This window comes from Arthrobacter sp. NPDC057013 (assembly GCF_042674585.1).
Taxonomy (GTDB): Bacteria; Actinomycetota; Actinomycetes; order Actinomycetales; family Micrococcaceae; genus Arthrobacter.
Map to the genome: position 1 here is coordinate 55542 of NZ_JBHUSE010000008.1, position 112770 is coordinate 168311.

Below are 112770 nucleotides of genomic sequence, written 5' to 3' on the forward strand. Positions count from 1 at the left end.
TCATGGTCATGAGGAAGGCAATGGCCACGCCGGGGCCGGTGGCGAAATCCTGAAAGACGGTGCGGTAGGCCAGGACCACCAGCGAGGTGGTGGCGCTTACCGGTCCGCCTCCGGTGAGGAGGTAGATCGTGGGGAAGTCGTTGACGCAGAAGATCGTCATCAGGATCCAGGAGATGTACGTCGACCGGGCGATCAGCGGAAGGGTGATCTGGCTGAACTGCTGGAAGCGGGTGGCGCCGTCCATGCTCGCTGCTTCATACACGGTGGTGTCCACCGAGGCCAGCGCGGCGGAGATCATCATCATCATGAACGGGAAGCTGACCCAGACCTTGAAGACCATCACGGTAATGGCGGCGAGGTTGGGGTCCGCCAGGAACAGCGGCGTTCCCAGGCCAAGGTTACGGAACAGTGAGGGGATCAGGCTGTCCGGGGTGGCCACCAACCAGTTCCACGCGGTGGAGGACACCACGATGGGCACCACCCAGGGCAGGAGCAGCAGGACTTTGAAGGTCCCGCCCGCCGGGATTTTTGTCCTCAGCAGGAGTGCGAGTCCCAGCCCCACCAGCCACGAGCCGAAAACGCCCACGATGGTGAACCAGAGCGTGAACTGCGCCGCTTTCCAGAACGCCGGGGAGGACAGGACGGTGGCGAAGTTTTCACCGCCAACGAAATTGCCGGTCTGCAGCAGGTTGCCGTCGTGCGTGGCCTGCACCGCTGCGTAGATCAGCGGGTAGCCGTGAATCAACACGAGCAGAACCACCGACGGGATCAGTAGCCAGAAGAACGTTCTGGTGGTTTGCGCCGAGAGCTTGCTCTTGCGCTTTCCGGGGGCGGCACCGGAGCCGCCGGGGGAAATTCCCCGGCGGGCCCGGCTGAGGCCGGTTTGAGCAGTAGTGAGTGCCATGGACGGGACCGCTTACTTCTTAAGGACGGATTCGAGGCCGGACTGGAAAGTCTGCAGCGCGGTCTTGGCATCAGCCTTTCCGGTGATGATGGTCTGGCTGAACTGGTTCAGCGCCTGTCCGCCGTCAAGTGCGGCGAGATTGGCGTTCAGGGTGTTGCCCTGGGAAGCGAAGGTCTTGGCGATGGGCTGCCACTCCTTCACGATCTTGACGTTGTTCGGGTCGTTCGCGAACTCGGGGATTTCGGTGATCGATTTGAAGACCGGCAGGGCGGACATCAGCTTCTTCTGCCACAGCTGCTTGAGCTGGCCCAGGTAGTACACGAGGAACTCCTCGGACGCGTCCTGGGAGGGCGTGTTGGTGTACATCATGATGTTGTTCGGGAAGACGATGGTCGCTTTGTCCCCGTGCGGGCCGGTGATGGGGTCGGCCACCAGGAGGTCGCCGGAGGTGTCGCCCACGCGCTGTGGGACGTTCACCTGGAAGAGACCGAAGCCGGCTTTGCCGTCCTTCCACTGGGCGGACATGTTGTCGGTGGTGTAGCTGACGGCGGCAGGATCGACGATGCCGTTGGAAACAAGTTCGAGGACGAACTCCATGGCTTCGACGTTTCGGTCGTTGAGCAGGTCCAGCTCGCCGTCCTTGTTGAACACGCCGCCCCCGTTGTTGACCATCATCATGATCATGGAGTGGTTGGCATAGTTGTTGCCGGCGCCAGCACCGGTGGTGAAACCAAAAGCGCCGACCTTCTTCAGTGCCTTGCCGGCTTCCAGGAGAGACGGCCAGTCTGTCGGCAGGGCAACGTTCGCCTTTTCGAACAGGGACTTCCGGTACCAGAAGACGCGCATGTCCAGCTGCCACGGCACGGCCACATAGCCCTTGTCCGACTTGAACGGATCCAGCACCCCCGGCAGGAAGTCGTTGTACTGTCCGTTGGACTTGAGCTTTTCGATCACCTTGTCCGCGTAGGCGATCTGGCCCTGCTGCTCGAACTGGAACGCCTGGAAGCCGCCGCCGGTGGACACCGCGGGGCCGGTCTTGGACGCGATGGCTGACGAGAACGTCTGGTAGAAGTTGTTCCACTGGATGATCTGATAGCTCGCCTTGGCGCCGTTGGCTCCGGAGAAGCCTTCGGCGATTCCCTTGGCCGCGTCGTTGTAAGCGGGGGTGGCCCAAGGCATATCCCAGAACTTGACGGTGCCGCCGGCTCCGCCTCCACCGCCCTTGGTTGCTGAGCCGCCGCCGCACGCGGCGAGCAGGGGAACGGAGGCGGCAGCCGCAGCGAAGCCGAGGAATCCCCGGCGGGAGAAAGCGGAGGATGCGACGGAGGATTTAGCAGACACAGTGTTTCCTTTCAGGCCCGGGCTGCTGAGTGCCCGGGCCCTTCTCGACGATGAGTGGATATTGCAGGTGACGCTGGAGGTGCTGGTGAAGCTGTCTAACCGGTGAGCTGGCTGAGGAGTGCCATGACCGCCGTGAACTGGGCCAGGTCGCCGGCGGGGTTGCCGGACGTGACGTGGGAGTGGGCCCGGGCCCAGCTGGTCCGGTGAGCGGATTCGTAAAGTGTGGGAAGCGTCGTCGCTCCCGCCGCGGTGACGGCGCGGACTTCGGCCGGCCAGGCCGCTGCGGGGTCCGGAAGGACGACGTCGGCACTCCCGTTGGAGGTCAGGACGGAGACAGTGGCGGTGGCCGGCAACGCCGAGCTCATGATGCCCTGCAGTGCCGCCGGCGCGCCGTTGGGGAGGGTGGCGGCCACGGTGTAGCCGTTGGGGCTGCGCTGGATCATCCGCGGGTTCCGCAGCTCGATGCCGCACTGCACGATGACAGAGAGCTGTTCCGTCAGCAGCTGCAGGGGCTCGGTTCCCGGCGGTGCCACGGCTACCGAGTCCAGCAGGGCGGCGTTCGCGAGCGCACCACCAATGACGGTGTCAACCTTCCCGTTGGACCCGGCGATGGCCGCGTTCCCGGCCCAGCGCTGGTCCAGCACCACCGCCGAACCTGACTCAGCGGCGGCTTCGGCCAGCAGGTCCACGTCCTCGGGCACCGGCGAGGAGACGACCACGCCCTTGGCGCCGCCGCGGATTGCTTCGGCCGCGCGCTGCGTCCAGCCGGCGTGGCCGGCGACCGCGATGACATCCGGCGAACCGTCCTTGGCCGGGCCCTGGGCAGGAGCGGGGGCGAAGGACAGGGGGAGGGAAGCGGCGACGGCTGCAACGGCGCCTGCTGCCTCGGCCTGCGGGTCCGCGTACAGGGACAGCTGCGGGCTCATGCGCTGACCTCCTCGGCTGCGGTGGCGCCGGTGGCTCCGGTGCCGACGAGGGCGACGGCGCCCTCCGCGATGGACAGGGCGAACTCAAGATCGTGGATCAGGGTTTCGGCCGACGGCGGCTGGCCGGTTCCGTTGGCCAGTTCGGCCAGCTTGCGCCATTCCCCTTCGTAGCCGTTGTGGCCGTAGGGGCCCAGGAACAGGGTCTGCCCCGCCTTCCGGATCTGGGCGGTGGCCGACCCGGCGTGGACATAGGAGGGAGTGAAATCGATTTTCAGTGCAGCGTCGTCGCCGATGGCCTCGAACACCCAGGCAGGTTCCCAGGTGTCGTTCATGGCGGCGCGCAGCTCGATGGAGACGGAACCGGCGCGCATGGAGATGACGTAGCCGAAGGGCTGGGCGGTTTCCGCGTGCAGGACTTCCACGGCTGCAAAGTCGGGGGTGAAACGGCGGACCAGGGGCAGGTCGTGGATGGCCAGGCCCATCACGCCGCCTTGGAGGCGGGCCTTGATGACCTCGGGGTCGCTGAGGTCCTGGGACGGCATGGGAGTCCGGCCCACGATCTCGGTGGCGAAGTCCTCGAAGCGCGGGTTGGGCGGCAGGACGATGGAGGAACGGATGGTGTGGACCCGCTCCGGCAGGTCCCCCCAGGCCGCTTCGGCGGCAAGCCAGCCCGGATCGAAGGTGTGCATCGCGCCGACAATAATGGGGACGCCGGTCTCGGCCGAGACTGCGGAGATTCCGGCTGCCTCCTCGCCGGTCATCGCGAACGGCTTCTCGCACAGCACCGCCTTTTTGCCGGCCCGGCAGCTGGCGATGACCTGCGCGGCATGGAACTGGTGGGGGCTGCAGATGGCGACGATGTCGACGTCGGGGTCGGCCAGCAGTTCCTCCATGCTGGTGCTGAAGCGGGCGCCCACCCGGCCGGCGACGGATTCGGCCACGGCCGGATCCACGTCCATGATGTGGCGCACCTGAAGAATGTCGGTGAGTCTGGCAAGGGATGGCAGGTGGATCGCCTGGGTAACAGGCCCCGCGCCCAGGATGCCGACGCCCAGTGGCGCTCCTGGTTGGTGGTGGCTCGACAAGGTCATTACCTCTTCGTAATCGCCGGAAAAAGCTCTGCCCGCCGCGACCGGAATCGGTGATGCGGCTCACAGCTCAACCTAGAACCACTTTTGACGACCGTCAAGCAAAAGTCGGAAAGTGATCGGCATTCTTTGTGTCCTGTGACACTCAGAAGCATTCGTGCTATCACTGAACCCATGAGTCCACGAACGGGTAATGGCCAGACTGCGGAGCCGGTATCCACCGACGGCTCGGGCAGTCTGTCCCGCGCCGGTGACCTGTTTCAGCTGCTCCGCGACGGCAAAGCCCGGACCCGGGCGGAACTGGCGCTGACCACTGGACTTGCCCGCTCCACCGTGGCTTCCCGCATCGACGCACTCATTGCGTCGGGACTGGTGGGACCCGCTGGTGAGGCGTCATCGAGCGGCGGCAGGCCGCCGTCGCGCTTTGCCTTCAAGCCTGCCGCCCGGGCAGTGCTTGCAGTCGACGTCGGTGCCACCCACGTGAGCATCGCGGTCACTGACCTGGGCGGAAACATCCTCAGCGAGCGGCGTCTGGCCCAGGATGTGGCCGAAGGGCCCGAGGCGGTGCTTGGCCGGGTGGTTACCGAGGCGACGTCGCTGCTGGCGGAAACCGGACGGACGGTCGGCGACCTTGCCGGCGTCGGAATCGGCCTGCCGGGGCCCGTGGAGCACGCCACCGGCATGCCTGTGAAGCCGCCCATCATGCCGGGCTGGGACGGGTTTGACGTGGTCAGCTACGTTCAGCGCTCGTTTCCCGTACCGGTGCTCGTGGACAACGACGTGAACATCATGGCGCTGGGGGAACGCACAGCCCACTGGCCTGAGCACGACAACTTCCTGCTCATCAAGGTGGCCACGGGCATCGGCGCCGGCATCATCAGCAACGGTGAACTGCAGCGCGGCGCCAACGGGACCGCCGGCGACCTGGGCCACGTCCGCGTGCCCAGGGGCGACGACGTCCTGTGCCGGTGCGGCAACTACGGCTGCCTTGAGGCGCTGGCGTCCGGCCCTGCCGTGGCACGGGCACTGGCGGCACAGGGCCTGGAGGCGGCGGGAGGGGCGGACGTCCTGCGCCTGGTGGCCGAGGGAAACCTGCAGGCCATCCAGGCCCTGCGCCAGGCCGGCCGGGACGTGGGCGACGTGCTTGCCACCGTGGTGAACCTCCTTAATCCCTCCGTCATCGTGGTCGGGGGAAGCCTCGGCCAGGCCGGGGAGCACCTCATGGCAGGCGTGCGTGAGGTGGTTTACCGGAGATCCCTGCCGCTCGCCACAACCCACTTGCGCATCGGCCTGTCCATGGCCGGTGACAAGGCCGCCGTGCTGGGCGCGAGCCAGATGGTCACGCAGCACGTGCTGTCCCCGACGGTCATCGAAGCCACGCTGCAGGCCACGGGGTAGGGCCGCCCCGCCAACGTAAGACCAACTTTCACATCCAAGCGAAATCGGAGTCTTGAACATTGAGTACGCAGAAAAACGCGCCCCTGAGGGTTGGCGTCGTCGGCATCGGCTGGGCCGGCCAGCAGCACATCAAGGCCTACAAGAAGATCGACGGCGTGGAGCTGGTTGCGGTCGCCGCGATGGAAGCGGAGCTGCTTGCAAGCATCAAAGACGAGTACAGCGTCCCCCGCACATTTGCGCGCTGGGAGGACCTGATCGGGTTGGAAGGGCTCGACGCCGTCAGCGTGGCCGTGCCCACCTTCCTGCACGCCCCGATCGCCATCGCCGCGCTGGAGCGCGGGCTGCACGTCCTGAGTGAAAAGCCCCTGGCCCGGAACGGCGAAGAGGGCCTCCAGATGGTGGAGGCCGCGCGGAAGGCCGGCCGGGTCCTGGACGTGGCCTTCAACCACCGCCGCCGCGGCGATATCCAAAAGCTGAAAAGCATCATCGACGACGGCGAACTCGGCCGCCCGTACTACGCCAAGGCTTCGTGGCTGCGGCGGCAGGGGATCCCCATGCTGGGCAGCTGGTTCACCAACCCCGCGCTCGCCGGCGGCGGCCCGCTGGCAGACATCGGCGTCCACGTCCTGGACTATGCCCTGCACCTGCTGGGCGAACCCCGCGTCCTCTCCGTCTCGGCGTCGACGCATTCTGAGCTGGGCCCCCGCGGCCTGGGCGGCAACGCCCGCTACACGGCCATGAAGTCATCGCACAAGTTTGAGGTGGAGGACTTCGCCTCGGCGTTCATCCGGCTGGAGGGCGGAGGCACGCTCATCCTCGAAGCGGGCTGGGCCGCCTACCGGGACGAGGAGGACCTGATGGACTTCACCGTGTACGGCACCGACGGCGGAGCGGAACTCCGCGCCGTCGGGGCCTCCAACGTCCCCGTCGCCGACGTCCGGATCTTCAAGGAAAAGGACGGCGAGAACGCCGACTACGTGGTGGTGGCGGAGCCGGGCCGGGCGCATCAGGCCGTGGTCGAAGACTTTGTGGACGCCGTCCGCGGCGGCGAGACTGTGTGGGGCGCCCACGACGGCTCGCTGGCCCTGACCCGTGCCCTGGTGCTCGACGCCTGCTACAAATCCGCCCTCGAACAGCGCGAAGTGAGGCTCTGACATGACCGAAAAACTCAACATCCTGGTCTGGAACGAAGGGGTCCACGAGGCCCGCAACCAGCCGGAAACCATGGCCGAGATGTACCCCAGCGGCATGCACGGCGCGATCGCGGATGGGCTCAGGGGCTTCTACCCGGACGCCGGCATCACCACCGCCACCCTCGCCGACCCGGAGCACGGGCTCTCCGAGGAGACCCTCGCCGCCACCGACGTGCTCCTCTGGTGGGGCCACTGGGCGCATGACGAGGTCAGCGACGAAGTGGTGGAACGCGTCCAGCGCCACGTCCTCGGCGGGCTGGGCCTGGTGGTGCTGCACTCCGGGCACTTCGCGAAGATCTTCACCGGGCTGCTGGGCACCACCTGCTCACTGAAGTGGCGCAACGAGGGCGAGCGGGAACTCGTGTGGACCGTGAAGCCCTCGCACCCGATCGCCGCCGGTGTTGAAAGCCCGATCGTCATCCCCAAGCAGGAGATGTACGGCGAACTCTTCGACATCCCCGAGCCAGACGACCTCATCTTCATCAGCTCCTTCGAAGGCGGCGAGGTGTTCCGCTCGGGCGTGACGTTCACGCGCGGGAAGGGACGGATCTTCTACTTCAGCCCGGGCGACCAGGAGTACCCCGTGTACCACCAGCCGCAGATCCGCCAGGTGATCGCCAACGGCGTGGGCTGGGTAGCGCAGCCGGCCCGGTTCCGCGAGGCACCGGGCGTCAGCAACGCCCAGCGGGACTGGTTCCTGAACACCCCCTAAAGAACGTACCGGCGCGAACGTACACTTGTGGCCCTAACCACGAGCGGGCTTTGCCGCCGTGCGGGGCGCCGCGTGATAGCAATAAGAGTGATGAAACCCCTTTCCCGCTTCCAGCCCCCTGCCCCCTGCGCCGCATGAGGGGCGCCACCGGAACCGGGATTCCCCGCAGCTGGATACTCCTCGCGTGCATCGGCCTCATCGCCCTCAACATGCGCGGCCCCTTCGTGGCGGTGGCACCGGTACTGGGTCCGATGCAGCACGATACGGGGTTCTCGCCCGTTGAACTGGGCCTGCTGACCGGGATCCCCGTGCTGTGCTTCTCGCTCGCGGCGCCCCTTGCCTCGCTCGCCGGGCGCCGGTTCGGTGCGGAACTGGCCATCACCCTCACGCTCGCCGGTGTCCTCGCCGGTGTAGCGGTCCGTTCGGCCGGCGGCGGCGCCATGGTGATGGCGGGTACCGTGATCCTCGGCCTGGCCATCACCGTGGGCAACATCGCGGTGCCGCTGATCATCCGGCGGGACTTCTCGCCGCGGCGCCAGGGGACAGCGATGGGCATCTACACGGCCGCCCTGAACGTTGGATCGTTCGTTACGTCTGTGGTCACGGCGCCGCTGGCCGAGCTGGCCGGCTGGCGAGCGGCCATTGCGGCCTCGGCGGCCTTCGCCGTCGCCGCCGCCGGGTTCTGGATCTTCGCGTCCGGGCGCCGGGCCTTCGTCCCCGCCGCCGATGACGGCAGGGGCGGCCCGCCCCCGACCGGCCGTCCGGCGTCGCGCTGGATCACGGCGGGCCTGACAGTTGGGTTCGCAGGCCAGGCCATCTCCTATTACGGCGTCACGGCCTGGCTGCCAAGCCTGCTGTCCGATGTGCTCGGGATGACCCCTGCCGCCGCGGGGGCAGGCTCCTCGCTGTTCCAGATCATGGCCATCGCAGGCGGTTTGGGCGTGCCGCTTGCGGCCCGGTTCATGAGTACGACGACGGTCGCGGTCACCCTGGGTGCCATGTGGCTGACCGTTCCGCTGGGGCTGCTGTTCGTTCCCCAGCTGTGGTGGCTGTGGTCCTCGCTCGGGGGAGTGGCGCAGGGCGGGGGCATCACGCTCATCTTCATCGCCATCATCAAGCTCGCACGCGACCAGGCGTCGGCGGGCAGGATGTCGGCCGTGGTCCAGGGCGTTGGTTACGGCGTCGCGGCGCTGGCTCCCACCGTGGTGGGCTATGTCCACAGTGCCTCGGGCACCTGGTCCGCGCCGCTGCTGGTGATTCTCGGTTCCGTGCTGGCCTTCTTCATTTCAACAACGCTGTCCGTGCGGAAGGTGCCCCGCCAGCGTTAGGCGCGGCCCCGCCGTCGTTCGCTCCTTACCCCCAACAGCCTTAAGCCCCAACAGCGCGAACTGGCAGCTGATGCCCTCAAACCTGGGTTTTCGGGTCATTAGCTGCCAGTTCGCGCTGCAGGGAAGTTCCGCTGCCGGGCCGCCTCCCCGGCCTTCGGGGGTGCCTGTTGCGAAGGGCGTGGCGGCCCGGCGGACGGAAATCTGTGCCGGTTCAGAGGGCGATGCTCAGGCGGCGACGAGCTCGTCCTCGATCGCCTCGGCCGTGGCGTCGGTGCCCTCGCGGGCTTCGTGCAGGTACCGGGCGTACGCGGGAACCGTGAGGAAGCTGGGGAACTTGTCGCTCAGCGTGACCTCCTCGAAGATGTCGCGGGCATCGGCAAAGCGGTCGCCGTCGAAGCGCTCCAGGCGGGCGAACTCTTCGTCCAGCATCTCCTCCACCCATTCCCGGCTGATGATCTCGCCGTGGTCCGTGATGGCGCGGGAGTAGATCCACTGCCACAGCTGCGAGCGGGAGATTTCCGCGGTGGCGGCGTCCTCCATCAGGTTGTGGATGGCGACTGCGCCGTTGCCGCGCAGCCAGGATTCGATGTAGCGGATGCCCACTTCGATGTTGTTGCGGATGCCTTGCTCGGTGATGTTGCCCTGGGTGGCGGCGACATTGATGAGGGCGCGGTCGTCCGGGGTCACGTCCTCACGCAGACGGTCCAGCTGGTTGCGACGGCCGGCCAGGACGCCGTCGAACACCTCGCGGCACACGGGCACCAGGTCCGGGTGCGCCACCCAGGAGCCGTCGAAGCCGTCCGCTGCCTCGCGGGTCTTGTCCGCGCGGACCTTCTCGAAGGCGTTGGCGTTGGCGGCCTCGTCCTTGCGGTTGGGAACGGCGGCGGCCATGCCCCCAATAGCCATGGCGCCGCGCTTGTGGCACGCCCGCACCAGCTGTTCGGTGTAGGCCCGCATGAACGGGGCCGTCATGGTCACCTGGCCACGGTCCGGCAGGACGAAGCGCGGGCCGCGGGTGCGGAAGTTCTTGATGAGGGAGAAGATGTAGTCCCAGCGGCCGGCGTTCAGGCCCGCGGCGTGGTCGCGGAGTTCGTAGAGGATCTCCTCCATCTCGAAGGAGGCGGTGATGGTTTCGATCAGCACCGTGGCGCGGATGGTGCCCTGCGGGATGCCGAGCAGGTCCTGGGCCAGGATGAAGATGTCGTTCCAGAGCCGTGCTTCGAGGTGGTTTTCGATCTTGGGCAGGTAGAAGTACGGGCCCTTGCCCTGGGCCAGGAGGCGGCGGGCGTTGTGGAAGAAGTACAGGCCGAAGTCCACGATGCCGCCGGCGATGGGTTCGCCGTTGATCAGCATGTGCTTCTCGGGCAGGTGCCAGCCGCGGGGGCGGACCACGATGGTGGGCAGGTCTTCGGCGGCCTTGAGCTTGTACTCCTTGCCCTCGGGCGAGGTGAAGTCGATCCGGCGCTCCAGAGCGTCGGTGAGGTTCAGCTGGCCCTGGATGACGTTGCGCCACGACGGCGTGGAGGAGTCCTCCATGTCCGCCAGCCAGACCTTGGCGCCGGAGTTCAGGGCGTTGATGGTCATCTTGCGGTCCACCGGTCCGGTGATCTCCACGCGGCGGTCCTCCAGGCCCGGGGCCGGGGGAGCGACCCGCCAATGCGGATCGTTGCGGACGGACTCGGTCTCCCGCAGGAAACGCGGGTCCTGGCCGCGGGCGATGTCCTCCCGCCGGGCACGACGCGCCCGCAGAAGTTCCTCGCGCCGCCCCGCCGTGGCCTTGTGCAGCTTTGCAACGAAGGCCAGAGCGTCCGGAGTAAGCACTTCGCCCTGCCGGCAAATCGGCTGAGCGGTCAAGGTGATCCCGTTGATCGTGAAGTTGTCGGTGAAGCTGTTCATTTCTGTCTCCTTAGAAGAAGCAAAGTGACGGCGGTGGCGGCTGGTGGCGGGTGGCCGAAAAAGGCAATCCTCCGCGTGCTATTCCCCATGCCCGGCAAGGGCCTCGCAGAGCTCGGCCAAGCCGGGGCATGGGGCCCCTTTTACGCACGCTTCCGGATCGCCTTTCCCGGCCCGAGGCAGGGGCACCTGGGTGCCGGCCGCCGTCGTTCCTTCGGGTGAGCGATGTTGCCGGCTCACCTTGGGGCTGGATGGGCCCACGGCCGCCGGGTTCCCTCGCGAGCTTGCGAGCGGAGGGGCGGCCGTGGATTAGTGGAACTGGCCTTCTTCTGTGGATCCCACGAGAGCCAAGGTGGATGCGTTCGGGTTGAGCGCAGTGGAGATGTCGTCGAAGTAGCCGGTGCCGACTTCACGCTGGTGCTTGGTTGCGGTGTAGCCGCGGGATTCGGAGGCGAATTCCTTTTCCTGCAGTTCGACGTAGGCGCTCATGCCTTCGCGGGCGTAGCCGTGGGCGAGGTCGAACATCGAGTAGTTCAGGGCGTGGAATCCGGCCAGGGTGATGAACTGGAAGGTGAAGCCCATGGCGCCGAGTTCGCGCTGGAACTTGGCGATGGTGGCGTCGTCCAGGTGCTTGCGCCAGTTGAACGAGGGCGAGCAGTTGTAGGAGAGCATCTGGTCCGGGAACTCGGCCTTGACGGCTTCGGCGAACTTGCGGGCCAGTTCGAGGTCCGGGGTGCCGGTTTCCATCCAGATGAGGTCCGAGTAGGGGGCGTAGGCCTTGGCGCGGGCGATGCAGGGTTCGATGCCGTTGCGGACCTTGTAGAAGCCTTCAGGGGTGCGGGCCGGCTGTCCGCCTTCGCGGAGGATGAATTCCTGGTCGCGCTCGTCGACGTCGGAGGTGATCAGGGTGGCTGCCTCGGCGTCGGTGCGGGCGATGACGACCGTGGGAGTGCCTGCCACATCGGCTGCCAGGCGGGCCGCGTTCAGGGTGCGGACGTGCTGCTGGGTGGGGATCAGGACCTTGCCGCCGAGGTGGCCGCACTTCTTCTCCGAGGCGAGCTGGTCCTCCCAGTGCACACCGGAGGCGCCGGCCTGGATCATGGACTTCATCAGCTCGTAGGCGTTCAGCGGTCCGCCGAAGCCGGCCTCGGCGTCGGCGACGATCGGGACCAGCCAGTCCTCGACGGTCTGGATGCCTTCGGAGAACTCGATCTGGTCGGCGCGGAGCAGGGCGTTGTTGATGCGGCGGACCACGGTGGGGACCGAGTTGGCCGGGTACAGGGACTGGTCAGGGTAGGTGTGGCCGGAGTTGTTGGCGTCGGCGGCGACCTGCCAGCCGGAAAGGTAGATGGCGCGCAGGCCTGCTTTGACCTGCTGCACGGCCTGGTTTCCGGTCAGGGCGCCCAGGGCGTTGGTGTACTTGCCTTCCCTGTGCTCCTCGGTGAGCTGCTTCCACAGCTTCTCGGAGCCGCGCTTGGCCAGGGTGTGCTCTTCGGAGACCCGGCCGCGGAGGCGGACGACGTCCGTTGCCTGGTAGTCACGGGTCACACCTTCCCAGCGCGGGTTGGCAGCCCACTCGAGCTCCAGTGCGGCGGCCTGCTGGTCGGGCGTCTGCTGGGTGGGCTCAAATGCTGCAGTCATCTTTGTCTCCTTGTTAGCTCCCGGGCCATTCCGGGAAGTTTTTCCGGGCTGACCGTCCCTGCGCCTTTGCAGGTCCGGCCAGTTTCCGGAGGGGTTTTCCTTCGTGACACTTACTTTTCTGCACTTTCAAGGCGCTTTCTAGAGGAAAAAGCTGGAAAGAAATGCGTTTCTTCGCGTATTCTTCAGAAATGTCGCCTTCAAGCTGGAACAGGGAAGTTTCGCAGCCGCCGTCGTCCCCGCCGACGGCGGAACTGGACGTCATTGCGCTGGGCCGCCGCGTCCGCCACCTGCGCAAGCAGGCGGGCCTGACCCTCGATGACCTGAGTGCCGCCGTCGGGACCGCACCGAGCCAGCTGAGCCTCATCGAGAACGGCAAGCGGGAACCAAAACTGGGGCTGCTGCAGCACCTGGCCGGGGCGCTCGGCGTCGGCATTGACCAGCTGCTGGGAGCCGAGCCGCCCAGCCGCCGGGCAGGCCTGGAAATTGAGCTCGAACGTTACCAGCGCGGACCGCTCTACGAATCCCTGAACCTGCCCAAAATCCGCATCAGCTCGCGGTTGCCGATGGATGTTTTGGAGGCCCAGGTGGGGCTGTTGCAGGAGCTCGAACGGAAGATGAACGAGCAGGTGGCGACGCCGGAGGAAGCCCGCCGCGCGAACGGTGAACTGCGGGCCATGATGCGTGAACGCGGGAACTATTTTCCGGAGTACGAGGCCGAGGCGCAGAAGGTGCTCAAGCAGGTGGGGTACACCTCCGGGCCCTTGAGCCAGCACGTCATCGCGGACATCGCGGAGCACCTCGGATTCACCCTCCACCACGTGGGCGATTTGCCGCATTCCACCCGTTCCGTGACCGATTTGAAGAACCGCAAAATTTATCTGACGCAGAGCGAACGGCAGGACCATGACCCCCGCTCCGTGCTCCTGCAGGCCTTGGGCCACTACGTCCTGGGCCATGAAACGCCCCGCAACTACGGCGATTTCCTGGCCCAGCGGGTAGCGACCAACTATTTCGCAGCGGCGCTCCTGCTGCCCGAGCAGGCAACCGTGGAATTTTTGCAAAAAGCCAAGGCCGCGAAGGAGATCGCGGTAGAGGACATCCGGGACGCGTTCGCCGTGTCCTACGAGACCGCGGCCCACCGCTTCACCAACCTGGCCACCAAGCATCTGGGCATCACCACGCATTTCCAGAAGACCCACCAGAGCGGGATCATTTATAAGGCCTACGAGAACGACGGCGTGAACTTCCCGCAGGACCACACAGGCGCGATCGAGGGGCAGCCGTCCTGCAAGGCATGGACCTCCCGCGCCGTGTTCGATGTGCCGGACAAGTTCAGCGCCTACAGCCAGTACACGGACACGCCGTCGGGCACGTACTGGTGCACAGCCCGCACGGACCGGTCGGCCAGCGGGCAGTTCTCGCTGAGCATCGGGGTCCCGTACCAGCACGTGAAGTGGTTCCGCGGCCGGGAGACGACGGCCCGGGCAACGTCCAACTGCCCCGACCCCACCTGCTGCAAACGTCCGCCGGCCGCGCTGACGTCGGAGTGGGCTGGCAACGCCTGGCCTTCTGCCCGGGCGCACTCCCACCTGCTCGCGGCCATGCCCCCGGGTGCCTTCCCAGGCGTGGACGAGACCGAGGTGTACACGTTCCTGCAGGCCCACTCGGGAAGTTAGGGGGCGCTCTCTCAGTTCCTGCAGTGTTTCCCTAAATGCTCTCTCAGTTCCTGCAGTGTTTCCCTAAATGCTCTCTCACCCGATCAGTCCAGGAAAGGCAACCCAAGGCCGTTCTTCGTCCGCCACACCCTGGCCTCCTTGATTGCTGTCTTGGCGTCTCGCCGGTGCAGCTTTTGGAGAGCGGACGACCACTGTGATTGAAGGACGACCCAGCGTGTATGGGCCTCATGGTGCACTGCCTGCCTGAGATTGAGTGTGAGTCGGCGCACCGGACTCCACTTTTGTTGGGGCAGTGGTTGCCTGCTTAGAACGCCGAGCACGCAAGCGTGTTGAACGCCGGTTACCAGAAGCACCACGCCCAATGCGGGAATGTAGGGAGTCCCCAGCACGGCAGCAGTGCCAGCCGCAAACAAATAGGGAACTGCTATCGCTAGCCATTTATAAGCATTCGATGCCGCCGGGCGGCCTTGGTTGCAAGCCCGGAAATCCGAGGATCCCTCTGTCCCAACAGCCCGTACAGTTCGCTGAACGTCTGATCCCGGTTCCAGGAAGTGAAAGTAAGACGGCGGCTGGCTGGCTAGCACTGACCTTGCGGTCCCCGGCACGGCGGCCGCCGTCGTCGTTCCTGTTCAAGAACTGAACACCGCGCCAAGGTGGGCGGACTATATTGGCCCTTGTCGGCCCATCCAACTGATTGCGGGAGCGTGCACCCATGGCCAAGGAACTTGCCACCCAGCTCATCGAACAACTCCAGGCTGCCGGCGTGCAGCGGATCTACGGAATCGTCGGGGACAGCCTCAACCCGATCGTCGACGCCGTCCGCCAGACCGGCGGCTCAAAGCAGGGCGGCATCGACTGGATCCATGTCCGGCACGAAGAGGCCGCAGCCTTCGCTGCGGCGGCCGAGGCCCAGCTGACAGGAAAGCTGGCCGTGTGCGCCGGCTCCTGCGGCCCCGGCAACCTCCACCTGATCAACGGCCTGTACGACGCCAACCGCTCCGGGGCGCCCGTCTTGGCCATCGCCTCGCACATCCCCAGCAAGCAGATCGGCAGCGGCTTCTTTCAGGAAACACATCCGGACCGGATCTTCAACGAATGCTCCGTCTACTCAGAGCTCATCAGCACGGCCGAACAGGCGCCCCGGGTGATGCACAGCGCGATCCAGCACGCCGTCGCCCTGGGCGGAGTCGCCGTCGTCACCGTTCCCGGCGATATAGCCGGGCTGGAGGCCACCGGCGCCACCCCGCTTCCCGCAACGTTCCGGCCCGCAACGCTCATGCCCGCCCCGGAAAGCGTCCGCGAACTCGCCGAGGCCATCAACGCGGCAGACAAGGTGGCTATCTTCGGCGGAGCGGGCACCCAGGGCGCCCACGACGAGGTTGTGGCACTCGCCGAGCTGATCGGCGCGCCGATCGGCCACACGCTGCGGGGCAAGGACTTCCTGCAGTACGACAACCCGTACGACATCGGCATGACAGGCCTCCTGGGCTACGGCGCCGCGGCGGAAGGTATCGAGGACGCCGACCTGCTGATCCTGCTCGGCACCGACTTCCCATACGACCAGTTTCTTCCGGACACCCGTACCGCACAGGTGGACCGGGCTGCGGATAAGCTCGGCCGGCGGACCGACGTAGACATCGCCGTCCATGGCGACGTGCTGCCGACCCTCAAAGCGCTGATGCCGCTGGTAGCCCCCAAGAAAAACCGGCGCTTCCTGAACCAGATGCTGAAGAAGCACGACAGGCTCATGAACAAGGCCGTCGGCGCCTACACCCGGAATGTCGGGAAGAAGGTCCCCATCCATCCGGAATACGCGGCGTCCCTCCTGGACCAGGTAGCGGCCGAGGATGCTGTTTTCACCGCGGACACCGGCATGTGCAACGTGTGGACAGCCCGGTACATCAACCCGCTGGGCACCCGCCGGCTGATCGGCTCCTACCTCCACGGCTCCATGGCCAACGCCCTGCCGCATGCCATCGGGGCACAGGTGGCATACCCAGGACGACAGGTGATCTCAGTTTCCGGCGATGGCGGCCTGTCCATGCTTCTGGGCGAGCTCATCACCGTTGCCGCGCACCTGCTGCCGGTCAACGTGGTGGTCTTCAATAATTCGACGCTCGGCATGGTCAAACTCGAAATGCTGGTGGACGGGCTGCCGGACTTCGGTGTTGACGTGCCCGACGCCGATTACTCCGCAGTCGCCCGGGCGCTCGGTTTCCATGCAGTCCGGGTCACAGACCCGACCAGGATTGAGGACGCCTACCGCGAAGCCTTCGCTCACCCGGGACCGTCGCTCGTGGAGCTCATCACCGACCCGAAAGCGTTGTCCATCCCGCCGAAGATCAAGGGATCGCAGGTGCTTGGCTTCGCGACGGCAATGTCCAAGGTGGTCCTGAACCGCGGCGCCGGCGAGGCCGTCAGCATGGCACGCAGCAACCTCCGGAATATTCCGCGGCGGTAGCGTTCCCGCCGTCGTACGCGTTCGACGGCGGGCGGTACAGAAGGCGGCTACTGGCCCCGGAACTCGGTGGGAGAAACACCGCCGTCAGTTCGATCCACGATCGGCCGGGGTGCCTCGAGGATGCGCACGCGGACCGAGAGAGCGTTGCCGGAAACGTTGCGGAAGGTGAGAGAGCGTCGCTCCAAACCTGCGGAAGGTGAGAGAGGGTCCCCGCCGGGGCTTAGCGCGGGCCGCCCTGCCAGAGGGCGTCGAACGGGGCGCCGGAGGCCACGCGGTTGCGGATGCCAGCGGTCACGAAGTCCTTTGCGGTCCGCGCGGCCTCCAGCGGCGTAGCTCCCTTGGCCAGTTCGGCCGTCACCGCCGCGGCGAGCGAGCAGCCGGCGCCGGAGACGGCCACCTCCCCCACCTTCGGGGCCGTCAGGACCTCGAGGGTTTCGCCGTCGTAGAAGACGTCGACAGCGTCGGGACCGGACAGGCGAACGCCGCCCTTGGCCAGCACCACGGCCCCGCTCACCTCGTGGATGCGGACCGCCGCGGCCTTGAGGGATTCGACGTCGGTGATCTCCAGGCCGGACAGGGACTCCGCCTCGAAGTGGTTGGGCGTGACGAACGTGGCCAGCGGGAGGATCTGTGCCTTCAGCGCCTGGTCCGTGTCCAGCGCGTGGCCCGGCTCCTGGCCCTTGCAGATCAGCACGGGATCCAGCACCACATTGGCGAACTCCCCGGCGGACAGTGCGGAGGCAACGGTCGAAATGGTGGCCGGGCTGCCAAGCATGCCGATCTTTACGGTGTCCAGCACTGAAGGTGCGCCGGAAGCGGCACCGTAGGCCGCCGTCGTCGCCTCCAGCTGGTGCGCGATGACTTCCTGGTCCACGGGAACAAAGCGGTGGTTCCACTTATTGTTCGGATCGAAGGAGACGATGCACGTGAGGTTGGCGATGCCGAAAACGCCGAGCTGCTGGAACGTCTTCAGGTCGGCCTGGGCTCCGGCGCCTCCGGTCGCCTCCGAACCCGCGATGGTCAGGACGACGGCGGGAGCGGCGGTGGTGTTCGCCCCGGAAAGGTTCTCAGAAACAACAGAAGTCATCGTTCCATCCTGCCATGCCGCGCCTGCCCTGCCCTGTCCCGAAGGCCGGCCGCAGTTGGGGCACTGCCTAACCGTGCAGCGTGCGGTAGGCCTCCGCTGCAGCCGGATGCAGGGGCAGGTCGGCCGTGTTGATCAGGGTGTCCGGGCTCAGGAACTGGACGCCGAGGCTGGACCGCGGAACGAGCTCGTCGGCGTGGTCCACCAGCAGCCTGACGGTGTTCCGGACGATGCCGCCGTCGAGGTCGTTCCGGCAGAGCAGCAGGTTCGCCACGCCCACGGTCCAGACGGACCCGGCTCCCGGGTAGCCGCTTCCGGAAATCAGCACGCGGTCGTAGAAGGCGCCGAAGCGCTCGCGGAGGGGCCGGACCAGGTTGGACAGGTCGAGCAGCCGAAGCCCAGGCTCGTCGTTCGCCTCCGTAATGGCGGCTGTCGGCACACCGCCCGACCAAAACATCGCGTCCACGCCTTTCTTCCGGAGCGCGGCGAGCCCGTCGTTGAGGCCAAGATTGAGTTCCGTAACGGCCCCAGCCGAGGCTGCCAGCCCTGACACTTCCAAAATCCTGCCGGCCGTCAGCGATGTTCCAGAGCCCGCCTCACCAATCCCGATCCTCCTGCCCTTGAGGTCGGTGTGGTTCCCGATTCCGCTGTCCCGCCGCACCAGGCAGTGGACATAGTTTTCGTAGACCTTCCCGACGGCGGCCATCGCCCCGGCGGGCGGGCCTACCGCCTGCCGCGCACCAGCTTGCTGCACTGCGGCATCGAGGAGCGCGACGGCGAACGTTGCCTCGCCGGCGGCCAGTCGCCTCATGTTGTCAAGGCTGCCGCCGGTGGTCAGGGCTTCCGCGCGTTGCGCGATTCCGTGGCGCTGGAACGATTCGGCGAGAAGCGTGGCGAACTCGAGGTAGAAGCCGCCGGCTTCACCGCCGGCCACGGTCACCCTGGCCGGACCCGGTGACGCAGTGCATGCGGCCACGCCCGGCAGGCAAACGGCCCCGAGGAGCAGGCCCAGTCCGGACTTCAGGACCCCGCGCCGGCCCACCGGGTCTTGTATCCTCGGGCTCACGGCCGCCGTCTTTTCCGCACAGCGGCGCCAGCCCCAGGGCTTCCTCCAGGGCCGTGGTCCCCTTCTGCTGCCCGAACGGCTGCTGACGGAGCGCTTGTTGCCGAAGCGGCGGGAAACTCCAGGAGCGCAAGCAGACCGTGCGGATCACGTCCCCGAAGCGTCAGGCGTCCTCCGTTCGCACCCGCCAGCCGGTCCACAATGGTCATTCCCAGTCCCGTGCCCCGAATGCCGGCGTGGCGCGGGGAACGCCAAAACCGTGTGGCTGCAGCGGCGAGCTCTTCGGGCGGCAGCCCCGGGCCGTCGTCGGACACTTCAACCACCACAGAGCCGCCCAGCGGGCGGGCGCCCACCGTGATGGCGGCCCCGGGCGCGTACTTGATGGCATTGGTGATCAGTTCACCCACCATCTGGGCCAGCTCGGCGGCGCTGCAGTGAAGCTGCAGGGGCGGCTGCGGAGGAGCCTTCAAAACGAGCCTGGAGCCGACGTGTTTGGCTGCGGGGCGGGCGCGGTCTACTCCCTCCTGCAGCACGGGGTAGGGATCGATGGGCTGCACCGAGCCGCCCGCGCCCGGCCTGATGGATTGGTTGGCCGCACCTTCGGAGGCCCGGTGCTCGGCGGTAGCCAACTTCAGGACATCGTCCAGGATCTCCTCGACGCGCTCAAGTTCCTTCACGACCCCCTCAGCTTTGGCCCGTTCAGAGTCTGTCCGGAGTTCCAGCTGCAGCAGGTCGATCCGCAGCCGCAGGGCCCCGATGGGGTTGCGGAGCTGGTGGGAGGTGTCGGCAATGAGCCGGCGCTGGGACTCGGTGCTGCTGCTCACGGTCTCGGCCATTTTCGTGAAGGAGCGGCTCAGTTCCTTGAGCTCGGGCGGCCCGGCTTCGGGCAACCGCGCGGCCCGGCCGGTGGCTTCCAGTTCCGCGACCGCAGCGTTCAACCGCAGCACCGGCCGGATCACCCATCCTGTGGCACGGAGCGCCCCCAGGAGCAGGACCGCCGAAAGGCCTGCTGCACCCAGGCCCACCAGCAGCCAGCGTTCACGGAGTTTCTGCCGTGCGGCCCCGAGGTCCACTTCCAGAACGGCCTCACCCAGCACCTGGCTGGCGCTCCCGAACGAGCGCGAAATAAGTGCCCTGTCGGAGCCAAACGGCTGCAGCGGCTCGAGGGTCGTGTCATTGAGGTTCAGGCTGGCGCGGGAGATGGCGTCCCGCACATCGGGTCGGTCCGTGCTGAGTCCGCCGGACTGCACCGTGGCGGTTTCCTGCAGCCGGACCAGGATGCCCTCCCCGTAAAGGCCGGAGTAACGCTCCATCTCGCGGCGGAGCTGACTCGGGTCGCCACTTTGCGAGGCGTCGTACGCAACTTGGGCAAACCGGTTGAGTGCCGAGACACGGTTGATCTGGACTTCCTGGGTCAGCTCCCGCCCGGCCGAGCTGAGGATGGCGCTGGAGATCGCCACCACCATCACCAGGGCGAACAGGCTCAGGATGCCCAGGACCCGGCGCTTCACGCCGGTTCCGCTTCAACCCGGTATCCCACGCCCCGGACGTTGATGATGAAGCCGGGCATCTGCAGCTTGGACCTCAGCCCGGTGAGGTGCACGTCCAAGGACCGGGACGAAGCCAGGAAAGCATCACCCCACAGGGCGTCGAGGATCTGTTCGCGGGTCACCACGGAGCCGGCGTTCCGGGCCAGCAGGGCCAAGAGGTCGAATTCCGTTGCGGTCAGTGGGAGGACCCGGGATCCGATGGCAGCCACCCGCCGGTCAAGGTCGACGTCGAGTTCCCCCAGGACGATGCTGTGTGACTTCTCGGGACCGCTGCGGCCCACCCGCCGGGTGACCGCTTCAATCCGCGCGAGGAGTTCCACCAGCTTGACCGGCTTGACCAGGTAGTCGTCAGCGCCGGAGCGGAGGCCCAGGACCACGCTGCGCTCGTCGTCGCGTGCTGTGAGGATGAGGACGGGACAGGCGGTGACCTGGCGAAGTTTGCGCAGGAGTTCGAGGCCATCCATGTCCGGGAGCCCGAGGTCCAGGAGGATGAGATCGTGCTCCCGGTGGACCAGCAGTGCATCCGCGCCCCGGGACACCCGCTGAGCCTTGTGCCCTGCGGAAACGACAGCCGCCTCGAGGGCCGACGCCATCGCGTCGTCGTCCTCGACGATGAGCACGCGCATTGCCTGTTTCCTCTGCCTTCGTTGCTGTCGGGGGACCTCGGAGTCCGTTTGGACATTACTCCTTGTCCGCGGATTTCGCCTTGTCGCTGGCGATTGGGAACGACGGAATGCCTTCAATGCCGTCGGGTGAAGTGCAAAGGCGACCCGCCGCCGTCGGCAGTTTCCAATTCTTAAGGAAGTGTTAGGAAATGCCTCTCCACGTTGGATGTGCCAAGGATCACGCATAAGTTGGCAGGTGTCCCCTTGCAGGATCTGCCGGCAAGGCGCCGGGTCCGGGGCTGCCGGCGGGGAACCGCTCAACGCCGCCGGACAGGCACAGGGAAGCCCGGAACGGGGATTCCGGCAGGACACCCATTTCGCACCTCGGACGCCGACGATGGCACCGACCAGGAAGGTTCATTGATGAGCACCCAGCACGCCGCGCCCCACAGCGCGGTACCCAGCGAGGCCGCACAGACACGCAGGGCCGTAAGCAACATCCTCAAGGGCTCCGCCGGCAACCTCGTCGAGTGGTACGACCTCTACGTCTACACGGTCTTCGCGGCCTACTTCCAGGCGCACTTCTTCAACTCCAAGGACGAGCTGCAGGCCGGACTCGAGGCTATGGCCGTCTTCTCGACCTCGTTCCTCATGCGTCCCATCGGGAGCTGGTTCTTCGGGCGCTACGCGGACCGCAACGGGCGCAAGGCCGCCCTGACCCTCAGCGTAACCCTGATGTCCGCGGGCTCGTTCGCGATAGCCGTCCTCCCGACGCAGGATGTCATTGGCATCTGGGCCCTGGTCCTGCTGATCCTCATCCGTGTGCTGCAGGGCTTCTCCGTTGGCGGCGAATACGGCACGAGCGCCACGTACATGTCCGAAGCTGCCACCTCCAGGCGCCGCGGCTTCTTCTCCAGCTTCCAGTACGTGACCCTGGTCGGCGGCCAGATGCTGGCCCTGCTGGTGCTGGTGATCCTGCAGAACACCCTGGGCGACGGCCTGCTGAAGGAGTGGGGCTGGCGCATCCCGTTCGCCATCGGCGGCGTTGCTGCGCTGGTGGTGCTGTGGCTGCGGCGCTCCATGGAGGAGACAGTCTCCGCGGAACAGGTGCAGGCGGCCAAGGCTCCTGCCGCGTCCGGCGAGGCCCAGCCCGGCACGCTGCGGTTGCTCTTCACCCGGCACTGGAAGCCGCTGCTGATCTGCATCGGCGTGACCCTGGGTGGCACGGTGGCCTTCTACACGTACACCAACTTCATCCTGAAGTTCATGAACGATACGTCCGGCATCGCCAAGACGGACACGTCCGTGATCAACTTCTGGGCGCTGTTCATCTTCATGCTGCTCCAGCCGGTCTACGGCATCATCTCCGACAAGGTGGGCCGCAAGCCTCTGCTCCTCTGGTTCGGCATCACCGGCGTGCTGTTCACCTGGCCGCTGCTCTCCACGCTGGCCGGCACCAAGGATCCCTTCACCGCGTTCCTGCTGATGATGGGCGGCCTGCTGATCGTGGGCGGCTACACCTCCATCAACGCGCTCGTGAAGGCCGAGCTCTTCCCGGCCTCCATCCGCGCACTCGGCGTCGGCCTGGGCTACGCAATCGCCAACTCGCTCTTCGGCGGGACGGTTCCGCTCATCGGCGCCGCCCTGCAGAAGGCCGAACAGGTGGATCTCTTCTTCACGTACGTCACCATCGCCATCGGCGTGTCCCTGCTGGTCTACGTCTTTGCGCTGAAGAACAAGAAGACGACGCACCTGGACCGCGAGCAGGGCCACGCCTGGTCCGGCGCGGCTGGGTCCGGTGTCCAGACCAGTGCCCCGGCGGGCGCCGCGCGCAAGGATGACGACGACGACTTCGTCAAGGCCTGACTTTCAAGTAATTTACAGGCGGTAACGCACGACGGCGGGTGGCTGGCACCGCGGTGACCTTTGGGTCCCAGGGGGCGTGCCGCCGCCGCCGTTTCGACGGAACCGTGCCCATTCGACGTTTAGCAACGTCTAACCGGCAGGGAACCGTCGAAACGGGGCCGGCTGTGCACTATCCGATCCCTGTTCGAGAGCCCGAAGCAGCCGGTATTTGAACTCCTGTTCCCGAAACAGGTCCTTCCACTCGACCCGGACAAAAATCCACCCCTGCTCCATGAGCGCCTTTTCTCGTCTGCGCTCCTGAAACACGACCTCGCTGGTGGGCCGGTAATCGAAGTACTTTGTTTTGCCGTCGAACTCCAGAGCGACCCTTTGTGCAGGCCACGCAAAGTCCAGCCGGTGTTCGCCCAGGGGTGTCCGCACTACGTATTGCGGTTCTGGCGCGGGGATCCTGAGCCGATGAATGAGTTCCCGGGTCAGGCTCTCACCGGCAGATTCGGAGCGGGCGTCCACCAACTCCAGCGCCCGTCGCAATGCGATGACGCCGTTGCGCCCCGCCAACGCGGTGCAGTAGTCCCGCAGCAGGTGCAGGTCGGCCCCCAGACGGGCGGCGTGGTCCACCAGAATCAGGGATTGGCGCATGTTAAACATCAGGCAGCAGTCCACCACGGTCCGCTCTAGCGAGGTGCACGGCAGGTCATTAACAAAGGTCACCTCACGGCTGCTCAGACGCCGGGTATGGGCCACCACGCCGCGGCCGTGCGAGACTGCTGAGGGACAGCCAGCCTGGGTCAGATGGACGACATCGTCGACTCCCCACAGGTGGAGGCTCTGGAGACTGGCACCTGAGGTGTGGCTGTAAACGAAGCCTCCGGCCGACGTCGTGCGTGTGCCATGGGCATGGGCATAGATAAGCTGCCTGCGGCGGGCAGAGCGATTCAGGTCCGTCCACCATTGGCCGCGTGCATAGCAGCCACGGCGCACCCGGACCAGCGTTCCGTCCCTAACCAGTCTCGTGAGTGCCCGGGAGTTCAGCCCGCGCTGGAGGAGTTGCTCCGTACGCCAAAGGTTCTCCCGTGCGGGCAGCCCGGCTAAAGGTTGGCTCATGTTTCCACCTTGGCCGCTCTGGAAGCGGAGGCCCAGCGACTCCCACCCCTATGTGGAAACAGCCCGTTTCGACGGTTCCATGCCCGCTAGACGTCCGGCAACGTCTAGTGGACGGGGAACCGTCGAAATGGGCGGGCCAAGGGCGGGGGAGACCCTACGTGTAGTAGCGCCCCAGTGTCGCGGCCTTGAACTCGAAGAAGTCGCCGGAGTCGATCGCCAGCCGGGCGTCGTCCACCATCTTCACCACGAAGCGCTCGTTGTGGATGGAGATCAGCGTGGCGGAGAGCATTTCCTTGGCCTTGAACAGGTGGTGGATGTAAGCACGCGAGTAGTTCAGGCATGCGTAGCAGTCGCAGCCCTCCTGCAGGGGACCGAAGTCGCGCTTGTACTTGGCGCCGGACAGGTTGAAGCGGCCGTCGGGCGTGTAGAACGCGGAGTTGCGGGCCACCCGCGTGGGGGAGACGCAGTCGAAGGTGTCGGCGCCGTTCTCGATGGCGGTGAAAATGTCGTCCGGCTCCGAGATGCCCAGCAGGTGCCGCGGCTTGTTCTCGGGCAGTTCCTCGTTGCACCAGCGCACGATGGTGCCCAGGTTCTCCTTCTCGAGGGCCCCGCCGATCCCGTAGCCGTCGAACGCCATGGCACCGAGGTCCCGGCAGGCCTTGCGGCGCAGGTCCTCGTACTGGGCGCCCTGGATCACACCGAACAGCGCCTGGTACGGCTTGCCCGCCCGCTCGGACGTGAGCCGGAAGTGCTCCTCGAGGCAGCGGACGGCCCACAGCCGCGTGCGCTCCAGCGATTCCTCCTGGTAGCCGCGGGAGTTCTGCAGCGTGGTGAGCTCGTCGAAGGCGAACATGATGTCCGCGCCGATCTGGTGCTGGACCCGCATGGAGATCTCGGGCGAGAAGCGGTGGCGGTCCCCGTTGAGGTGGCTCTTGAACCACACGCCGTCGTCGTCCACGTGGGCCAGGCGTTCCTTGCCGGCGGCCACGGCGTCGTCCGGCAGGGCCTGGTCCGGGGAAGGCGCAGTCTTCATGTCGATGACCTTCTTGAACCCCGAGCCCAGGCTCATCACCTGAAAACCGCCGGAATCGGTGAAGGTGGGCCCGGGCCAGTTCATGAACGCGCCGAGGCCGCCGGCTTCGTCCAGGATCTCGGGACCGGGCTGCAGATACAGGTGGTAGGCGTTGGCCAGCAGGGCCTGCGCGCCGAGTTCGGCCATGGACTCGGGAAGCACTGACTTGACTGTGGCCTTGGTTCCGACGGCGATGAAGGCCGGCGTCTGGATCTCGCCGTGCGGGGTGGTGATAGTGCCGGTCCGGCCCAGGAACCCGCCTCCGTTGGCCTCCTCCTGCTGGGGGGCCGGGCTGCATGTTTCCGTGAGCCGCTTGCCTACCCGGAAGGAGAACCCGGACTGCCGGCCGGCCGGTGTAAGTTCGGAAGCCGGTGAAGGGGAGGACGGTTCAGGATTGGCTGGCACGGTTCAAGTGTGCCAGCTAACAGCCGCGAACCTTCACTGGAGGGGTTCTGATGTGGGGTAGTTCTCAGAGCGCCAGTCGTCCCACAGGGAGCGGATCGTTTCCATGCTATGCGCGCCGAGATCGTACAGCGAGAGGATCACCATCGAGCCGCCGTCGGGCCTTTTCTCGGGGATCACGGGCTGGTCGGCAACTATCAGCAGGCCGTCACCGTGCTCCGCGTAGCTGTTGACGGTGAGCCCCACCTGGTGGTTTGTCTTGTGCCAGACCCTGCCCGAGACCTCCTCGCCGGTGCCGAGCGTGAGTGAGTACTCCTCGCCGGCGGCGGGGATGTCCTTGAGCCCGAGTTTCTCGATGGCGGAGCCGCCCGAGCCGGGGACGGAGAAGTAGCAGGTGCGGCGCGTGCCGTGGGGATGGCGTTCCAGCGCGAACCGCAGCTGCTGCAGGAAGATCAGCCAGCCCTGGGTGATGTCCTCGTCCCATGCGGCCCATTCGGAGTTGTGGTCCACCCCGGCGCGGGTGACGCTGACCTCGGTTCCGGTGGGCACGGGCTTCAGCGTGAAGATGTCGCCGTTCTCGACAGTCAGTGTGGTGTGGTCCGGCCCTTCAACCACTGATTTGTTGAAGTAGATCTGATTGATTTCCGCCGCCAGCTCGTCGGCTTCCCAGCCATGCCACTGCGCGACTTTCGAGGGTTCACGCAGCATCGTCCAAACTTGTGGCGCGTCCGAATTGATCACAACGCTGAGATTGTTCGTCATGGCCTGAATCTACAACTTGGGGCGCAACCCGGGCTAGAGGAATCTCCGGCGGAAAGGGGGTGCGGCCGCCCCGACGTAAAAGCGCGGCGGCCTTAGCCCCGCACGGACTCCAGCTCGTTCGCAATCCGCCGCTCCAGTTCCGACCCGCTGATGGTCTGCGATCCGCCGTGGGCGCGCAGGAACAGCAGCGATTCGAGGCGCAGCCGCCGCCACTCTTTCTCAGCCTCATGGTTGGAGTTGTCGATGGCGCGGAAAATCTCTTTGTCGTACAGGTTCGGCTCGTTCAGTGAGCGCTGCCGCACGCGGGCCTGCATCCGCGCCTTGAACGGATCCGTCTCCTGGTTGTCCGGCGCCCGGAGCAGCTTCTCATACACGGCGGCACGGTCCTTGTGCCCCGTCTGCCGGCATACATAGCTGGACAGCGCGAGCGACGCCTCCACCGATGCCCAGCGCCCCGGGTTGCCGTCGAAGGGCAGCACGTTCAGCAGGTCGGCCACTGTCAGCGACGCCTCGGCGTCCTTGAGCATGATGAACAGCTCGTGCGCGAGGTCGCTCAGGTCCTTCAGGCAGCTGCCCGACTTGGTGTTGATGCCCTTGACCAGCTTGTCGGCCAGCAGCTGCACCCCGACGGAATCCGGATGGGCCTCCGCCACGGCTTCCACTACGGATTCCGGCGTTCCGGACGGCTCCGGGATCAGGGCCAGGTCTTCGGCGCTGGGGCCGACTACCACCGGGGTGGTGGACGGCAGCGGAGGTACGACGACGGCGGCGGGCGCCGTGCGGGAAGGCTCGCCGGCTGCTTCGTTCCCCACTACCGAAAGGGGAGTGCCGGCGTCGGACGCCTGGGCCTCTGAAGTTGGGGTATCCGCGGTTCCGGCGCCGTCTGCGGCGTGTTCGACGGCGGCAGCGGACTTGGGCGTCCCGTTGCCGGCGGCGTCCGGGGCGGGAACGTCGTCAGCCGCGGGTCCGGGGATCCGGACGGACGAGCCGGCAGCGATGCGCAGCGTGCCGCCGCCGGTGAGGGTCGCGAGGACGATGGCGGGGCTGCCGAAATCGTCGGTCTCGACTTCCACTGAGTGGATTTCCGCGGACCGCTCGCCGTCCGGCAGGAGAAGGTGGTCGCCCGCCCGCAGAGAGCCCGCCTGCTGTTCACGGAAGGTCTTGGCAGCTGCAGGGTGGTTCATCGGGAGTCCTTAAGTTCTCTTGCGGTCCGCCCAACAGTCTACAAAGGAGAGGGTGCGAAGTCGGGGAGGCGCGGGCTCCCGGGCGTCAGGCGCCGACGCCGGCGTAGGCCAAAGCCTGCCGGACCAGGGCGCCGCGGCCGCCGGTGAATTCGAGCTGCACGCCGTCGCTGAGCACTTCCTGGGGCGTCATCCAGGTCAGCTCCAGCGCGTCCTGGCGGGGTTCGCATTCGCCGGTCACGGGGATGATGTAGGCCAGTGACACGGCGTGCTGGCGGTCGTCGGTGAAGCCGGTGTGCGACGGCGCGGGGAAGTATTCCGCCACGGTGAACGGCACGGGGCTGATGGGGAGCTGCGGGAAGGCCAGCGGGCCGAGGTCCTTCTCCATGTGGCGAAGGAGCGCGGCGCGGATGGTCTCGCGGTAGAGCACCCGGCCGGAGACAAGGGACCTGACCATGGTGCCGTCCTCGTCCGCCTGCAGGAGCGTGCCCACCTCGTTCACGAACCCCAGCGGATCCAGCCGGACCGGCACGGCCTCCACGTAGACCATGGGGAGCCTGCCTCTGGCTTCGAAGAGATCTTCGTCCGAGAGCCAGCCGGGGTTGGGGTCAGGGGTGCGCACGTTCATGAATCATTTTTACCCCATCGCCACAGGTCCAGCCGCCGAAGCGTGAGATCTCGTCGCTTGGCGGTGGCCAAGCGACGAGATCTCACCCCTCGATTTGGCGGTGCCGGTGCCCGCGCCGGAGCACGCTACGAAGGGCGCCGGGCCGAGATCCAGAGGGGTGCCCGCTGGCCCGCGGCGCCCCCATTGTCCGGGTGCTCAACATGGAGGGTGCGTCCGAAGGCCTCCTCGGTCAGCGTCACGTCGTGTCCCGCGGCCGTGAGGCGGTCCCGCACTGCCTCAAGGTCCCCGGCATACTCGAACCCCAGGCCTGCGTGCGCCGCACCCGTGCCGGGCCGCGCCATGAGCACGCCGCCGTTCTTTGCGGTGAAGTCGGCGGTTTCGTCATCGTCCGGGACCGGCCGGAACCGTGCGCCGATGTCCCGCAGCGCCTGGGCCGCCGCTGTCACGTCCTCGCTGAACCAGACCTCCACCACGGCCAGCGCCGGATCCGCATCCGCGCAGTTGGCTCCGTGGGCGGCCTTGTCGGCGAAGAAGCTGAAGCCGTCCGCGCCCGTGATCCGGCAGGAATCGCCGTGGTCCGCCCGGACCAGCTCAGCGGAGGTGGTGTCCGATTCCGCGCCGGACTGGTTGGTGCGCCGGGCAAACTCCTCGAGGTCGCCGACCTCCACGCCAAAGTGCGTGACGCCGTCCTCGGCCGCGCCCGGCTCGGCCTGGTGCAGCGCCAGCCGGCCCGCACCTGCGTCGAACTCCCGCCAGGAGCCCTCGTCGGTGGACTTGATCATCCCCAGGTCGGTGAGGAGCCGCTCCCAGGATTCAACCCGGGACGTGAAGTGGATGGGGCGGACACGAAGCATGCTCTCTCCTCGAACTCGAAACACCAGGATCTTCGAAAACGTCGCCGACATGGCCATGATGCCACGTCTTGAATCGCCTGGCACCGGGGCGAATCACCGGGTGCCGGGTTGAATCCGGAAGCACCGAAGGCAGAATAGGCGCATGGCCGTTGAACTCGAGGAACTGCTGGTGCCCGATGCCGCCGCCTGGCGGACGTGGCTGGAATCCCACCACAGCGACAGCCCCGGCGTGTGGCTGGTCCTGCACAAAAAGGGCGGCAACGTCACCGAACTCGACTACGACGCCGCCCTGGACGAGGCGCTCTGCTTCGGCTGGATCGACGGGCAGGTCAAAAAGCGCGACGCCGACAGTTACCTCCAGCGCATGACCCGCCGGGGTGCCAAAAGCCCCTGGTCGGAACGGAACGTGGGCCATGTGGCCCGCCTCGAGGCGGAAGGAAAGATGACAGCCCCGGGCCGCGCCGCCGTCGACGCCGCCAAAGCCGACGGCCGCTGGGAAGCCGCCTATTCGGGGCAGGCGACGGCGGAGGTCCCGGCGGATCTGGCCGCCGCCATTGCCGCCGTGCCCAAGGCGCAAGCCATGTTCGATGTCCTCACGTCCGTGAACCGCTACGCCCTGATCTACCGCACCAACTCGGTCAAACAGGCGTCGACCCGGGAGCGGAAGATCGCCGGATTCGTCGAGATGCTGGCGCGCGGTGAGACGCCGTATCCGCAGAAGAAGCGCCCGCTGCCGCATTCCGATCAGCCTGCCGGTTGAGCCTGTCAAACCGCGCGCCGGGGCATCGAAAAGGCCGTCCACGCTAAAATTGATGCCAACTCCCAACACGAACGGCGGACATGCAGCGGTATTCCCTACGCACGCTGGGCCCCCGCGGGCGGTGGATCGCCGTGGCTGTGGTCCTGGCCCTGGTGCTGTTCGCGGCGACGGTCATCGGCCTGGCCGGCCGTTCAAACGACGGCGGAACACAGGGCGGCGCCGCACCCCAAAGCAGCGGACCCCAAAGCAGCGCACCCCAGGGCAGCGGCACGCAGAGTGAGGCCCCGAAATCGTTCAGCAGGCCCGAGGGCGCCTCGCAGTTCCGGCCTTCCTACCACCTCACCCCGGCCAAGGAGTGGATGAACGATCCGCAGCGGCCCTTCCTGCTGGACGGGGTTTGGCACTACTACTACCTCTACAACGCGGACCACCCCGAGGGGAACGGCACCGAATGGTTCCACGCCACCAGCACGGACCTGGTGCACTGGAAGGACGAGGGCGTTGCCATCGAGAAGTTCAAGAACGGCCTCGGGGACATTGAGACCGGCAGCGCCGTGGTGGACCAGGACAACACGGCCGGCTTCGGCAAGGGCGCGGTCGTCGCCGTCCTGACCCAGCAGGACAAGGGCGTGCAGCGGCAGTCGCTGTTCTACTCCACGGACAAGGGGTACACCTTCAAGGCCGCCGACGGGAATCCGGTCATGGACAACCCCGGCGCGCAGCACTGGCGCGACCCCAAGATCATCCGCGACGAGGTTCACGGACAGTGGGTCATGGCGTTGGCCGAGGGGGAAAAGATCGGCCTGTACACCTCGAAGGACCTCAAGAACTGGCGCTATGCGTCCGGCTTCGAGCGGAAGGGCCTGGGGATCCTCGAATGCCCCGACCTCTTTCAGCTGGACGTCGACGGCGACCCCGCCAAGCGCACCTGGGTTCTGGCGGCCAGCGCGAACGGCACCGCCGAGGGCCGGACCACCGGGGTGGCCTACTGGACCGGGACCTTTGACGGAACCAAGTTCACCCCCGCGGATGACAAACACCAGTGGCTCGACGCCGGCGCGGACTTCTATGCAGCCGTCACCTGGGACGATCCCCGGCGTCCGGAAAACGAACGGATGGCATCGCGCCACGCGATCGGCTGGATGAACAACTGGACCTATGCCCGGCAGCTGCCCACCACCGACTGGCAGGGCGGCGCCGACTCGATCGTCCGGGACATCCGGCTGAAAACCGTGCAGGGCCGGCCCACGCTCGTCTCCACCCCCACGCCGGCCCTGTCGGCGCTGGACGGCGAAGCCAAGACGGCAGACAGCAGGGCACTCACCCCGGACGGCGCCGGCGGGCTTCCCCAGCCCTCAGGCGGAGCGTACCGGCTGGATGTGACCCTGGAGCGTTCAGCGAACGACGACGGCACGGAGGCGCTGCTGAAGCTGGGCAGCGGCGGGGCGGACTTCGCCACGGTCGGCTACAACTTCGCGTCGGGGACGGCGTGGGTGAGCCGGGCTGCACTGGTCCCGGGCGCGGACGCCCTCGGACCGCTCTTTACGGACCGGCGGAGCGCCCAGAGCCCGCCCCGCACCGGCAGCGCGCCGGGCCGGGGCTCCGTGGAGCTGACCATCTTCGTGGACTATTCCTCGGCGGAGGTCTTTGTGAACGGCGGCGAGCAGACCCTGACCTCCGTGGTGCTGCCGAAGTCCGGGCGGCCGGCGGTCAGCGCCGGCACGGCCGGCGGGAAGCTGACGCTGAAATCGTTCAAGTACACCCCGCTGGCCACCGTGCTGACGGCACGCTGAACCTGCGGAACAGGCAAGACGCCGGCGCCGTGCCGGCAGTCCCCGGGGCACGCCGGCCGAACCTGGCAGGAACGGCAGCAGACCGACAGGGTCAGCAGACCGTCAGGCAGACTCGATCGCGAACGCCACGGCTTCGCCCACCACGCGCAGGCAGAGCTCGGTGCCGGGCTGGGCGATGGACGCGTTCCAGTGCCGGATGGTGATCACCTCGCCGCCGCCGGGATAGCGGTGGTCGGGCAAGGCACCGGCCAGCTGGGGCGGCACGGCGAGCTTGAGCCGCACGGTGGTCTCGGGGCCGAAGTAGTCGGTGTCCACTACCACGCCGCGGATGGGCCCGTCCTCGGCGATCCGGATCTGCTCGGGCCGCAGCATGAGCTGGACGCGGCCCTGCGCGGGCGGACGCCGGACGGGGATTCCGCCCAGCGAGCAGGTGGCCAGAGAGCCCTCCATCCACGCATCGAGGATCACGGCGTCGCCCAGGAACTCAGCGGTGGCACGGTCCGCCGGCCGGGTGTACACCACGAACGGGTTGCCGATCTGCGCCAGCTTGCCGCCGCGCATGACGGCCACCTGGTCCGCGAAGGACAGCGCCTCGGCCTGGTCGTGGGTCACGAGAATGGTGGTGACGCCGGCCTCGTTGAGGACTTTGGCCACCGCCCGCCGGGTGGCGACCCGCAGCCCGGCGTCCAGGGCGGAGAACGGCTCGTCCAGCAGCATGAGCTCGGGCTCGCGGGCCAGCGCCCGGGCCAGGGCGACGCGCTGCTGCTGCCCGCCGGAGAGCTGGTGTGGCCGGCGCTTGGCCATGGCCGTGTCCAGCGAGACCATCTCGAGGAGTTCGCTGACCCGGGCGTTAACCGCGCGCCGGCCGCCGTCGAGCTTTGACGCACTGAGCCCGAACGCGATGTTCTGCCCCACGGTCAGGTGCGGGAACAGGGCGCCGTCCTGGGCCACGTAGCCGACGTGGCGCTTGTGCGCCGGCATCCACACACCGTCGCCCGCCACCGGGGAGCCGTTCAGCGAGATGGTGCCGGTGCCCGGGTGTTCAAAACCGGCAATCAGCCGGAGCAGGGTGGTCTTGCCGGAACCCGAGGGGCCTACGATCGCGGTGGTGCCGCCCTTCGCCACGGCCAGGTTCACGCCCTTGAGGACGGCCTGCGAGCCGAAGTTCTTGGTGACGGCGTCGATCTGAAGGTGGCTGTTGGTGCTTGGCGCCACGGACGGTGAGATCCGCGGTTCCGGAAGCCTGGACGGGGATTGTTCGGTCACTGTCCCGCTACTTTCTTGGACTGCTGGAAGAGCAAATAGGTCATGGGCGCCGAGATCACGATCATGAGGAGCGCATACGGCGCCGCGCCGGCGTAGTCGATTTCGCTGCTCTTGCTCCAGAACTCGGTGGCCAGGGTCCGGGTTCCGTTGGGGGAGAGCAGCAGCGTGGCGGTCAGTTCGTTGGCAATGCCGAGGAACACCAGCGCCGCGCCCCCGGCCGCAGCGGGGGCGGTGAGCCGGAGCGTCACGCGGATGAAGGACAGCAGCGGGGGCGTGCCCAGGGCCTGGGCCGCCTCATCAAGTTCCTTGGGCGCCTGGGCCAGCCCGGCACGGATGTTCACCAGCGCGCGCGGCAGGAAGAGGAGGACGTAGGCGGCCACCAGGACGCCCGAGGTCTGGTAAATATTAGGGAGCAGCCGGATGCTGACGGTGACGAAGGCCAGTGCCACCACGATGCCCGGCATGGAGCTGGTGACGTAGTTGGAGAGCTCCAGAGCCTTGCTGAACCAGCCGGCGTGCCGGACGGCCAGGTACGCCATCGGGAAGGCGACAACGGTCGTGGCCGCGGCGCCTGCCAGCCCGTAGAGCAGGGTCTGCCACAGGGCCGGACCGAATTCGTCGGCGGCCCAGATTTCCGCGCCGCCGGCAAAGATCCAGCGCAGCACGAACAGCAGCGGCAGCCCGAAGGCCAGCAGGGTCAGCGCGAGCAGGGCCAGCTGGGCGGGGAGCTGGTAGAAGTGCAGGGGCAGCCGCAGGGCCCTGGCCTGGACACCGGATCCGACGCGGGCGTACCGGGCGGTGCCGCGGCTGCGCACCTCGACCAGGAGCAGCAGGAGGCAGAAGAACACCAGCACGCTGGCCAGCATGGTGCCCGCGGTGCCGTTGAAGGTGGACTGGTACTGCACCATGATGGCGGTGGTGAACGTGTCGAAGCGGATCATCGCGAACGCACCGTACTCGGCCAGCAGGTGCAGTGCCACCAGCAGCGCACCGCCGGTCATCGCGATCCGGAGCTGCGGCAGGACCACCCGGAAAAAGGCCCGCCAGGCCCCGAGGCCCAGGGACGCCGCAGACTGCTCGACGGCCGGATCCAGCCGGCTCAGCGTCGCGGCGGCGGGGATGTAGACCAGCGGGAAGTAGGAGAGCGTGGCGATCAGCACGCCCGAAAACAGGCCGTGCAGCGACGGCACCGCGGAAACCCACGCGTAGCTGTTGACGAACGCCGGGATGGCCAGCGGCGCCGCAAGCAGCACGGCCCACACCTTCTTGCCGCGGAGGGTGGTCCGTTCGACGAGCCACGCGCCGCCGACGCCCAGCACGAGGCACAGCGGCACCGTGAGCACAATCAGGAGCACGGTGTTGAGCAGCAGCTCGCCGACGCGCGGGCGGACGATCAGTTCAAGGGCGGTGTCCCAGCCGGTGGCCGCGGTCATCACCGCGACGTAGCCGAGCGGGACGAGGGAAAACAGGGCGATCAGCACCGCCATGACGCCTACTGCGGAAACGCCGAAAGGCGGGCGGGGGCGCTTGCCCCGGCCCGCCGTCGTCGTGCTTCCGGATGTCTCCGGCGCCGATACTTGCGGGGTCACAGAATTAGAGCAGTCCTGCCTTGGTCATCAGCTCGGTGACCTTCTGGGAGTTCAACTTGGCGGGGTCCACGGTGGGAGCGTCGAGTTCCTTGATGGGAACCAGCTTCTCGTTGGCGGGGACGCCGGAAGCGATGGCGTATTCGAAGGACGTGCCCTTCTGCAGGATCTCCTGGCCCTTCTTGCCGGTGATGAACTTCAGGAAGGCCTGGGCGTTGTCAGCGTTCTTCGAGGACTTCAGCACGCCGCCGCCGGAGACGGACAGGAACGCGCCGGGGTCCTGGTTCTTGAAGTAGTACGGCGTGACGTTCTTGGAGTTCTCGCCCGTTTTCGCCTGGTCGCCGTAGTAGTAGTAGTGGTAGATCAGCGCGGCGTCGATTTCGCCGGCGTTCACTGCCTTCATGGCGGTGCTGTTGCCCTTGTAGGCGGTGGAGTTTTCCTTCATGCCCTTCAGCCAGGCCTCGGCAGCGGCTTCGCCCTTGAGCTCTACGAGGGCGGAGACAATCGCCTGGAAGTCGGCGCCGGTGGGGGAGGCTGCCCACTTGCCCTTCCACTCAGGCTTGGCCAGGTCCAGCATGGACTTGGGCAGCTTGTCCTCGGAGATCTTGTTCTTGTCGTACACCAGGACGGTGGAGCGGGCGGCGATGCCGGTCCACTTGTTGGTGCTGGGGCGGAACTCCGCCGGAACCTGGGCCACGGTGTCCTTGTTGACGTCGGCGAACAGGCCGGCGTGCTCCACCTGCGCCATTGCGGGGGAGTTTTCGGTGAGGAAGACGTCCGCCGGGGAGGCCGCGCCTTCCTGGACGATCTGGTTGGACATCTCGGTGTCGTCACCCTGGCGGAGCGTCACCTTGATGCCGGTTTCCGCGGTGAATGCGTCCACCCATTCCTTGGTGAGGCTTTCGTGCTGGGCGTTGTAGACCGTGATCTCGCCCTTGGAGGCGTCAGCGGAGGACGAGGCGGCGGGGGAGGAGCTGGAGCCGCAGGCCGAGAGGCCAAGGGCTGCCGTGGCGGCGATCGCGATGCCGGCCAGCGCGTTGATGCGGATCTTCATCGGGGTGCTTCTTTCTGAAAAAGTCTGGTGGGCGAGGCCCTCTGTGAGCTGGGAAGTTAGGCAAAGCTCACTCGAAAAACTGTAGGTTAGCCAAACCTAAGCACCAAGCCGCAAAGTCATTAAGTGATGAGGATCACATCAATTACGCAACTGTTGCGTGTCCTAATTGTCGTGAACTTTTGGGGCGGATTCCAGCGATGCGGCGGCCTCCAGGGCCATCCAGGCCTGAAGCTGGGTGGAAAGTTCGACGGCGGCACCCGGCGGATACGTATCGCTCGCCGGCCGCTTCGGCTCGGAAGAGAAGACGGGGCGCCCGGCCTGCCCGTGCCGGACCAGCGGTTCGCCCGCCGCAATGAGCCGGCGGCCGGCCCAGAGGGCATCGGCCGTGCCGGTGACTAGCCCGGCGGCAGTGGTCCGGACGTCCTGCGGCAGTCGTTGGTCATTGGCGGCCAGCGCCAGGTAGCGGGTGAGGATGCCGGTGAACAGCCCGCCGTCGCCGGTGCCGTCGCAGCGGAGAACCATGGTGTTGGCGGGCTCTGTCCTGGTGGCGTGTGTCCTGATGTTGTTTGTCCTGGTGGGGGCGGCCGGCAGGGTGAGGTGGGCCGCCACTGCGCGCACCACGGTTGCGGTGCGCTCCAGGTTGGCGGTGCCGCCGAGCTCCAGCAGGGCGCCAAGGACCGGTCCCTGGTTGTAGGTGTAGATGGCGTCCTCCAGCACGGTCTCCCCGGTGCTGCGGACCCGGATCCCGTCCAGATAGAGCCCGCGGGCGTGGTCGAACAGCCGCGTCTCCAGCCAGTCGAGCAGGGCCTGCGCCTTGGCGGCGTTGCCCGTTCGCGCATAGTAGAGCGCCACGGGGGCGGTGGCCGGGGTGTTCTTGAAGTCCCGCTTGGTGCTCCAGAAAGTGCCGCCGCCCAGGTCGTCGGTGGACGCCGAGTCGAACTGCAGCGTCAGGCTCTTGCGGATTCGCTCCTGCCGGCGCGGGCTGGGCCGGCGGCTCTCTTCGGCCAGCCGCTCCAGCCGGAGCGTGGACAGTGCCAGCCACGCCATGTCGTCGTAGTAATTGTTGACGTACGTCAGGAAATTCCGCAGCCGGATGCCGGTGACCAGCCGCGAGGCGAGCTGGCCGGCGCTGGGGCGGGCATCGCCGTCGAACTTTGCCGGCGGCGTGCCCGCTTTGCCGAGCTCTCGAAGACCTGTGTCCACGAGGCAGTCCAGGTAGTGCGCCTGCCACCAGTAGTGCCACGGGCGGCTGAGGTTCCCGATCCGGCCGGAGGGGCGCGTGGTGGCCGCGATGTGCGTCCCGGGCAGGAAGAACAGCCGCTGGCCGAAGAGGTGCGTCACCGACCGTGCAGCCACATCGGCCCGCTCCGCCCACTCCGTTGCGGAGGCGGGAGCGGCATTCGGGGTGGCGTCTGCATCGGGCTGCGTCATGCGGCCAGCCTAACGAACCGTGCCCTGCAGCCGTGCGCCCTGCCTAGCGTGCACCCTGCAACCGCGCGGCCCCGGGTGCATCCGCCGTCCATTTCAGTTAACATGCACTAACTAACGTTCGCGGCCGGGATCCGGGCCGCATGGACCGGTGCCGCATCAAGGAGGATGTATGGAAATCGAGGGTTCCGTCGCACTCATCACGGGTGGTGCATCCGGCCTGGGCGCCGCCACGGCCCGGCGGCTGTTCGACGCCGGCGCTTCCGTGGTGCTCGCCGATCTCGCTTCCTCGGCCGGCGCCGCGTATGCCGACGAACTGAACGCGGCCGGCCCGCAGAACCTTGGGAGCCACCAGGCGGCAGCCCCCAAGGCGGTTTTCGTGCCAGCCGACGTGACGGGCGAGGACCAGGTGCAGGCCGCCGTCGACGCCGCCGCCGGGCTGGGACCGCTGCGGATCGTGGTGAACTGCGCGGGCATCGCCACGCCGGGCAAGGTCCTGGGCCGCGACGGCGTGCTGCCGCTGGAGACCTTCCAGCGCGTCATTCAGATCAACCTGGTGGGGACGTTCAACGTGGTCCGGCTGGCCGCCGCCGCAATGGCCGCCACCGAGCCCGTGGTCACGGAGCTCGGCGGGGAGGAACGCGGCGTCATCATCAACACCGCCTCAGTGGCCGCGTTCGACGGGCAGGTCGGCCAGCCTGCCTACGCTGCATCCAAGGGCGGCGTGGCCGCCATGACCCTGCCGCTGGCCCGTGAACTGGCCCGGTCGCTGATCCGCGTGGTCACCATAGCGCCTGGGATCTTCGAGACCCCGATGATGGCCGGGCTGCCGCAGGAGGCGCAGGAGTCACTGGGCCGGCAGGTGCCCCACCCGTCCCGTCTGGGCCGGCCGGCCGAGTATGCAAACCTCGCCGCGCACATCGTGGAGAACGCGATGCTCAACGGCGAAACCATCCGCCTCGACGGTGCCATCCGGATGGGTCCCAAGTGAGCCGCACGGGACTTGGCGCCAACGCCCCGGTGACACCAGCTGTCGACATCCTGCCCACCGCGGACTTCTTTGGCTATGAGTCCCTGCTCAGCGCCGCCGAGCAGCGGAAGCTGAACGAGCTGCGTGAGTTCCTGGCCGCGGAGATCGCGCCGTTCGCGGGGGACTGGTGGAACAGGGCCGAATTCCCCGCGCACATCCTGCCCAAGCTGGCCGCCCTGGAGCTGAGCACGCCGGCGCAGCGCGGCTACAGCCACCTGTTCGCCGGGCTGGTGATCGCGGAGATGACGCGGGTGGACACCTCGATCGCCACGTTTTTCATGGTCCACCACGACCTCTTCGTCGAATCGCTCTACCGCTTCGGCTCCGAGGACCAGCGCCGCCGGTACCTCGCCGACGCCTCCAACCTCAGGACCACCGGCGCCTTCGCCCTGACCGAACCGGAGCACGGCTCGGACGTGGCCGGCGGCATGCAGACGCGGGCGCGCCGGATATCGGGTGTTACCGGAGAGGCCGATGACGCCGGGGACTGCTGGGTGCTGAACGGCGCCAAGCGGTGGATCGGCAACGGGACGTTCTGCGACTACATGCTGGTGTGGGCGCGCGACGAGTCCGACGGCGCGGTGCGCGGCTTCATCGTGGATGCTTCGCTGCCCGGGGTGAGCCGGAGTCGGATCGAGAACAAGATCGCGCTGCGCACGGTGCAGAACGCCGACATCGTCTTCGAGGACGTCCGGGTTGCCGAGGCGGACCGCTTTGCCGGCATCGGCAGTTTCGAGGACACCAACGAGCTGCTCCGCGGTTCGCGCATCATGGTGGCCTGGCAGGCGGTGGGGCAGCAGCTGGCAGCGTTCGACGTCGCCCGGCAGTACGCCGTCGAACGCCAGCAGTTCGGACGTCCGCTGGCGAGGTTCCAGCTCATCCAGCAGCAGCTGGTGTCCATGCTGGGGAACGCCGTGGCGAGCATGGGCATGATGGTCCGGATCGCGCAGCTGCAGGCGCAGGCGGGGCTGCAGGATCAGGGCGCCGGGATGGCGCAGGTGGCGCTGGCCAAGTCCCACACGTCGGCGAGGATGCGCGAAACTGTGGCAATGGGCCGGTCCATCCTGGGCGGCAACGGCATCGTCACGGACTACCGGATGGCCAAGATCTTCGCCGACGCCGAGGCCATCTTCACCTACGAGGGCTCGTTCGAGATCAACACCCTGATCGTGGGCCGGGCGGTCACCGGCGTCTCGGCGATCGCCTGACCGGTCCTCCGGGCCCAGAGGGAAGCGGTCCGTTTTTCAGGAGGCTGGCTGCTTTTCGCCGGCCTCGATCCGGGCGTCCAGGCTGTTGTTCCGCACCGGCATGGGGCAGGTGCCGTACGGCGTGAAGGCGCTGGGGTAGTTGATGGCGCGGTTGAAGTCCAGCACCACGGAGCCGTCCGGCCGGGGGCGGGCCGTGGACACCTTGCGCCATTCGTCGGTCGATTCGCCGTTGGTCTCGTCGTGGAACGTGACGGTCAGCGCACCCAGCTTCTCCTCCTCGGCCTGGAGCCGGTACTCGTGGTCCTTGCCGGGCAGCCGGAACACCAGTTCGCCCACGCTGCGGTGCACCCCGTCCACCAGCGGGTTGGCGGTGGAGATGGGCACATCCACGGGCTCAGGGTAGGGCTCGAACCTTGCTTCCACCGCAAGGTCGGGCCTGAAGTCGAAGGTGGGCACGCCGTCGAACCCGGTGAACACCGGCGAGGAGGAATCCCTGGTGCGGATGGCGTACCTGTCGGCGCGCATCGCCAGCTCCACCACTACCTGCCGGCCGTCCGCGCCGCCGAACTGCACCCACATCAGCGACTCCTCGTCCGCGAGCCGGGCGGTAACCGTCCCGTCCACCGGCTCGCCGGTCTCCACGAGCGTCAGCCCGTCGGACGCAGCCGCCGTGAGTGCCGCCGTCGTACCGTCCGCAGACCAGCGTCCGGGGACGAGGTCGACGGCGGCCGGTTGGCTTTCCAGCCATTGGAACGAGGTGAGGGTGAGCCAGCCGTGTTCGGCCGCGAGGGCGGTGTTGCGGCCCTTGCGGAAGCGGCGCCAGCGCTCGAGCTGGCCGTCTGCTGTGGTGCTCATGTGTCCTCCAACGGTGCCGGGTGGTGCGGCCGGTGCGGGACCGGCCATGGGGTCAACTCCGGGCCGGGCTGCTTCATTCCTAAGGCTCTGTCTCCACGGTGAAAAGCGTCGCCGGAAACCAGCGCACTGCCGCCGGACGCACGGCCGGCGTAGCCTTGGTGCAGGGCCCCGTTCCGGCCGATCCGGGGGCCATGTTCCAGGCGCAGCGCCCTAAATACAGGGACCGGCCGCTCCGGTTCAAGGGCCTGAGAACATCTGAGACATATTCCCGGGCTGCGGCCGGCTGCGGGTAACATCCCATAGGAACAGTAACCCGGCTCACAGTATCCAGCGCAGTGTACGAGCCAAAGTCGAACACTCGAAAGATAGTTTTCCATGGCTGACACTGCAATGAATTCCGAAACAGATCTCGCCGCCGAACTCCGCGCGGACGTGCGCCGCGTCTCCACCCTGCTGGGCGAGTCGCTGGTCCGCCAGCACGGCCCCGAACTCCTTGACCTCGTGGAGCAGGTGCGCCTGCTCACCAAGGAATCCAAGGAGGCCGCCCGGGGCGGCGCGGACGCCACCGGCCCGTGGAGCGCGCACGACGTCGTTGCACAGGTCCGCGAGCTCCTCGCCTCCCTGCCGCTCGAGCAGGCGACCGACCTGGTCCGTGCGTTCGCGTTCTACTTCCACCTCGCCAACGCCGCCGAGCAGGTCCACCGGGTCCGCCGGCTGCGCACCCGGCAGGAAAAGGACGGCTGGCTGGCCAAGGCCGTCGAGGACATCTCCGGCCAGGCCGGCCCGGCGGTGCTGCAGGAAGTCGTCAACGAACTTGATGTGCGCCCGATCTTCACCGCGCACCCCACGGAAGCGTCGCGCCGTTCCGTGCTGGACAAGATCCGCAAGCTCTCGGACGTCCTGGCCCAGCCCACCGAGGAAGGCAGCACCGCCCGGCGCCGGCAGGACCGCCAGCTTTCCGAGATGATCGACCAGATGTGGCAGACGGACGAGCTGCGCCAGGTCCGGCCCACCCCTGTGGATGAGGCCCGCAACGCCATCTACTACCTCAACAGCATCCTGACGGATGCGCTGCCCGAGATGCTCACGGATTTCTCGGAACTCCTCGGCGAGCACGGCGTCGCGCTGCCGGCCCAGAATGCCCCGATCCGGTTTGGTTCCTGGATCGGCGGTGACCGCGACGGCAATCCCAACGTCACCGCGGCCGTGACCCACGAGATCCTGCAGCTGCAGAACCAGAACGCGGTGCGGATCAGCATCGCCATGATCGATGAGCTCATCTCGATCCTGTCCAACTCCACCGCCCTCGCCGGCGCGGACCAGGCACTGCTCGATTCGATCGACGCCGACCTCGCGAAGCTGCCCGGCCTGGACCCCCGCATCCTGGAACTCAACGCCCAGGAGCCCTACCGGCTGAAGCTGACCTGCATCAAGGCCAAGCTCATCAACACCGGCAAGCGCGTCGCCTCCGGATCCAAGCACCAGCCGGGCCGCGACTACACCTCCACCGAGGACCTCATCGGCGAGCTTGAGCTGCTGGAGCTGTCCCTGCGCAACCACTCGGCGTCCCTCGCCGCGGACGGCGCGCTGGCACGTGTCCGCCGGGCCATCGCCTCGTTCGGCCTCCACCTGGCCACCCTCGACATCCGCGAGCATGCAGACCACCACCATGACGCCGTCGGGCAGCTCATGGACCGCCTCGGCGGTCCCGGCATCCGCTACGCCGAACTGACCCGGGAAGAGCGGCTCGAGGTCCTGAGCGCCGAACTTGCATCCCGCCGTCCGCTGTCCGGCCACCCGATCAAGCTCGACGGCACCGCTGACGGCACGTACGACGTATTCCGGGAGATCCGCCGCGCCCTGCGCACCTACGGCCCGGACGTTATCGAGACGTACATCATCTCCATGACCCGCGGGGCCGACGACGTCCTGGCCGCCGCGGTCCTGGCCCGCGAGGCCGGCCTGGTTAGCCTCTTCGGTGACGCCCCTTACGCCAAGATCGGCTTCGCGCCGCTGCTGGAAACGGTGGAGGAGCTGCGTGCCTCGGCGGAGATCGTGGACCAGCTGCTGTCCGACCCCTCCTACCGCGAGCTGGTCCGGCTGCGCGGGGACGTCCAGGAAGTCATGCTCGGCTACTCGGACTCCAACAAGGAATCCGGCGTGATGACCAGCCAGTGGGAAATCCACAAGACCCAGCGCAAGCTGCGCGACATCGCCACCAAGCACGGCGTCCGCGTGCGCCTGTTCCACGGCCGCGGCGGTTCCGTGGGCCGCGGCGGCGGACCCACCTACGACGCCATCATGGCGCAGCCGAACGGTGTCCTCGAAGGTGAAATCAAATTCACCGAACAGGGCGAGGTCATTTCGGACAAGTACTCCCTGCCGGAACTTGCCCGCGAAAACCTGGAACTGTCCCTCGCGGCCGTGCTGCAGGGGTCTGCGCTGCACCGCACGCCGCGCACCTCGGACGACCAGCGCGAACGGTTCGGCCACGTCATGGAGACCATCTCCGACGCCGCGTTCGACCGCTACCGCAGCCTCATCGACCACCCGGACCTGCCGGCGTACTTCCTGGCCTCGACGCCGGTGGAGCAGCTCGGTTCGCTGAACATCGGCTCCCGCCCGTCCAAGCGCCCGGACTCCGGTGCCGGGTTGGGCGGTCTGCGCGCCATCCCGTGGGTGTTCGGCTGGACCCAGTCGCGGCAGATCGTGCCGGGCTGGTTCGGCGTCGGCTCCGGGCTGAAGGCGGCACGCGAAGCCGGGAACTCCGCCCAGCTCGTGGAAATGATGAACGGCTGGCACTTCTTCCGTTCGGTGCTGTCCAACGTGGAGATGACCCTCGCCAAGACGGACATGGAGATCGCGAGCTACTACGTGGACACCCTGGTCCCGGCGGAACTCCACCACCTCTTCCGTGCCATCCGTGACGAGTACGAGCTCACCGTCTCCGAGATCCAGAACCTCACCGGCGAGAACGTGCTGCTGGACGCCCAGCCCACGCTCAAGCGGTCCCTGGAAATCCGTGACCAGTACCTCGACCCGATCAGCTACCTCCAGGTGGAACTGCTCCGCCGCGTGCGTGCAGAAGGCGCCAGCATTACCGGCGGCGAGATCGACGAGCGCCTGCAGCGGGCCATGCTCATCACCGTCAACGGCGTCGCAGCGGGCCTCCGCAACACCGGGTAGCCCTCGGACGCTCTCTCACTTTTGACGGGTTTTTCCCCAACGCTCTCTCACTTTTGAGGGGTTTTTCCCCAACGCTCTCTCACTTTTGACGGGTTTTTCCCAAACGCTCTCTCACTTTTGAGAGGTTTTTCCCCAACGCTCTCGCACCGAAAAAGTTCGGTGCGAGAGCGTTTGCGTTTGCGTCGCAGGAAGTGAGAGAGCGTCGCGGGAAAGGGCGCAGGGCGTGAGAGAGCGTTGGTGGAATTGCTGCGGCAAATGATAGGGCGTCAGCTGCCGTAGTGCACCACGATGGTGCGGCGGGGCGTCGTGCTGGGGACACCGTCACCGTCGTCGGAGTAGGCAACGGTGCTCACCCGAACGCCGTAGAGGGCCGACAGTTGGGCGTCGGTCAGGAGCTCCGCGGCCGGGCCGGTGCGCACGCCGCCCGAGCCCAGCAGGACCACACGGTCCGCAAGGTGCAGGGCGTGGTCGGGATGGTGGGTGCTCAGGAGCAGGGCCATGCCGTCGGCCATCAGTTCGCGCAGCAGCGTCAGGACGCGGGCCTGGTTCTTGAGGTCGAGGCCGGTGGCGGGCTCGTCCAGCACCAGGATGGGTGAGCCGGCGGCAATGGCCCGGGCGATCAGGACCAGCTGCTGCTCGCCGCCGCTAAGCGTGGGGAAACGCCGGTCCCGCAGCCCGGCGGCGCCCACCCGCTCCATCGCCTCCAGTGCTGCCCCGTGGTCGGACGGCCCGGGTGTCCGGAACACGCCAACGTGCCGCGCCCGCCCCATCAGGACCATGTCCAGCGCCCGGTAGGCAAAGGCGCTCCCGCGCGCCTGCGGCACGTAGCCGGCGCTTTCGCTCCGCCGGACGGTTCCCTCCCGCGGGTCCAGCAACCCTGCGGCGCAGCGCACCAGCGTGGTCTTGCCGCTGCCGTTGGGGCCCAGGACGGCGGTGGCTGTCCCCGCCGGCACACGGAAACTGACGCCGCGGAACACCCAGTCCCGGGATGAATAGCCGAAGCCCACGCTGTCCAGTTCAAGCACTGTCCCAGACCTTCTCGCGGTTCCGGCGCAGGAGCAGGAAGAACACGGGCGCGCCGATCAGGGCCGTGAGGACGCCGAGCGGGATCTCCCCGGCCGTGGCCGTCCGGGCGATGGTGTCCACCAGGATGATGTAGGCGCCCCCGAGCAGGAAGGACACGGGCAGGAGGACGCGGTGGTCCGGGCCCACCCACATCCGGGCAAGGTGCGGGATCACCAGGCCCACCCAGCTGACGGCACCGCTGACCGCCACCGCCCCGGCCACGATCAGGGCAACTGCCACGAGCACCACCCAGCGGAGCGGGCGGGGGCGCACACCCAGCGCCGCCGCGTCCTCGTCGCCGAGGGACAGCACGTTGATCCGCCAGCGCAGGGCCACGAGGATGGCGGCCCCGCCGAGGACAGGGATCAGGGCCACGACGACTTTGGCGAAGGTGGCAGTGGACACGCTGCCCAGCAGCCAGAAGACGATGGCGGGCAGTGTTGTGTTGGGGTCCGCAATGTAGGTCACCAGTGCCACCAGGGCCGAAAAGAAGGACCCGGTGACCACACCGCCGAGCACGATCATGAGCATCGGCGTCCCCGTGCGGCCCGCGGTGATCAGGAACAGGGTCCCAAGGGCCAGCAGTCCGCAGGCAAAGGACCCGCCTACCAGCAGGAACGGACCCAGGCCGAGCAGCAGCGCCAGGGCACCGCCAAAGGACGCACCGGCTGACACCCCGATGATCTCCGGGCTGACAAGGGGATTGCGGAAAATGGCCTGCAGCGCGGCGCCGCCGATGGCCAGGCCACCGCCCACCAGCAAGGCGAGCAGAACCCGGGGCAGACGGACCAGCAGCACCACATTCTGCTCGGTGCCGCTGGCCTGAACCGGAACCGGCACGAGCTGCCCGGCCAGAATCTGGACCACGTGGTCCAGCGGCACGCTGTACCGTCCCACCGCCAGTGCCAGCACCGCGACGCCGGCAAGGAGGCAGGCAGATAAGGCGACGGGAACGACGACGGCGGCTTCCCGCCGTCGTTCTCCCTCCCGTCGCGTCTGCGCGGCTTGATTTGCAGTGCCGTGCGCGGCAGTAGAAGGACCCGCCCGCGGCAGTGCCGGCTGCGCCGGCCGCGGCCGCCTTCGCAAGCGCGGGGAACCGGCGCCATCAAGCATTGAACTGCCGGTAGTCGGCGGACTGCCCGTTCTCCGCTGTCCGGAGAATCTTGTCCAGTTCACTGTTGGTGAGCTCGTGGTTGTACAGGAACCTGAAGTATTCGGACGCCTTGCTCCGCACCGCGGATTTCTGCTGCGGGAAGGCGATGTCACCGAGCCAGTGCCACATCAGCGGCGACTCCTGCCCGGGCGGATCCCAGCGGTAGCCGCCCAGCGGGACCTTGTACACGCGCTTCGAGCGCACCGCGGCCACGTTCCGCCACACCGGGTCCGAGTAGATGTCCTGCGGCATGGCGGCGTCGAAGTTGCCCAGCAGGATGACCTCGGGGTCCCAGCGCAGTACCTGCTCGATGTCGACGCCCACCATGCCGGAACCGGTCAGGGGGTCCTTGCCGGTCGGCGGGTTGAAACCGCCCACCAGCTTGATGTAGAAGTCGTTGTAGCTGTTGGCCCCGGCAACCTTGAGCCCGCCCGTGAAACGGTTGAAGTACAGGATGCTTGGGCCCTTGGACGGCCGTCCGGCCGCCAGGGACCTGACCTCGGCAAGCTCCTGGTCGCTGCGGGTCTTGAGCTCGGTGGCACGGTCGGGCTTGCCGAGCATGGTGGCGAACATGCCGACCCAGGCGTCCACATCCTCCTGGGTTCCGGAGTTCTTCAGTCCCAGCACCTGAAGTCCCGCCTTCTCCAGGGGTTCGATGAGCTGCGCGTCCGACCATTGGACCACCACGTCCGGGTTGAGGGACCGGATGCTCTCAACGTTGGCGGTGAAGTCCTGGGTGGCGATGTCGTGGGGGAGGTCCAGGGCGGCGGGAAACATGGTGCCCATGATGCCGTCGCGCATGGCCACCCAGGAGGCGTTGTGCATGGCCGCGAGATGGTCGGCGCTGCGGTCGACGGCCACCAGCAGCGACGCCGACGGCATCGGGATGGTGACCACCCGCGCCACCGGCCGCGCGAAGGACAGGGTTTTGCCGCGCTGGTCCGTGAGGCTGATGCTGTTGGTGCTGCCCGTAGGGGACGACGGCGGTGCGCTGCCGGATGCACCGCACCCGGCCAGCAGGGCGGCAGAGCCGCCTGCAATAAACACCTGGAGGGCGGCGCGGCGGTTCAGGTCTGCAGCTGTCATCGTTGACTCCCTGCGAGTGGGTCCTCACAGCATCCGCTTCGGGGGCAGGGCTGTCAACGCCTTCGCTTTTGCTCCAGGGATTGCCGACGGCGTTCCGGGAATTGCCGGCGGCGGGCCGTCCTTTGCCGGCGCCATGTTCCCTTGTCCGGGGCATGGCCCGGTGCTACTTTCAGAAGACGCTCGCAGAAGGTGGCCACGGGATGGTTGTCGATGGTGCCCAGTTGTTCGTCCGTTATGCCTATCCGCCCAATTCACGGGGCAGCTGCGGGCCGCCGGACAGCGATGCCCTGCTGCACTACGGGCAGTCCGGCGTCACGGACCAGGGTCTCCGCGAACTGGCCAAGGGTTTTGCCGGCGCCTGGCCGTACCTCGAACTGATCGCGGGGTCGCACGGCATCGCCGATCCGCTGGATGCCCGCGTGGTGGAGGCCTATTGGGTGGGCAACAGCCTGCTGGATACCGTCGGCATCACGAACATCGGCAATTCCATGGAGCACCGCTTCCGGGCGCGCACCGGACGGCAGTTCCCGCACCTCGTGGAAGGCGTGCTGGCCGGCGGGGTTCCGCACCACAGCTTCCACGTCTTCGAAATCTACCCGTGGCTGGGCCTGCTTCGCGATGAGCGCCGGCACGCCACCGCGCTGAACGTGCTGGACAGGTGCCGGATCCGCTGGGGACAGGTGCTCGCAATAACGGGCGACGACGCCGTGGTGCGGTCCCGGCCGCTGGTTTGGGACGGCAGGGCCCTGGACATCGGCGAACCTGTGGTGGAATCGGCCAAGTTCGCGGTGGACGGGACCGGGTTCGTGGCCGGGCTGGAAGTGGGCGACGTCGTCTCGCTGCACTGGGACTGGGTGTGTGACCGGCTCTCCGCCCACCAGCTGCAGCAACTGAAGCACTTTACGGCCCGGCACCTGCGGATTGCCAATACCGGCGTGGAGCACCGCGGCGCGGCCATAGCACTCGAGCACTAGAGCCGAGCACCAACCCCGTTCCGGGCGGGGCCAGTGTCCAGGGTGACTATACAGGGTGACGGCAGCCTATGGCGACAGCAGCCTAGGGTGACTGCGGCGCCGCGCCGTCGGGATGCTCGGGGCTCTTGACCGCGGTGGCATCGCGGGCGGACGACTCGCCGGTTGGCCTGCCGGCAGGGGAATCGTCGGTTCCCGTGTGTTCGCGTCCCGCCTCGGAGCCCTCCTCCTTGATGACGTCCTCGCCCCGGCGGGTGGTGCTGACCCCGACGTCGGCAGGGGGCCGCCCGGCGTCCTCCGGAGTTTCGTCTGCTCCGGGTTGGGCGGGTTCCTTCAGCGGCGGTTCGCTGCCGAACGCCCGCGCCGTGCCGGGTGCTGTGCCCGAAGAGGTGCCCTGGTCGTTGGCGTCCTTGTCAGCGGGATCAGGCTGGTTCGTGGGTGACATGCTGCTCTCCTTCTGGTGGTTGTGGCGGCTGGGGTGGTCCGGGCGCGGTGTCCGCCGGGCGGCCCATCAGTTCCAGCCCGTCCATGGCCTGTTCCGCGCCCCGGGCGTCAACGCATTCCAGCGCGAAGCCCATGTGGATGAGGACCCAGGCACCCGGTTCCAGAGGTCCCTCATCCAGCAGCCCGATGTTGATTTTCCGCTGCACTCCAGCCACATCGACCAGGGCAAGCTGGCCGCCGTAACCCTCAAGGAGTTCAACAACCCTGCCGGGAATTCCGAGGCACATGTACGGACACCGCCTTACGTTGATGTGGACGACCGCTTCGGAGCGGAAGACTGGTGGCCCAGCAGGGACCCGACGGCCGCAACGGCTTCTGGCACCGCCCCGGCCACAGCTTGCGAGAGGCCGATGCCCTCTGACAGGTCTTCAGGGACACAGCCCACCACATACGTGGCAGGCAGGCGGCCGCCCATCGACCGGAGCCGGACCAGCACGGCTGCCGGATCCATGCCGTGCGGGTCAAACGACGCCCTGCGGTCCAGGTCCGCCGAGCTGACCTGCAGCACGCGGATGCTGCCCGGGGCCGAGGTCCCGTCGGCCGGCACCGTGTCCACGAGGACCAGGGTGTCGACGCCGGCCAGAAGATCGTAGGCCAGGTGCATGCCGCGGATGCCGTAGTCGACCACCCGGACGCCGGGGGCCAGCGGCTGCGGCAGGGCGGCCAGGTGCCTTGCCACCTCCGGGCCGAAGCCGTCGTCGTGCAGGAACATGTTCCCGACGCCGGCCACAAGGACACCGCCGGTGCGCTCGCCGGAGTCCTGGCCGCCGGAGTCGTGCGGCGCTGTCCCGGCCCTCCCGGGGGCGGTCACATCCGCCGCACTTTCATGTAGCGCCGGATATCCGGAACCGCACGGATGCCGATGTAGATGCCCCAGAGGGCCATCGCTGCCAGCACGGAAACAGTGGCCATTCCTATTGCCTTCATTGCGGGGGTTCCTTTCCGTCCAGCGGTTCCAGTTCGTCCGGCGCATAGTAGAAGGACCGGCCGTAACCCTCATGGAGATCAGTCGCCGGATCCTGTTCCAGCACGAGCCCGACGTGGGTGCTGCCGTCGACGTCGAAATGCACACTGGTGACCCGCCCGGTCTGCCCGCCGAAGAACAGGTCCTGCGCGTCGGCGCGCCGCTTCGGGTGTACCCGAACCCGGCTGCCGCGCGCCACCGCGACGCCGTTGATCACGACGGCGTCCACGTCCGGCCGGACGCTGGCTTCCGCTTCGGGATTCCACCAGGGAACGTCCTCACCGGCCGTGGTCCACGCGTCGGAAGGATCCGCGCCGAATGCGTGCGGGTTGCGCAGGGCGCCGTGCAGCTGCTGGAGGTCCTCCGGCGACATCGCCTCGCAGCGGTCGATGACGGCGGCAGCCCGCGGGTCCGTCGCCCGCGCCTCGGCCTTTTCCTCGTCGGTCAGCGTCAGCACCCGCAGCGTGAGGATCTCGTCGATCTCGGTGGAGTCGTACAGTGCCACCGAACTTTCCGGGGCCACGGCCGGGTGGTCGTACAGAATGATCGGTGAGATCAGCAGCACGTCGGTCTGGCCCTCGGGCCCGGCCAGCACGGGCCAGCAGCGGTGCTGGGAACACAGCCCGGCTGCTGGCCGTGCCCACGCCGGCGGGTCCAGCAGCGAGACGAAATCCCCGTCCTGCACGCCGAGCAGCAGGTGCGCGCCGATGAAGGAGGCCGCGATCGCGTCGGTCCGGTTCCCGGCAGATGGGCCGGCCGTGTTGGCTGCGGTGACGCTGAGCCGCAGCAGCCCGCCGGAATCTTCGGCGCCGTTGAGCCGCAGTTCACCGCGGAGAGCACGACGGCGGCGCACCAGTCGGCCGGCCGGCCTCCCGGCGTCGTCGTTGAGTTCCTCGACGTCGAGTCCCTCCGGAACGTCCACGGGGAGGACCAGTCCGGCCCGGAGCTGGGCCACGGAGAAGGGGCCGAACGTGTTTTCCTGCTCTACTGCCTCGTCCCAGCTCAGCCAGTTCGCACCGCCCACGGCGAGGTTGTCCACGGGAGTGAACCCTCCGCCGTCGTCCGCTTTTTCCGCCGTGCGGGTCTGCAGCTGCAGGAAGCGGAAATGGATTTCCAGTCCGGCCTGCGTCCCCGGGGCCAGCAGGCAGTCGGCGGACATGGACGGTTCCTCCCCGCTGCCGTCCGCCGCGGCGCCCGGCGGACCCAGGATCCCGAACTGCCAGCGGGACTGGTTCTTCTGCGAGGAGGCGCGGTAGGGGTAGAGCAGGTAGCCCTCGTAGAGGACGGTGTCGGCGACTGCGCGGGCAAGGGCCAGGCCGGTGTTCATGGCCGTTCCCCGGAGACATCGGCGGTGGCCTGGGCGAGCAGTTTCTCCATCGTGGCTTCCCAGGATGTGAGGCCGCGCGCGGACTTGTACCGGGCGAGGGCGGCCAGGACGTCGCGGTCCAGCCGGATCCATCCGGCATTGGGGAAATACTTGTCCATCAGGCTGCGCCAGACGGCCACGGGCAGCCGGTAGGACGCCTCGAGGTCCCACGGCACCTGTTCCACCGTGAACCCCGTCTGCCCCTTCGTGAAGACGGTGCCGGAGAACAGCAGCTCCAGAGGTATCTCGCCGTCGCGCAAGGCGTGCAGGTATTTGGCGGCGGCCACGTCGAAATCGAAGGTGCAGGGCAGCGGGAGGTCCACCTCGGTGTTACCGGTGAAGCCCTGCACCATGGTGCTGCACTGCATCCAGACGAACGACTTGAGCGTGGTGGGCCAGCGGCCGCGGTCGCCAAAGAGGTCCAGCAGGCCGGTCTCCTCCTCGGGCGCGTAGCCGCGCCGCTGCGGCTGTATCCGGACCTGGCAGCGCAGCGCCACGGCGTGCACCACGGCGCCGGTGCCCTCCGTGACCTGCAGCCTGGCCGTCAGCTGTGGCGCGGCGGCGTAGGGTTCGGGCCGGATCTCCAGCACGGCGAAGGAAAGCTCTGTCACCGCAAGCCTCCCGTGCCGCGTGATGCCCCGTGGCCGGAAGCCGAGCTGCCGGAAGCCGAGCTGCCGGAAACCGTGCTGCTGGAAACCGTGCTGCCGGACTCTGCCGGAGCCGGAACGCTGCGGCGGGCGATCCGGTCGAAGAAAGCGGTGAGCTCGGCGCGTGCCTCCTGGCCGCCGTCGAACCCGCGCCAGCGGCGGCGCAGCCGGCCCACCAACTCGTAGCACGCGTCCACCGGAACGAGGTGGCAGTCCGCGGCGGCCCTGCCCGGACCCGGGCCGCGGATCAGCAGCGCCTCGGTGTCCGGCGCTGCCAAGCCGAGGGCCGGGTTGCAGGCCAGCACTGCGTCCCACGCGGCGAGGGGCAGTTCCGATTCCGTGGCCCCGGCCGGGCCCGGATAGAACGCCACCGTGCGCCCGAGTTTGGAGCTGCGGAAAAAGAACGCCAGACCCACCGGGATTTCCAGTTCGTCCCACTGCCCCGGGCCGAGATCGAAGTCGGGGAAGGAGAGGTACCGATCAGGCACCGAGCGGTAGCGCATATGGGCGCTGGCGTCGGTGAAGAGGAGGTAGCAGGGCCGGCAGGTGCACAGCACCGCGTGGCTCTCCAGGTCCACCACGTGCTGGTGTGCTTCGGGGATCGGTTCGCCGCACATTTCGCAGCATTCCCCGGCGGCGGGAGCGGGCCGGTTCGCGGAAATCCGCCGCAGTAAGGCCACCGGCAAAGCGCCGCTGGCCTGGCCGGTCCCCGGGCCGGGCCCTGTACCTCCTCCGTTCTCCAGGTTCATGTCAGCGGTCCTGCCCCGCGGCTGCCTGCAGTTCGGTCGCCATGGCGGCTGTCGGCGTCGAGGCGGGCTCCGACAGCGCCGGCACGGACACTGCCGCCGATACCGGGGCCGGCTCCCCCGACACCGGAACGGGCTCCGGTTCTGGGACGGGCTCCGGTTCTGGCGCCGCAAACACCGGGGCTGGCGCCGTTGGGACGGGTTCGAGCGCGGCAGGCGTCACCAGCGGGAGTGCCTGCACCGGCGTCACGGCCGCCGGGGTAACCGGTGCCGGGGCAACCGGCGGCACGGACTGCACGGACGCCGTCGGGACCGCCACGGACATCACGCCGTTCCGGACCAGCAGCGGAAGCGGCTCCAAGTGCAGGTCCTTGTCCTCCAGGCACATGCCCGCCCGTCGCACGTCGAAGTGGCCGCGGCAGGTGGGGCAGGTGAGCAGGCCTCCGCCAACAGGCGCCGCGAGGGCGCGCTGCAGCACGGCGCCGGCCATCGAGCCTGTGCAGCGCGGGCAGTAATCCCGGTACGCGTAGATGTCCTGCCCGGTACGGCAGGCCAGCACCGCGTAGCCGCCAACGAGGAAACCTGCCACCTCGCCGGTTTCGAGCCCGGCGATCTCCGGAACGGGTTCCCACGTGCCGCCGGACATGTCGTGCCAGGATTCCACGGGCGTGCCGCCCGCCGGATTGTTCACCCGGACCAGCAGCGAGTCCACCGGAATCAGCGCCGGGGAGCCCGGCTGCTTTTCCGCCTCGATGACGTCGATCGCCGTCACTTCCGGTGCGGCGTTTTGGATGGCCTCCTCGACGGCGTACTTGAGCGTGACGGACGACGACGGGCAGCCCTGGCAGGTGCCCAGCAGCTTGAGCCGCACCACGCCTTCGGGACTGATGCCTTCCAGTTCCACGTCGCCGCCGTGGGAACCCAGGTAGGGCCGGACGCTGTCCAGCGCCGCCGCCACCCGTGCCTCCATCGAATGGGGGTGCAGCCCGTGGATCACCAAAAGCCCGGCCACCAGGCTGTCAGCGGTCAGCGCTTCCAGTGTGCCGTCGTCGAGCTTTCCCTGGGCCTGCAGGATTTCCATGATCCGCTGCAGGCCGGCGCCGTAGAGGTCTGTCACCTGCCGGACCAGATCCTCCGCCCGGCCGCGGGCCACCGCCCCGCCGGCGCCGAGGGCGTCGAGGAGTGTGCCGATCTGGTCGCCGTTCTGCAGCGGCGGCCGTTCCCCGCCGAGCATGGCCTACTCGCCGGTCAGGGTCTGGGTGGGGGAGTGCAGCATGTCCAGCGTCTGCCCGTTGCCCAGGTACATGTGGACACCGCAGGGCAGGCAGGGATCGAAGCTGCGGACGGTGCGCATGATGTCGATGCCCTTGAAGTGCTCCCGGTCGTTCTCCTCAAAGATCGGCTGGCCCTGGACCGCGTCCTCATAGGGACCGGCCACGCCGTTGGAATCGGTGGGGCTGGCGTTCCAGGGGGTGGGCGGGTAGGGGTGGTAGTTGGCGATCTTGCCGTCGCGGATCACCATGTGGTGGGACAGGACGCCGCGGACTGCTTCCGTGAAGCCGCAGCCGATGCCTTCATCGGGGACTTCGAACGTTTCCCAGGTCTTCGTGCGGCCGGCACGGATTTCCTCGAGGGCCATTTCCGCGAAGTGGAGTGCAGCAGCCGCGGCGTAGGCCTGGAAGTAGGTCCGGGCGCGGTTGCGTTCGAGCGTGTTGCTCCACTGCGGGATGTTCCACTCGAAGGTGACGGGTCCCTTCAGCGCGGTCTTGGGCAGGTTGATCTGCACGCTCGTGCCGGTGGCTTTGATGTAGCCGATGTCCACGAGCCCGGCGAGTGCCGTGGCCCAGAGCCGTGCCAGCGGGCCGCCGCCGGTGTCCAGGGCGAGGTTGTCCTGGCCGTCGAACCATCGCGGGGACATGACCCAGCTGTACTTGTCTGAAAGGTCGCGCTTCTGCGGCCGCGGGTTGGTGTGCTGGTTCCAGGGGTGCCTGCGGTCCACCGGGTTGCCCAGCGGATCGTGCGTGACGAACATTTCCTGGCCTTCCCAGTCCTCGTAGTACGAGGATCCGAGCATGATCCGCAGGCCCAGGTTGATCCGCACCAGGTCGGTGGTGACCAGCTTGCCGTCCACCACCACGCCGGGCGTGACGAACATCTTCCGGCCCCACCCGGTCATGTCCTTGTACTCGAAGTTGCAGTAGTCCGGGTCCTGCAGCGAGCCCCAGCAGCCCAGCAGCGTCCGCCGGAGCCCCACCTGCTCGTAGCCCGGCAGTGCTTCGTAGAAGAAATCGAACAGGTCGTCGTGCATGGGGACGACCTTCTTCATGAACTCGACGTAGCGCATGAGCCGGGTGAGGTAATCCGTCATCAGCTGGATGGTGGCCACTGTCCCAACGCCGCCCGGGTAGAGCGTGGACGGGTGCACGTGGCGGCCTTCCATGAGGCAGAACATTTCGCGGGTGGCGCGGCTGACCTGCAGCGCTTCGCGGTAGAACTCGCCGGTGAAGGGGTTCAGCGAGCGCATGATGTCGGCAATGGTCCGGTAGCCGTGGTCGCCCTCGTGGGGTGCTCTGGTGTTCTCCGCCTTGGCGAGGACGCCGGGGTTGGTTTCGGAGACCATCTTTTCGCAGTAGTCCACGCCAACGAGGTTTTCCTGGAAGATGTTGTGGTCGAACATGTACTCGGCGGCTTCGCCCAGGTTGACGATCCATTCGCCCAGGTTCGGGGGCTTGACCCCGTAAGCCATGTTTTGCGTGTAGCAGGAGCAGGTGGCGTGGTTGTCGCCGCAGATCCCGCAGATGCGGCTGGTGATGAAGTGGGCGTCCCTCGGGTCCTTGCCTTTCATGAAGAGGGAGTAGCCGCGGAAAATCGAGGAGGTGCTCTTGCATTCCACGACCTGGTTGTTCTCGAAGTCGATCTTGGTGTAGATGCCGAGGCTGCCGACGATCCTGGTGATGGGATCCCAGTTCATTTCCACCAGGTTGCTGTTGCCCGTTCCGCTTCCGGAACCCATGGGAATTGTGGACGTCATTGTCTTCGCCTGTCTGGAATTGGGTGGGTTACCAGGTGCGCCGGGCCCCGGTGAGGAGCTCAGGTCCGGGCCGGCGCCACTTAGGCTCCTGGTCCAGGGTGTGCGTCGTGATGCCCCGGAGGGTCCGGATGGCGGAGCCGTAGGGCCTGATGGTGCTGGTGGAAAACTTGCCGCCGGGAGGTTCGTCCATGAAGGGCATGAACTTGTCCGGGAAGCCGGGCATGGTGCAGCCGATGCAGATGCCGCCGACGTTGGGGCAGCCGCCGATGCCGTTCATCCAGCCGCGCTTGGGCACGTTGCACTTTACTACGGGGCCCCAACAGCCGAGCTTGACGATGCACTTGGGGGACCCGTACTCGGTGGCGAAGTCACCCTGCTCGTAGTAGCCGGCCCGGTCGCAGCCCTCGTGGACCGTCTTGCCGAACAGCCACGTGGGACGCAGTGCCTCATCCAGCGGAATCATCGGTGCCTGGCCGGTGGCCTGGTAGAGCAGGTAGGTCATGGTTTCGGAAAGGTTGTCAGGCTGGATCGGGCATCCGGGCACGCACACGATGGGGATGCCGGCCTTGGACTTCCAGTCGTAGCCGAGGTAGTCCGGGACGCCCATGGCGCCGGTCGGATTTCCCGCCATGGCGTGGATGCCGCCGTAGGTGGCACAGGTTCCGGCGGCGATGATGGCGGTGGCCTTGGGAGCCAGGCGATCCAGCCACTCGCTGGTGGTGATCGGCTGCCCGGTCTCGAGGTCATTGCCGAACCCGCACCAGTAGCCGCCGGGGTCATGAAGTTTCTCGTTGGGGATGGAGCCCTCCACCACCAATACGAACGGCTCGAGTTCGCCGCGGTCCGCCTTGCGGAACCATTCCAGGAAATCGTCGGCCCCTTCCTGCGGGCCGCATTCAAAGTCGATCAGTGGCCAGTGCATGGCGATCTTCGGCAGGCCGGGCAGCGCCCCGAGGGCGATCTCCTCGACGCTCGGCTGGGTGGCCGCGGTCAGTGCCACCGAGTCGCCGTCACAACTGAGCCCTGCATTGATCCACAGCACGTGGATAAGGGCTTCTTCGGCCTTAAGGGAGGTTTCCGTAGGCATCGTTGCCTCTTTCAGTGCCCCTTGCGGGGTTCAGTGTGCTTCTGTCAGGGAACCGGCCAGGGGTTCTGGCCGGGCAGCCCCGGGGGTGGGCGCCGCCGCATGGGAGGTAACGCCGTCGAGCCAGCCGTACCAGGCGGCGAGGCCTTCGCCGGTGGTGGCGGACAGGGTGAGGAATTCGGCCCGCGGATTGATCTGCCGGATCCGCCGCAGGCACTGGTCGACGTCGAAGTCGACGTAGGGGAGCAGGTCCGACTTATTGACGATCACGAGGTCGGCTGCCATGAACATGTGCGGGTATTTCTGGGGTTTGTCATCACCTTCCGTCACCGAGACGATCACCACCTTGGCTGTTTCGCCGAGGTCAAAAAGCGCGGGGCAGACGAGGTTGCCCACATTTTCGATGAAGACCGTGGAGCCCGGTGCCGGGCCCAGCGCATCAAGGCCATGCCGGAGCATGTCGGCGTCGAGATGGCAGCCCGCTCCGGTGTTGATCTGGATGACCGGGCGCCCGGTGGTGCGGATGCGGTCAGCGTCGAGGGACGTCTCCTGGTCACCTTCGATGACCCCTGCGTTCAGGCGCCCGCCAAGCTCCGTGAGCGTGCGGACCAGGAGGGTGGTCTTGCCCGCGCCCGGTGAACTCATGACGTTGAGCGCCCGGACTCCCCGGCCGGCCAGCCAGCCGCGGTTCGTGGCGGCCAGCAGGTCGTTCTTGGCCAGCAGGTTCTGCTCGAGCACGATGGTCTCCGCGCCCGGATCCGCGTGGTGGTGCCCGTTCGCGTGCGCGTGGCGGTGATCAGGGGAGTCTGCATGAACGTGGGGATGCTCAGTCGAGTCCGGGTGTTCGTGCGTATATGTGCGGCCGTGCTCATCGGTATGGCGGTGCAGATGCCCCTGACCGGGTGTGTGCAGGTCGCCTGCGAGGTTTGAAATGCGGGTGCCGGCCTCGTCGCCGCAACCGCATGTTGTACACATGTCCTATGCCACCTCCACGGACACCAGCATCAGCTCACGGCCGCTGAGGACTTCGACGTCCGCGCTTCCGCAAGGGCAAAGCAGGATGGGATCGCTCAGGTTGAATTCGTCCTGGCAGCTGCGGCACCGTCCCCGGCCTTTCGGCTCCTCGATCTGGAGCCGCGCACCGGCCAGCGGAGTGCCCGCCGCCGCCACGTCAAAACAAAAGCGCACGGCATCGGCCAGTACGCCGGAAAGGGGACCGATCCTGAGGTTGACCGCCGTGACCGGCCGTTCGCCTGTGTGGTTGAGAACGGCGTCGACAAGGCCCTGCGTGATTGAGAGTTCGTGCATAATCGCGCCCCTTCCTGCCAAGATAGGCTCGCGCCAGACAAAACGCAACCGTCCGAATCCCCGTACGCCGCGGCCCGGCGCGAACGGACAGTTGGGGCCCCGCGGAGCCGGATTTGGGGCCACAAGTGTCCGTTCGCGCTGTGTCCGCGCGTGCTGTGTCTTTCGCGCTGTGCCTGTCACACGCCGCGCTAGGGTTGAGGATGCCGTCCTTCCAGACCAGACTCAAGATCACCGGGCTGAAGCCGGGCAACCCTCCCGAAACCGTGATGGACACCGCCGTCGAGGCGCTGCGGTCGCGGCACCACGTGGAGTCGCACCAGCTGGAGCTCGCCGGCGGCGTACCGCAGCTGAACCTGCGGTTCCTCGTGGAGCCCACGGAATACAACGGTGAGAACAGCGCGGCGCGGGAATCGGCAGCCGTGATGCGCGACGCCGTCGAACGCGTTGCCCTGACAGGCTCGCTTTCGGTGCTCCGCCGCAACCGCGGCCGCTGGGCGCCTGTTTAGGGCGCTTGGATTTCTAAGGCTCAAGCACCTGGAGCCTTAGTGCCCGGGCCGGGGGCGCTGCCGGGTTCGTCCACCGGGGACCTGTCGCCGCGCCGGCGGGTGACGATCAGGCCCACGACGGCGCCGATCACCAGGCCGACGGCCACCCCGATCAGCGAACTCGCCCAGAAGGGCAGCCGCGTGGTGGAGCCCGTGAAGTAGCCGAGGCCCACGAGCCACGTCGCCCACAGCACCGCTCCCAGCCCGGCGCACAAGCTGAAGCCCCGGGTGGAGACGTCGGCGATGCCCGCGGCGGCCGACGTCGCCAGCCGTCCTCCCGGGATGAACCGGGCCCCGATGATGGTGCCGTAAGTGGAGGACCGGCCTGCCTTGGCGATGGCTTCGTGGATGCCCCGGTGGATTTTCCGGCCCCATGTCCAGCGGTCCAGGATGTGGCTCAGCCGGCGCTTGAACAGCTGGAACACCACCATGTCGCCCAGCCACGAGGCGGTGGCGGACAGGACGCCGACCAGGAACAGGTTGGCCCGGCCCGCGGCGGACAGGGCACCGCCCGTGATCAGCACCATCTCGGACGGGATCGGAGGAAAGATGGCATCGCCGAGGACAGCGGGGATGATCCAGAAGTAGATCGCCGTGCTCCACGTGTCCGGATTGCCGAAGTCCATTTGCACAACGTACCGCACAAGGAACGGGAGCGTACCCTCTACGCGGGCCGGGTCTCAGTGCCACACTGGCTGCATGCGGATAGAGATTGTTGAGGGTGACATCACCGGACGGCCGGTGGACGCGGTGGTGAATGCGGCCAACTCCTCGCTCTTGGGCGGCGGCGGCGTGGACGGGGCGATCCACCGCGCCGCGGGGCCGGAACTGCTGGCCGCATGCCGGGAGCTGAGGGCGACGACGCTCCGCGACGGGCTGCCGGTGGGCGCTGCCGTGGCCACCCCCGGGTTCGGCCTGCGGGCCCGGTGGGTCATCCACACCGTCGGTCCCAACCGCCACGCCGGGCAGACCAACCCGGCGCTGCTTGCGTCATGTTTTACCGAGAGCCTGCGGGTTGCCGAGGGCCTGGGTGTCCGGTCACTGGCCTTTCCTGCCGTGAGCGCCGGCGTCTACGGCTGGGACGCCCGCCAGGTGGCGCAGGTAGCTTTCGAGGCCGTCCGGTCTTACGCCGCCCGCTCTGCCGAAGGCGGTGTGGAACTGGTGGAGTTCGTGCTCTTCAGCCCGGACACAGTGGCGGTCTTCCGCCGTGTCCTTGAAGGCGCTGACTAGCGGACTTCGCTCAGCTGCAGGCGGCTGCGGTACTCGACGGGCTCCTTCGTGATGGGGTCCACGAACCGGATGCCGCGTGCCAGCAGCTGGAGCGGTTTGGTGTAGTCGTCCGGTGCCTTGTCCAGCAGCTCGGGATAGAACGAATCGTGCAGGATGCCCAGCCCCAGCGAGGCCATGTGTACGCGGAGCTGGTGGGTTTTTCCGGAGTGCGGTTCGAGCCGGTAGAGGCCAAGTCGCCCCGTGCCGGACGATGTACTGCCGTCCTCCTTGCCGTCGAACGTCCGCAGCAGGTCGATGCGTGTCTCCGCATTCGGCTTGCCCTCGATGACCTCCGCCAGAAGGTAGCTGCGGGACTTGGTCATCCGGTTGCGGACCACCACCGGGAAGTCGAGGGCGGGACGCCCGGCAGCCGGTTCGGCGGCGGACACACACTCGTATTCCTTCTGCACCTGGCGCTTCTCGAACAGCACCTGGTACTTGCCGCGGGTCTCCGGGTTCGTCGAGAGCAGGAGGATGCCCGCGGTCATGCGATCCAGGCGGTGCATCGGGATCAGGTCCGGGAGGTCCAGCTGGTTACGGAGCCGGACCAGCGCCGATTCCTGGATGTACGTGCCGCCCGGCGTCGTCGGCAGGAAGTGCGGTTTGTCCACCACCAGGATGTGATCGTCCTGGTGCAGGATGTTCAGCTCGACCGGCAAACGGTTTTCCGGCGGGAGCGTGCGGTAGTACCAGATGAACGTGTGGTCCTCGAGCCGGGTGCCGCGGTGCAGGGGGATGCCGCCCTCGCCCACGATCTCGCCGGCGTCGAACCTGTCCTCGATGCCCTGGGGGTCAATGTGGCCCCAGCGGTGCATCATGTAGTCCATTGCGGTGTCCCAGGGGCCCTCGTCCGGGAGGCGCAGACGGGTGGCGTTTACGCCGTCGCGCACGGGAAGGGGGGATTGCATCACCGGTCCAGTCTACTTTGCGCCCGGTTCCTGCTTGCTGCCCCGGCCCCCGGCCCGGTCCGCCCGTTTCGACGGTTCCCCGCGCAGACGACGATCCGCGCCGTCGACCGGGCAGGGAACCGTCGAAACGGCAACGGACGAGAAAAAAGTTCTTGACAAATAAAATTGTCGGTAAGGATACTTGAAGCATGTTGGACATCGAAGTGATCGAGGACCCGGCCGCGGCGGAGGCTTCGCTGGATCCCATCCGTACCCGCATTCTCCAGGAGCTGGCGGAGCCCGGCTCGGCCACGCAGCTCGCCGCGAAGGTGGGGCTGCCGCGGCAGAAGGTGAACTACCACCTCAAGGCACTCGAGCGGCACGGCCTGGTCGAGCTGGTGGAGGAACGCCGCAAGGGCAACGTCACCGAGCGTGTGCTGCGCGCCACCGCTGCCTCCTACCTCATCTCCCCGGTGGCGCTTCAGTCGGTGGCGCCGGACCCGCGCCGTTTCGCGGACCGGTTCTCGGCTTTCTGGCTGCTGGCGCTCGCCGGCCGCATGGTCCAGGAAATGGGGAAACTCATCGCCGGTGCCGCGGCCGCGCGGCAGAAACTGGCCACATTCGCTATCGACGGCGAGATCACCTTCCGCACGGCCGCGGACCGGGCCGCCTTCGCCGAGGACCTGGGTGTGGCGGTCACCCGGCTGGTGGACAAGTACCACCACGGCGGGGCCGGCGGACGGAAGCACAGGCTCGTCGTCGCGCTTCACCCGGCACTCAAGCCGGAAACGCAGGACTCAACCAAAACCATCCCAGCCAAGGAGCAGGACAATGACTGACGACCGGAATTTCGAGATAGTTTTTGACGCCGAGTTGCCCGGCACCCCGGAACGGGTCTGGGAAGCCGTCACCAAGGGCACTCCGGCCTGGATGTTCCCAACAGACCAGTGGCCGGACGTGAAGACGGTGGAGGAGTACCCGCACCATCTGGTGTCGCGGATGGACGGTCCGGACGGCTGGTTCAACCAGCTCGAGCACGTACTGGAGCCGGTCGACGGCGGCCGGGCCAGGCTCCACTACGTCCACAGCGGCATCTTCGCGGACGACTGGGACCAGCAGTACGACGGCGCCAGCAAGCACACGGAGTTCTACCTCCACACCCTGGGCCAGTACCTGAAGTACTTCGACGGCCAGCCCGTGGTTTTCACGGATATCCAGGCTCCGGCGGCGTCGCAGTCACCTGACGGCTTTGTGCAGCTCAAGAAGGCGCTCGGCGTGGCCGGCGCGTCGCAGGGCGACGGCTTTGAGGTGGAGGTCGACGGCGTTGGGCGGCTCACGGGGCAGGTGGACTTTTCCAACGCAAACTTCCTCGGACTGCGGACCGGGGACGCCCTCTACCGCTTCTTCGGCCGCAACGCGTTCGGCGCACCAGTGGGCATGACTGTCCACGACTTCAGCGGCAGCGGCGATTCCCGGGCTACTGCCCAGGCCTGGGGTACGTTCCTCGGGAAGGTCTACGCGTAGTCCGCTTGGTCAGGCCGCCGCATGTTGCTGTGCGACGCGCAATCTGCTGGATGACGCCCATATTGCCGTGCGACACCCGAATTCCCGCGTCGCGAGGCCCTATCCGCGTCGCGGGGGCGGAAGCGCGTCCCGAGCCCCGCCGGAACCTAGGCGATGGCGGCAGCGGGGGAGTCCGTGAGGGTCCGCCGCAGCTGCGGTGCAGCGTCCAGCCTGTCCTGGGCGGCCCGCAGCGCCAGAACCGCGGCCGCCAGCTGCTCCGGCGGCAGCGTGAACGGAATGCGGAGGAAGTTCTCGAACACCCCGCCCAGGCCGAAGCGCGGTCCCGCGGCAAGGCGGATGCCGAATTCCGGGGCGATGACGGTGAGGGCCGTGCTGCTGGGTGACGGCAGGCGGCACCAGACAGCCAGACCGCCGTCGGGCCGTTCCGCCTCCCACCGCGGCAGGTGCGCCCTGAGCAGCCCCAGCAGCGCGGAACGGTTCTCGCGGAGCGCGGACAGGCGGGCGGGCAGGGGGTCGGCCAGGTTCCGCACCAGATGCGCCGCCGCAAGCTGCTCCACCACCGGACCGCCCAGATCCATCGTGGTCCGGACGGCCGCGAACCGCTGAATCAGGCTCTCCGACGCGCGGATCCAGCCCGTGCGCATGCCCGCCCAGTGGGACTTGCTCAGCGAGCCGATGGACACCACGGACGAACTGAACGAGGCCAGCGGAGCGGTTGTGCCGCCGTCGAGATTCAGCGCACGGAGCGTCTCATCCACCACCAGGACCGTGCCTGACGCCGCGGCGGCGCGGACCAGCCGGCGGCGCTGCGCGTCCGGCATGAGCCGGCCGGTGGGGTTGTGGAAATCCGGGACTGTGTAGAACATGCGGGGCCGCTGCTGCATCAGGGCCGACTCGATTGCGTCCATGTCCCAGCCGCGCTCGGATGCGGGCGGAAGGGGAACCGGCACCATGCGGCTCCCCGCGGCGCGGATGGCGTCGAGTGCGTTCGGGTAGGTCGGCTGCTCCACGAGGACCTTGTCCTGCTTGCCGACCAGCGCCCGCAACACGATGTTGAGGGCATGCTGCGCGCCGGATGTCACCAGGATCTGACCCGCCGTGGTGGGCACGCCGGCATCGGCATAATGGCCGGCAACCGCCTCCCGCAGGGCCTGCACGCCCAAGGCGTCGTAGCCGAACCCCGGCAGCAGGGCGGGCAGTTCCGTGAGGGCGGCGGCGAAGGCCTGGTGGACCGCCTCGCCGCTGGCCGGGAGCGACGCGTACGCGAGGTCAACGACGCCGTCGGGAACAGCCAGGCCCGGCGCGCCCGACAAAGCCGCCCGCGAGTCCCGCCCGGGCCCTGCCGTGTAGGCCGTCCGCGGCAGGCAGGTGCGGCCGCGCGTGCCCTGGCCGCTGCTCAGGAACCCCTGTTCGCGCAGGCTGGCGTACGCGGCCGTCACGGTGGTTCGGCTGACGGCGAGTGTTGCGGACAGTGTCCGTTCGCTGGGCAGAGCGGTGCCCAGCGGGATGCGTCCGTCCAGAACCAGAAGGCGGACGACGTCGGCCAGCTCGCGGTAGGCGGGAGCGTTGCCGTGGTGCCACTGGCCCAGGAGACGGGCAAGGGCGGTGGGCGTGAGTGATCCGGACATGAGGCCAGTATTTCAAACTGGCCATAGAAAACAAGGCCAGTTCTGCCGCAGGATGGTTCAATGATGATCCGCAGACTTGTACAGCTCTCCACCGGCCTCGCCATGTACGGCATTTCACTGGCCCTGTTCATTCGGGCCGGGCTCGGGCTGGACCCCTGGGACGTGTTCCACCAGGGCGTCGCTGGGAAGACAGGCCTGAGCATCGGTGTCGTGGTCATCATCGTCAGCTTCCTGGTGCTCCTGCTGTGGATTCCGCTGCGGCAGCGACCGGGCTTCGGCACGCTCTGCAATGCCATCCTCGTGGGCGTCTTTGCCGACGTTGGATTGGCACTGATCCCCGCGTTCTCCCACCTCGGCGGCCAGATCGCGATGCTGGGTGGCGCGGTGGTGCTGAACGGGATTGCTTCCGCTTGCTACATCGGCGCCCGCTTCGGGCCGGGCGCCCGTGACGGGCTCATGACCGGCCTTGCCCGGCGCACCGGATGGTCGGTGCGCCTGTCGCGGACACTGATCGAGGTGGTGGTGCTCGGCGCAGGCTGGCTCCTGGGCGGCTCGGTCGGCATTGGAACTGTGGTTTACGCGCTGGCGATCGGCCCGCTCGTGCAGCTGCTCCTGCCGTACTTCCTGGTTCCGGCCGCCGGTGCAGGCGCCGATTCAAAGTCTGTGGCCCCTGAAGGCAAGCCCGATTCCGAGTCCGTGCCCGCCTCCTGACGCGCATCTTCCCCCGGGACGCGCCAACGGTGTGGGGACACCCTGATGTGCGCGTCCTTCGGCCGGTCGCGTGTCCGCCGGCCGTTTGCGCGTCTCAGGAGCCGGTGCCGCCCAGCAGGGGCTGGCACGTGGGGCAGAAGTAGATGTCGCGTTCTTCGGTGACCGCATCGGGCGCGGTGCCCGCGCCGCCCGGGCCCGCGCCGCCCGGCGCAGCCATTCCACTAATGCTCCGGTCGGGCACGCTTTTCCCCAGCACGCCGCGCTGGATGGGGGTCCGGCAGCGCAGGCACGGCTGGTGCTCGCGCCGGTACACCCAGTAGCCCGGGCGGCCGGCGGCCCTGCCCACCGGAGTTCCGCGGGCGTTGAGCAACGTGGTCCGACGGCCCGGGCCGAGGTTCGCCTCGAGGAGCTGCTTGGCGTCGGCAAACACGGCCGGCCAGTCCTTCACTGCGGACGCGGGCGACGCTGGGTGGATGCCGGCCAGGAAGCACACCTCGCAGCGGTAGATGTTCCCGATGCCCGCGAGGTTGCTCTGGTCCAGCAGGGCCACGCCCACCGGCACGTCCGGCCTCGCCGCCACCCGGCGTTCGGCCTCGGCCGGGTCCCAGTCCGGGCCCAGCAGGTCGGGGCCCAGGAAGCCCACAGCCTTGTCCTCCTCGCTGGTCTTAATCACCTCGAGCAGGCCAAGAGAAAATCCGACGGCGTCTGCAGCGGCCGTGCGGAGCACGCACCGGGCCGTAAATCCGGGCTTCCGCCACCTGCCGCCCGGCGGGTAGACATGCCAGCTGCCCTCCATTTTCAGGTGCGAGTGGATGGTCAGCCGCTCCTGGGCAGGTCCGGCCAGCCGCATCAGCAGGTGCTTGCCGCGGGGGACAACTTCCTCCATGGTCCAGCCGGCCAGGTTCAGCGTAGCGAAGCGGGGCACGCGGAAGTCGGACGCGAGAAGCTTCTGGCCGGCGAGGGCCGTGTGCAGCTGGTGGGCCGCACGCCAGACGGAGTCGCCTTCAGGCACGGATCCTCAGCCCCTTCGGTGTGGAGTACGCTCCGGCGGCCGTCAGCGCCGATGCCGCCGGGGTGTCGAGGATGCCGTGGCCGTTGACCTTTTCCATGACGAGCTTGTCCACGGCCCCGCGCTTCACCACATCCACGAGGGCTCCGGCAGCGGCGGCGAGGACGGCCTCGTCCTCCGTGAACACCAGCAGCGTCTTGCCGCCACGTTCGACGTACAGCACCAGCGCGCCGTCAACCAGCACCACCAGGGCACCGGCCTTCCGCCCCGGGCGGTGTCCGCTGCCGGCTTCGACATTGCCGGCCGGCCACGGCAGGGCAGCGCCGTAGGGGTTGGCCGGGTCGGTTGCCGCGAGGGCCAGCGCCACGGGTTCCGGCTTGGCCAGCTGGGCGTCCTCGGTATACGAGCGCAGCCGGTCGACCGTTGCGGGCACGGCGAACTGTGCGGCGCCGAGATGCTCGATGAAGTACCCCCGCCTGCACCGCCCGGCCTCCTCCAGCCGGGCCAGGACTTTGTACATGAGGCCAAATCCGCCCAGGATGTTCTCGGCCATGACGGATCCGCGGGTGACCACGCCGTACCTGTCCAGCAGCAGCTCCGCGGTGGCGCGGGCGTGGATCGTGGGGTCGAGCTCGGGCGTCGGGAGCGCGGACCAGCGTCCCGCGGCGAGCGGAGGGGTGGGCACCGCGCCGCCGGCGGATCCGTACCGTCCGCCGGACAGTCCCGGGGAGCCGAGCAGCCCCGTGCCGTGCGACCTTCCCAGCCGGCCCAGGCGCGGTGCCCGGGCCCGCGGCGCGCGTGCAACCTGCCGGTGGGCGGTGTGCCCGCCGGCGATCAGCGCCCGGACCGGGGCGAACGTGTCCCCGGTGATCCGACCGGCCCAGGCAAGGTCCCAGATGGCGGAGACGACATCCTGGTCGCTTAGGACCGCATCCATGCCGCCGGCGATGTCCGTCAGCTGCCGGAAGAAGTAGCCGCCGCCGTTGGCCTGCAGGTGGTCGAGCAGGCGCTGCTGGGCGTCGCCCGGTTCAAAGTCGGGGGCCGGGTTCAGTGTCAGTTCCACCGAATCGGCCAGGTGCAGGCTGACCCAGCCGTCGTTGCCCGGCAGCGCACCGGCACCCGACCAGAGGATCTCGCCGGCGGCCATGAGCTCGTCCAGCATGGCGGGCTGGTAGTTGGACACCCGGCTGGCGAGCACCAGGGGTTCCCAGGCCGAGGCAGGAATGGGCACGCCGGAGAGCTGGTCCACGGCGGTGATAATGCCGTCGAGTCCGCGCAGCGCCGGCTGTCCCCGTCCCGCGCCTGGCGTGCGGACATTCTGCCACGACGGCAGGAACCGGCCGTATGCCGTGATGTCCACAGGTTCCACCTCGGCCCGCAGCGCGGCGAGCGAGCGGCGGCGGAGTTTGCGGAGGACTTCGGCGTCGCACCACTCGCTGCCGGCCAAGGCCGTTGCCGCCGAGGCGACTGCAGACGCAGCGGCAGCTTCCGCGACGGGGTCACGGCCGGTACCCGAATCGGACCTGGACGGGGCAGACACGCGTTCACCCAGAGCCGGTTCGGCGTGGGGCCGGAACTCGCCTTCCACCACGCGGCCGTCGTCCGCCAGCCGCTTCAGTGCGGTTCCGACGACGGCGGCACCAAGTCCCAGCCTCGCCGCGGCTTCGGTGGCGGTGAACGGGCCATGTGTGCGGGCATAGCGGGAGACGAGGTCGCCCAGCGGGTCGGCCACGGGCTCGATGAAGGCAAGCGGAACGCCCATGGGCAGCGGGACACCGATGGCATCGCGCAGCCTGGCCGCATCTTCCACCGCGGCAAAGCGATCGACGCCGGCGATGGTCACTTTGATGGCCCGGTTGGCCCGCTGCAGGGCGGCTAGGTGGGCCTCGGCCTCGGCGACCGTGCCTTCCGACGGCAGGGCTTCGGCAGGCTCAACCGTCGGGGTTTCGGCGGGCTCAACCGGCGGGGTGTCGGTTTCGGAGGGCTCAACCGGCGGGGTTTCGGCGGGCTCAGCCAGCGGGCTGAGCCTGGCCGCGACTTCCGCGGGGTCCAGGGGGCCGAGCAGCCGGAGCAGATCGGCCACGCCTTCGACGCCGCGGACCTTCCGGTCGGGGGTAAGGCGCTGCAGCTCGCGTTCGGTGGCATCGATGACCCTGGCGTCCAGGAGTTCGCGCAGCTCCACGCGGCCCAGAAGCTCATTGAGCAGGGTCGAGTCCAGGGCCAGGGCGGCCGCCCGGCGTTCGGCGAGCGGGGAATCGCCCTCGTATAGGAACTGCGCCACGTAGCCGAACAGGAGCGACTTGGCGAACGGGGACGGCTGCTGTGTGGTGGTCTGGACAATCCGGAGTTCGCGCCGTTCCACCGAGGCGGCGATGTCCTTCAAGGCCGGCAGGTCGTACACATCCTGCAGGCATTCGCGGACGGTTTCCAGCACGATCGGAAACGACGGGTACTTCCGGGCAACATCCAGCAGCTGCGCGGACCGCTGCCGCTGCTGCCACAGCGGCTGCCGCTTGCCTGGCGTCTGGCGTGGCAGCAGCAGGGCCCGCGCCGCACATTCGCGGAAGCGCGACGCGAACAGGGCACTGCCGCCCACCTCGGCGGTGACAATCTGCTCCAGCTCCTCGGGGTCGAACAGGAACAGCTCCGCGCCGGGAGGTTCATCCTCCATCATCGGCACGCGGAGCACGATGCCGTCGTCGGCCGCCATGGCCGACCCGTCCAGGCCGTACCGCTGGTGCAGCCGCTGGCCCACGGCGAGGGCCCAGGGTGCGTGGACCGGCATGCCGAACGGGCTGTGCAGAATGACCCGCCAGTCGCCGAGTTCGTCGTGGAATCGTTCCACCACCAGGGTTGTATCGCTGGGGACCACCTCTGTGGCCAGCTTCTGTTCGGACAGGTACTGCAGGAGATTGTTGGCGGCGTAGTCGTCAAGCCCGCTGGCCTTGCAGCGTTCGGTGGCAGGGCCGACGTCGGACGCTGACAGTTCGCGGACAAACGCGCCAAGGGCGCGGCCCAAGTCCACGGGACGCCCCAGCGAGTCGCCCTTCCAGAAGGGCAGCTTGCCGGGCTGGCCGAAGGCGGGGGAGACGAGCACGCGGTCGTGCGTGATGTCCTCGATCTTCCAGCTGGTGGCGCCCAGCGCAAAGATATCGCCGACACGGGATTCGTAGACCATCTCCTCGTCGAGCTCGCCGACCCGCCGGCCGCCCTTGGCAGGGGCGCTGCCCGAACCCTTCCCGTCCGAGGGGCCCGCAGGTGAGGCCGATCCTTCCGTCTCCGTACCGATGATGTAGACGCCGAACAGTCCGCGGTCCGGGATGGTACCGCCGGACGTGACCGCCAGCCGCTGGGCGCCGGGCCTGCCCTCGATGGTTCCGGCGTTGCGGTCCCAGACGATCCGGGGGCGGAGCTCGGCGAATTCATCCGAGGGGTAGCGCCCGGCCAGGAGGTCCAGCGTGGCCTCGAACGCGGACCGGGGGAGCGAGGCGAACGGGGCCGAGCGGCGGACGGTGGAGAACCATTCCTCCACATCGATGCTGCCCAGGGCGGTGGCCGCAACGGTCTGCTGGGCCAGGATGTCCAGCGGGTTGGCCGGCACGCTCAGCCGCTCGATCTTGCCGTCCAGCATGCGCTCGACGGTGATGGCGGTGTGCACGAGGTCGGCCCGGTGCTTGGGGAACAGATAGCCCTGGGAGATCTCGCCCACCTGGTGCCCGGCGCGGCCCACCCGCTGCAGCCCGCTGGCCACCGACGGCGGCGACTCGACCTGCACCACGAGGTCCACGGCACCCATGTCGATGCCGAGTTCCAGCGAGGACGTGGCCACCACGCAGCGCAGCCTGCCGGACTTCAGGTCATCCTCGATCAGGGCGCGCTGGTCCTTGGACACGGAGCCGTGATGGGCCCGTGCCAGCAGCGGATCGGCCCCCGTGGTGCTGCCCGCCTGCGCCATCATGTGCGCCGGCGTGGCAGTCGACGCCGGAACGCCTCCGGGCGGGGGCGCAGCGGGGTCGTCCCAGCCGCCGCCCACTGTCAGGAGCTGGCGTTCCGCATGGATTTCGTTGAGCCGCGCGGTAAGGCGTTCCGCCAGTCGGCGCGAGTTGGCAAAGACGATGGTGGACTGGTTGGCCAGCACCAGGTCCACGATCTTTTCCTCCACGTGGGGCCAGATGGAGGCCTGCGGCTGCAGCCCGGAGGCCGGCCCGGAATCGAAGGCTCCGGCGGCGCCCTGCAGATCGGACATGTCCTCCACGGGGACAGACACCGTGAGGTCCCAGTTTTTCCGCGCGGGAGGGGCCACGATCTCCACCGGTGCCGAGCCGGCCAGGAACTGTGCCACGAGTTCCCGCGGCTCGACAGTGGCCGAGAGCCCGATCCGCTGCGCCGGCGCAGGCAGCAAAGCGTCAAGCCGTTCCAGCGAGACGGCGAGATGCGCGCCCCGCTTGGTGCCGGCCACGGCGTGGACCTCGTCCACGATGACGGTGTCCACCTCGCTGAGCGTTTCCCGTGCCCTGGACGTGAGCATCAGGAAGAGGGACTCGGGCGTGGTGATCAGGATGTCCGGAGGGTTGCTGAGCAGGGCGCGGCGGTCCGAGGCGGGGGTATCGCCGGACCGGACTCCGACGGTGATCAGGGGAGCCGGCAGGTCAAGGCGTTTTGCTGTCTGTGTGATGCCGATGAGGGGCGACCGGAGGTTGCGTTCGACGTCGACGCCAAGCGCCTTGAGCGGGGAGATGTACAGTACGCGGGTTTTCCGCTTGGATTGCCGCGTCCGTGACTGTTTGGCCTTGGTGCCGGCGGGGGCCTCTTCGAGGCCGGGCAGTGCGGCAGCCGGTGCAGCAGACCCGGACACCAGGAGCCGGTCCAGCGCCCAGAGGAACGCAGCGAGGGTCTTGCCTGAGCCGGTGGGCGCAACAACGAGGGCATGCGAGCCGGATGAAATGGTGTTCCAGGCGCCCTGCTGCGCGGGGGTGGGCTCGGAAAACGCACCGAGGAACCACTCCCGGGTGGGCCGGCTGAACTGGCCCATCGGGTCCTTGGCGGACGTGCCGGCGGGGGTACCGGCGGGCTCCTGCGACTGCATGCCTCCATCATGCCTCACGGCACTGACACCGGCAGAAGCACCGGGAACGCCTTACCCGGCGGGCGGAAGGTCGCGGGTCGCAGGCCCCTCCAGCACCTGGCCGTCACTGCCGAACCGCGAGCCGTGCAGCGGGCAGTCCCACGACTTCTCGTTGTCATTCCAGTGCAGGATCCCGCCCAGATGCGTGCAGACCGCTGAGAGGCTGCACGTCGTTCCGTCGACAGTGGACGTGGCCACGGGCTTCCGTCCGCGCATCGTCACTGTGCCCGTGCCCTCGGCCGGGGCGGCGCCGTCGGACGGGGGCAGCTGCCGCACTCTGCCCCAGTCCTTCGCCAGCGTGGCGGCAACGCCCGCGTTGAGGGTCACGGCTGAGGCGGCGCCCGGGGGTGAGGTCACGCGGCGGTGGATGGTGTTGGCCCACGGCAGCTGGCCGCCCAGGATGTCCGCTGCGATGCCCAGGGATGCGGCCACCGCGTTGGTCATGCCCCACTTGTTGTAGCCGGTGGCGAAGAGGATGCGGCCGCGGCCGCGTGGGAGCTTGCCGAAGAAGGGCATGAGGTTGGTGGCCTGGTAATCCTGGGCGGACCACGTGTGGGTGACGGTGGAACCGGGGAAATGCTGCTGCGCCCACGACAGGACGTTCTCCAGATGTGCCTGTTCGGAACGAGCCTTGCCCACGGGGTGTCCGTTGCCGCCCACCAGCAGGAGGTTCCGGCCATCCGCCGGGTAGTCCCTGATGGAACGCACGGGCTGCTCCACGGAAATGTACATGCCTTCCGGCGGCGCCGCGTCTCCTGCGAGTTCCAGGGCCGCGGCGTAGGAGCGGTTCGGCTTGAGCTTGGCGAAGTAGAGGCCACGGTTCAGGATGGGACTGCCGGTGGCCAGCACCACGGCGTTGGCCTGGACCGATCCGCGGTCAGCGTGGACTGTTGACGGCCCCGCACCGGTGACGTTCCTGACCCGGACGCCTGTGACGATACGGCCGCCGTGGCTGCGGACGTCCTCCGCCAGCGCGATGAGCACATCCATGGGGTTGATCTGCGCCTGCCCGCGCAGGCGGACCGCTCCCCGGATGGGAAACGGCAGCCCCGCGTCCCTGACGTAGTCCACTTCCAGGTCCGCGGCGAGGGCAGCGGTGAGCTCGGCTCGGACCGCCTCCGTGCCCTGCTGCGTGGCGGCGTAGGTATAGGCGTCACGCAGCTGGAACGGCAGGCCGCGCTGCTCCATATAGCGCAGCAGCCAGGCCTGCCCCTCGCGGTTGCCGGAGACGTAGGCGTCCACCACCTTCTGCGGGTACTGCTGCCGAAGGGCGGACAGCACGGTGCCCTGCAGCAGGGTGACCTTGGCGGTGGTGTTGCCGGTGGCCACGGCGCCCAGCCCGCGCGCCTCCAGGACAAGGACGTCCTGTCCCGAGCGGGCCAGCAGCAGGGCCGTGGTCAGGCCGGTCAGGCCCGCACCCACCACCACGGTGTCAAAGGACTCACCGGGCGTGAACGGGTCGCCGGTGAAAGTGTTCGTCCGGTCCAACCAGAGTGACGTCACGTGCCTCAACCTGCCTTTGGCCTGCGTCTTTGCCGCGGGGCGTTCCCGCAGCAGGCCCGGCGCTGCCAGCCAGGACCCCGACGTAACCGTAAGTGTACTTACGAAGTTGGGGTCCGAACAGGCTTGGGGCAGCTCAAGTTGCTCGGGGCAATCTTTGCGTTAGCGGGCCTGGAACGCGCCGATCGTCAGGAGCTGAATGGAGGCATTGCTGCAGGCATCCGACGGCCGGGCCACGAACAGCGACGCGGTGTCCTCCGGCGGGTAGATCCGGAACCCGGCGGCAGCGGTCTTGGTGCAGTCGGGGTAGTTCCCGGCCTGCGTGTAGCGGAGCACCGCGGTGCCAGATTTCCCGGGCGCCAGCAGGACGTCCTGGACGGCGACGGAGGTGTCACGCTGGGCCGGGGCCCCGATCGGCTGGCCGTTGGGTCCGGTGGTCAGGGATACGCCCGCGAACCCTTTCAGGTGGCAGGCGGCTTTGCCGCTGTTGGTGAGGATCAGTTCCATGTAGACGCTGCCGGCGGCACCGCCGCCCGTGGCGTCCGTGGTGGCCTTCAGTCCTGAGGCCTTGCACAGCTGGGCGCCCGCGGCGGTGGACTGCGGGGCCGCTGACGTCGAAGCCGGCGAAGCCGGCTGTGACTGGGAAGGTGAAGCGGAGGACGACGCCGGGGCGGACGTTTCGGGGGCCGCCTGCGTACTGGGGGTGGTTGCGCCGGATGCCGGTTCGGTTGTCCCCTGGGTGGCGGGCTGGCTTGGTCCGCAGGCGGTGAGCAGCAGCGCCAGTGCGGCAGCCGCCGTCGTGCATATCAGTCCGTTGTTGATTCGCTGAGGCCTCATGGCTCTAACATTGCGGGCGTTGCCGCCGGAGTCAACGAAGGCGCGGCGGAGACCCCGATTTGATGGCCGGATTGTGACATCGGAGACGGAGACGCGCTGCGTTCGGTAAAAAAGGTTTCCAGCCGACGCTGATGCAACGATTAACCAATTTTGTAGTGCAGAATTAGCAACTTTCGGGGGCAAAGTTGCGTTGATCTGCAGTTTTCGGTGTGCCAAAATGAACTTGGTCTCACTTGTCCATACCTTGTAGGAAATTGAAAAGCCGGCAAGGAAATACCACTCGTAGTCTGGCCGCGGTTCACCATCACTCCCGCGGCCAGAAGTGTCCTCCGGCAAAGGAGGATGCGCAGGGTTGAGGGGAGACAGCTCGGCACTCGTCCGCGGCAACGCCGCTGCGGACGTACCTGAAGAGGCGCATCAGTCATTGGTTTCCGGCAACGCCGCCGAAGCCGATAACGATGGGGGCTGAGGTTATGACCGGTTGGCTTGTCCGCTGGAGTCTTAAGTTTCGATTGATTGTTTTAGCCGCTGCTGCCGGCATTCTGGGGTTCGGACTAACCACCCTGCCGTCCATGCCAGTGGATAATTTGCCAGAATTCTCTCCGCCGCATGTGGAGATCCAAACCGAGGCACTAGGCCTGTCCGCCGTGGAGGTCGAACAGCTTATTACCTCGCCCATGGAGGCCGACCTTCTGAACGGGGTTGCCTGGCTCGACGAAATCCGTTCGAAGTCAGTTCCGGGCCTTTCATCGATTGAGATGGTTTTTGAGCCTGGCACCGATATTCTCCGCGCCCGGCAGCTCGTTGCAGAGCGGCTGACGCAGGCTTTCGCGCTGCCCAACGTGTCATCTCCACCGGTACTGATGCAGCCGCTCTCCTCGACCAGCCGCGTCATGATGGTGCAGATGACCTCCCAGGATGTGTCGCCGATCGACATGTCGGTTTTGGCCCGCTGGGACGTCAAGCCTGCGCTGATGGGTGTCCCGGGCGTGGCAAACGTCTCCATCTACGGCCAGCGCGAACAGCAGCTGCAGGTGCAGGTGGACCCGAAGCAGCTCCGGGCGAAAAACATCAGCCTTAACCAGGTGGTCGAGACTGCAGGCAACGCCGTGTGGGTGTCCCCCCTGAGCTTCCTGGAAGCATCAACCCCGGGCACCGGCGGCTTCCTCGAGTCCGCCAACCAGCGCATCGGCATTCAGCACGTGCTCCCGATCCGAACGCCGGCAGACCTCGGCAAGGTCAGCGTTGAAGGCGCCACTGACAAGTCGCTGACGCTGGCCGACGTCACCACCCTGAGCGAAGACCACCAGCCGCTGATCGGCGACGCGGTCACCGGCAAGACGCCCGGCCTGCTGCTGGTCATCGAGAAGTTCCCGGACACCAGCGTCGCTGACGTGACGCAGGGTGTTGAGGCGGTGCTGGACGGCCTGCGTCCGGGCCTCTCCGGCATCACCGTGGACTCGACGGTGTTTCGCCCGGCCTCATTCGTTGAGTCCGCCGTCGGCAGCCTGGGCCTTGCCCTGCTGGTCAGCCTCCTGGTGGTCACCGCGGCGATCGGCATCGCATTCCGCTCCTGGCGGTACGCCGTGCTGGCCCTCGTGTCCATCTCCGTGGCGGCCATGGCTGCGGCGCTGGTGCTGCAGTTCCAGGGAGCGGTCCTGAACGTCATGGCGTTCGCCGGACTGGTCCTTGCCCTGCTTGTTGTCATCGGCGACGTCATCACCGACCTGCACAGCTTCCGGCGGGAACCGGCCGATGACCGGGTATCGCGTGAAACCCTGCTTGCCCACGGGCTGCAGCGGTCCCGCGTTCCTGTCCTGTTTGCCGGACTGACCGCCCTGCTCGCCGTGGCGCCGGCATTGTTCGTTCCGGGCGTGACGGGGGCATTTCTGAAGCCCCTGGTGCTGTCCTACCTGCTGGCCACCGCCGTGGCAATGCTGATTGCGCTGACAGTCACGCCCGCTCTTGCGAGCCTGCTGCTGCGGGGTCATCGGCGTCCCCGGCGCAGCCTTTCAGTGGTCCGCAAAGTGCGGCTCGGCTATGAGCGTTCGGCGCGGGCCTTCACAGGAACGGTGGCCACCGTGTTCGCCCTTGCCGCGGCGGCAATGGCCATCGCAGCCCTTGCCATCATCCCTGCGGCCACGAAGGAACTTCCCGTTGTGGCCGCCGTTCCGGACCGGACCCTCCTCGTGGAATGGGAAGCGGCGGCAAGCACCGGAACGGACGTGATGAACAGGGTCATGACCAACGCCAGCGAAGAGCTCAGCGGAATCCGCGGAGTCTCCTCCGTGGGCGGCCACGTGGGACGTGCCATTACCTCCGATACGTCCTCCGACGTCAACGCCGGGGAGCTCTGGGTGACCATGGAGGACGGCGTCAACGTCAGCAGGGTCCGCTCGGAAGTGCGGGAGATTGTTGAGGGGTACCCGGGCCTGACGGCCAGGGTCACCACCTACCCGGAGCAACAGGTAGCTGCTGCCAGCGCGATCGACAACCGGCAGTTCAGGGTCCGCGTTTTCGGTGTGGACCTGGACATCCTCCGCCAGAAGGCAGACGAAATCCGCGGGATCCTGTCGCGTACAAACGGCGTGGTTGATCCCCAGGTGGATGTCACGGTAGACCAGCCTGTTGCGGAAATCGAGGTTGACCTTGCCAAGGCGCAGAAGCAGGGCATCAAGCCCGGCGATGTGCGGCGGGCGGCTGCCACCGTTCTGCAGGGCATCGAGGTGGGATACCTCTTCGAGCAGCAGAAGGTCTTCCAGGTGATCGTCAAGGGTACCGAATCCACCAGGAACAGCCTCAGCAGCGTTACCGACATGATGGTTGACAAGCCCGAAGGCGGGCAGGTCCGGCTAGGTGACGTGGCCACGGTCACGCTCCGCCCGAACCAGACCGTGATCCACCATGACGACACCTCCAGGCGCATCGACGTCGTAGCCAACATCCAGGGCCGCAACCTGGGCGATGTCACCCGGGACGTCCAGGCCGCCATCAAAGGAATGCAGTTCCCGGTGGAGTACCACGCTGAAATCCCGCCGCAGTACGCCGAAAAGGAGGCCGCCGGTGCGTTGATCTGGTGGCTCGCCCTCGCAGCGGCAGCCGGCATCCTGGTCCTGCTGTTGACGGTCCTGGGCAACTGGCGGCTCGCCGGGCTGGTGTTCCTGCTGCTCCCGGTTGCACTGTCCGGCGGCATCCTCGCCGCCGACTTGGGCGGCGGTTTCGGCTCCGTCTACGTGCTGGTGGCCCTGGCGGCCGTGCTCGCCCTGGCAATCCGGGACGTGGTCATGCTGATGGGAACGTACCAGTCCCTGCAGTCCCGCGCCCCGTCGGACTCGCCGGCGCATCTCATGCGGCAGGCGGCCGGGGAGCGGCTCCTGCCAACTGTTCTAACCACCGTTATCACCGGACTGGCACTGGTGCCGCTGGTGCTGCTCGGCGGCCCGGTCGGCGGAGGCATGATCCTTCCGCTGGCACTGGTTGTGTGGGGCGGGCTAATCACTTCTGCCCTGCTGACCCTCTTTATTCTGCCGATCCTCTTCCTCCGCATTGGTCCGCGCTCCAACACGGACTGGGGGAGCTCATTGGTGATCAACAACGGACCCGTTCTGGCAGAGAGGTCGGAATTGTCATGAAAAGCAATAGTGGTTTTGGGGTCTGGCGTTCTGTTCTCGTGCTGGCCTGCGCAGCGTCGGTGGGACTCTCCGGGTGCGCGGCGGTAAGAACGACGGCGACGCCCGCCGGGCAGGCAGCGTCCACCATGGAGAAGGTTGGCCCGGACCTGAACCGGCTGACCCTGACGGACAAGGCAGTGGAAAGGCTGGGCGTCACCACGGTCAAGGTGGCCAAGGGTGAAGGAAGCCCGCTGCAGGTGCCCTACGGTGCCCTGGTCTACGACGCCAACGGCAAGACCTGGGTCTACACCAATCCCGAACCGCGGACCTACATCCGGGCCGCGGTGACCGTGGACAAGATCGCCGCCAACAAGGTGCAGCTCCGGTCCGGTCCGCCGGCAGGAACCAACGTTGTCACCGTTGGTGCCGCGGAACTGTTCGGCGCCGAATTCGGCACAAAGGGCCACTGACATGCGCCGGATTGTCGGGTTCAGCCTGAAATTCCGCGCCCTGGTGGTGGCCATCGCGGTGGCAATGATGGCGTTCGGCGGCGTCCAGCTCAGCACGGCCTCGGTGGATGTGTTTCCCGAATTCGCCCCGCCGAAGGTGGAGATCCAGACCATCGCCATTGGCCTGACTGCCGCCGAGGTGGAGCAGCTGGTGACCGTTCCGCTCGAAGACGCCCTCAACGGCGTCGACGGCCTGGACGAGATCCGCTCCAAGTCCGTGGAGCAGCTGTCCTCGATCGTGCTGATATTCGCCCCGGGGGCGGACCTGCTCAAGGCCCGCCAGCTGGTCTCGGAGCGGATCGCCACCGTCACGCCGTCGCTGCCCACCTGGGCGGCGCCGCCGGTGATGCTGCAGCCGCTGTCGTCCACGAGCCGGGTCATGAAGATCGGGCTGACATCGGACCAGCGGTCGCTGATGGAAATGTCCATGATCACGTACTGGAAGATCCGCGCCCACCTGCTGCGGGTCCCGGGCGTGGCCAACGTGGCCATCTGGGGTGAGCGCCTGCAGATGCTGCAGGTACAGGCCATCCCGGAGAAGCTGAAAGCCAACGACGTCAGCCTGAACCAGGTCATGGAAGTCACCGCCAACGCCCTTGACGCCGGACTGCTGCAGTACTCGCCGGGTTCGGTCATCGGCACCGGCGGGCACATTGAGACGCCCAACCAGCGGCTCAGCATCCAGCACGTGCTGCCGATCACCACGCCGAAGGACCTGGCGGAGATCACCATCGAGGAGAAGAACGGGAAGCCGCTCCGCCTCGGTGACGTGGCCAACGTCGTGGAAGACCACCAGCCGCTCATCGGCGACGCCGTGATCAACCAGGGCGAAGGGCTCATGCTCATCGTGGAAAAACTTCCGTGGGGCAACACCCTCGAAGTCACGAGGGGCGTGGAAGCGGCCCTGGAGCAGATGCAGCCGGGACTCAGCGGCATCACCGTCGATACAGAGATATTCCGGCCGGCAACGTTCATCGAGGAGTCCCTGAACAACCTCAGCCGCGCGCTGATGCTGGGCTGCATCCTTGTGGTGCTGGTGCTGGGCGCGTTCCTCTTCCAGTGGCGCACGGCGCTGATCAGTCTGATCGCCATTCCGCTGTCGCTGGTGACCGCGGCGTCCGTTCTCTACCTCACGGGGGCATCGGTGAACACGATGGTCCTGGCGGGGCTGGTGATTGCCGTCGGGGTGGTGGTGGATGATGCGATCATCGACATTGAGAACATCATCCGAAGACTCCGGCAGCACCGGGCTGAGGGCGGCACACGATCCACGGCCTCGGTGGTCCTGGAGGCCTCGTTGGAGGTCCGCGGGCCGATCATCTATGCCACGCTGATCATCATCGCCGCGGCGGTGCCGATCTTCTTCCTTCAGGGACTGACCGGGGCTTTCTTCAGGCCGCTGGCCATCTCCTACACCCTGGCGGTGTTGGCGTCGATGCTCGTGGCGCTGACCGTTACCCCCGCTCTGGCCCTGATCTTCATGCGGAAAGTTCCGCTGAAGGAGCAGGAACCGCCGCTGGTGAGGGTGCTGAAGCGGGGTTACCGCGCGGTCCTGAGCAGGATGGTAAGGCGGCCCGTGGCGGGGTACGCGACCTTCGGCGCGATGGCGGCCATCGGTGCCATCACGGCCCCGCTGCTTGGACAGTCGTTGCTGCCTGACTTCAAGGAGCGCGACTTCCTGATGCACTGGCTGACCCAGCCGGGCACGTCCGTTTCGGAGGAGTACCGAGTCAGCCAGAAGGCCTGCGAGGAACTGCTGACGATCCCCGGGGTCCGGAACTGCGGCTCGCACATCGGGCAGGCCTTCAACGCGGACGAGGTCGTGGGCGTGTACTTCGGTGAGAACTGGATCAGCATCGACCCCGCCGTCGACTATGACAAGACGCTGAAGTCAATCCACGAAGTGGTGGACGGCTATCCCGGCATTGTCCGGGACGTCCAGACCTACCTGAAGGAGAGAATCCGTGAGGTTCTCACCGGAGCCAGCAACGCCGTCGTCGTCCGGCTTTACGGGGACGACCTGGCGCTCCTGCGCTCGAAGGCCGCGGAAATCCACTCCATCTTTGACGCCACGGAAGGAGCCATTGACGTCCAGACGGCGCTGCAAAAGGACATTCCGCAGCTCAACATCGAGGTCGATCTGGCCAAGGCCCAGAGCTACGGGCTGAAGCCGGGCGACGTCCGCCGGGCCGCAGCGTGGCTGGTGGCCGGCGAGGAAGTCGGCGACGTCTACCGGGGCGGCAAGGCATATGACGTCCAGGTCTGGAGCCCCCCGGAGGTCCGGTCCGATATCAGCAGCATCAGGAACCTGCCGATCGATACACCCAGCGGGCAGAAGATCCTGCTGTCGGATGTGGCCAGCGTCCAGGTCAAGCCGACGCCCAACGTCATCCAGCGCGATGCGCACTCCCGGCGCATCGATATCCAGGCCAACGTGAAGGAAGGCACGCTGGGCAGTGTGGTGGCGGCCATGGAGGAAGGGCTCAAGAAAATGGAGCTGCCTGCCGGTTTCCGTACGCAGATCCTGGGTGAGTTCCAGGAGCGCCAGGCGGCGACCAACACCCTGCTGACGCTCGCCATCGGGGCGCTGGCCGTGATCTACCTGCTCCTGCAGGTGGCCTTCGGAAGCTGGCGGCTGGCGACGCTGGTGATCCTCACCCTGCCGATTGCCCTGGTGGGCGGAGTGTTCGCCGCGTTCATGGGCGGAGGTGTCCTGTCGCTGGGGTCCATCGTGGGCTTCCTGACGGTCATGGGCATCGCGGCCAGGAACGGCATCCTGCTCGTCAACCACTGCCAGCACCTGGAGAAGTACGAGGGTGAAAAGTTCGGTCCGGAACTGGTCCTGCGGGGCGCCGGGGAACGCCTCTCGCCGATCCTCATGACCACCCTGGCCACGGGGCTCGCCCTGGTGCCGCTGGTGGTCCTGGGGAACATTCCAGGCCATGAGATCGAACATCCCATGGCCCTGGTGATCCTCGGCGGGCTGGTGACATCCACCCTGCTCAATCTGTTCGTGGTCCCGTCGCTGTACCTGAGGTTCGCCAAGCCGAAGGCCCAGCGGCACCAGGCACCGCCGGAGCCCGTCCTGGCTGACGCCTAGCCACGGACCTGCTGGTCCATCCGCCGTCCACGCCCCGCCACCCGCGGGAACGTGGGCGGCGGTGGTGCGGGGACGGAATGCGGGCCGGCTCCGGCCCGCCGGCGCCGCAGCTCCAGCGCCAGGCTCTCCTGGCCGCGGGCCATCGCCCAACGGTGGTTGGCCGAGAAACCGGGTTTCAGCAGCCAGCTGAGCCGCCGCAGCAGCGGCTTGGTGGCGCTCACCCGCCAGTCGTAGGTGATCAGGACCTCCGGGCCGTCCTGCTCGAACGTCCAGCGGCCGGTCCCGTCCAGGTCTCCGGTTGCCCGGATCGCGAAGCCCCTGCTGGTGATGGGTTCCGTGACGGTCAGGGTCCAGCGGAGGGTGTAGGGGAGCCAGCCTTTGGTATGGAGCCTGGCCATCCGCCCGACGCCATTCGCTTTGCCCGGGTGGATGAGGTCCACGCGCAGGTATACGGAGGGCCACCACCGGGCCAGCCCGACGGGGTCGCCCAGGATCTGTGCGACGTCGTCCGCGGTCCCGGCCACACGCCAGACCGTGACGAAGGTGTAGTCCGTGCTCCTGGTGCCCTTGGCGTTCATGTGTGCCTCCTGCGGCGCCTTCCCGCTTCCGCCGGCGAAAAGATCTGCAACTATTCAAGCGCGTGCCGCCCGTCCGCCATAGACTGCAGGCGTAAGTCACCACCCCGAAATTGAGGAGTAGCGATGAACTACAGCGGAAGCCAGTACGAGAAGGCCGTGACGGCGGGTGACCTTGACCGCAGCCACGTCGGCCAGACGGTGAGCTTTCAGCCGAACGATTTCACCGTGGTGTTCGGCCGGATCGCCGGAATTGCCCGGACCGACGCCCAGGTGTACCTGACCCTGGATGGCGTCGGCGGCGGCACGCACCTGAAGGATGAGTACGACCTGCCCGTGGCGCACGAGGTGTATGTCCAGTTGGATCCGCTGAGCACCGCGGGTAAGACCATCTCGGACGCCGAGCGGGTCATTAAGGAGAAGCTGGACGAGATCAAGAAGAACCTCCTCGACCGGGAACAGAAGTCCGGCTCCGGCGCCGATAGGGAGTAGCAGCCCAGGTTGTTGGCCATTACAGCGAAGAACCCCGCTGCACCGGAGTGCAGCGGGGTTCCTCTAGGCAACCGCTCCGCATATGGGGGAACACGGAGCGTTCCTGTCCAAACTAATGGAAAGCTTGCTTAGGTCTCAAATCGGCGCCACTTTTCGCCCCTTTTTCGCTCATCGAACAGCAGGGATGCCGGCTTTTTCGGTTTGTGGTTCCTGCAGCTCCGCTTCGGCAGAGTGTCCGTCGGGACGTTCAGTCACGCTGGCCCCGCCGTTGAATGCGGCGAGCATGGCATCGCGATCGAACTGGCCTTCCCATTTCGACACCACGAACGTCGCAACACAGTTGCCCAGCAGGTTGACCACCACACGCATCGAGTCCATAAGCCGGTCAGCGCCCAGCAGCAGCGCGACGCCCGCAACGGGGAAGATGCCTAGCGCCCCGGCCGTTGCCGAGAGGGCAAGGAAGGCAGAGCCGGGAACGCCGGCCATGCCCTTGGAGGTCAGCATAAGAATGCCTAAGGCTGCCAGTTGCTGCCCCAGGTCAAGGCTGTGTCCGAATGCCTGGGCGAGGAACAGCAGTGAAATGGACAAGTACAGCGCTGCACCGTCGAGGTTGAAGGAGTAGCCCGTCGGCACCACCAGTCCGGTGGTTGCGCGGGAGCAGCCCGCATTTGTCAGCTTGGCCATGATGCGCGGAAGCACCGATTCTGTGGAGGCGGTCCCGAGTGCAAGGAGAAACTCTTCACGTGAGTACTTGATGAACTGCCACAAAGGGACCCGGGGGTAGACCCACGTCACGATGAACAGGAGGCCGATGAAAACGAGCGCGGACCCGTAGCAGGCGGCAATCAGGAGGGCGTAAGTGCCCAAGGAGCCGAGCCCATACTGTCCGATGATGAAGGCCATCGCACCGAAGGCACCAACTGGGGCAGCCCGCATCACCCAAGTCATGATTTTGAAGAACAGTTCGAGGGTGGTCTCCATCAGATCAATGACGGGCTTGCACTTTTCCCGGCCGACCACCACGATCGCTGCCCCGAAGAATACGGAGAAGCACAACACCTGAAGCAACGTGTTGGACGCAAAAGCTCCAACGACGCTCGTGGGGATGATTCCCAGAAGGAATTGTCCCGGGTCTTTGGGTGGTGCCGTGGCGGTCTTCGCGCTGAGGGCGTCTTGGGAGAGGCTGGCGGGGTCGATGTTCAGGCCGGCTCCCGGCTGAACAACATTGGCCACAACCAGCCCGAACGCCAACGCGAAGAGTGTGGCCGCGGTGAAGTAGACCAGCGCTTTGACGCCCACCCGGCCGACCGACTTCACATCGCCTACAGCCGATATTCCGGTGACGATCACCAGGAAGATGAGCGGAGCGATGATCATCTTGATGAGTTGGATAAAACCGTCACCGAGCGGCCGCAGGGAGGAACCCACACTGGGCCAGAAGTAGCCAATGGCAACTCCAAGCACGACAGCAACCAGGATTTGCATGAACAAGGACTTATGCAACTGCCTGCTCGGAGCGGGGAATGCAGGTGGGGATACGGGTGACGGGATCTTCATGTGGCGCCTAACTGTGCGAGGCCAGGAGGAATGATGGCCGAGGTCACAGATGACGTTATGTGCGGCTTGTTTCAGCCGTGCTACGCAACAGCGGCGGCGGCGTAAACAAATGGAACGCTAATTCCACCTTGCGGAAAAGGCGTATAAACAAGACTCGTTCCCAGGCGGGTACTCGCTGCACTGTCCGGCAAAGCAAAAGACCCCGGTCCCCTCTTTTTAGAGGGAACCGGGGTCTTCGCTACGTGGCGGTGACGGTGGGATTTGAACCCACGTTGGCTTTTACACCAAACAACATTTCGAGTGTTGCACCTTCGGCCGCTCGGACACGTCACCAACCTGAATAGGGTACCGGAGCAAGGCCCGCATCCCAAAACGGCATGCGTCGCACGCCCAGGTATGCGGTCCGGCACAGCCACGCCGGGACGCATCTTCCCGGAAATCGGAGCCGGGCACTAGATTCATAAGCAAGATGAGTACTTTCCAACAACACACCGAAGCAACCGCATATTGGACCGTGGGCCCGGGGCAGGGTGAACTGCGCAGCGAGAAGCTGCCTGCCCCCGGCCCGAAGGAGGCACTGGTGCGCTCGCTGTACTCGGGCATCAGCAAGGGCACCGAACTCGTGGTCCACCAGGCCGCCGTTCCGCCCTGCGTCGCCGAGGAGATGCGCGCCCCGCACCAGGAGGGCTCCTTCCCGTCGCCGGTGAAGTTCGGCTACCTGTCCGTGGGTATGGTGGAGCAGGGCCCGGCGGACTGGGTGGGCCAAACCGTGTTCTGCCTGCATCCGCACCAGGACCGCTACGTGGTCCCGGTGTCCTCGCTCACCCGCGTTCCCGACGGCGTCCCTCCCCGCCGCGCGGTCCTCACCGGCACCGTGGAAACCGCCGTGAACGCCCTGTGGGAGGCGGGACCGCGGCTGGGCGACCGTGTCGCCGTGATCGGCGCCGGACTGGTGGGCGGCATGGTGGCCACGCTGCTGCGCACGTTCCCCCTCGGCCGGCTCCAGCTCGTTGACCTCGACCCCGCCCGCAAGAACCTCGCAGACTCACTGGGCGTGGACTTCGCCCACCCGGACGACGCCCTGGGCGACTGCGACATCGTGTTCCACTGCTCCGCGTCCGAGGGCGGCCTGGAACGCAGCCTGAAGCTCGTGGGGGACGAGGGCGAGATCATCGAAATGTCCTGGTACGCCGACCGGAAAATCACCATCCCGCTCGGCGAGGACTTCCACGCCCGCCGGCTCTCCATCCGCGCCAGCCAGGTGGGCACCGTGGCGCGGGCCCGCCGGCACCGGCGGACCACCGCCGACCGGCTGGAACTTGCCGTGTCCCTGCTGCAGGATCCGGTGTTCGACGCCTTCCTCACAGGCGCCTCCAAGTTTGCCGAGTTGCCTCACGTGGTCCAGGACCTGTCCGCCGGCCGGCTCGAGGCGCTCTGCCACGTGATCGAATACCCCGCCGCCGGCTCAGCCGCAGCCGGTCCCGTTCCCGAAAACCACCACACCACCACAGAAAACGCGAGGTAACCATTGTTCAGCCTGACCGTACGCCGCCACTTCATGATCGCCCACAGCCTTCCGCGGGAGGCGTTCGGGCCCGCCCAGGGCCTGCACGGCGCAACCTTCGTGGCGGAGGTGACGTTCCGCCGTCGTGCGCTCAACGACGACGCCATCGTGCTGGACATCGGCGCCGCGGGCGGCATGATCGAGGAGGTCCTGGCCGGGCTCAACTACCGCAACCTGGACGAGCACCCGGACTTCGCCGGGAAACTGAGCACCACGGAGGCGCTGGGGCAGTACATCGCCGGCGCCGTCGCGGAGCGCCTGCGTGAGGATAAAGACGGCCGGGAACTGGCTGGTCTGGACGTCACCCTGCGGGAAAACCCCGATGCCTGGGCGAGCTACTCCCTCGAGTTCGACCCCCGCTAAGACCGCCATGCTGCCTCCGCCGCCGGCCATCCGGCTCCTGGTTCCCGGAAACATCCGCCACAACTCCGGTGGCAACGTCTACAACGCCGCCCTGGCGCGGGGCCTCGAACAATTGGGCGTGGAGGTGACCATCCAGCCGGTCGCCGGCTACTGGCCGGTGGGCAGCAAGGAAGAACGACGGCGGCTGGCCGGCCTGCTCACGACAGGCACCACGGGAGGAACCAACACCGTCACCATCGTGGACGGACTGGTGGCCTCCGGCGCCCCTGACGCGATGGAGGCCGCCGCCGGCGGCCACGCGCCATGGGTCCTGCTGCACATGCCGCTGGACGAACACCCGGACCTGGAAGTTCGGGCACTCCGGGCGGCTGCCGGCGTGATCTGCACCAGCGGTTCGGCCGCCGCCGAGATCACGCGGCGGCACGGCCTGGCGGGCGTCCGCGCGGCGCTGCCCGGAACCGAGCGCGGCCAGGTGGCCGCCGGATCCAGGCCGCCGCGCCTGCTTGCCGTGGCGGCACTGCTCCCCAACAAGGACCAGCTGATCCTCCTTGGCGCGCTGGCCCTGCTGCAGGACCTCGAGTGGACGGCAGCCCTCGTCGGCTCCGACACTGCCGACACCGACTACGCCCGCCAGGTCGCAGCGGCGGTAGAACAACACGGCCTGGTCGGCCGGGTGCAGCTTCTCGGCGAACTGACCGGCGAAGCGCTGGAGCAGCAGTGGCACGCCGCCGACCTGAGCCTGCTGATCTCCAGGGTGGAGGCTTTCGGCATGGCTGTCACCGAATCGGTGGCCCGCGGGGTGCCGGTCATCGTCCGGGCCGGCACCGGCGCGGTGGAGGCATTGGGGCTGGGGGCGGAAGCCGCCCCGGGACCCAGCGAAGGGGAGGCGCCCGCCCTGCCCGGCGCCGTCGTCGAACTCGAAGACTCTGCCGAGGGAAACCCCGAACCGCTGGCAGCCCTGCTGCGCAGCTGGCTCACGGACCCCGCATTACGTGCCGAATGGCGCCGGCGTGCCCTCGCCGGCCGGGATCTCCTGCCCGGCTGGGACGCCACCGCCCGGCAGGTGCTCGGCTACGTGGCGCCGGAAGCATCGCGGGGCGGCCATTCCTCGCAACCGCCTGCTGATGGAGAATGAGGCATGACCAGCCACGTCCCGTCTGCCGCCACCCTGGAATCTGCCACCGCCCTCACCCCCGAGCTGCTCCGTGCCTGGGCCTGGCACCGGCAGGGGCTGGACGGCACGCTCGACCGCCGCACGTCGCAGGAAGTGCTCGCCGCGGCGGGCTGGGCGAGGTCAGTAGGCGGCGCCAACCCGTACCTCACCCTCTTCGCCCGCGCCGGAATCCGCCGCGACCAGGTGGACGCGGACGTCCGCGAGCTGCGGATCCACGAACTGCCCACCGCCCGGGGCTGCACCTACGTGCTGGGCCGGGAGGACTTCGACTGGGCGCTGAGCCTGGGTAAAAGCGCTGAGGAGGCCTTCCGGGTGCTGGCCAGGCTCGGCGTCGACCGCGGTGAGATCACGCTGCTGGAGGAACAGATCCTGCATGTCCTCGGCGAGGCGGACGGTCCGCTGGACCCCAGGCAGCTCAAGGACGAGCTGGGGGAGTCGGTCCGGAACCTCGGCGAGGAGGGCAAGAAAAAGGGAGCCGCCACCACGCTGCCCACGGCGTTGGGGCTGCTGCAGGCGGACGGCCGGATCCGCCGCGTTCCGGTCAACGGGCGGCTGGACCAGCAGCGCTACGCCTACACGCCGTGGGGCCTGCCGCCCAGCCGGCTCGGTCCCGAAGGCGCCCGCGAGGAACTGATCCGCCGCTACCTCGGCTGGACCGGCGGCGCCACCATCAAGCAATCCCAGTGGTTCACCGGCTTCACCCTCACCGACAGCAAGGCGGCGCTCGCCGCCATCGGGGCCGTGGAGGTTCCCACTGCCGCCGGCGACGTGCTCTGCATGCTGCCGGCCGACGTCGAACGCCTCGCCGACTTCAGCCCGCCGGAAGGGGAACAGATCCAGCTGCTGGCCGGCACCGATTCGCTGGTGCTGCACCGCCGGAACGCGGGTGACCTCTTCGCCGACGAGGACAGGGACCGGAAGCTGCTGAACACCACCCTGGCGCTGCAGGCGGACCTGCCGGACCACCCCATCTTTGACCGCGGCCGGATCATCGGACTCTGGCAGTATGATCCCGGCAACGAAAGGATCGCGGCCTGGCTCTTTGCCGGCCGGACGCCCGCCGTCGACCAGCGCATCGCCGAGGTCGAGGCGTGGATCCGGGAGGACCTGGGTGACTTCCGCTCCTTCAGTCTGGACTCGCCCGCGTCCCGGCAGGAGCGGATCGACGCGCTGGACGCCGCCGGCTAACCGGCCGGGTCAGCCGGGTAAGCTGCCGGTGCGGTGCGCCGCGAAGAACTCCCGCAGCAGCACCCCGCATTCCTCCTCCTGCACGCCGGCGTAGACCTCCACCCAGTGGTTGAGGCGGCGCTCGCGCAGAATGTCGAACACGGAGCCCGCGGCCCCCGCCTTCTCGTCCCAGGCACCGAACACCACGCGGTGGATCCGGGCCAGGACGATCGCCCCGGCGCACATGGCGCACGGTTCCAGGGTCACGACCAGTGTGCAGTCCTCCAGCCGCCAGCCGTCGCCGCTGCCGCCCTCGAGGGCGGCGCGTTCCCGCAGCCGCGCGGCGGCCTCCCGGATGGCCACCACCTCGGCGTGCGCGGTGGGGTCCCCCATGGCCTCGCGCTCGTTCCGGCCGGCGCCCAGGACCGACCCGTCCGGACCGATCACGACGGCGCCAATCGGCACATCCTCGGTTGCCAGCGCCCGCCGGGCTTCATCGAGGGCAAGGCCCATCCATTCCAGGTGTTGCGGATCTGCCGGGGCCATGGGTCAATGATAGTTTCGAAGGATACTTACCAACGGACAACGCAGGCGCCGGGAGTAACGATGAAGTCCTTGACTGAGCGGTACGGCAGGTGGCTGGGGCCCTACGCGGCCCTGTGGATCACCCTCGTCATCGGCGGCTTCCTGGTGGTTGTCCTGACGCTGCTCAGCGCCGAGGTATACGACAGCGTCGTGGACCAGAACGGCGTTTCGGGACTGGACAAGCCCGCCCTCCAGCTGGCCAAGGAGTACCGGAACCCCGGACTCGACTCGGCCGTCACAGCCTTCACGAACATCGGCGGCGGCATCGGCATGCCCATCCTGGCGAGCATCCTCGTTGCCTGGCTGATCTACGTCAGCCGGAGCTGGCGGCCGCTTATCCTGGTGGGCGGCGCGGCGGCCGTCTCCGTCACCGCCACCAGCGTGGGCAAGACACTGCTGGGCCGCACCCGTCCCGACCACATCGACGCTGTTCCGCCTTTCGAGTTCTCGCCGTCCTTCCCCAGCGGGCACACGCTGAACACCACCGTGGTGATCGGAATCGTCGTGTACCTGGTGTGCCTGCAGTTCCGGAAGACCTCGGCCCGGACGTGGGTGATCATTGCGGGGGCGGTGTTCATTCTCGCCATGGGACTGAGCCGTGTGTTCCTCGGCCACCACTGGCTGACGGACGTGATGGCCGCCTGGCTGATCGGGGCGGCCTGGGTGGCCGTGGTGATCCTGGCCCACCGGCTGTTCCATGTCGTCCGCCGCCGGGAGCACGCGGGCCCCGCGCCCACGTTCGAGCATCCGGCCCACCTCAAAGACAGCAAAGCCGGGCAGGCGGAGCGTCTCCAGGGGACTCCCGGTGCCGGGCCGGGAGCCGGAAACCGGGGCGGGGAGCCAAGCACCGGGTGATAGTTTTGACCCATGCGCACACTCGTCGTGGACCATCCGCTGGTCGCCCACAAGCTCACCGTCCTGCGGGATAAGAACACCCCCTCGCCGGTCTTCCGCCAGCTCACCGAGGAACTGGTCACGCTGCTCGCCTACGAGGCCACCCGCGACGTTCGCACCCAGCCGGTGACCATCGAAACCCCGGTGGCCACCACGGTGGGCACCGCGTTCACCAAGCCAACCCCGCTGGTGGTTCCCATCCTGCGCGCCGGGCTGGGCATGCTCGAGGGCATGACCAAACTGGTTCCCACCGCCGAAGTGGGTTTCCTGGGCATGGCCCGCGACGAGGAAACCCTGGACATCATCACCTACGCCGAGCGCCTGCCGGACAACCTTTCGGGCCGGCAGATCTTCGTCCTGGACCCCATGCTCGCCACCGGCGGTACTCTGCGTGAGGCCATCAAATTCCTGTTCAAGCGCGGCGCCGCCGATGTCACCTGCATCTGCCTGCTGGCCGCGCCCGAGGGCCTGGCCAAGCTGGAGGACGAACTCAAGGACGCCAACGTCACCATCGTCCTCGCCTCCATCGACGAGAAGCTGAACGAGAAGGCCTACATCGTGCCGGGCCTGGGCGACGCCGGCGACCGGCTCTACGGCATCGCCGGTTAGACCCGGACGAAAGTCCCGCACCACCAAAGTCCCGCACCACCAAAGTTCACCGGCGGAGATCTTTCGGAGGGCAGTGCGCCCCGGTTAGCCTGTGCACCATGGACTGGAAACTTGAACTCGTGTTCGTCCCCGTGTCCGATGTGGACCGCGCCAAGGACTTCTACGTCAACAAGGTCGGTTTCAACGCCGACTACGATGAGCGGCCCATGGACGGCCTCCGCTTCGTCCAGCTGACCCCGCCTGGCTCGGGCTGCTCGATCGCCATCGGGGAGGGCCTCAACGATGCTCCGCCGGGCACGGCCCCCAGCCTTCAGCTGGTGGTTAGTGATATCAACAAAGCCCACGACCAGCTCAAGGCGAACGGCGTGGACGTCAGTGACGTGGACGTCCAGGACTGGGGCCACTTCGTCTACTTCGCCGACCCCGACGGCAACAAGTGGGCCGTGCAGTACCTGCCCAACCGGCCGAACGGCTGATCCCGAACAGCGCGTCTGCGGACCGGATGAGGCAGGATGGAAGCCATGAGCCTTCCTGCCGAGTCCGCCACCGTCACGCTGACAGCCCGCGCCATCCTGTTCGACATGGACGGCACGCTCGTTGATTCCACTGCCATCGTGGAGCGCGTGTGGGCCGAGTTCGCCGGACGTTATGGCCTGGATATCGCGGAAATCCTCCGCACCTCGCACGGCGTGCAGGCGCTGGATACTGTCCGCCGGTTCGCTCCGGAGGGCGCCGATATTCACGCGCTGGCCGCCGAGCTGGGACACATGGAGCTGACCGAGACCGACGGAATTGTCGCGGTGCCGGGTGCGCTGGAGCTGCTGGAGTCGCTGCCGGCCAACGCCGTGGCCCTGGTGACGTCGGCGTCGCGCGACCTCGCCACCGTCCGGATGGCGGCGGCCGGGGTGGAGCTTCCGTCGGCGATGGTCACCGCCGAGGACGTTTCCCGCGGAAAGCCGCATCCCGAGGGCTACCTGCTTGGCGCGTCCCTGCTCGGGGCAGACCCCGCGGAGGCGGTGGTGTTCGAGGACGCCCCCGCCGGCATCGCCGCAGGAGTGGCCGCCGGCATCCGGACCGTCGCGGTGGGCCCTAACACCGGCGTCCTTCCCGACGGTGTGCTGCACATCCCGGACTACACCGCCGTTTCCGCGTCGGTGGAAATCGGCGAGGACGGGCGCCCGGCGATCTCCCTGCGCCTGTAGCCCGCGCCAGCGCCCTCCAGTGTTCGTCCGGCCCCGAGGCCGGACGGACAGGGGCCTCAGGCCGGACGGACAGGCGGCCTCAGGACAGGTCGTAGACCGTGGCGCCGCCGACGGTTTCGGCCTGGAAGTTGGCCGCCACCCATTCCGAGATCCGCGCGGAGGCGCCGGGCGCGGCCAGTTCCAGCCGGGACCGCAGCTCCGCCCGGGTCGGCCGCGTCGGCCGGGTTGCTCCCCTCAGTCGGGGCGGCCGCGGAGTCCGTTGCTGGAGCGGGGCCTGCGGCTGCCCGGCGGTTTGCCGTGCAGGACCGTCGCTCGGGGCCCCGGCCGGGGAGCGTGGAATGGTGTCGGTCACGGCTGCTTACTTGGTCAGCTTGTAGACGGTGGAGCTGCCCACGGTCTGCGCCTGGAAGTTGGCCGCAACCCAGGTGGCCACCTCGGAGTTTCCGCCGCGGCGGCCGCCTCCGGCCATCCCGCCGGAGATGAAGTAGCCGATCTCGCCGTTGGCCACCATCTCCTGGAACTGCGCGAGCGTGGGGTAGGGGTCGCCGCCGTTCCAGCCGCCCAGGGCAATCACGTTGGTGCCCGTGGCGAGTTCCAGGCTGGCCGCCTGGCTGGCGCCGGAGACGATCCCGGACCACTTGGCAGTGCTTGCCTTGAGCAGCGCGGTGAGTTCGGAGTTCGCCGCGCCGGCGCCGTCGGAACCCATGGCACCGCCCGCACCCATGGCACCGCCGGAGCCTCCGGGGAAAGTACCGCCCGCCGCACCATCGGGCATGTTGCCGCCGAAAGCAGTGCCGCCGCCGGTTGAGCCGGTGGGGGCCGGCCCGGCAAAGCCGGCGCGTCCGCCCAGCCCGCCCGGTCCGCCCATCGCGGACGGGCTGGGGCCCGACGTCGGGATTGATCCGGAGTGCGGCTGGGCTGCCGTGGCGAAAGTCCAGGCAGTGCTGCCCAGCCCACCCGCCAGCAGCGAAACCGCCACGACGCTAGCCGCTGCCGCCTTGCGGAACCGGGCGGGAACCGCTTTGAGTGAATCGAGCCGGAGCAGCAGCGCGACGGCGGCCATGACGCCGAGGATCACCACGGCCACCCTGATCCAGGGCAGCCACGTGGCATCGCGTCCCAGAAGCACCGCGGACCAGACCGACCCCGCCAGGACCGTGGCGGCCAGCGTAATCCGGGCGGGCAGGAAAGCGCGGCCGCGCCAGAGTTCCACCGCGCCGATGCCCACCAGCGCGGCAATGGCCGGGGCCAGCGCAACGGCGTAGTAGGGGTGAACGGTGCCGCTCATGAAGCTCAGGATGCCGGCCGTGACCAGCAGCCAGCCGCCCCAGAGGACCAGGGCTGCGCGGGTGCGGGAGGTGCGCGCCTCGCGGCGGGTAAACCACAGGCCGGCAACCAGCAGGATCAGGGCCGACGGAAGCAGCCAGGACACCTCGCCGCCGAAGCTGGTCCCGAACATCCGGGTGATGCCCGCGGCGCCGCCGAAGCCCACGTTTCCGCCCGTGCCGCCGCCACCGCCGGGTATGCCGCCGCCCACGCCGCCTTCGGAGCCGGTGATCCGGCCCAACCCGTTGTAGCCGAAGGTCAGTTCCAGGAAGCTGTTGGTCTCGGACCCGGCCATGTAGGGCCTGGCCGACGCAGGCGTGAGCTGGAACAGGGCGATGTAGCTGCCGGCCACCAGCACGATGCCGCCTGCCGCGGCGAGCAGGTGCAGGAAACGCCGTCCGAGCGTGGCGGGGGCGGCCCAGAGGTAGGCCAGTGCGAGGCCGGGAACGATCAGGAAGCCCTGGAGCATCTTGGTCAGGAAGGCCAGGCCGATCACTGCACCGGCCGCGGCCAGCCACTTCCAGCCGGCCTTTTCAATGGCCCGGGTGGTCAGGTACGCGGCCAGCACCAGGCACAGGGTGAGCAGCGCGTCCGGGTTGTTGAACCGGAACATCAGCGCGGCCACCGGGGTCAATGCGAGCACGCCGCCGGCGAGCAGTCCCGCCGCGGGGCCGGAGATGCGCTTAACCGTGAGGTAAAGGAGTCCGACGGCGGCAACGCCCATGAGTGCCTGCGGCACCAGCATGCTCAGCGGCGAGAAACCGAAGACCCGGCCCGCGAGGGCAGGAATCCACAGTGCCGCCGGGGGCTTGTCCACGGTGATCGCGTTCCCGGCGTCGAGGGAGCCGAACAGCAGAGCCGTCCAGTCCTTGGTGCCCGCCTGGATGGCTGCCGCGTAGAAGGAGTTGGCGTATCCCGTCGCTTCGAGGTTCCACAGATACAGCACGGCGGTGAATGCGAGCAGGGCGGCTGCCGAGGGCCGGATCCAGCGGGGCTGGTTTCCCAGCAGGAACCGGGACGCCTTGCCGGTCCGGCGGGTTCGCTGCGATGTGGCGTCGTGGGTGGCCCGGTCTTCGGAGACAGCCGGCGCGCGGTGGGTTTGGTGTGTCGTCTGGTTTGGGGGAGTGACGGTGGTGCTCATGATTTTGCCGTTTCTGTGGTCGGGGCGGACGCCTGCGGAAGGGATGCCTCGGAGGCGTCGGGGTCTGCGGGACCGGTGGCAGGGGAGGTGGCCGGGCCTGCCGTAGTGATGGCGGAAACCGGCCGTCGCCGCCGGAAGACCCACAGCCGGAACAGCAGGAACTTCAGCGCGGTGGCCGTGAGGTTCGCGGCGGTGACGGTTGCGAGCTCAAGCCAGCGGTCCGGCGTCGTTCCTCCCGGCAGTGCGCCGCTGTGGACCAGGGCGAGCGCACCGGAGGTGAGGGCGAGCCCGATCCCGAAAACCAGCATGCCTTCAAAGTGGTGGCGGGCAACATCGCTGTTGCCGGCGATGCCGAACGTGAAGCGCCGGTTCGCAGCGGTGTTGGCCACGGCCGTGGTGAGCAGGGCCAGCAGGTTGGCCAGCTGCGGGTCCATCAGGTTGCGGCAGAGGTAGAAGAGGACCAGATATGCCAGGGTGGAGGCCACGCCGATGGTGCCGAACCGCACCAGCTGGCCGAACAGGCTGCCGCCCGGGCTCTGCTCCTGGCCGCGTGAGGCGGCGGGGAGGGGGCCGCGGGCAAGCGCAGCGCGGAGTTCCGCGACGGGGATGCGGCCGGTGACCATGTCCTTGCTGAGCCGGGCCATGCCGCGCATATCGGCGAGGGCCGTCTGGACGATGTCCACGCTGGAGTTGGGGTCGTCGGTCCAGTCCACCGGCACCTCGTGGACGCGGAGGCCGCACCGCTCGGCGAGGACCAGCAGTTCGGTGTCGAAAAACCAGGCGGTGTCCACGGTGTGCGGCAGGATCCGCCGGGCGATGTCGGCGCGGATGGCCTTGAAGCCGCACTGCGCATCGCTGAAGTGGGCGCCCATCAGGGACTGCAGCATGAAGTTGTAGCTGCGGGAGATGAATTCGCGCCTCGGCCCGCGGACCACCCGGGAGTTGCGGGTCAGGCGCGTGCCGATGGCCAGCTCCGAGTGGCCGGAGATCAGGGGTGCCAGGAGCGGTCCCAGCGCGGCCAGGTCTGTGGAGAGGTCCACGTCCATGTAAGCGAGGACGGGTGACGGTGAAGCCAGCCAGACTTTCCGCAGGGCGTTGCCGCGGCCCTTCTCCTCGAGGTGCACCACGGTGACCTCGCGGAGTTCCCGGGCCACGCGTTCGGCGGCCATGAGCGTGCCGTCGGTGCTTGCGTTGTCCGCAACGGTGATGCGGAACGAGTGCGGGAACGTGCCGCGCAGGTAGGCGTGGAGCCGACGCAGGCACTCCTCCAGGTCGCGTTCCTCGTTGTAGACCGGGATGGTCACGTCCAGGACCGGTACCGCGGTGGAGGTGTCGATGGGCGACCGCCGCGGATGCCCGATGAGGGTCTGCACCGGGGCCTGTCCGGCCGCGCCGGCTCCATGGGGCGCGTGCGGCTGCAGGTGCAGCGGTGGGTGCGGCGGGGTTCCTGAGTCCTGGTCAGTGATGGTCATGCATCAACAGTGGCGACCGCTGTTATGAGGGTTTTAGGGCGAAGCTGTGCAGGGGCTGTGGAAGTGCTTCAGCACCGCGTTCTCCCGCGAAGTGGCGGCATATCCGCACCTTTTTGCCTGCCGCGGGAAGACCGGGGACAGCAAAAGGGCCCCGGATCCTGGCGGATCCGGGGCCCTGGGCATCTAAGCCGGGCACCCTAGAGCGGTGCAGAAATGGTCGCCGTCAGCCGGTCCGGCCGCGGCAACCGGTCAGTACCAGTTGTGGGCGAGGTGCCAGTTCAGCGCGCCACACGGGGAGTCGTAGCGCTCCTTGATGTAGTCCAGGCCCCAGTTGATCTGGGTGCGGTAGTTGGTGCGGTAGTCCGCCCCGGCGGTCGCCATCTTCTCGGCGGGCAGCGACTGGACGATGCCGTAGGCGCCGCTGCTGGCGTTGGTGGCCGTCGTGCGCCAGTCCGATTCCTTGGTCCACAGCCGCTGCAGGCACTGCATCTGGTCTGCGGACCAGCCGAAGGAGCCCAGCTTGCTGGCCGCGTAGGCCTGGGCGCCGGCGGGGTCGTTCAGGGCAACAGGCGCTGCGGCCTTCGCGGGAGCAACCTTCGCGGCCACCTTGACGGCGGGCGCGGCCTTGGCAACCGGCGCGGCCTTCGGTGCAGCTTTGGTGACTGCCTTCGGGGCCGCGGCCTTGGCGGCCTTGGGGGCCGCAGCCTTGGGAGCAGCCTTGGCGGTCGCCTTGGTGGCTGACTGCGGAGCGATGGACGCCGCGGAGGGGGCCGGCAGAGCCGAGATCAGCGTCTTGTCGAAGCTCAGCGTCTGCCCGGCGTCGGCGGTGGCCGCAGACGTCACGGCGGCTGTAGGCGTAGCCTGGTCGGCCGCGTGGCCTGCGGCGCCGACGCCCACGAGCACGGCCGCGGCAGTGGTCAGGACCGCTGCCCGGCGACCGAGCGACGGAAGGCCGGCAGCGAAGCGGCCAAATGCAGTCTTGGGCTGGGCCGGCTCGGCGCGGTGGCGTGAAATCGTGGCGTCAGTCTTGTGCGAGGCGCGTTCAGGGCGCGCCTGAGTCTTAAATTCAGACATGGTGGATTGCCTCTCAACACCTGCGGAGTTAGCTGTCGGGTTCGGATGAGGTCATCCGGCCGCACGGAAAATTCACGTGTCGGCTTCACCCCAAGGGCTGATGCGGTAAGCCCGGGACTCTGGTTCCCCCGCCTCTGCCTGATCTAGCGGAATCCGGGAAGCGGCAGAGCTGGGCGTCAATCCGGAGATGCGGCTCTAGTGGTGGCCGCACCATATCGACGGTACAGGAGGCTTTTGATTAAGTCACATTTAGGTAACGGGAATCACGACGACGGCGCGGCGCCTTGTGCGGGCAGGCGGACGGCAAATTCCGTCCGGCCGGGCCGGGACGAAACCTCCACCGTGCCGCCGTGCGCTTCCACGATTGACTGCACGATGGACAGGCCCAGGCCGCTGGTTCCCTCTTCCGAGGCCACGCCCGGTTCTCCCTGTGAAGTCCCCGGTTCTCCCCGCGAATCCGCGGCACGGAGGTCCGTTGCGCCATCCGTGCCAGCGCCCCTCGCCGCTGCCGATGCAGGCGCCATGGGAGACCGCGCCGGCGTCGCACGTGAGGCGTCTGCGCGGGCGAAGCGGGCGAAGACCTTGTCCACGAATTCGGGCGCGATGCCGGCGCCGTCGTCCGTGACAGTAATCACAGCGCTGCCGTCGGCCGAACGCATCACTCCGGTGGTCACCGTGGTGCCGGGCGAGGTGTGCTTGCGGGCATTGGAGAGCAGATTGACGAGGACCTGGTGGAGCTGGGATGCATCGCCCCGGACGGACACCGGTTCCTCGGGAAGGTCGAGGTGCCACGCCCGGTCCGGTGCCATGACTTTCTCGTCGCTGACGGTCTCGATCACCAACTGGGTGAGGTCGACGTCGCTGAGCTTGAGCGGCTGGCCCTCGTCGAGCCTGGCGAGCAGCAGGAGATCCTCCACCAGCGCGGTCATGCGCTCCGACTGGCTCTGCACGCGTGCAAGTGAGCGCTGGCCGTCCGGGCTGAACTGTTCGGTCATGCGCATCAGCTCGGTGTAGCCGCGGATGGCCGTCAGCGGAGTCCGGAGCTCGTGCGAGGCGTCCGCCACAAACTGCCGCACCTTCATTTCGCTTTCCTGCCGCGCTTCCAGCGCGTTGGAGACGTTGTCCAGCATCTGGTTCAGAGCGTTCCCCACGCTGCCCACTTCGGTTCCGGGATGGGCGTTCGACGGCGGGACGCGGACCGCGAGTGCCACCTCACCGGCGTTCAGCGGCAGGCGCGACACCTGCGTGGCCACCTCGGAGAGCTGCTCCAGCGGCTTCATGGTGCGGCGGATGAGCACCGTCCCGGCGAGGCCGATCAGCACGAGTCCGCCCAACGAGACGATGGTGATGGTCCAGACCAGCGACGTCAGTGTGCTCTGCTTCTCTGCCAGGGGAAGCCCGGTCACCATGACTTCGCCGTAGGGCGTCTGGGCGGCAACAAGACGGTAGTCACCCGTGGACAGGGCACGGTCGACGGGGACGCCATCGCGGCGGAGCTCCAGAAGGGTCTGGTTGTCTGCGGCCGAGAGCGTCTTGCGGGTGGCATCCGATGCCAGGAACCCGGCGCTGACCTGCCCGGACTGGATCCTGGCCACGAGGGTTCCCACCCGCTGGCCCCGGCCTTCGAGGGGGTCCGGCCTGTTGCCAGCGGAGCCGAGCGGCGGACGGCCAAAGTCCCGGGCCCTGTCAGCGGCTCCCGTGAGCTGGTCGTCGAGCTGTCGGGTCAGGAACGAATCCATCGAGGCGTAGCTGAAGAGGCCGATGGCAGCGCAAATGGCCACCAGAAGCGCCATGGCCACGAGGACCAGGCGGGTGCGCAGGTGCCAGGTGCCCGGCTTCAGCCAGCTTCGGCGCTGGGTACGGACTGCACCGGAAAGGTTTGCCACGGCCTACTCTGCCGGCTTGATGACGTAGCCCGCACCGCGGACCGTGTGGATCATTGGCGGGTGCACGGCATCCACCTTCTTGCGCAGGTAGGAGATGTACAGCTCAACGATGTTGGCCTGGCCGCCGAAGTCGTAGTTCCACACGCGGTCCAGGATCTGGGCCTTGCTGACCACGCGCCTGGGGTTCTCCATGAGGTAGCGCAGCAGCTCGAACTGGGTGGCGGTCAGCTGCAGCTCGTCGCCGGCCCGGGTGACTTCGCGGGTGTCGAGGTTCAGGACAAGGTCGCCCACCACGAGCTCGGCGGAATCCATGGCGGCCACGCCGGAGCGCTGGACCAGCCGGTGCAGCCGCAGCAGGACTTCCTCCATGCTGAACGGCTTGGTGACGTAGTCGTCGCCGCCCGCGGCGAGGCCCACGATGCGGTCCTGCACCGCGTCCTTGGCGGTGAGGAACAGGGCCGGGACCTCCGGCGCGAAGGCGCGGATCCTGCCCAGGAGCTCGACGCCGTCGAACCCGGGAAGCATCACGTCAAGCACCAGCACGTCCGGGCGGAACTCCTTGGCGAGTTTCACGGCCTCGGGGCCGTCGGCAGCGACGGCGACGGACCAGCCGGCCATGCGCAGGCCCATGCTCATGAGCTCCGAGAGGCTCGGCTCGTCGTCGACCACCAGAGCACGGATGGGGGATCCGTCCGGGTGGGTCAGCTGGGGAAGGTTGTTGGTCATGGAGTGCGAAGTGGCCATGTGACAACTCTCCGTCCTGGTGTTTAGCCGCCGCTTTGGCAACCCTGTGCGCCGGCTGTGAATCCCAGCCTAGCGAGCTGAAAGGCGCCGTATACGCATTTTTCAGGTCACAGCCATGGCTCTTCCGCCGCACAGGACAATCACAGGAAGGCTTTCCAGTCTGGAACGGACACTTCCGCATCCCTAAGGAGATAGCAATGAGCGGACAGCGGCAGGCACCTGTTCCAGAAAGCACACCACTGCCTTCGGCGCCGCAGCCGGATGGGCATTCCCCCGGATGGGGCTTTGGCGGGGGAACCCCGCCGTCGGCCGGAAAAGCCGGCGGACCGGCGGCCAACGGCAAGCCGTGGACCATGAAGCGCGGGCTGGTGGTGGCCGGTGCGGCTACGGTTCTGGCCGCTGGCGCAGGAGCAACCGTGTACGGCCTGGGCACCAACGCTGCCGCTGCCGGCGGAACGGCTGCCGGTGCCCAGGGCGGCCTGCCACAGGATGGCGGATCGATGGGCAGGCCGGGCGGCATGCAGGCGCCGGGCAGCGGAACCGTGCCCGGCCAGGGAGGCGACTTCGCGCCCAACGGACTCGGCGGCATGGGGAGCGGTTTTCTGCGGCGGTCCATTCGGAGTACGTCGTCGAGGAGAACGGGCAGTACGTCACCAAGGTGGCGCAGATCGGCACCGTCTCCAGCGTTTCCGGAAAGGCGCAGCGCCAAGGCTGACCGGGCGCTGCCGCCGCCGTTCCTTCGGATTTGACCAGCCCCCCATCCGCCCTTGGACAAAAATTTCCGCTCCGGGCTGCGTCATAGCTGGACAATCGGCGGATCGCGGCTGCGGGTTTCCGGCATTTCAGATGTCATTGAATATTCGGTGTGAATTTACCGAGAAATCGAAGAAGATTCTGCAGGAGTAGCTTTCCGACCGTCCGTTCGGGAAAAAGAATCAAAAAATCGGCCACTGGCAAAACTGTGATTTAGCGCACAAACCGGCCGTTTGTCTCAGCATGCGGACGGTTCCGTCCATTGTTACTTGCAAGTTTTCATTGTTACGTTGCACACTTTCAAATGTGAACAAGAACTCAACAGCACCTGCAGCCGCAGAATATTGGTCCAGCACACCCGCTGCTGCCGACATGCGCTGTTGTCGAATGCACGCCTAACTTTCACCACCCCAACAAAGTTTTTAGGCATTCGCCCCCAGCCCAGCGTAGGGCGCCCCTCCCCAGAATCATTGCGGGGACCCAAGCATTCAGCCGCGATGACGGCCATTCACATTGAGGTAAGCATTCATGTCAGTTGCATCCGGATACGTCCACATCTCAGTCCGTAACGCCAACAAGGCGGGCCAGCCGCAGGGCCTGCGCCAGGGATTCGGCGCCCGTCCCGCTTACGCTCCCGGAGGCCAGGCCAACAGCATTCCCGCCGCCCCCGGCTACGCACCGCAGGGCTACAATCCGAACTCCTACGGCCAGCTGCGTGCCGTGCAGGCTGACGAAGCCGCGCCGCTTACCGCACCCACCCCTCTCGTGGCCCCGGCCGCCACGGCGCCGGTCCGCCCCGTGCCGAATGACAACGTCGCCCGCGGGTTCGTCCTGTACATGGGCATCGACGAGGAAACGGCGGCCGCCGCCGGCACCTCGATCGCCAAGCTTGCCCAGGAGATCCGGGCCTACGCCCAGTCGCTGGTGACCGGCGCCGAGAGCTACGCCGCCGTCGCCGTGGCTCCGGCCAGCGCCCCTGGCTCGGCGCTCGAGGTCGTCCGTTCCACCTTCGGTGACCCCACGGTCAATGCCCGGCAGCGCACCGAGACTGCCCGCGTTCAGCCGGCACAGGACCCGCGTCCTTCCGGTGTCTTGATCGACCTCGCCCGCCGCGAGGTGCACCTCGACGGCGAGTCCCTGAACCTCACATTCAAGGAATTCGAACTCCTCAACTACCTCGTGGAGAATGGCACCCGCACCGTGGGCCGCGACGAACTGCTCGAGGGCCTGTGGCGCAACGCCGAAGAAGTGCCGAACGAGCGCACCATCGACGTCCACATCCGCCGCCTGCGTTCCAAGCTCGGCCGCCTCGCCAACACCGTGCGCACCGTCCGCGGCCAGGGCTACCGCTTCTACGAGCACCCCGAGGTCGTTGTCTGGGCCGCTCCGGAGTACTCGATCTAGTCATCTCCGCCCGAACAGCCCAGGCGGCTGGGGATAGGCTTGGGCCATGAGTGCGCACCATAAGAAGCGGTTGGTCCTGATGCGCCACGCCAAGGCCGACTGGCCCGGCGGGGTGGCCGACCACGAGCGCCCCTTGGAGGAACGCGGCCACCGTGAGGCCCCCCTTGCCGGTAAATGGCTGCTCAAGCACAACATCGTCCCGGATTTCATCCTGTGCTCCAGTTCGCTGCGGACACGGCAGACGTGCACGTGGGTGTGCAGTGAACTCGGCGAGAAAGCCCCGACGCCGAAACTTGAGGACGGCCTCTACGCTGCCTCCGCGTTGCGCATGCTTGCGGTCATCAACCACGTGCCGGACACCGTGACCACGCTGATGGTGATCTCCCACATGCCCGGCGTGCAGGACCTGACCATGCACCTGGCATCGCGGGATTCCAACCACGACGCCTACATGGATGCCGCCACGCGCTTCCCCACCAGCGGGCTGACGGTGCTGGAGACTGAAAAGCCCTGGGCCGAACTGGATGGCCAGGACGCCAGGCTCACGCACTTCAAGGTCCCGCGCGCCCACAAGCCCTAGCCGCGCACCCTTGCGCGGGCCGAGTAGGCTTGTCCCCAGCGTCGTCTAATGGGGAAGGGCCGCCATGCTGACTTCTGTACCCGCCCGGTGGCGGACCGGTGCCCGGCGGTGCGCTGCTGCCGTCGTCGTTCTCCTGATGCTTTCCGCCGGCGCGCAGCAGGCAACCGCGGCGCCTTCCGGTGAGCCCCTGTCCACGCAGGTAGTGTCAGACCCCGGCAATGCCTGGGTCCTGGTGAACAAATCCCGACCGCTGAATCCACGCCAGTTCGCGCCGGCGGACCTCGTCAGCTGGGGCGGCACCGGCCATCTGCTCCGGCGCCAGGTCGCAGGAGCCCTGGGCCAGCTGTTCGCGGGCGCGCGGGCTGCCGGGTATTCCCTGGAAGTCATCAGCGGATACCGGTCCTACGCATCCCAGAGCGCCTTGTACAACTCGTACGTGCAGATGTACGGGCAGGCCTATGCCGACCAGATCTCGGCCAGACCGGGATACAGCGAACACCAGACCGGGCTGGCGGCGGACGTCGGCAACGCGGGCGGCGCCTGCGGACTGACTGACTGCTTCGGAACCACTCCCGGCGGCCGCTGGGTGGCGGCGAACGCCCACCGCTACGGCTTCATCGTGCGCTACCCGCAGGGGTACACGGGCATCACCGGCTACGCGTATGAGCCCTGGCACCTGAGGTTCGTCGGCGTTCCGCTGGCCACCGACATGAAGAGCCGCGGCATCCCCACCATGGAACAGTTCTTTTCCGCCCGCCCCACCATCAGGAGCGGGGCCGACGTGCTCGCCGCGGACTCCGCCGGGGTGCTGTGGGCTTATCCGGCCAACGGCAAGGGCGGCTTCGGCACTCGCGTGCGGATCGGCCCTGGCTGGTCCGGACTGAAGGCCGGGTTCGTCGCTGACTGGAATGCCGACGGCGTGAACGACATCGTGGCCCAATGGAAGACCGGGACGCTCTCGGTGTACCGCGGCAAACTCTCCGGCGGCTTCCTGGGCCCCGTCCGCGTGGGCACCGCCGGATGGCAGTCCATGACCATTGCGGTGGGGAAGTGGCACAGCGGCCAGCGGTACCCGGGCGTGGTGGGAACCGCGGCGGACGGCGCCATGTACTTCTACCCGAACGCCACGGGCGGTGCCCTCAGTGCCCGGCTCCGGCTCGGGCAGGGATTCCAGGGCATGAAACTGACCATGGCCGACTTCGACAACGACCGCCGCCAGGATCTGCTGGTCACCAAGGCGTCCGGCGAACTCCTGCTGTACAGGTCCGACGGCGCCGGCAAGTTCGTCGCCGAATCCCGCCGCCGGGTGGGGACCGGCTGGAATGCACTGGTCCAGTCGCACGCATCGTTCGGCTTCCAGGGGCCGGGGACGCGCGGTCTCACCGCGAAGACCACCGACGGGCGCCTCGTCTACTACAGCTTGGGCAACAACCAGTTCACGGGTCTCCGGCCGGTCGGGCCGGGCTGGCAGTCCTACAACATCTTCCGCTAGCTGGTCGGCTGTTAGCGGCGCGCTGTCCGTCCGTCGGATCGCTGAACCGGCTTCTGCTGGGTGGGGCGCTTTTGCTGCACAGGCTTTTGCTGCGGCGGCTTTGGCTGTGCTGGTCGCTGGGCCTGCTGTTGCCGAACAGGGGCGGGCGCTGATTGCCGGGCGCCCGCCGGAAGTCTTGTTGCGGGACGCGCCGGGGCTCCGGCCGCGCGGGCCGGCGCCGCGGTCCTGGCCGGACCCGCGGGCGGCCGGGGCCTGGCAGCGCCGGTGGGCATGGCGGCGCGGGTGGACCGGGTGTGTTCTCCCTGGCGCCGCCGCCGGCGGGAGGGCCAGACCGCAGCGCAAAAGAGCACCAGCAGAGTCAGGCATCCCGAGGCGGCGGCCAGATAGAAATAGATGTCCGAATCCCGGGTGGTCACGGCCTGGCCCAGGGCTGCCGGACTCTGATTAAATGCCAGACCCCACATGCGCAGGAAGGCGATGCTGCAGCCGATGAACAGGCTGGTTCCGGCCCCGCCCGCAAGCAGCGCCAGGTAGCGGTGCCGGGCGAAGGCCTCGGCCACGGACGCCACATACCCCACCGCAACGGCGGCGAGGAAGGCGAACAGGGCGGCTTCTTCCAGCGTGTAAGCGGTCAGCACCAGCAGGCCCGCCGCCACGGCAAACGCACCGATCGCTGTCTTTCCGCTGTTACCCATGTGGCCCATGGGACTAATCATCCCTGAGGATCGGGCCCCTTCAGCACGTAGCCGCGCATGATTGTCATGATGGCTGCAACGCTTTGGTCACGGCTCCGTTCCGGGTTGTACGTCTGGCGGTCCAGCCCCACTACGAAGCAGGCACCAAACACGGCCGCCTCCAGGCTTCCCCGGGAAATGGTGGCGTCCACGGGGTACTGCGCGGCAACGCTTTCGATGGCCGTGCCGATCACCTGCAGCAGCCGGGTCCGGAGCTCGACGAAGGTGTCCTGCCATTCACTCGGCGTGCGCCACTGCTCGCCCACCCACAGCCTGGCGAAGGACGGGTACTCCGCCATGAAGTCCATGGCCTGGCCGATCATCGCCTCCATTCCGGCCAGCGGGTCCGCCGTGGCGCCACGCACGCTGAGCAGCCGCGCCTCAAGGATGTCCACGCCGTGCCGCAGCAGTTGGGCGATGAGATCGGACTTGCTTCCGAAGTTGTAATAGACGGTCCCCTTGGACACGCCTGCGGCGGCCGCGATCTCGTCCACGGTCACACCTGAGGCGCCGCGTTCTCCGATCAGGTCCATGGATGCTTCGAACAGCTTCTGCTTCGTGGCGTTGGTCCGGCCGGGGCGGAGCTTCCTCGGTGCGGCGGGTTCCTGGTCCGCCTCCAGCGTGCTCATACGGCGATCTCCGGTTTCAGGGTCTTAAGGGTCCAGAACTTGTTCTTGCGGACGGCCAGCGTTGACAGGGCTATCCCCAGCAAAGTGTAGCCAAACAGCCCCGCCACGGTGCCCGGGACCAGGGACAGGTCCGCGCCGTAGACCAGGTGCCGCATGCCATCCACCACGTAGCCCATGGGCAGGACCCGGTGGACCGCGTGCAGCGGCTCCGGCGTGGTCTGCCACGGGAAGGTGCCGCCGGAGGAGACCAGCTGGAGCACGAGCAGGATGAGCACCACAAGCTTGCCCGGTGAACCGAGCAGCGCCACCACGCCCTGGATGATGGCGCTAAAGGCCATGGCGGCCGCCAGCAGGAACAGCCACATCAGCCACGGGTGGGCTGGGTGCAGTCCCAGCCCCACGTTGACGACGACGGTCAGCAGGCTAGCCTGCATGGCGGACACCGCCAGGAACGGAAGCCAGCCGCCGACGGCGATCTTCCACGCCGGCGCGTTGGAGGCCAGGGCGCGCTGGGTGATCGGCCGCATGGCCTGGACCAGCATGAAGATGCCGATCCACAGGGCCAGTGTCATGAAGAAGGGAGCCAGGCCAGCACCGTAGGAGCCAGCCTTTGCCTGCGAGACGTTGCTGACGGCAACGGGGTCGGACATCACGGCTGAGAGGTCGCTTTTCTGTGAGTCGTCGGGGTGGGGGACCTTGCCGGCACCCTGGGACAGCCCGTCAGCCAGCTTCCCGGCCCCGGCTGTGGCGGTGCCCGCTCCGCTCTCCAGTTGCGCCGCGCCGCCGTCGAGCTTCTGGGCGCCTGCCGACAGGGCGGCCGAACCGTCCACCGCCGTCTGCTCTCCGGAAGCCAGTGTTGAGGCGCCGGCCGCTAGCCGGTCTGCCCCGGCAGACGCCGTCGAGATGCCGCCGGCCAGTGCCGGTGCGGCGGCGGCCAGCCGCGACGCGCCGGCACTGACCGCCGCCGATCCGTCGGAAAGCTGCTGGATCTGCGCGGCGTCTGCCTGGATCTTCGCCTTGGCATCGCTGACCGGTCCGGAGGCCGCATTGGAATCCACTTCCGCGAGTACCTTGTCCGCCTGTTCCCGGGTCAGGACACCGGCGGCCACCAGCCTGTTGTTGGACTCCTGCAGCCGGCCGCGCAGGCTGGTTTCAGCAGCTTCGAGCTGTCCGACGGCGTCCTGCACCTTGCTGTTCAGCGCCGCGTTTCCGGCCGCGACCTGGGCGGCACCGTCAGCGAGGCGCTGCGAATCCGCCGGAAGCCCGGCCGTCTTGTCCCGCAGCTCCGCCAGCCCTCCGCTCAGCTGTCCGGCGCCGGCGGAAAGTTCGCTGGCACCGTCACGCAGCCTGATCTGGCCGTTATAGAGGTCGGCGGCGCCGGCTGCCAGCTGCCCGGTTCCCGCATGCAGGGTGACAGCACCATCGTGCAGCCGGCTGACGCCGTCGGCCAATTGGGTGGCGCCGTCGGCCGCCTTGACCATCTGGGTGTGGATGGTGCCGAAACCGGTGAGGAGCTGGTTGGCCGTCTCCGCGCCGACTTCCTTGGCCACCGAGGCATGGACGGCCGTGGTCAGCTTGTCCACGATGGTGCTCAGCAGGTAGTTGTTGGCGTCGTTGGTGGTGACGTTGAGCATGGCCTGAGTGGCCGAATCGAAACTTCCGGGCGAGGCGAGGTTGGCCGAGAAATCCTTGGGGATCCTGAGCGCGAACGCGTACTTTCCCTCGCTGACGCCCTGGTCCGCCTCTGCCGCGGACGGGACCGTCTGCCAGTTGAACACGTGGCCCTCGAGGAGGCTGTTCGCCACTTTCTTCCCAGCCTCCAGCCGCGTTCCGCCGCTGGTGGCCGCCCCGGCGTCCTCCACCACGAGCGCCGCGTCGATCCGGTCGAGGTTGCCGTACGGGTTCCAGTTCGCGTAGAGGTAGACCGCGCCGTAGAGCAGCGGCACCAGGGTGAGGGCCAGGATGGTCAGCTTGGGCAGCAGCCCGCCGGTCATGCGCTTCAGTTCGGAGCGCGCCAGCCGCAGGACAGTCATTCGGCCACCCCACCCGTCACGCCGGAGTTTTTGTCCACATGATCGGACTTCGGGGGTGCTTCGGCGCCATTATCTGGACAAAAACCCGCCGCTGAAGGACGGGCGGCTGCGTTGCCGATTTCCGCGGACGGTCCGGTCCAGTTGTCCGGGAGGGCGGTAACGGTTGCGACGACGGCGAGTGGCCGGCCGCCGTCGTACGCCAGTTCCGTGAGCCGCGGCAGCCAGCCGGCCGGGTCGGCGCCGTGCCGGTCGGGGGAATCCAGGACGAGGAGGTCCGTGCCGGGGTTGGCGAGGGCCAGCGCCGTGAGGAGCTCGGTGCGGCGTGCCGGCGGGAGCTGCTCCGTCCACATGCCGGCGACGTCCTCGAAGCGGTTGACTTTCAGCCACGGCTTACTGAGCAGGGCGCCGCGGTAGCGGCGGGGCACCAAGGCAAGATCCTCGGTCACCAAGTCAGTGACGCTCAGATGCTGCTCGGGTTCGTTGACGCCGGGGGAGTCCACCAGGGCACTGGCGCGCCGCAGCGGCCTGACCCCTGCCGTGCCGTCCCAGGTGGCAGTGCCGCCGTCGGGCTTCATCCGGCCGCTGAGGACAAGCGCGAGGGCCGTCCGCTGGTCCTGTCGGTCGCCGGTCACCAGCAGCAGTTCGCCGCGGGCCACCTGGAGGGAAGTCGGCGGCAGGAGGTCCAGCCGCCGGCCTTTCACGCTGAGCTGTCGTGCGCAGAGCAAAGGAAGCCTTTCGCAGAAGTTGTCTGCATCAAGGCTAACTGAACTGACTGGTCAGTTCAAATAAGCGGTCACAAGCCGTATTTCTCCAGCAGCCGCAGCCAGACCTCGCTGAGGGTGGGGTAGGAGGGGACCGCGTGCCAGAGGCGGTCCAGCGGAACCTCTCCGACGACGGCGATCGTCGCGGCGTGCAGGAGTTCGGCGACGTCGGGCCCGGCGAAGGTAGCGCCGAGGAGCACCTTGCGGTCCTCGTCCACCACGAGCTGCGCCCAGCCTTCGTAGTTCCGGGCATGGAGTGAGGAGCCGGCCACTTCGATGGGGAGCTCCACCGACGAGGCGTTGTAGCCGTCCCTGCGGGCCTGCTCCAGCGACCTGCCGACGTTCGCCAGTTCAGGGTCGGTGAACACCACGTTGGGAATGGCGTGTTCGTCGGCCGTGTGGGCATAACGGCTCCAGGGCTCGGGTTCCCCGCGCAGCTCGCCCTTGGCCCGGGCGGCAATGGCCGCGCCGGTGGCCCGGGCCTCGTACTTGCCCTGGTGGGTCAGCAGTACTTTGCCCGCGGCGTCGCCCACCGCGTAGAGCCAGGGACCGTCGTTGTTGCCCGCCGCTTCCGCCACCAGGCCGGTTGAGTCGGTGCGGATGGCCAGAGGCTTGCCGTCGCCGGCGGTCAGCCCCACGTTTTCCAGCCCGAGCCCTTCCAGCGCGGGGTGCCGGCCGGTCGATACCAGCAGCTTGTCCACCGTGACGGTGTCGCCGCCGTCGAGCGTGAGCGTCAGGGAACCGTCGGAATTCATGTGGACGCTGCGGGTCTTGGTGTCCAGCCGGAGCTCCACTCCGTCGGCCCGCAGGCCGGCGGCCACGAGTTCCGCAGCCTCGGCCGGGAAATTGCGCAGCAGACCGCTGCGGGCCACCAGCGTGACCGTGGATCCGAGGCGGGCGAAGGCCTGGGCAAGCTCAGTGCCGGCGACGCCGCCACCCAGCACCCCAAGCCTCCCGGGGACCTCCTTTGCCGAGGTGGCCTCGCGCGTGCCCCAGTACTCAACCTCGCCCAGCCCGTCCACGGGCGGGCGGTTAGGCGTGGAGCCGTTGGCAAGCACGACGGCGTGACGGGCCGTGAGCGCGTAGTCGTCACCGTCCAGGCCGGCTACTTTTACAGTCCGCTCGCCACTGATCCGGGCCCGGCCGCGGATCAGTTCGATGCCGGCGCCCTCTACCCATTCCACCTGGCCGGCGTCCTGCCAGTGGGAGGTGAAGGAGTCGCGACGCTTGAGGACTGCTGCCGCATCAAGAGTTCCGGTCACAGCCTCGCTGGCGCCGGGAACTGCCTGGGCCCCGTGCAGCGCGGTGCCCGGGCGCAGCAGCGCCTTGGACGGCATGCAGGCCCAGTAGGAGCACTCGCCGCCCACCAGTTCGGCTTCGACGAGCACCGCCGTCAGGCCTCCCTGCACCACCCTGTCTGCGGCATTTTCCCCTGCCGCTCCGGCGCCGATCACAATGACATCGAATTCCCGTTCAACAAGACGTGGCATGGCAACAGCCTACGCCCGGCCGTGCCGCGGACTTCGGCAGGCACTGCCGTAACAACGGAGCCTCCGTGCCGGGGAGTGGGACATCCGATACGGTGAGGAAAAGTACGGACAGCGCAAAGGAGCCCTCCATGCAGCCCTCCAACGTGGTTCCGCCGGCCCGCTTCAGTGCCCAGGCCCGCCTGCGCGCCCTGCAGTCCGACATCATGGAACTGATCCTGGATCGGGAACTGGAGCCCGGTGACGCTCTTCCTACCGAAAACGAGCTGTGCCTCGCCCTCGGCGTCGGCCGGAACACCCTGCGGGAGTCGCTGAAGGTCCTGCAGGCCTTGGGGGTCATCGAGATCCGCCACGGCTTTGGCATGTTCGTGGCGCCCAGCAATTTTGAGTCCCTCGCCGACGGCCTGATTTTCCGCGGACGCCTGTCCCTGCGCCACCACGGCCAGGAGGCGCGGCAGCTCGTGGACGTCCGCCAGGCGCTGGAGGCGGGACTCATCGGGAGCGCGATGGACGAGATGACCGCCGGCCAGCTGGCCGCCATCGAGGAATCCGTGATCCGCATGGAACAGAGTGCGGCGGTGGGGGAGGCCTTCGTGGAAGCTGACGCCGAATTCCACCGCAGGCTCTTTGAACCCCTGAACAATGAACTGCTGCTCAACCTGCTGGGCGTCTTCTGGAAGGTCTACCGCAAGATCTACACCGAGGTCGGGCCCGGGGTGGAGGACCTGCCGGCGCTCGCTGCGGTGCATCGGAACATTTATTCGGCCGTGGCCGCGGGGGACAAGGACCGGGCGGCCCGCGAGCTGACCCGCCACTTCGAAGGCTTCCGGCAACGGGTTGTGGAGGCGGCGGGCAGGTAGATTTGTTCGGGCAGACCTAGGTCAGGCGGATGTGCGCTTAACGCAGAAGGTCCGCGCCGGTTACCCGGTGCGGACCTTCTCTCTGTGCGCCCAAAGGGATTCGAACCCCTGACCTTCTGTTCCGTAGACAGACGCTCTATCCAGCTGAGCTATGGGCGCATCTTCGATTTCGTTTCGAACTTTTCGCTCGCCCCGAACCTCGAATAACTTTACGCGAGGACAGCCGCAGTTCCAAATCGAGGACCATGTAATTTACACAACTAGACCGGTCTATGTGACCTTCGTCACTAATTTCGAGTTTTCTAAATCCAAATTCCGCGAGTTTTCGCGGTATTTGCCTCCCAGCGGGCAGGACATCCGATGTCTGACCGCGTATCGGCCCAGATCATCAGAAATAGCATTTAGCTCACACCACTGAACCCGAAGAAGGGAACTGCAATGGCCCACCTGGCGCGACTGCCGCTGCTTGAGAAAGCACCCACCACCCATGCCGGTCTGCTGGCCTGGGTTGAAGAGGTCGCTGGCCTGACCCAGCCGGACCGGATTCACTGGGTCGACGGCTCCGAGGAAGAAAACACCCGCCTCACCGACGAACTCGTCGCGGCCGGCACCCTGAAGCGGCTGAACCAGGACCTGTTCCCCAACTCCTTCGCAGCCTTCTCGGATCCTGCCGACGTGGCCCGTGTTGAAGAGCAGACCTTCATCTGCTCCGAGAAGGAGCACGACGCAGGCTTCACCAACAACTGGATGGCCCCGGCGGAGATGAAGGAGAAGCTGCGCGGGCTGTTCTCCGGCTCCATGCGAGGCCGCACCATGTACGTCATACCGTTCGTGATGGGCCACCTCGACGCCGAGGACCCCAAGTTCGGCGTCGAGATCACCGACTCCGCTTATGTGGTTGCGTCCATGCGCATTATGGCGCGCATCGGCACGGACGTCCTGAACCGGATCACCGAAACCAGCGCCTTCTTCGTTCCTGCCCTGCACTCCCTGGGCGCTCCGCTGGAGCCCGGCCAGGCGGACGTCCCGTGGCCCTGCAACCCGGACAAGTGGATCGTGCACTTCCCCGAAGAGCGCTCCATCTGGTCCTTCGGCTCCGGGTATGGCGGAAACGCGCTGCTGGGCAAGAAGTGCTACGCCCTGCGTATCGCTTCGGTCATGGCCCACGACGAGGGCTGGCTTGCGGAGCACATGCTCATCCTCAAGCTCACCTCGCCGGAAAACAAGACGTACTACGTCTCGGCAGCCTTCCCGTCCGCCTGCGGCAAGACCAACCTTGCCCTCCTCGACCCCACCATCAAGGGATGGAAGGTCGAGACCCTCGGCGACGACATCACCTGGATGCGGTTCGGCAAGGAAGGCGAGCTTCGCGCCGTCAATCCCGAGGCCGGCCTCTTCGGTGTGGCCCCCGGCACCGGCTGGGGCACCAACCCCAACGCCATGCGCGCCATCGCCAAGGGCAACAGCATCTTCACCAACGTTGCACTGACCGATGATGGCGGCGTCTGGTGGGAAGGCATGACGGAGGAAACTCCTGCCCACCTGACCGACTGGCAGGGCAACTCCTGGACGCCCGGGTCCGGCAAGCCGGCAGCCCACCCGAACTCGCGCTTCTGCACCCCGATCGACCAGATCGACATGCTGGCCGAGGAGTACCACAACCCGGACGGTGTGGAACTGTCCGCGATCCTGTTCGGCGGCCGCCGCAAGACCACCATTCCGCTGGTCACCGAGGCCCGCGACTGGACCAACGGCATTTTTATGGGCTCCACCCTGTCGTCGGAGACCACCGCCGCCGCGGCCGGTGCCGTCGGCGTGGTCCGCCGCGACCCCATGGCCATGCTGCCGTTCATCGGCTACGACGCCGGCGACTACCTGAACCACTGGGTCAACCTCTCCGCGAAGGCCAACCCGGAGCGCCTGCCCAAGATCTTCCTGGTTAACTGGTTCCGCCGCACGGCAGAGGGCGGCTTCGCGTGGCCTGGCTTCGGGGACAACGCACGTGTCCTGAAGTGGGCCATTGAACGGCTCGAAGGAAAGGCCGACGCCGTGGAGACCCCCATCGGCTTCGTTCCGACCGGCGACGCGATCGACCTCGAGGGACTCGACATGACGCCTGCCCAGGTTGAGGACGCGGTCCGCGTCGATCCCGAGGAGTGGAAGACCGAGCTCGCCTCGATCGAGGAGTGGTTCGCCAACTTCGGCGACTCGCTGCCCGCCGCGCTCCAGAACGAGCTCGACGGCCTAAAGGCCCGCCTGGCCTAGTCCCCGCTGGCTCCCACCTGGACTAGACCGGTCCTTGTGGGAGAAGCCAGCAGTACGACGGCGGCCCCGCACCTTGTCTTCAAAGGTGCGGGGCCGCCGTCGTCCGTAGTGGAGTTTTTGTCCAGATAATGGCCGCTAAAGGCCTCCAAAGTCGCGACAAATGGACAAAAACTCCCCGGCGGGAGGGCTTAGGAGGCCAGCCAGATGTCCGGACCGAAGACCTCGTAGTGGATCTTCGTGGCCGGGATGCCGGCGTTGCTGGCCTCGTTGCGGATGTTCTTCATGAACGGCAGCGGACCGCACAGGTACAGCGACGCGTTGGCCGGGAGGTACACGTCACGCAGGGACATGAAACCGGACCTGGACCCGGCTTCCGGCTGCTCAAGCCAGAGCTGGAGGTCGGCGCCGCCGGGGCGTTCGACGTCGTCCGTCATCTGGGAGCGCCGGGCCCAGCTGTCCAGGGTGCTTTCGGCGCGCAGGACCAGCACCTGGCGGGGGTCAGGCGCCGGGACGCAGCCCGATCGCTTCGAAAACGGGAGTCATCTGGCGTGAGGTGGGCAGCTCGGCCACCATGATGTCGTCGAGCTCGCGGTAAAAAGCCTCGCGCGCCCGGGCCAGGGCGCCGCGGAGCCGGCATTCACTGATGAGGGGGCAGCTGCCGGCCGGGCCGATGCACTCGGCGGGATTTTCGCGGGTGTCCAGCTCCCGAAGGACCTGGCCAACGGTGACGCGGCGGCCGGCGGCGCTGAGCCGGGACCCCCCGTTGCGGCCGCGCTCAACGTCAATCAGACCCAGCATGCGCAGCTTCGCCACGGCCTTGCTGACGTGGTTGTAGGGGGTTCCGACGGCGTCCGCGACGTTCTGGGTGGTGAGCAGACCGCCCTCCGGTGCGGCAGCGAGCACCATGAGGGCGCGCAGGCTGACGTCCGCGAAGGCGTTGATTTTCATGGTACTAGCCTAACGGCCGGCGCAAATCCGCGGTCCTCCCGGCGCGCACAGCGTGATCTGAGCGCGGCGGGGGACCAGGTCAAAGGGCCGCTCCGGACCGGTCTAGTCAGCCCAGATGACAGGTTCGTTGGAGTCGGCCGCAAGGTCGCCGAACTCCCACTCGCTGCTCTCTTTGTTGGGGGATTTGTCGGGCGAGTACGGCAGGACGGCTGCGAAAACCGCACCGTCCCGGTGTTCGGTGGCCACGTGGATGGCGTCCGAGTCCTCCTCGACCAGGGTGATGTCGCAGACGATCGCGGCGGCGCGGAACTCGTCCCGGTGCTGGCGCAGAAGTTCCGTGATGTCGCGGATCATCCCGTCGGCGTCGAACTCGCTGTCCCCGCCGGCCTCGGGGTCTGCCGGCGAAACAGCCACGAGCCGGACGTCGCCGTCGTTCTCCACCACAAGGGCGAACGGCAAGAAACCGCCGCTGCGCTCGAGTTGCTCCTGGGCTGCCGCCATTCCGGTGCCCAGGAGGTTTTCCAGGTCCGTGGCCGTGGCCTCCGGGACTGATGCGCGCCACGACTGGGCCGGGGTGGGGTCCGATGATGCCACGGGGCTGTCCTAGCTACGGACCAGGGCCAGCACGCGGTCGCGCACGCGCTCCATGGTGGCCCGGTCCGTGGCCTCCGCGTTCAGCCGCAGGTACGGTTCGGTGTTGGACGGGCGCAGGTTGAACCAGAAGCTGCCGTCGGCGGCCGTGAAGGTGCTGCCGTCCAAGTGGTCCACGGCCACGTCCTCGGTCTCGAAATCGGCCCGGACGCGCTCCACGGCGCCGGCCTTGTCCTCGATTTCCGAGTTGATTTCGCCGGAGGAAACGTACGGTTCGTACTCCCGGCCGAGATCGGAAAGCGGGCCGTCCTGTTCGCCGAGGGCGGCCAGAACGTGCATGGCGGCCAGCATGCCGGTGTCTGCGTTCCAGAAGTCACGGAAGTAGAAGTGGGCAGAGTGCTCGCCGCCGAAGATGGCGCCTTCCTCTGCCATGACGGCCTTGATGAAGGAATGGCCAACCCGGGTGCGAACCGCACGTCCGCCATCTTCAGCGACGAGTTCGGGCACCGCGCGGGAGGTCAGGAGGTTGTGGATGATGGTGGGCGTTGCCTCGCCCTGCGCTTTCGCGCGGGCAATTTCGCGGCGGGCCACCATGCCCGTGATAGCCGACGGCGAGACCGCCTCGCCCTTTTCGTCGATGACGAAGCAGCGGTCGGCGTCGCCGTCGAACGCCAGGCCGATGTCCGCACCGTGTTCTACGACGGCGGCCTGCAGGTCGCGCAGGTTTTCCGGCTCCAGCGGGTTGGCCGGGTGGTTTGGGAAGGAACCATCCAGTTCGAAGTAGAGCGGAACGATGTCGAAAGGCAGCTTGGGCAGCAGCGTGTCGCCCAGGACGGCCGGCGTGGTCAGTCCGGCCATGCCGTTGCCCGCGTCCACCACGACTTTGAGGGGGCGCGAGCCGGAGAGGTCCACGAGTGTGCGCAGGTATTCGGCGTAGTCCCTCAGCACGTCCCGGACGCCGATCTGGCCCTGGGTTTCCGCCGCGGGGATGGAGCCAGCGTTCAGGTACTGCTCGGCGAGTGCCTGGATCTCCTTGAGGCCCGTCTCCGAGGAGATGGGGACGGCGCCCGCCTTGGCCATCTTGATGCCGTTGTATTCGGCCGGGTTGTGGCTCGCGGTGAACGTGGCGCCTGCGGCGTTCAGTGCTCCGCACGCGTAGTACAGCTCGTCCGTGGAGATCAGGTCCAGCAGCTGGACGTTGGCCCCCCGGGTGGCGGCGCCGCTGGCGAAGGCCTTGCTGAATTCGGGGGAGGAGGGGCGCATGTCACCGCCGACCAGGACCGTCTGTCCCTCCAGGCCAAGCACGTCAACGAATGCTGCGCCCACGGCC

The 112770-nt window shown here is 67.6% G+C and carries 96 protein-coding genes, 2 tRNA genes, 2 pseudogenes and 1 riboswitch (2 of these 101 running past the window's edge); of the genes and pseudogenes, 36 read left to right on the plus strand and 64 right to left on the minus strand.

All coding sequences use genetic code 11. The features are described 5' to 3' along the window. The 4 genes from ACFTSA_RS12650 to ACFTSA_RS12665 all read right to left on the minus strand — a co-directional run. On the minus strand, positions 1–904 hold the 5' portion of the coding sequence (locus ACFTSA_RS12650; protein WP_331569942.1) for a sugar ABC transporter permease. 59 nt of this gene lie to the left of the window's left edge; only the first 904 of its 963 coding nucleotides appear in the window; the start codon lies at positions 902–904; the stop codon falls past the left edge of the window. Positions 905–916: 12 nt separating this feature from the next. Beyond that, entirely contained in the window at positions 917–2245 is a 1329-nt protein-coding gene (locus ACFTSA_RS12655; RefSeq protein WP_377951671.1) for an ABC transporter substrate-binding protein, read from the minus strand. 95 nt (positions 2246–2340) lie between these two features. After that, the gene (locus ACFTSA_RS12660) at positions 2341–3171 is read right to left on the minus strand and encodes a hypothetical protein (protein WP_377951673.1); all 831 of its coding nucleotides are present in this window, start codon (positions 3169–3171) and stop codon (positions 2341–2343) included. Then, a complete protein-coding gene (locus ACFTSA_RS12665; RefSeq protein ID WP_377951675.1) occupies positions 3168–4262 on the minus strand; it encodes a Gfo/Idh/MocA family protein in 1095 nt (364 codons plus the stop codon). The genes ACFTSA_RS12660 and ACFTSA_RS12665 overlap by 4 nt, the downstream gene beginning before the upstream one ends. A 171-nt stretch (positions 4263–4433) precedes the next feature. Here ACFTSA_RS12665 and ACFTSA_RS12670 point away from each other — a divergent pair, with 171 nt between their 5' ends. The 4 genes from ACFTSA_RS12670 to ACFTSA_RS12685 all read left to right on the plus strand — a co-directional run bounded on the left by ACFTSA_RS12670 (position 4434) and on the right by ACFTSA_RS12685 (position 8890). Continuing rightward, complete coding sequence (locus ACFTSA_RS12670; protein ID WP_377951677.1) at positions 4434–5657, plus strand: ROK family transcriptional regulator; 1224 nt, start codon at positions 4434–4436, stop codon at positions 5655–5657. A gap of 59 nt (positions 5658–5716) precedes the next feature. After that, complete coding sequence (locus tag ACFTSA_RS12675; protein WP_377951679.1) at positions 5717–6811, plus strand: Gfo/Idh/MocA family protein; 1095 nt, start codon at positions 5717–5719, stop codon at positions 6809–6811. A 1-nt stretch (position 6812) separates the two neighbouring features. Beyond that, the gene (locus ACFTSA_RS12680) at positions 6813–7562 is read left to right on the plus strand and encodes a ThuA domain-containing protein (RefSeq protein ID WP_377951681.1); all 750 of its coding nucleotides are present in this window, start codon (positions 6813–6815) and stop codon (positions 7560–7562) included. 134 nt (positions 7563–7696) lie between these two features. Next, positions 7697–8890, plus strand: a complete 1194-nt coding sequence (locus tag ACFTSA_RS12685; protein WP_377951683.1) for a CynX/NimT family MFS transporter — start codon at positions 7697–7699, stop codon at positions 8888–8890. Between the two features lie 225 nt (positions 8891–9115). On the opposite strand, the gene aceB is transcribed toward ACFTSA_RS12685, so the two are convergent. Together aceB and aceA are read right to left on the minus strand one after the other, a co-directional pair. Then, positions 9116–10786 (minus strand): malate synthase A, encoded by a 1671-nt coding sequence (gene aceB / locus ACFTSA_RS12690; protein ID WP_377951685.1) that lies wholly within the window; start codon positions 10784–10786, stop codon positions 9116–9118. A 306-nt stretch (positions 10787–11092) separates the two neighbouring features. Further along, a complete protein-coding gene (gene aceA, locus ACFTSA_RS12695) occupies positions 11093–12424 on the minus strand; it encodes an isocitrate lyase (protein WP_377951687.1) in 1332 nt (443 codons plus the stop codon). 161 nt (positions 12425–12585) lie between these two features. Between aceA and ACFTSA_RS12700 the strand changes: the two genes are divergently transcribed. Continuing rightward, positions 12586–14100, plus strand: a complete 1515-nt coding sequence (locus tag ACFTSA_RS12700; protein ID WP_377951688.1) for a helix-turn-helix domain-containing protein — start codon at positions 12586–12588, stop codon at positions 14098–14100. Between the two features lie 712 nt (positions 14101–14812). Continuing rightward, complete coding sequence (locus tag ACFTSA_RS12705; protein WP_377951689.1) at positions 14813–16561, plus strand: pyruvate dehydrogenase; 1749 nt, start codon at positions 14813–14815, stop codon at positions 16559–16561. Between the two features lie 220 nt (positions 16562–16781). Here ACFTSA_RS12705 and ACFTSA_RS12710 read toward each other — a convergent pair whose 3' ends face one another. The 4 genes from ACFTSA_RS12710 to ACFTSA_RS12725 form a co-directional block, all read right to left on the minus strand. After that, positions 16782–17648 (minus strand): hydroxymethylpyrimidine/phosphomethylpyrimidine kinase, encoded by an 867-nt coding sequence (locus tag ACFTSA_RS12710; protein ID WP_377951691.1) that lies wholly within the window; start codon positions 17646–17648, stop codon positions 16782–16784. Between the two features lie 67 nt (positions 17649–17715). After that, positions 17716–18711: a TAXI family TRAP transporter solute-binding subunit gene (locus ACFTSA_RS12715; protein WP_377951692.1), complete on the minus strand. Its 996-nt coding sequence runs from the start codon at positions 18709–18711 to the stop codon at positions 17716–17718. After that, a complete protein-coding gene (locus ACFTSA_RS12720) occupies positions 18708–20219 on the minus strand; it encodes an ATP-binding protein (RefSeq protein ID WP_377951694.1) in 1512 nt (503 codons plus the stop codon). Before ACFTSA_RS12720 ends, ACFTSA_RS12715 begins: the two co-directional genes overlap by 4 nt. Beyond that, a complete protein-coding gene (locus ACFTSA_RS12725; protein WP_377951696.1) occupies positions 20216–20884 on the minus strand; it encodes a response regulator transcription factor in 669 nt (222 codons plus the stop codon). Before ACFTSA_RS12725 ends, ACFTSA_RS12720 begins: the two co-directional genes overlap by 4 nt. Positions 20885–21286: 402 nt before the next feature. Between ACFTSA_RS12725 and ACFTSA_RS12730 the strand changes: the two genes are divergently transcribed. Further along, positions 21287–22729 carry an MFS transporter gene (locus ACFTSA_RS12730; RefSeq protein WP_377951698.1) on the plus strand — a complete coding sequence of 481 codons (1443 nt, stop codon included), beginning with the start codon at positions 21287–21289 and terminating at the stop codon, positions 22727–22729. A 129-nt stretch (positions 22730–22858) separates the two neighbouring features. Here ACFTSA_RS12730 and ACFTSA_RS12735 read toward each other — a convergent pair whose 3' ends face one another. From ACFTSA_RS12735 to ACFTSA_RS12765, 7 genes and pseudogenes are all read right to left on the minus strand, one after another. Beyond that, positions 22859–23476: a hypothetical protein gene (locus ACFTSA_RS12735; RefSeq protein WP_377951831.1), complete on the minus strand. Its 618-nt coding sequence runs from the start codon at positions 23474–23476 to the stop codon at positions 22859–22861. Positions 23477–23698: 222 nt separating this feature from the next. After that, positions 23699–23833: pseudogene (locus ACFTSA_RS12740) on the minus strand (type IV toxin-antitoxin system AbiEi family antitoxin domain-containing protein); the annotation flags it as partial. Positions 23834–23987: 154 nt separating this feature from the next. Continuing rightward, positions 23988–25310 (minus strand): tRNA guanosine(34) transglycosylase Tgt, encoded by a 1323-nt coding sequence (gene tgt / locus ACFTSA_RS12745; RefSeq protein ID WP_377951700.1) that lies wholly within the window; start codon positions 25308–25310, stop codon positions 23988–23990. A 33-nt stretch (positions 25311–25343) separates the two neighbouring features. Continuing rightward, positions 25344–26069 carry an SRPBCC domain-containing protein gene (locus ACFTSA_RS12750; protein WP_377951702.1) on the minus strand — a complete coding sequence of 242 codons (726 nt, stop codon included), beginning with the start codon at positions 26067–26069 and terminating at the stop codon, positions 25344–25346. Positions 26070–26161: 92 nt separating this feature from the next. Beyond that, positions 26162–27253: a DUF6707 family protein gene (locus ACFTSA_RS12755; protein ID WP_377951703.1), complete on the minus strand. Its 1092-nt coding sequence runs from the start codon at positions 27251–27253 to the stop codon at positions 26162–26164. A gap of 85 nt (positions 27254–27338) precedes the next feature. Beyond that, positions 27339–27878 (minus strand): NUDIX hydrolase family protein, encoded by a 540-nt coding sequence (locus tag ACFTSA_RS12760; RefSeq protein ID WP_076798919.1) that lies wholly within the window; start codon positions 27876–27878, stop codon positions 27339–27341. Between the two features lie 125 nt (positions 27879–28003). Beyond that, positions 28004–28732 carry a VOC family protein gene (locus tag ACFTSA_RS12765; RefSeq protein WP_377951705.1) on the minus strand — a complete coding sequence of 243 codons (729 nt, stop codon included), beginning with the start codon at positions 28730–28732 and terminating at the stop codon, positions 28004–28006. Positions 28733–28874: 142 nt separating this feature from the next. On the opposite strand from ACFTSA_RS12765, the gene ACFTSA_RS12770 reads away from it, so the two are divergent. Both ACFTSA_RS12770 and ACFTSA_RS12775 read left to right on the plus strand, forming a co-directional pair. Then, complete coding sequence (locus ACFTSA_RS12770; protein ID WP_377951707.1) at positions 28875–29492, plus strand: YdeI family protein; 618 nt, start codon at positions 28875–28877, stop codon at positions 29490–29492. An 80-nt stretch (positions 29493–29572) separates the two neighbouring features. After that, positions 29573–31285: a glycoside hydrolase family 32 protein gene (locus ACFTSA_RS12775; protein ID WP_377951709.1), complete on the plus strand. Its 1713-nt coding sequence runs from the start codon at positions 29573–29575 to the stop codon at positions 31283–31285. 102 nt (positions 31286–31387) lie between these two features. Here the strand turns inward: ACFTSA_RS12775 and ACFTSA_RS12780 are convergent, their stop codons facing one another. The 4 genes from ACFTSA_RS12780 to ACFTSA_RS12795 form a co-directional block, all read right to left on the minus strand. Then, positions 31388–32551, minus strand: a complete 1164-nt coding sequence (locus ACFTSA_RS12780) for an ABC transporter ATP-binding protein (RefSeq protein ID WP_377951711.1) — start codon at positions 32549–32551, stop codon at positions 31388–31390. After that, positions 32548–34140 (minus strand): ABC transporter permease, encoded by a 1593-nt coding sequence (locus ACFTSA_RS12785; RefSeq protein WP_377951713.1) that lies wholly within the window; start codon positions 34138–34140, stop codon positions 32548–32550. The genes ACFTSA_RS12780 and ACFTSA_RS12785 overlap by 4 nt, the downstream gene beginning before the upstream one ends. Positions 34141–34144: 4 nt before the next feature. Then, positions 34145–35191 (minus strand): iron ABC transporter substrate-binding protein, encoded by a 1047-nt coding sequence (locus ACFTSA_RS12790; RefSeq protein ID WP_377951714.1) that lies wholly within the window; start codon positions 35189–35191, stop codon positions 34145–34147. A 162-nt stretch (positions 35192–35353) separates the two neighbouring features. Further along, entirely contained in the window at positions 35354–36622 is a 1269-nt protein-coding gene (locus tag ACFTSA_RS12795) for a glycoside hydrolase family 76 protein (protein WP_377951715.1), read from the minus strand. 169 nt (positions 36623–36791) lie between these two features. Here ACFTSA_RS12795 and ACFTSA_RS12800 point away from each other — a divergent pair, with 169 nt between their 5' ends. Beyond that, a complete protein-coding gene (locus ACFTSA_RS12800) occupies positions 36792–37610 on the plus strand; it encodes an SDR family NAD(P)-dependent oxidoreductase (protein ID WP_377951716.1) in 819 nt (272 codons plus the stop codon). Then, complete coding sequence (locus tag ACFTSA_RS12805; protein ID WP_377951717.1) at positions 37607–38857, plus strand: acyl-CoA dehydrogenase family protein; 1251 nt, start codon at positions 37607–37609, stop codon at positions 38855–38857. The genes ACFTSA_RS12800 and ACFTSA_RS12805 overlap by 4 nt, the downstream gene beginning before the upstream one ends. A gap of 36 nt (positions 38858–38893) precedes the next feature. Here ACFTSA_RS12805 and ACFTSA_RS12810 read toward each other — a convergent pair whose 3' ends face one another. After that, complete coding sequence (locus ACFTSA_RS12810) at positions 38894–39712, minus strand: DUF1684 domain-containing protein (protein WP_377951718.1); 819 nt, start codon at positions 39710–39712, stop codon at positions 38894–38896. Positions 39713–40087: 375 nt separating this feature from the next. On the opposite strand from ACFTSA_RS12810, the gene ppc reads away from it, so the two are divergent. Next, positions 40088–42898: a phosphoenolpyruvate carboxylase gene (gene ppc / locus ACFTSA_RS12815; RefSeq protein WP_377951720.1), complete on the plus strand. Its 2811-nt coding sequence runs from the start codon at positions 40088–40090 to the stop codon at positions 42896–42898. A gap of 266 nt (positions 42899–43164) precedes the next feature. On the opposite strand, the gene ACFTSA_RS12820 is transcribed toward ppc, so the two are convergent. Genes ACFTSA_RS12820 through ACFTSA_RS12830 form a run of 3 tightly spaced genes read right to left on the minus strand, consistent with a single transcriptional unit; the run spans position 43165 to position 46202 of the window. Further along, complete coding sequence (locus ACFTSA_RS12820; protein ID WP_377951721.1) at positions 43165–43923, minus strand: ABC transporter ATP-binding protein; 759 nt, start codon at positions 43921–43923, stop codon at positions 43165–43167. After that, a complete protein-coding gene (locus ACFTSA_RS12825; RefSeq protein ID WP_377951722.1) occupies positions 43916–45076 on the minus strand; it encodes a FecCD family ABC transporter permease in 1161 nt (386 codons plus the stop codon). The genes ACFTSA_RS12820 and ACFTSA_RS12825 overlap by 8 nt, the downstream gene beginning before the upstream one ends. After that, the gene (locus tag ACFTSA_RS12830) at positions 45069–46202 is read right to left on the minus strand and encodes an ABC transporter substrate-binding protein (protein ID WP_377951723.1); all 1134 of its coding nucleotides are present in this window, start codon (positions 46200–46202) and stop codon (positions 45069–45071) included. The genes ACFTSA_RS12825 and ACFTSA_RS12830 overlap by 8 nt, the downstream gene beginning before the upstream one ends. Before the next feature lie 200 nt (positions 46203–46402). Between ACFTSA_RS12830 and ACFTSA_RS12835 the strand changes: the two genes are divergently transcribed. Then, the gene (locus tag ACFTSA_RS12835) at positions 46403–47176 is read left to right on the plus strand and encodes a DUF6390 family protein (protein WP_377951724.1); all 774 of its coding nucleotides are present in this window, start codon (positions 46403–46405) and stop codon (positions 47174–47176) included. An 82-nt stretch (positions 47177–47258) separates the two neighbouring features. Here the strand turns inward: ACFTSA_RS12835 and ACFTSA_RS12840 are convergent, their stop codons facing one another. From ACFTSA_RS12840 to ACFTSA_RS12895, 12 genes are read right to left on the minus strand one after another with little or no spacing between them, the layout of a single operon-like run. Further along, positions 47259–47618, minus strand: a complete 360-nt coding sequence (locus ACFTSA_RS12840) for a hypothetical protein (protein WP_377951725.1) — start codon at positions 47616–47618, stop codon at positions 47259–47261. Continuing rightward, positions 47596–47904, minus strand: a complete 309-nt coding sequence (locus tag ACFTSA_RS12845; RefSeq protein ID WP_377951727.1) for a HypC/HybG/HupF family hydrogenase formation chaperone — start codon at positions 47902–47904, stop codon at positions 47596–47598. Before ACFTSA_RS12845 ends, ACFTSA_RS12840 begins: the two co-directional genes overlap by 23 nt. Positions 47905–47918: 14 nt before the next feature. Continuing rightward, a complete protein-coding gene (locus ACFTSA_RS12850) occupies positions 47919–48488 on the minus strand; it encodes a hydrogenase maturation protease (protein ID WP_377951728.1) in 570 nt (189 codons plus the stop codon). Beyond that, positions 48485–48604 (minus strand): DUF6893 family small protein, encoded by a 120-nt coding sequence (locus tag ACFTSA_RS12855; protein ID WP_377951729.1) that lies wholly within the window; start codon positions 48602–48604, stop codon positions 48485–48487. The genes ACFTSA_RS12850 and ACFTSA_RS12855 overlap by 4 nt, the downstream gene beginning before the upstream one ends. Continuing rightward, entirely contained in the window at positions 48601–49968 is a 1368-nt protein-coding gene (locus ACFTSA_RS12860; protein WP_377951730.1) for a hypothetical protein, read from the minus strand. Before ACFTSA_RS12860 ends, ACFTSA_RS12855 begins: the two co-directional genes overlap by 4 nt. Next, complete coding sequence (locus tag ACFTSA_RS12865) at positions 49965–50618, minus strand: DUF6084 family protein (protein ID WP_377951732.1); 654 nt, start codon at positions 50616–50618, stop codon at positions 49965–49967. The genes ACFTSA_RS12860 and ACFTSA_RS12865 overlap by 4 nt, the downstream gene beginning before the upstream one ends. Next, complete coding sequence (locus tag ACFTSA_RS12870) at positions 50615–51403, minus strand: DUF5947 family protein (protein WP_377951733.1); 789 nt, start codon at positions 51401–51403, stop codon at positions 50615–50617. Before ACFTSA_RS12870 ends, ACFTSA_RS12865 begins: the two co-directional genes overlap by 4 nt. A 1-nt stretch (position 51404) precedes the next feature. Then, positions 51405–52634 carry a NifU family protein gene (locus tag ACFTSA_RS12875; protein WP_377951734.1) on the minus strand — a complete coding sequence of 410 codons (1230 nt, stop codon included), beginning with the start codon at positions 52632–52634 and terminating at the stop codon, positions 51405–51407. A 3-nt stretch (positions 52635–52637) separates the two neighbouring features. Continuing rightward, positions 52638–54431 carry a nickel-dependent hydrogenase large subunit gene (locus ACFTSA_RS12880; protein ID WP_377951735.1) on the minus strand — a complete coding sequence of 598 codons (1794 nt, stop codon included), beginning with the start codon at positions 54429–54431 and terminating at the stop codon, positions 52638–52640. A 28-nt stretch (positions 54432–54459) separates the two neighbouring features. Next, the gene (locus tag ACFTSA_RS12885) at positions 54460–55518 is read right to left on the minus strand and encodes a hydrogenase expression protein HypE (protein ID WP_307025352.1); all 1059 of its coding nucleotides are present in this window, start codon (positions 55516–55518) and stop codon (positions 54460–54462) included. A 30-nt stretch (positions 55519–55548) separates the two neighbouring features. Further along, on the minus strand, positions 55549–56490 hold the full coding sequence (gene hypB / locus ACFTSA_RS12890; protein WP_377951736.1) for a hydrogenase nickel incorporation protein HypB: 942 nt from the start codon (positions 56488–56490) through the stop codon (positions 55549–55551). A 3-nt stretch (positions 56491–56493) separates the two neighbouring features. Further along, on the minus strand, positions 56494–56823 hold the full coding sequence (locus ACFTSA_RS12895) for a hydrogenase maturation nickel metallochaperone HypA (RefSeq protein ID WP_377951737.1): 330 nt from the start codon (positions 56821–56823) through the stop codon (positions 56494–56496). Positions 56824–57023: 200 nt separating this feature from the next. On the opposite strand from ACFTSA_RS12895, the gene ACFTSA_RS12900 reads away from it, so the two are divergent. Beyond that, on the plus strand, positions 57024–57329 hold the full coding sequence (locus ACFTSA_RS12900) for a hypothetical protein (protein ID WP_377951738.1): 306 nt from the start codon (positions 57024–57026) through the stop codon (positions 57327–57329). A gap of 20 nt (positions 57330–57349) precedes the next feature. Here the strand turns inward: ACFTSA_RS12900 and ACFTSA_RS12905 are convergent, their stop codons facing one another. Beyond that, entirely contained in the window at positions 57350–57994 is a 645-nt protein-coding gene (locus ACFTSA_RS12905) for a DedA family protein (RefSeq protein WP_377951739.1), read from the minus strand. A 73-nt stretch (positions 57995–58067) separates the two neighbouring features. On the opposite strand from ACFTSA_RS12905, the gene ACFTSA_RS12910 reads away from it, so the two are divergent. Continuing rightward, entirely contained in the window at positions 58068–58598 is a 531-nt protein-coding gene (locus ACFTSA_RS12910) for an O-acetyl-ADP-ribose deacetylase (RefSeq protein WP_377951740.1), read from the plus strand. On the opposite strand, the gene ACFTSA_RS12915 is transcribed toward ACFTSA_RS12910, so the two are convergent. Next, positions 58595–59545 carry an RluA family pseudouridine synthase gene (locus ACFTSA_RS12915; protein WP_377951830.1) on the minus strand — a complete coding sequence of 317 codons (951 nt, stop codon included), beginning with the start codon at positions 59543–59545 and terminating at the stop codon, positions 58595–58597. The genes ACFTSA_RS12910 and ACFTSA_RS12915 overlap by 4 nt on opposite strands. A 188-nt stretch (positions 59546–59733) precedes the next feature. On the opposite strand from ACFTSA_RS12915, the gene ACFTSA_RS12920 reads away from it, so the two are divergent. Continuing rightward, positions 59734–60363, plus strand: a complete 630-nt coding sequence (locus ACFTSA_RS12920; protein ID WP_377951742.1) for a helix-turn-helix domain-containing protein — start codon at positions 59734–59736, stop codon at positions 60361–60363. Further along, positions 60356–61048: an SRPBCC domain-containing protein gene (locus tag ACFTSA_RS12925; RefSeq protein ID WP_377951743.1), complete on the plus strand. Its 693-nt coding sequence runs from the start codon at positions 60356–60358 to the stop codon at positions 61046–61048. Before ACFTSA_RS12920 ends, ACFTSA_RS12925 begins: the two co-directional genes overlap by 8 nt. A gap of 146 nt (positions 61049–61194) precedes the next feature. Here the strand turns inward: ACFTSA_RS12925 and ACFTSA_RS12930 are convergent, their stop codons facing one another. Next, the gene (locus tag ACFTSA_RS12930; protein ID WP_377951744.1) at positions 61195–62676 is read right to left on the minus strand and encodes a PLP-dependent aminotransferase family protein; all 1482 of its coding nucleotides are present in this window, start codon (positions 62674–62676) and stop codon (positions 61195–61197) included. 60 nt (positions 62677–62736) lie between these two features. Between ACFTSA_RS12930 and ACFTSA_RS12935 the strand changes: the two genes are divergently transcribed. Next, positions 62737–63387: a YitT family protein gene (locus ACFTSA_RS12935; RefSeq protein ID WP_377951746.1), complete on the plus strand. Its 651-nt coding sequence runs from the start codon at positions 62737–62739 to the stop codon at positions 63385–63387. 94 nt (positions 63388–63481) lie between these two features. On the opposite strand, the gene ACFTSA_RS12940 is transcribed toward ACFTSA_RS12935, so the two are convergent. The 4 genes from ACFTSA_RS12940 to ACFTSA_RS12955 all read right to left on the minus strand — a co-directional run bounded on the left by ACFTSA_RS12940 (position 63482) and on the right by ACFTSA_RS12955 (position 71858). Next, positions 63482–64399: an Fpg/Nei family DNA glycosylase gene (locus ACFTSA_RS12940; protein ID WP_377951747.1), complete on the minus strand. Its 918-nt coding sequence runs from the start codon at positions 64397–64399 to the stop codon at positions 63482–63484. Next, positions 64392–69482, minus strand: a complete 5091-nt coding sequence (locus ACFTSA_RS12945) for a DEAD/DEAH box helicase (protein WP_377951749.1) — start codon at positions 69480–69482, stop codon at positions 64392–64394. The genes ACFTSA_RS12940 and ACFTSA_RS12945 overlap by 8 nt, the downstream gene beginning before the upstream one ends. A gap of 51 nt (positions 69483–69533) precedes the next feature. Further along, complete coding sequence (locus ACFTSA_RS12950; RefSeq protein ID WP_377951750.1) at positions 69534–71024, minus strand: FAD-dependent oxidoreductase; 1491 nt, start codon at positions 71022–71024, stop codon at positions 69534–69536. 159 nt (positions 71025–71183) lie between these two features. Then, positions 71184–71858 (minus strand): DUF4232 domain-containing protein, encoded by a 675-nt coding sequence (locus ACFTSA_RS12955; protein WP_377951751.1) that lies wholly within the window; start codon positions 71856–71858, stop codon positions 71184–71186. Positions 71859–72331: 473 nt separating this feature from the next. On the opposite strand from ACFTSA_RS12955, the gene ACFTSA_RS12960 reads away from it, so the two are divergent. The 3 genes from ACFTSA_RS12960 to ACFTSA_RS12970 are packed head-to-tail and all read left to right on the plus strand — an operon-like array spanning position 72332 to position 79078. Then, a complete protein-coding gene (locus ACFTSA_RS12960; protein ID WP_377951752.1) occupies positions 72332–75490 on the plus strand; it encodes an efflux RND transporter permease subunit in 3159 nt (1052 codons plus the stop codon). Then, positions 75487–75939 (plus strand): hypothetical protein, encoded by a 453-nt coding sequence (locus tag ACFTSA_RS12965; protein ID WP_377951753.1) that lies wholly within the window; start codon positions 75487–75489, stop codon positions 75937–75939. Before ACFTSA_RS12960 ends, ACFTSA_RS12965 begins: the two co-directional genes overlap by 4 nt. A 1-nt stretch (position 75940) precedes the next feature. Then, the gene (locus tag ACFTSA_RS12970; protein WP_377951754.1) at positions 75941–79078 is read left to right on the plus strand and encodes an efflux RND transporter permease subunit; all 3138 of its coding nucleotides are present in this window, start codon (positions 75941–75943) and stop codon (positions 79076–79078) included. Here the strand turns inward: ACFTSA_RS12970 and ACFTSA_RS12975 are convergent. Beyond that, positions 79075–79656, minus strand: coding sequence for an SRPBCC family protein (locus tag ACFTSA_RS12975; protein WP_377951756.1), 582 nt, complete (start codon positions 79654–79656; stop codon positions 79075–79077). The two genes, ACFTSA_RS12970 and ACFTSA_RS12975, sit on opposite strands and share 4 nt — an antisense overlap. Positions 79657–79779: 123 nt before the next feature. On the opposite strand from ACFTSA_RS12975, the gene ACFTSA_RS12980 reads away from it, so the two are divergent. Then, positions 79780–80145 (plus strand): hypothetical protein, encoded by a 366-nt coding sequence (locus ACFTSA_RS12980; RefSeq protein WP_377951757.1) that lies wholly within the window; start codon positions 79780–79782, stop codon positions 80143–80145. Positions 80146–80313: 168 nt separating this feature from the next. Here the strand turns inward: ACFTSA_RS12980 and ACFTSA_RS12985 are convergent, their stop codons facing one another. Both ACFTSA_RS12985 and ACFTSA_RS12990 read right to left on the minus strand, forming a co-directional pair. Beyond that, positions 80314–81702, minus strand: a complete 1389-nt coding sequence (locus ACFTSA_RS12985; RefSeq protein WP_377951759.1) for a cation:dicarboxylate symporter family transporter — start codon at positions 81700–81702, stop codon at positions 80314–80316. A gap of 243 nt (positions 81703–81945) precedes the next feature. Further along, positions 81946–82035 (minus strand) — tRNA-Ser (locus ACFTSA_RS12990). Between the two features lie 136 nt (positions 82036–82171). On the opposite strand from ACFTSA_RS12990, the gene ACFTSA_RS12995 reads away from it, so the two are divergent. The 4 genes from ACFTSA_RS12995 to ACFTSA_RS13010 are packed head-to-tail and all read left to right on the plus strand — an operon-like array spanning position 82172 to position 85991. Next, the gene (locus ACFTSA_RS12995; RefSeq protein ID WP_377951760.1) at positions 82172–83227 is read left to right on the plus strand and encodes a zinc-binding alcohol dehydrogenase; all 1056 of its coding nucleotides are present in this window, start codon (positions 82172–82174) and stop codon (positions 83225–83227) included. A 3-nt stretch (positions 83228–83230) separates the two neighbouring features. Next, positions 83231–83629, plus strand: a complete 399-nt coding sequence (locus ACFTSA_RS13000) for a 6-pyruvoyl tetrahydropterin synthase family protein (protein WP_377951762.1) — start codon at positions 83231–83233, stop codon at positions 83627–83629. A 7-nt stretch (positions 83630–83636) separates the two neighbouring features. Continuing rightward, a complete protein-coding gene (locus ACFTSA_RS13005) occupies positions 83637–84764 on the plus strand; it encodes a glycosyltransferase family 4 protein (protein ID WP_377951764.1) in 1128 nt (375 codons plus the stop codon). A 3-nt stretch (positions 84765–84767) separates the two neighbouring features. Beyond that, positions 84768–85991, plus strand: a complete 1224-nt coding sequence (locus ACFTSA_RS13010) for a DNA glycosylase AlkZ-like family protein (protein ID WP_377951765.1) — start codon at positions 84768–84770, stop codon at positions 85989–85991. Positions 85992–86000: 9 nt separating this feature from the next. On the opposite strand, the gene ACFTSA_RS13015 is transcribed toward ACFTSA_RS13010, so the two are convergent. Further along, a complete protein-coding gene (locus ACFTSA_RS13015; protein WP_377951766.1) occupies positions 86001–86516 on the minus strand; it encodes a nucleoside deaminase in 516 nt (171 codons plus the stop codon). A gap of 60 nt (positions 86517–86576) precedes the next feature. On the opposite strand from ACFTSA_RS13015, the gene ACFTSA_RS13020 reads away from it, so the two are divergent. The 4 genes from ACFTSA_RS13020 (at position 86577) to ACFTSA_RS13035 (ending at position 89260) form a co-directional block, all read left to right on the plus strand. Next, complete coding sequence (locus ACFTSA_RS13020) at positions 86577–87410, plus strand: phosphatase PAP2 family protein (RefSeq protein ID WP_377951768.1); 834 nt, start codon at positions 86577–86579, stop codon at positions 87408–87410. Between the two features lie 12 nt (positions 87411–87422). Further along, positions 87423–88058 carry a uracil phosphoribosyltransferase gene (upp, locus tag ACFTSA_RS13025; RefSeq protein ID WP_306920876.1) on the plus strand — a complete coding sequence of 212 codons (636 nt, stop codon included), beginning with the start codon at positions 87423–87425 and terminating at the stop codon, positions 88056–88058. A gap of 98 nt (positions 88059–88156) precedes the next feature. After that, positions 88157–88534, plus strand: a complete 378-nt coding sequence (locus tag ACFTSA_RS13030; protein WP_331571876.1) for a VOC family protein — start codon at positions 88157–88159, stop codon at positions 88532–88534. Positions 88535–88579: 45 nt separating this feature from the next. Continuing rightward, positions 88580–89260, plus strand: coding sequence for an HAD-IA family hydrolase (locus tag ACFTSA_RS13035; RefSeq protein WP_377951769.1), 681 nt, complete (start codon positions 88580–88582; stop codon positions 89258–89260). A gap of 79 nt (positions 89261–89339) precedes the next feature. On the opposite strand, the gene ACFTSA_RS13040 is transcribed toward ACFTSA_RS13035, so the two are convergent. The 6 genes from ACFTSA_RS13040 to ACFTSA_RS13065 form a co-directional block, all read right to left on the minus strand. Further along, positions 89340–89612, minus strand: a complete 273-nt coding sequence (locus ACFTSA_RS13040) for a hypothetical protein (RefSeq protein ID WP_377951771.1) — start codon at positions 89610–89612, stop codon at positions 89340–89342. A gap of 6 nt (positions 89613–89618) precedes the next feature. After that, positions 89619–91727 carry an ArnT family glycosyltransferase gene (locus tag ACFTSA_RS13045; protein WP_377951773.1) on the minus strand — a complete coding sequence of 703 codons (2109 nt, stop codon included), beginning with the start codon at positions 91725–91727 and terminating at the stop codon, positions 89619–89621. Beyond that, a complete protein-coding gene (locus tag ACFTSA_RS13050; RefSeq protein WP_377951774.1) occupies positions 91724–93199 on the minus strand; it encodes a glycosyltransferase in 1476 nt (491 codons plus the stop codon). Before ACFTSA_RS13050 ends, ACFTSA_RS13045 begins: the two co-directional genes overlap by 4 nt. 249 nt (positions 93200–93448) lie before the next feature. Further along, the gene (locus ACFTSA_RS13055; RefSeq protein WP_377951776.1) at positions 93449–94273 is read right to left on the minus strand and encodes a hypothetical protein; all 825 of its coding nucleotides are present in this window, start codon (positions 94271–94273) and stop codon (positions 93449–93451) included. A 5-nt stretch (positions 94274–94278) separates the two neighbouring features. Continuing rightward, positions 94279–94442, minus strand: a riboswitch (cyclic di-AMP (ydaO/yuaA leader). A gap of 94 nt (positions 94443–94536) precedes the next feature. Then, positions 94537–96159, minus strand: coding sequence for an ATP-binding protein (locus tag ACFTSA_RS13060; RefSeq protein WP_377951778.1), 1623 nt, complete (start codon positions 96157–96159; stop codon positions 94537–94539). A 3-nt stretch (positions 96160–96162) separates the two neighbouring features. Next, positions 96163–96903 (minus strand): response regulator transcription factor, encoded by a 741-nt coding sequence (locus ACFTSA_RS13065; protein WP_377951779.1) that lies wholly within the window; start codon positions 96901–96903, stop codon positions 96163–96165. Positions 96904–97100: 197 nt separating this feature from the next. Between ACFTSA_RS13065 and ACFTSA_RS13070 the strand changes: the two genes are divergently transcribed. The 4 genes from ACFTSA_RS13070 (at position 97101) to ACFTSA_RS13085 (ending at position 101132) form a co-directional block, all read left to right on the plus strand. Continuing rightward, positions 97101–97652, plus strand: a complete 552-nt coding sequence (locus ACFTSA_RS13070) for a hypothetical protein (RefSeq protein ID WP_377951781.1) — start codon at positions 97101–97103, stop codon at positions 97650–97652. 532 nt (positions 97653–98184) lie between these two features. Next, on the plus strand, positions 98185–99060 hold the full coding sequence (locus tag ACFTSA_RS13075) for a winged helix-turn-helix domain-containing protein (RefSeq protein ID WP_377951783.1): 876 nt from the start codon (positions 98185–98187) through the stop codon (positions 99058–99060). Positions 99061–99106: 46 nt separating this feature from the next. Further along, a complete protein-coding gene (locus ACFTSA_RS13080; RefSeq protein ID WP_377951785.1) occupies positions 99107–99640 on the plus strand; it encodes a SixA phosphatase family protein in 534 nt (177 codons plus the stop codon). A gap of 64 nt (positions 99641–99704) precedes the next feature. After that, complete coding sequence (locus tag ACFTSA_RS13085; RefSeq protein ID WP_377951787.1) at positions 99705–101132, plus strand: D-alanyl-D-alanine carboxypeptidase family protein; 1428 nt, start codon at positions 99705–99707, stop codon at positions 101130–101132. Between the two features lie 11 nt (positions 101133–101143). On the opposite strand, the gene ACFTSA_RS13090 is transcribed toward ACFTSA_RS13085, so the two are convergent. The 5 genes from ACFTSA_RS13090 to ACFTSA_RS13110 all read right to left on the minus strand — a co-directional run bounded on the left by ACFTSA_RS13090 (position 101144) and on the right by ACFTSA_RS13110 (position 106779). After that, positions 101144–101827: a hypothetical protein gene (locus tag ACFTSA_RS13090; protein ID WP_377951788.1), complete on the minus strand. Its 684-nt coding sequence runs from the start codon at positions 101825–101827 to the stop codon at positions 101144–101146. 17 nt (positions 101828–101844) lie between these two features. Continuing rightward, positions 101845–102495: a TetR/AcrR family transcriptional regulator gene (locus ACFTSA_RS13095; RefSeq protein WP_377951789.1), complete on the minus strand. Its 651-nt coding sequence runs from the start codon at positions 102493–102495 to the stop codon at positions 101845–101847. Then, positions 102492–104528 (minus strand): YhgE/Pip family protein, encoded by a 2037-nt coding sequence (locus ACFTSA_RS13100; RefSeq protein ID WP_377951790.1) that lies wholly within the window; start codon positions 104526–104528, stop codon positions 102492–102494. Before ACFTSA_RS13100 ends, ACFTSA_RS13095 begins: the two co-directional genes overlap by 4 nt. Further along, positions 104525–105253, minus strand: coding sequence for an ABC transporter ATP-binding protein (locus tag ACFTSA_RS13105; RefSeq protein ID WP_377951791.1), 729 nt, complete (start codon positions 105251–105253; stop codon positions 104525–104527). Before ACFTSA_RS13105 ends, ACFTSA_RS13100 begins: the two co-directional genes overlap by 4 nt. 68 nt (positions 105254–105321) lie before the next feature. Next, complete coding sequence (locus tag ACFTSA_RS13110; RefSeq protein ID WP_377951792.1) at positions 105322–106779, minus strand: dihydrolipoyl dehydrogenase family protein; 1458 nt, start codon at positions 106777–106779, stop codon at positions 105322–105324. A 128-nt stretch (positions 106780–106907) separates the two neighbouring features. Here ACFTSA_RS13110 and ACFTSA_RS13115 point away from each other — a divergent pair, with 128 nt between their 5' ends. Next, positions 106908–107636, plus strand: coding sequence for a FadR/GntR family transcriptional regulator (locus ACFTSA_RS13115; protein ID WP_377951793.1), 729 nt, complete (start codon positions 106908–106910; stop codon positions 107634–107636). Positions 107637–107721: 85 nt separating this feature from the next. Here ACFTSA_RS13115 and ACFTSA_RS13120 read toward each other — a convergent pair. Continuing rightward, positions 107722–107795: transfer RNA gene (locus ACFTSA_RS13120), tRNA-Arg, on the minus strand. Positions 107796–108074: 279 nt separating this feature from the next. Here ACFTSA_RS13120 and ACFTSA_RS13125 point away from each other — a divergent pair. After that, on the plus strand, positions 108075–109901 hold the full coding sequence (locus ACFTSA_RS13125; RefSeq protein ID WP_377951795.1) for a phosphoenolpyruvate carboxykinase (GTP): 1827 nt from the start codon (positions 108075–108077) through the stop codon (positions 109899–109901). Between the two features lie 188 nt (positions 109902–110089). Here ACFTSA_RS13125 and ACFTSA_RS13130 read toward each other — a convergent pair. The 4 genes and pseudogenes from ACFTSA_RS13130 to ACFTSA_RS13145 form a co-directional block, all read right to left on the minus strand. Further along, a pseudogene (locus ACFTSA_RS13130) lies at positions 110090–110395 on the minus strand (hemin transporter); the annotation flags it as partial. Positions 110396–110399: 4 nt separating this feature from the next. Beyond that, the gene (locus ACFTSA_RS13135; RefSeq protein WP_377951797.1) at positions 110400–110849 is read right to left on the minus strand and encodes an RrF2 family transcriptional regulator; all 450 of its coding nucleotides are present in this window, start codon (positions 110847–110849) and stop codon (positions 110400–110402) included. 102 nt (positions 110850–110951) lie between these two features. Beyond that, entirely contained in the window at positions 110952–111443 is a 492-nt protein-coding gene (locus ACFTSA_RS13140; RefSeq protein WP_377951799.1) for a hypothetical protein, read from the minus strand. 9 nt (positions 111444–111452) lie between these two features. Beyond that, a protein-coding gene (locus ACFTSA_RS13145) for a phosphomannomutase/phosphoglucomutase (RefSeq protein ID WP_377951801.1) crosses the window boundary here: on the minus strand, positions 111453–112770 show its 3' portion. The gene runs 101 nt beyond the window's last position; the window shows 1318 of its 1419 coding nt (coding positions 102–1419); the start codon falls outside the window, past its right edge — the gene reads right to left on this strand; the stop codon is at positions 111453–111455.

What these genes read in the sequence shown, in the direction of transcription:
- ACFTSA_RS13010 (WP_377951765.1), top strand. Translation starts at nt 84,768, where the DNA reads ATGACCAGCCACGTCCCGTCTGCCGCCACCCTGGAATCTGCCACCGCC.
- ACFTSA_RS13085 (WP_377951787.1), top strand. Translation starts at nt 99,705, where the DNA reads ATGCTGACTTCTGTACCCGCCCGGTGGCGGACCGGTGCCCGGCGGTGC.
- ACFTSA_RS12725 (WP_377951696.1), bottom strand. Translation starts at nt 20,884, where the DNA reads ATGCGCGTGCTCATCGTCGAGGACGACGACGCGATGGCGTCGGCCCTC.
- ACFTSA_RS12680 (WP_377951681.1), top strand. Translation starts at nt 6,813, where the DNA reads ATGACCGAAAAACTCAACATCCTGGTCTGGAACGAAGGGGTCCACGAG.
- ACFTSA_RS12875 (WP_377951734.1), bottom strand. Translation starts at nt 52,634, where the DNA reads ATGCTCGGCGGGGAACGGCCGCCGCTGCAGAACGGCGACCAGATCGGC.
- ACFTSA_RS12770 (WP_377951707.1), top strand. Translation starts at nt 28,875, where the DNA reads ATGGCCGTTGAACTCGAGGAACTGCTGGTGCCCGATGCCGCCGCCTGG.
- ACFTSA_RS12670 (WP_377951677.1), top strand. Translation starts at nt 4,434, where the DNA reads ATGAGTCCACGAACGGGTAATGGCCAGACTGCGGAGCCGGTATCCACC.
- ACFTSA_RS12920 (WP_377951742.1), top strand. Translation starts at nt 59,734, where the DNA reads ATGTTGGACATCGAAGTGATCGAGGACCCGGCCGCGGCGGAGGCTTCG.
- ACFTSA_RS12845 (WP_377951727.1), bottom strand. Translation starts at nt 47,904, where the DNA reads ATGTGCCTCGGAATTCCCGGCAGGGTTGTTGAACTCCTTGAGGGTTAC.
- ACFTSA_RS12730 (WP_377951698.1), top strand. Translation starts at nt 21,287, where the DNA reads ATGAGCACCCAGCACGCCGCGCCCCACAGCGCGGTACCCAGCGAGGCC.
- ACFTSA_RS13030 (WP_331571876.1), top strand. Translation starts at nt 88,157, where the DNA reads ATGGACTGGAAACTTGAACTCGTGTTCGTCCCCGTGTCCGATGTGGAC.
- ACFTSA_RS13115 (WP_377951793.1), top strand. Translation starts at nt 106,908, where the DNA reads ATGCAGCCCTCCAACGTGGTTCCGCCGGCCCGCTTCAGTGCCCAGGCC.
- ACFTSA_RS13095 (WP_377951789.1), bottom strand. Translation starts at nt 102,495, where the DNA reads ATGAGCACGCTGGAGGCGGACCAGGAACCCGCCGCACCGAGGAAGCTC.
- ACFTSA_RS12840 (WP_377951725.1), bottom strand. Translation starts at nt 47,618, where the DNA reads ATGTCACCCACGAACCAGCCTGATCCCGCTGACAAGGACGCCAACGAC.
- ACFTSA_RS13090 (WP_377951788.1), bottom strand. Translation starts at nt 101,827, where the DNA reads ATGGGTAACAGCGGAAAGACAGCGATCGGTGCGTTTGCCGTGGCGGCG.
- ACFTSA_RS12855 (WP_377951729.1), bottom strand. Translation starts at nt 48,604, where the DNA reads ATGAAGGCAATAGGAATGGCCACTGTTTCCGTGCTGGCAGCGATGGCC.
- ACFTSA_RS12925 (WP_377951743.1), top strand. Translation starts at nt 60,356, where the DNA reads ATGACTGACGACCGGAATTTCGAGATAGTTTTTGACGCCGAGTTGCCC.
- ACFTSA_RS13050 (WP_377951774.1), bottom strand. Translation starts at nt 93,199, where the DNA reads ATGACCATCACTGACCAGGACTCAGGAACCCCGCCGCACCCACCGCTG.
- ACFTSA_RS12775 (WP_377951709.1), top strand. Translation starts at nt 29,573, where the DNA reads ATGCAGCGGTATTCCCTACGCACGCTGGGCCCCCGCGGGCGGTGGATC.
- ACFTSA_RS12900 (WP_377951738.1), top strand. Translation starts at nt 57,024, where the DNA reads ATGCCGTCCTTCCAGACCAGACTCAAGATCACCGGGCTGAAGCCGGGC.
- ACFTSA_RS12665 (WP_377951675.1), bottom strand. Translation starts at nt 4,262, where the DNA reads ATGACCTTGTCGAGCCACCACCAACCAGGAGCGCCACTGGGCGTCGGC.
- upp (WP_306920876.1), top strand. Translation starts at nt 87,423, where the DNA reads ATGCGCACACTCGTCGTGGACCATCCGCTGGTCGCCCACAAGCTCACC.
- ACFTSA_RS12945 (WP_377951749.1), bottom strand. Translation starts at nt 69,482, where the DNA reads ATGCAGTCGCAGGAGCCCGCCGGTACCCCCGCCGGCACGTCCGCCAAG.
- ACFTSA_RS12705 (WP_377951689.1), top strand. Translation starts at nt 14,813, where the DNA reads ATGGCCAAGGAACTTGCCACCCAGCTCATCGAACAACTCCAGGCTGCC.
- ACFTSA_RS12710 (WP_377951691.1), bottom strand. Translation starts at nt 17,648, where the DNA reads ATGACTTCTGTTGTTTCTGAGAACCTTTCCGGGGCGAACACCACCGCC.
- ACFTSA_RS12765 (WP_377951705.1), bottom strand. Translation starts at nt 28,732, where the DNA reads ATGCTTCGTGTCCGCCCCATCCACTTCACGTCCCGGGTTGAATCCTGG.
- ACFTSA_RS13065 (WP_377951779.1), bottom strand. Translation starts at nt 96,903, where the DNA reads ATGGCCACTTCGCACTCCATGACCAACAACCTTCCCCAGCTGACCCAC.
- ACFTSA_RS13125 (WP_377951795.1), top strand. Translation starts at nt 108,075, where the DNA reads ATGGCCCACCTGGCGCGACTGCCGCTGCTTGAGAAAGCACCCACCACC.
- ACFTSA_RS12795 (WP_377951715.1), bottom strand. Translation starts at nt 36,622, where the DNA reads ATGACGCAGCCCGATGCAGACGCCACCCCGAATGCCGCTCCCGCCTCC.
- ACFTSA_RS13015 (WP_377951766.1), bottom strand. Translation starts at nt 86,516, where the DNA reads ATGGCCCCGGCAGATCCGCAACACCTGGAATGGATGGGCCTTGCCCTC.
- ACFTSA_RS12935 (WP_377951746.1), top strand. Translation starts at nt 62,737, where the DNA reads ATGATGATCCGCAGACTTGTACAGCTCTCCACCGGCCTCGCCATGTAC.
- ACFTSA_RS12790 (WP_377951714.1), bottom strand. Translation starts at nt 35,191, where the DNA reads ATGAAGATCCGCATCAACGCGCTGGCCGGCATCGCGATCGCCGCCACG.
- ACFTSA_RS13020 (WP_377951768.1), top strand. Translation starts at nt 86,577, where the DNA reads ATGAAGTCCTTGACTGAGCGGTACGGCAGGTGGCTGGGGCCCTACGCG.
- ACFTSA_RS12965 (WP_377951753.1), top strand. Translation starts at nt 75,487, where the DNA reads ATGAAAAGCAATAGTGGTTTTGGGGTCTGGCGTTCTGTTCTCGTGCTG.
- ACFTSA_RS13135 (WP_377951797.1), bottom strand. Translation starts at nt 110,849, where the DNA reads ATGAAAATCAACGCCTTCGCGGACGTCAGCCTGCGCGCCCTCATGGTG.
- ACFTSA_RS12880 (WP_377951735.1), bottom strand. Translation starts at nt 54,431, where the DNA reads ATGACGTCCACAATTCCCATGGGTTCCGGAAGCGGAACGGGCAACAGC.
- ACFTSA_RS12750 (WP_377951702.1), bottom strand. Translation starts at nt 26,069, where the DNA reads ATGACGAACAATCTCAGCGTTGTGATCAATTCGGACGCGCCACAAGTT.
- ACFTSA_RS12755 (WP_377951703.1), bottom strand. Translation starts at nt 27,253, where the DNA reads ATGAACCACCCTGCAGCTGCCAAGACCTTCCGTGAACAGCAGGCGGGC.
- ACFTSA_RS12970 (WP_377951754.1), top strand. Translation starts at nt 75,941, where the DNA reads ATGCGCCGGATTGTCGGGTTCAGCCTGAAATTCCGCGCCCTGGTGGTG.
- ACFTSA_RS12700 (WP_377951688.1), top strand. Translation starts at nt 12,586, where the DNA reads ATGCGTTTCTTCGCGTATTCTTCAGAAATGTCGCCTTCAAGCTGGAAC.
- ACFTSA_RS12910 (WP_377951740.1), top strand. Translation starts at nt 58,068, where the DNA reads ATGCGGATAGAGATTGTTGAGGGTGACATCACCGGACGGCCGGTGGAC.
- ACFTSA_RS12660 (WP_377951673.1), bottom strand. Translation starts at nt 3,171, where the DNA reads ATGAGCCCGCAGCTGTCCCTGTACGCGGACCCGCAGGCCGAGGCAGCA.
- ACFTSA_RS12955 (WP_377951751.1), bottom strand. Translation starts at nt 71,858, where the DNA reads ATGAGGCCTCAGCGAATCAACAACGGACTGATATGCACGACGGCGGCT.
- ACFTSA_RS13080 (WP_377951785.1), top strand. Translation starts at nt 99,107, where the DNA reads ATGAGTGCGCACCATAAGAAGCGGTTGGTCCTGATGCGCCACGCCAAG.
- ACFTSA_RS12895 (WP_377951737.1), bottom strand. Translation starts at nt 56,823, where the DNA reads ATGCACGAACTCTCAATCACGCAGGGCCTTGTCGACGCCGTTCTCAAC.
- ACFTSA_RS13075 (WP_377951783.1), top strand. Translation starts at nt 98,185, where the DNA reads ATGTCAGTTGCATCCGGATACGTCCACATCTCAGTCCGTAACGCCAAC.
- aceA (WP_377951687.1), bottom strand. Translation starts at nt 12,424, where the DNA reads ATGACTGCAGCATTTGAGCCCACCCAGCAGACGCCCGACCAGCAGGCC.
- ACFTSA_RS12870 (WP_377951733.1), bottom strand. Translation starts at nt 51,403, where the DNA reads ATGAACCTGGAGAACGGAGGAGGTACAGGGCCCGGCCCGGGGACCGGC.
- ACFTSA_RS12885 (WP_307025352.1), bottom strand. Translation starts at nt 55,518, where the DNA reads ATGCCTACGGAAACCTCCCTTAAGGCCGAAGAAGCCCTTATCCACGTG.
- ACFTSA_RS13055 (WP_377951776.1), bottom strand. Translation starts at nt 94,273, where the DNA reads ATGTCTGAATTTAAGACTCAGGCGCGCCCTGAACGCGCCTCGCACAAG.
- ACFTSA_RS13035 (WP_377951769.1), top strand. Translation starts at nt 88,580, where the DNA reads ATGAGCCTTCCTGCCGAGTCCGCCACCGTCACGCTGACAGCCCGCGCC.
- ACFTSA_RS12995 (WP_377951760.1), top strand. Translation starts at nt 82,172, where the DNA reads ATGAGTACTTTCCAACAACACACCGAAGCAACCGCATATTGGACCGTG.
- hypB (WP_377951736.1), bottom strand. Translation starts at nt 56,490, where the DNA reads ATGTGTACAACATGCGGTTGCGGCGACGAGGCCGGCACCCGCATTTCA.
- ACFTSA_RS13110 (WP_377951792.1), bottom strand. Translation starts at nt 106,779, where the DNA reads ATGCCACGTCTTGTTGAACGGGAATTCGATGTCATTGTGATCGGCGCC.
- ACFTSA_RS12860 (WP_377951730.1), bottom strand. Translation starts at nt 49,968, where the DNA reads ATGAACACCGGCCTGGCCCTTGCCCGCGCAGTCGCCGACACCGTCCTC.
- ACFTSA_RS12975 (WP_377951756.1), bottom strand. Translation starts at nt 79,656, where the DNA reads ATGAACGCCAAGGGCACCAGGAGCACGGACTACACCTTCGTCACGGTC.
- ACFTSA_RS13070 (WP_377951781.1), top strand. Translation starts at nt 97,101, where the DNA reads ATGAGCGGACAGCGGCAGGCACCTGTTCCAGAAAGCACACCACTGCCT.
- ACFTSA_RS12760 (WP_076798919.1), bottom strand. Translation starts at nt 27,878, where the DNA reads ATGAACGTGCGCACCCCTGACCCCAACCCCGGCTGGCTCTCGGACGAA.
- ACFTSA_RS12980 (WP_377951757.1), top strand. Translation starts at nt 79,780, where the DNA reads ATGAACTACAGCGGAAGCCAGTACGAGAAGGCCGTGACGGCGGGTGAC.
- ACFTSA_RS12905 (WP_377951739.1), bottom strand. Translation starts at nt 57,994, where the DNA reads ATGGACTTCGGCAATCCGGACACGTGGAGCACGGCGATCTACTTCTGG.
- ACFTSA_RS12915 (WP_377951830.1), bottom strand. Translation starts at nt 59,545, where the DNA reads ATGCAATCCCCCCTTCCCGTGCGCGACGGCGTAAACGCCACCCGTCTG.
- ACFTSA_RS12960 (WP_377951752.1), top strand. Translation starts at nt 72,332, where the DNA reads ATGACCGGTTGGCTTGTCCGCTGGAGTCTTAAGTTTCGATTGATTGTT.
- ACFTSA_RS13045 (WP_377951773.1), bottom strand. Translation starts at nt 91,727, where the DNA reads ATGAGCACCACCGTCACTCCCCCAAACCAGACGACACACCAAACCCAC.
- ACFTSA_RS12930 (WP_377951744.1), bottom strand. Translation starts at nt 62,676, where the DNA reads ATGTCCGGATCACTCACGCCCACCGCCCTTGCCCGTCTCCTGGGCCAG.
- ACFTSA_RS13100 (WP_377951790.1), bottom strand. Translation starts at nt 104,528, where the DNA reads ATGACTGTCCTGCGGCTGGCGCGCTCCGAACTGAAGCGCATGACCGGC.
- ACFTSA_RS13005 (WP_377951764.1), top strand. Translation starts at nt 83,637, where the DNA reads ATGCTGCCTCCGCCGCCGGCCATCCGGCTCCTGGTTCCCGGAAACATC.
- ACFTSA_RS12685 (WP_377951683.1), top strand. Translation starts at nt 7,697, where the DNA reads ATGAGGGGCGCCACCGGAACCGGGATTCCCCGCAGCTGGATACTCCTC.
- ACFTSA_RS12835 (WP_377951724.1), top strand. Translation starts at nt 46,403, where the DNA reads ATGGTTGTCGATGGTGCCCAGTTGTTCGTCCGTTATGCCTATCCGCCC.
- ACFTSA_RS12810 (WP_377951718.1), bottom strand. Translation starts at nt 39,712, where the DNA reads ATGAGCACCACAGCAGACGGCCAGCTCGAGCGCTGGCGCCGCTTCCGC.
- ACFTSA_RS12985 (WP_377951759.1), bottom strand. Translation starts at nt 81,702, where the DNA reads ATGAAGATCCCGTCACCCGTATCCCCACCTGCATTCCCCGCTCCGAGC.
- ACFTSA_RS12825 (WP_377951722.1), bottom strand. Translation starts at nt 45,076, where the DNA reads ATGCTTGATGGCGCCGGTTCCCCGCGCTTGCGAAGGCGGCCGCGGCCG.
- ppc (WP_377951720.1), top strand. Translation starts at nt 40,088, where the DNA reads ATGGCTGACACTGCAATGAATTCCGAAACAGATCTCGCCGCCGAACTC.
- ACFTSA_RS12800 (WP_377951716.1), top strand. Translation starts at nt 36,792, where the DNA reads ATGGAAATCGAGGGTTCCGTCGCACTCATCACGGGTGGTGCATCCGGC.
- ACFTSA_RS12830 (WP_377951723.1), bottom strand. Translation starts at nt 46,202, where the DNA reads ATGACAGCTGCAGACCTGAACCGCCGCGCCGCCCTCCAGGTGTTTATT.
- aceB (WP_377951685.1), bottom strand. Translation starts at nt 10,786, where the DNA reads ATGAACAGCTTCACCGACAACTTCACGATCAACGGGATCACCTTGACC.